Annotated in this window: 113 protein-coding genes and 2 tRNA genes (2 of these 115 only partly in view); 66 read left to right on the top strand and 49 right to left on the bottom strand. The window is 72.2% G+C overall.

Annotated elements, in window-relative coordinates; all coding sequences use genetic code 11:
- The 12 genes from ACERZO_RS16150 to ACERZO_RS16095 all read left to right on the top strand — a co-directional run.
- A protein-coding gene (locus ACERZO_RS16150) for a dynamin family protein (RefSeq protein ID WP_372665450.1) crosses the window boundary here: on the top strand, positions 1 to 1442 show its 3' portion. 397 nt of this gene lie to the left of the window's left edge; only the last 1442 of its 1839 coding nucleotides appear in the window; its start codon lies beyond the left edge, outside the window; the stop codon is at positions 1440 to 1442.
- Positions 1439 to 2914: a dynamin family protein gene (locus ACERZO_RS16145; protein WP_372665449.1), complete on the top strand. Its 1476-nt coding sequence runs from the start codon at positions 1439 to 1441 to the stop codon at positions 2912 to 2914. The genes ACERZO_RS16150 and ACERZO_RS16145 overlap by 4 nt, the downstream gene beginning before the upstream one ends.
- Positions 2911 to 4149, top strand: a complete 1239-nt coding sequence (locus ACERZO_RS16140) for a hypothetical protein (protein ID WP_372665448.1) — start codon at positions 2911 to 2913, stop codon at positions 4147 to 4149. Before ACERZO_RS16145 ends, ACERZO_RS16140 begins: the two co-directional genes overlap by 4 nt.
- A 4-nt stretch (positions 4150 to 4153) precedes the next feature.
- Positions 4154 to 5710, top strand: a complete 1557-nt coding sequence (locus ACERZO_RS16135) for an Hsp70 family protein (protein ID WP_372665447.1) — start codon at positions 4154 to 4156, stop codon at positions 5708 to 5710.
- Between the two features lie 171 nt (positions 5711 to 5881).
- The gene (locus ACERZO_RS16130) at positions 5882 to 7012 is read left to right on the top strand and encodes an MFS transporter (RefSeq protein WP_372665446.1); all 1131 of its coding nucleotides are present in this window, start codon (positions 5882 to 5884) and stop codon (positions 7010 to 7012) included.
- Between the two features lie 10 nt (positions 7013 to 7022).
- Positions 7023 to 7346, top strand: coding sequence for a divalent-cation tolerance protein CutA (cutA, locus tag ACERZO_RS16125; protein WP_372665445.1), 324 nt, complete (start codon positions 7023 to 7025; stop codon positions 7344 to 7346).
- A 10-nt stretch (positions 7347 to 7356) separates the two neighbouring features.
- Positions 7357 to 8058 (top strand): RraA family protein, encoded by a 702-nt coding sequence (locus ACERZO_RS16120; RefSeq protein ID WP_372665444.1) that lies wholly within the window; start codon positions 7357 to 7359, stop codon positions 8056 to 8058.
- Positions 8059 to 8123: 65 nt separating this feature from the next.
- Positions 8124 to 8588 carry a DUF6292 family protein gene (locus ACERZO_RS16115; RefSeq protein ID WP_372665443.1) on the top strand — a complete coding sequence of 155 codons (465 nt, stop codon included), beginning with the start codon at positions 8124 to 8126 and terminating at the stop codon, positions 8586 to 8588.
- A gap of 45 nt (positions 8589 to 8633) precedes the next feature.
- The gene (locus ACERZO_RS16110) at positions 8634 to 9278 is read left to right on the top strand and encodes a response regulator transcription factor (RefSeq protein WP_372665442.1); all 645 of its coding nucleotides are present in this window, start codon (positions 8634 to 8636) and stop codon (positions 9276 to 9278) included.
- Positions 9279 to 9350: 72 nt separating this feature from the next.
- Entirely contained in the window at positions 9351 to 9749 is a 399-nt protein-coding gene (locus ACERZO_RS16105) for an ATP-binding protein (protein WP_372665441.1), read from the top strand.
- Between the two features lie 41 nt (positions 9750 to 9790).
- On the top strand, positions 9791 to 11227 hold the full coding sequence (locus ACERZO_RS16100) for a PAS domain-containing sensor histidine kinase (RefSeq protein WP_372665440.1): 1437 nt from the start codon (positions 9791 to 9793) through the stop codon (positions 11225 to 11227).
- On the top strand, positions 11224 to 11598 hold the full coding sequence (locus tag ACERZO_RS16095) for a response regulator (RefSeq protein WP_372665439.1): 375 nt from the start codon (positions 11224 to 11226) through the stop codon (positions 11596 to 11598). The genes ACERZO_RS16100 and ACERZO_RS16095 overlap by 4 nt, the downstream gene beginning before the upstream one ends.
- 5 nt (positions 11599 to 11603) lie before the next feature.
- Here the strand turns inward: ACERZO_RS16095 and ACERZO_RS16090 are convergent, their stop codons facing one another.
- Complete coding sequence (locus ACERZO_RS16090) at positions 11604 to 11996, bottom strand: STAS domain-containing protein (protein WP_372665438.1); 393 nt, start codon at positions 11994 to 11996, stop codon at positions 11604 to 11606.
- A gap of 233 nt (positions 11997 to 12229) precedes the next feature.
- Between ACERZO_RS16090 and ACERZO_RS16085 the strand changes: the two genes are divergently transcribed.
- Both ACERZO_RS16085 and ACERZO_RS16080 read left to right on the top strand, forming a co-directional pair.
- A complete protein-coding gene (locus ACERZO_RS16085; RefSeq protein WP_372665437.1) occupies positions 12230 to 12538 on the top strand; it encodes a DUF4326 domain-containing protein in 309 nt (102 codons plus the stop codon).
- A gap of 130 nt (positions 12539 to 12668) precedes the next feature.
- Positions 12669 to 15152, top strand: coding sequence for a hypothetical protein (locus ACERZO_RS16080; protein WP_372665436.1), 2484 nt, complete (start codon positions 12669 to 12671; stop codon positions 15150 to 15152).
- Here the strand turns inward: ACERZO_RS16080 and ACERZO_RS16075 are convergent.
- Positions 15149 to 16594, bottom strand: coding sequence for a phenylacetate--CoA ligase family protein (locus ACERZO_RS16075; RefSeq protein ID WP_372665435.1), 1446 nt, complete (start codon positions 16592 to 16594; stop codon positions 15149 to 15151). The two genes, ACERZO_RS16080 and ACERZO_RS16075, sit on opposite strands and share 4 nt — an antisense overlap.
- Before the next feature lie 29 nt (positions 16595 to 16623).
- Between ACERZO_RS16075 and ACERZO_RS16070 the strand changes: the two genes are divergently transcribed.
- From ACERZO_RS16070 to ACERZO_RS16060, 3 genes are all read left to right on the top strand, one after another.
- Entirely contained in the window at positions 16624 to 17112 is a 489-nt protein-coding gene (locus ACERZO_RS16070) for a MarR family winged helix-turn-helix transcriptional regulator (protein ID WP_372665434.1), read from the top strand.
- Positions 17113 to 17310: 198 nt separating this feature from the next.
- Entirely contained in the window at positions 17311 to 18669 is a 1359-nt protein-coding gene (locus tag ACERZO_RS16065; protein ID WP_372665433.1) for a hypothetical protein, read from the top strand.
- 96 nt (positions 18670 to 18765) lie between these two features.
- On the top strand, positions 18766 to 19071 hold the full coding sequence (locus ACERZO_RS16060; protein WP_086685181.1) for a DUF1883 domain-containing protein: 306 nt from the start codon (positions 18766 to 18768) through the stop codon (positions 19069 to 19071).
- Here ACERZO_RS16060 and ACERZO_RS16055 read toward each other — a convergent pair.
- The gene (locus ACERZO_RS16055; protein WP_372665432.1) at positions 19040 to 20635 is read right to left on the bottom strand and encodes an amidohydrolase; all 1596 of its coding nucleotides are present in this window, start codon (positions 20633 to 20635) and stop codon (positions 19040 to 19042) included. The two genes, ACERZO_RS16060 and ACERZO_RS16055, sit on opposite strands and share 32 nt — an antisense overlap.
- 48 nt (positions 20636 to 20683) lie before the next feature.
- Here ACERZO_RS16055 and ACERZO_RS16050 point away from each other — a divergent pair, with 48 nt between their 5' ends.
- The 6 genes from ACERZO_RS16050 (at position 20684) to ACERZO_RS16025 (ending at position 27016) form a co-directional block, all read left to right on the top strand.
- The gene (locus tag ACERZO_RS16050; protein WP_372665580.1) at positions 20684 to 21166 is read left to right on the top strand and encodes an MSMEG_6728 family protein; all 483 of its coding nucleotides are present in this window, start codon (positions 20684 to 20686) and stop codon (positions 21164 to 21166) included.
- A gap of 130 nt (positions 21167 to 21296) precedes the next feature.
- Positions 21297 to 23831, top strand: a complete 2535-nt coding sequence (locus ACERZO_RS16045) for a glutaminase domain-containing protein (RefSeq protein WP_372665431.1) — start codon at positions 21297 to 21299, stop codon at positions 23829 to 23831.
- Between the two features lie 22 nt (positions 23832 to 23853).
- Positions 23854 to 24993 (top strand): type III PLP-dependent enzyme, encoded by a 1140-nt coding sequence (locus ACERZO_RS16040; protein WP_372665430.1) that lies wholly within the window; start codon positions 23854 to 23856, stop codon positions 24991 to 24993.
- Positions 24986 to 25345 carry an adenosylmethionine decarboxylase gene (gene speD, locus ACERZO_RS16035; RefSeq protein WP_372665429.1) on the top strand — a complete coding sequence of 120 codons (360 nt, stop codon included), beginning with the start codon at positions 24986 to 24988 and terminating at the stop codon, positions 25343 to 25345. Before ACERZO_RS16040 ends, speD begins: the two co-directional genes overlap by 8 nt.
- Positions 25345 to 26214, top strand: a complete 870-nt coding sequence (locus ACERZO_RS16030; RefSeq protein ID WP_372665428.1) for a spermidine synthase — start codon at positions 25345 to 25347, stop codon at positions 26212 to 26214. The genes speD and ACERZO_RS16030 overlap by 1 nt, the downstream gene beginning before the upstream one ends.
- 175 nt (positions 26215 to 26389) lie before the next feature.
- Positions 26390 to 27016, top strand: a complete 627-nt coding sequence (locus tag ACERZO_RS16025; protein ID WP_372665427.1) for a DUF4360 domain-containing protein — start codon at positions 26390 to 26392, stop codon at positions 27014 to 27016.
- Between the two features lie 213 nt (positions 27017 to 27229).
- On the opposite strand, the gene ACERZO_RS16020 is transcribed toward ACERZO_RS16025, so the two are convergent.
- Both ACERZO_RS16020 and ACERZO_RS16015 read right to left on the bottom strand, forming a co-directional pair.
- Positions 27230 to 27370, bottom strand: coding sequence for a hypothetical protein (locus ACERZO_RS16020; protein ID WP_372665426.1), 141 nt, complete (start codon positions 27368 to 27370; stop codon positions 27230 to 27232).
- Between the two features lie 112 nt (positions 27371 to 27482).
- Entirely contained in the window at positions 27483 to 27935 is a 453-nt protein-coding gene (locus ACERZO_RS16015; protein ID WP_372665425.1) for a MarR family winged helix-turn-helix transcriptional regulator, read from the bottom strand.
- A 74-nt stretch (positions 27936 to 28009) separates the two neighbouring features.
- Here ACERZO_RS16015 and ACERZO_RS16010 point away from each other — a divergent pair, with 74 nt between their 5' ends.
- The 3 genes from ACERZO_RS16010 to ACERZO_RS16000 all read left to right on the top strand — a co-directional run bounded on the left by ACERZO_RS16010 (position 28010) and on the right by ACERZO_RS16000 (position 30767).
- Positions 28010 to 30055, top strand: coding sequence for an MMPL family transporter (locus ACERZO_RS16010; protein ID WP_372665424.1), 2046 nt, complete (start codon positions 28010 to 28012; stop codon positions 30053 to 30055).
- A gap of 59 nt (positions 30056 to 30114) precedes the next feature.
- Positions 30115 to 30471 (top strand): hypothetical protein, encoded by a 357-nt coding sequence (locus tag ACERZO_RS16005; RefSeq protein ID WP_372665423.1) that lies wholly within the window; start codon positions 30115 to 30117, stop codon positions 30469 to 30471.
- Positions 30472 to 30581: 110 nt separating this feature from the next.
- A complete protein-coding gene (locus ACERZO_RS16000; RefSeq protein ID WP_372665422.1) occupies positions 30582 to 30767 on the top strand; it encodes a pentapeptide repeat-containing protein in 186 nt (61 codons plus the stop codon).
- A 66-nt stretch (positions 30768 to 30833) separates the two neighbouring features.
- Here ACERZO_RS16000 and ACERZO_RS15995 read toward each other — a convergent pair whose 3' ends face one another.
- Entirely contained in the window at positions 30834 to 31211 is a 378-nt protein-coding gene (locus ACERZO_RS15995) for a MerR family transcriptional regulator (protein WP_372665421.1), read from the bottom strand.
- A gap of 49 nt (positions 31212 to 31260) precedes the next feature.
- Here ACERZO_RS15995 and ACERZO_RS15990 point away from each other — a divergent pair, with 49 nt between their 5' ends.
- On the top strand, positions 31261 to 32055 hold the full coding sequence (locus ACERZO_RS15990) for an MBL fold metallo-hydrolase (RefSeq protein ID WP_372665420.1): 795 nt from the start codon (positions 31261 to 31263) through the stop codon (positions 32053 to 32055).
- Here ACERZO_RS15990 and ACERZO_RS15985 read toward each other — a convergent pair.
- The 7 genes from ACERZO_RS15985 to ACERZO_RS15955 all read right to left on the bottom strand — a co-directional run bounded on the left by ACERZO_RS15985 (position 32052) and on the right by ACERZO_RS15955 (position 37841).
- A complete protein-coding gene (locus ACERZO_RS15985; RefSeq protein ID WP_372665419.1) occupies positions 32052 to 32393 on the bottom strand; it encodes an STAS domain-containing protein in 342 nt (113 codons plus the stop codon). The genes ACERZO_RS15990 and ACERZO_RS15985 overlap by 4 nt on opposite strands.
- Positions 32390 to 33460, bottom strand: coding sequence for a cobalamin B12-binding domain-containing protein (locus tag ACERZO_RS15980; RefSeq protein WP_372665418.1), 1071 nt, complete (start codon positions 33458 to 33460; stop codon positions 32390 to 32392). Before ACERZO_RS15980 ends, ACERZO_RS15985 begins: the two co-directional genes overlap by 4 nt.
- Positions 33457 to 35085 carry a PP2C family protein-serine/threonine phosphatase gene (locus ACERZO_RS15975; protein ID WP_372665417.1) on the bottom strand — a complete coding sequence of 543 codons (1629 nt, stop codon included), beginning with the start codon at positions 35083 to 35085 and terminating at the stop codon, positions 33457 to 33459. Before ACERZO_RS15975 ends, ACERZO_RS15980 begins: the two co-directional genes overlap by 4 nt.
- Positions 35078 to 35473 (bottom strand): ATP-binding protein, encoded by a 396-nt coding sequence (locus tag ACERZO_RS15970; RefSeq protein WP_372665415.1) that lies wholly within the window; start codon positions 35471 to 35473, stop codon positions 35078 to 35080. Before ACERZO_RS15970 ends, ACERZO_RS15975 begins: the two co-directional genes overlap by 8 nt.
- Before the next feature lie 92 nt (positions 35474 to 35565).
- A complete protein-coding gene (locus tag ACERZO_RS15965; RefSeq protein ID WP_372665414.1) occupies positions 35566 to 35952 on the bottom strand; it encodes an STAS domain-containing protein in 387 nt (128 codons plus the stop codon).
- Positions 35953 to 36052: 100 nt separating this feature from the next.
- The gene (locus ACERZO_RS15960) at positions 36053 to 37222 is read right to left on the bottom strand and encodes a VanZ family protein (RefSeq protein ID WP_372665413.1); all 1170 of its coding nucleotides are present in this window, start codon (positions 37220 to 37222) and stop codon (positions 36053 to 36055) included.
- Between the two features lie 424 nt (positions 37223 to 37646).
- Positions 37647 to 37841, bottom strand: a complete 195-nt coding sequence (locus ACERZO_RS15955; protein WP_372665412.1) for an antitoxin — start codon at positions 37839 to 37841, stop codon at positions 37647 to 37649.
- 203 nt (positions 37842 to 38044) lie between these two features.
- On the opposite strand from ACERZO_RS15955, the gene ACERZO_RS15950 reads away from it, so the two are divergent.
- The 7 genes from ACERZO_RS15950 (at position 38045) to ACERZO_RS15920 (ending at position 45271) form a co-directional block, all read left to right on the top strand.
- Positions 38045 to 38968, top strand: coding sequence for an NmrA/HSCARG family protein (locus ACERZO_RS15950; protein ID WP_372665411.1), 924 nt, complete (start codon positions 38045 to 38047; stop codon positions 38966 to 38968).
- Positions 38965 to 39366, top strand: a complete 402-nt coding sequence (locus tag ACERZO_RS15945) for a PPOX class F420-dependent oxidoreductase (protein ID WP_372665410.1) — start codon at positions 38965 to 38967, stop codon at positions 39364 to 39366. The genes ACERZO_RS15950 and ACERZO_RS15945 overlap by 4 nt, the downstream gene beginning before the upstream one ends.
- Positions 39367 to 39459: 93 nt before the next feature.
- Positions 39460 to 41133: a sulfatase-like hydrolase/transferase gene (locus tag ACERZO_RS15940; RefSeq protein WP_372665409.1), complete on the top strand. Its 1674-nt coding sequence runs from the start codon at positions 39460 to 39462 to the stop codon at positions 41131 to 41133.
- A 110-nt stretch (positions 41134 to 41243) separates the two neighbouring features.
- Positions 41244 to 42437 (top strand): GGDEF domain-containing protein, encoded by a 1194-nt coding sequence (locus ACERZO_RS15935; RefSeq protein ID WP_372665408.1) that lies wholly within the window; start codon positions 41244 to 41246, stop codon positions 42435 to 42437.
- A gap of 167 nt (positions 42438 to 42604) precedes the next feature.
- Positions 42605 to 42934 (top strand): hypothetical protein, encoded by a 330-nt coding sequence (locus ACERZO_RS15930; protein WP_372665407.1) that lies wholly within the window; start codon positions 42605 to 42607, stop codon positions 42932 to 42934.
- Between the two features lie 570 nt (positions 42935 to 43504).
- On the top strand, positions 43505 to 44626 hold the full coding sequence (locus ACERZO_RS15925) for a S1 family peptidase (protein ID WP_372665406.1): 1122 nt from the start codon (positions 43505 to 43507) through the stop codon (positions 44624 to 44626).
- 102 nt (positions 44627 to 44728) lie between these two features.
- Entirely contained in the window at positions 44729 to 45271 is a 543-nt protein-coding gene (locus ACERZO_RS15920; RefSeq protein WP_372665405.1) for a dihydrofolate reductase family protein, read from the top strand.
- On the opposite strand, the gene ACERZO_RS15915 is transcribed toward ACERZO_RS15920, so the two are convergent.
- From ACERZO_RS15915 to ACERZO_RS15905, 3 genes are all read right to left on the bottom strand, one after another.
- Entirely contained in the window at positions 45268 to 45858 is a 591-nt protein-coding gene (locus ACERZO_RS15915; protein ID WP_372665404.1) for a TetR/AcrR family transcriptional regulator, read from the bottom strand. The genes ACERZO_RS15920 and ACERZO_RS15915 overlap by 4 nt on opposite strands.
- A 4-nt stretch (positions 45859 to 45862) precedes the next feature.
- Positions 45863 to 46732 (bottom strand): alpha/beta fold hydrolase, encoded by an 870-nt coding sequence (locus ACERZO_RS15910; RefSeq protein WP_372665403.1) that lies wholly within the window; start codon positions 46730 to 46732, stop codon positions 45863 to 45865.
- Between the two features lie 259 nt (positions 46733 to 46991).
- The gene (locus ACERZO_RS15905; protein ID WP_372665402.1) at positions 46992 to 47429 is read right to left on the bottom strand and encodes a YybH family protein; all 438 of its coding nucleotides are present in this window, start codon (positions 47427 to 47429) and stop codon (positions 46992 to 46994) included.
- Between the two features lie 50 nt (positions 47430 to 47479).
- On the opposite strand from ACERZO_RS15905, the gene ACERZO_RS15900 reads away from it, so the two are divergent.
- Both ACERZO_RS15900 and ACERZO_RS15895 read left to right on the top strand, forming a co-directional pair.
- Positions 47480 to 48124, top strand: coding sequence for a TetR/AcrR family transcriptional regulator (locus ACERZO_RS15900; RefSeq protein WP_372665401.1), 645 nt, complete (start codon positions 47480 to 47482; stop codon positions 48122 to 48124).
- A gap of 34 nt (positions 48125 to 48158) precedes the next feature.
- Positions 48159 to 48665 carry a VOC family protein gene (locus ACERZO_RS15895; protein ID WP_372665400.1) on the top strand — a complete coding sequence of 169 codons (507 nt, stop codon included), beginning with the start codon at positions 48159 to 48161 and terminating at the stop codon, positions 48663 to 48665.
- Here ACERZO_RS15895 and ACERZO_RS15890 read toward each other — a convergent pair.
- On the bottom strand, positions 48662 to 49090 hold the full coding sequence (locus ACERZO_RS15890; RefSeq protein WP_372665399.1) for a DoxX family protein: 429 nt from the start codon (positions 49088 to 49090) through the stop codon (positions 48662 to 48664). The two genes, ACERZO_RS15895 and ACERZO_RS15890, sit on opposite strands and share 4 nt — an antisense overlap.
- 387 nt (positions 49091 to 49477) lie before the next feature.
- Between ACERZO_RS15890 and ACERZO_RS15885 the strand changes: the two genes are divergently transcribed.
- The 8 genes from ACERZO_RS15885 to rimO all read left to right on the top strand — a co-directional run bounded on the left by ACERZO_RS15885 (position 49478) and on the right by rimO (position 56027).
- Positions 49478 to 50167, top strand: coding sequence for a TetR/AcrR family transcriptional regulator (locus ACERZO_RS15885; RefSeq protein WP_372665398.1), 690 nt, complete (start codon positions 49478 to 49480; stop codon positions 50165 to 50167).
- Positions 50164 to 51273 carry an FAD-dependent oxidoreductase gene (locus tag ACERZO_RS15880; protein WP_372665397.1) on the top strand — a complete coding sequence of 370 codons (1110 nt, stop codon included), beginning with the start codon at positions 50164 to 50166 and terminating at the stop codon, positions 51271 to 51273. The genes ACERZO_RS15885 and ACERZO_RS15880 overlap by 4 nt, the downstream gene beginning before the upstream one ends.
- Positions 51270 to 51968 (top strand): alpha/beta fold hydrolase, encoded by a 699-nt coding sequence (locus ACERZO_RS15875; RefSeq protein WP_372665396.1) that lies wholly within the window; start codon positions 51270 to 51272, stop codon positions 51966 to 51968. The genes ACERZO_RS15880 and ACERZO_RS15875 overlap by 4 nt, the downstream gene beginning before the upstream one ends.
- A gap of 24 nt (positions 51969 to 51992) precedes the next feature.
- Positions 51993 to 53243: a PucR family transcriptional regulator gene (locus tag ACERZO_RS15870; protein WP_372665395.1), complete on the top strand. Its 1251-nt coding sequence runs from the start codon at positions 51993 to 51995 to the stop codon at positions 53241 to 53243.
- Positions 53244 to 53346: 103 nt separating this feature from the next.
- Positions 53347 to 53580, top strand: coding sequence for a hypothetical protein (locus tag ACERZO_RS15865; protein WP_372665579.1), 234 nt, complete (start codon positions 53347 to 53349; stop codon positions 53578 to 53580).
- Between the two features lie 30 nt (positions 53581 to 53610).
- Positions 53611 to 54243 (top strand): NAD(P)H-dependent oxidoreductase, encoded by a 633-nt coding sequence (locus tag ACERZO_RS15860; protein ID WP_372665394.1) that lies wholly within the window; start codon positions 53611 to 53613, stop codon positions 54241 to 54243.
- Between the two features lie 93 nt (positions 54244 to 54336).
- Entirely contained in the window at positions 54337 to 54654 is a 318-nt protein-coding gene (locus ACERZO_RS15855; protein ID WP_372665393.1) for a hypothetical protein, read from the top strand.
- Between the two features lie 5 nt (positions 54655 to 54659).
- Positions 54660 to 56027 carry a 30S ribosomal protein S12 methylthiotransferase RimO gene (gene rimO, locus ACERZO_RS15850; protein WP_372665392.1) on the top strand — a complete coding sequence of 456 codons (1368 nt, stop codon included), beginning with the start codon at positions 54660 to 54662 and terminating at the stop codon, positions 56025 to 56027.
- Here rimO and bla read toward each other — a convergent pair.
- Positions 56011 to 56907, bottom strand: a complete 897-nt coding sequence (gene bla / locus ACERZO_RS15845; protein WP_372665391.1) for a class A beta-lactamase — start codon at positions 56905 to 56907, stop codon at positions 56011 to 56013. The two genes, rimO and bla, sit on opposite strands and share 17 nt — an antisense overlap.
- A 108-nt stretch (positions 56908 to 57015) precedes the next feature.
- Between bla and ACERZO_RS15840 the strand changes: the two genes are divergently transcribed.
- From ACERZO_RS15840 to ACERZO_RS15830, 3 genes are read left to right on the top strand one after another with little or no spacing between them, the layout of a single operon-like run.
- Positions 57016 to 57873: a LysR family transcriptional regulator gene (locus ACERZO_RS15840; protein WP_372665390.1), complete on the top strand. Its 858-nt coding sequence runs from the start codon at positions 57016 to 57018 to the stop codon at positions 57871 to 57873.
- A complete protein-coding gene (locus ACERZO_RS15835) occupies positions 57870 to 58772 on the top strand; it encodes a serine hydrolase (protein WP_372665389.1) in 903 nt (300 codons plus the stop codon). The genes ACERZO_RS15840 and ACERZO_RS15835 overlap by 4 nt, the downstream gene beginning before the upstream one ends.
- Positions 58773 to 58814: 42 nt before the next feature.
- On the top strand, positions 58815 to 59147 hold the full coding sequence (locus tag ACERZO_RS15830; RefSeq protein ID WP_372665388.1) for an antibiotic biosynthesis monooxygenase family protein: 333 nt from the start codon (positions 58815 to 58817) through the stop codon (positions 59145 to 59147).
- A gap of 22 nt (positions 59148 to 59169) precedes the next feature.
- Here ACERZO_RS15830 and ACERZO_RS15825 read toward each other — a convergent pair whose 3' ends face one another.
- Positions 59170 to 59616, bottom strand: a complete 447-nt coding sequence (locus ACERZO_RS15825; RefSeq protein ID WP_372665387.1) for a RidA family protein — start codon at positions 59614 to 59616, stop codon at positions 59170 to 59172.
- Between the two features lie 29 nt (positions 59617 to 59645).
- Here ACERZO_RS15825 and ACERZO_RS15820 point away from each other — a divergent pair, with 29 nt between their 5' ends.
- Positions 59646 to 60608 carry a helix-turn-helix transcriptional regulator gene (locus tag ACERZO_RS15820; RefSeq protein WP_372665386.1) on the top strand — a complete coding sequence of 321 codons (963 nt, stop codon included), beginning with the start codon at positions 59646 to 59648 and terminating at the stop codon, positions 60606 to 60608.
- Between the two features lie 63 nt (positions 60609 to 60671).
- On the opposite strand, the gene ACERZO_RS15815 is transcribed toward ACERZO_RS15820, so the two are convergent.
- Positions 60672 to 61238 carry an isochorismatase family protein gene (locus tag ACERZO_RS15815; RefSeq protein WP_372665385.1) on the bottom strand — a complete coding sequence of 189 codons (567 nt, stop codon included), beginning with the start codon at positions 61236 to 61238 and terminating at the stop codon, positions 60672 to 60674.
- A 55-nt stretch (positions 61239 to 61293) separates the two neighbouring features.
- Here ACERZO_RS15815 and ACERZO_RS15810 point away from each other — a divergent pair, with 55 nt between their 5' ends.
- The gene (locus ACERZO_RS15810; RefSeq protein ID WP_372665384.1) at positions 61294 to 61575 is read left to right on the top strand and encodes a hypothetical protein; all 282 of its coding nucleotides are present in this window, start codon (positions 61294 to 61296) and stop codon (positions 61573 to 61575) included.
- On the opposite strand, the gene ACERZO_RS15805 is transcribed toward ACERZO_RS15810, so the two are convergent.
- Complete coding sequence (locus tag ACERZO_RS15805; RefSeq protein ID WP_372665383.1) at positions 61572 to 61784, bottom strand: DUF2795 domain-containing protein; 213 nt, start codon at positions 61782 to 61784, stop codon at positions 61572 to 61574. The two genes, ACERZO_RS15810 and ACERZO_RS15805, sit on opposite strands and share 4 nt — an antisense overlap.
- A 35-nt stretch (positions 61785 to 61819) precedes the next feature.
- Positions 61820 to 62812 carry a selenide, water dikinase SelD gene (selD, locus tag ACERZO_RS15800; protein WP_372665382.1) on the bottom strand — a complete coding sequence of 331 codons (993 nt, stop codon included), beginning with the start codon at positions 62810 to 62812 and terminating at the stop codon, positions 61820 to 61822.
- A 54-nt stretch (positions 62813 to 62866) separates the two neighbouring features.
- On the opposite strand from selD, the gene ACERZO_RS15795 reads away from it, so the two are divergent.
- From ACERZO_RS15795 to nrfD, 6 genes are all read left to right on the top strand, one after another.
- A tRNA-Sec gene (locus tag ACERZO_RS15795) sits at positions 62867 to 62961 on the top strand.
- Positions 62961 to 64244, top strand: coding sequence for an L-seryl-tRNA(Sec) selenium transferase (selA, locus tag ACERZO_RS15790; RefSeq protein ID WP_372665381.1), 1284 nt, complete (start codon positions 62961 to 62963; stop codon positions 64242 to 64244). Before ACERZO_RS15795 ends, selA begins: the two co-directional genes overlap by 1 nt.
- Positions 64235 to 65947 carry a selenocysteine-specific translation elongation factor gene (gene selB, locus ACERZO_RS15785; protein ID WP_372665380.1) on the top strand — a complete coding sequence of 571 codons (1713 nt, stop codon included), beginning with the start codon at positions 64235 to 64237 and terminating at the stop codon, positions 65945 to 65947. The genes selA and selB overlap by 10 nt, the downstream gene beginning before the upstream one ends.
- Positions 65948 to 66084: 137 nt before the next feature.
- On the top strand, positions 66085 to 69312 hold the full coding sequence (fdh, locus tag ACERZO_RS15780) for a formate dehydrogenase (RefSeq protein ID WP_372665379.1): 3228 nt from the start codon (positions 66085 to 66087) through the stop codon (positions 69310 to 69312).
- Entirely contained in the window at positions 69305 to 70135 is an 831-nt protein-coding gene (locus ACERZO_RS15775) for a 4Fe-4S dicluster domain-containing protein (protein ID WP_372665378.1), read from the top strand. The genes fdh and ACERZO_RS15775 overlap by 8 nt, the downstream gene beginning before the upstream one ends.
- On the top strand, positions 70132 to 71058 hold the full coding sequence (nrfD, locus tag ACERZO_RS15770; RefSeq protein ID WP_372665377.1) for an NrfD/PsrC family molybdoenzyme membrane anchor subunit: 927 nt from the start codon (positions 70132 to 70134) through the stop codon (positions 71056 to 71058). The genes ACERZO_RS15775 and nrfD overlap by 4 nt, the downstream gene beginning before the upstream one ends.
- Before the next feature lie 53 nt (positions 71059 to 71111).
- Here nrfD and ACERZO_RS15765 read toward each other — a convergent pair whose 3' ends face one another.
- The 9 genes from ACERZO_RS15765 to ACERZO_RS15725 all read right to left on the bottom strand — a co-directional run bounded on the left by ACERZO_RS15765 (position 71112) and on the right by ACERZO_RS15725 (position 76794).
- On the bottom strand, positions 71112 to 71294 hold the full coding sequence (locus tag ACERZO_RS15765) for a CsbD family protein (protein ID WP_086675473.1): 183 nt from the start codon (positions 71292 to 71294) through the stop codon (positions 71112 to 71114).
- A 94-nt stretch (positions 71295 to 71388) separates the two neighbouring features.
- Positions 71389 to 73179 carry a complex I subunit 5 family protein gene (locus tag ACERZO_RS15760; protein ID WP_372665376.1) on the bottom strand — a complete coding sequence of 597 codons (1791 nt, stop codon included), beginning with the start codon at positions 73177 to 73179 and terminating at the stop codon, positions 71389 to 71391.
- 4 nt (positions 73180 to 73183) lie between these two features.
- Positions 73184 to 73519 carry a cation:proton antiporter subunit C gene (locus tag ACERZO_RS15755; RefSeq protein ID WP_372665578.1) on the bottom strand — a complete coding sequence of 112 codons (336 nt, stop codon included), beginning with the start codon at positions 73517 to 73519 and terminating at the stop codon, positions 73184 to 73186.
- A gap of 5 nt (positions 73520 to 73524) precedes the next feature.
- Positions 73525 to 74259, bottom strand: a complete 735-nt coding sequence (locus ACERZO_RS15750) for an MnhB domain-containing protein (protein ID WP_372665375.1) — start codon at positions 74257 to 74259, stop codon at positions 73525 to 73527.
- Complete coding sequence (locus ACERZO_RS15745; protein ID WP_372665374.1) at positions 74256 to 74492, bottom strand: Na(+)/H(+) antiporter subunit B; 237 nt, start codon at positions 74490 to 74492, stop codon at positions 74256 to 74258. The genes ACERZO_RS15750 and ACERZO_RS15745 overlap by 4 nt, the downstream gene beginning before the upstream one ends.
- Positions 74489 to 74788 carry a monovalent cation/H(+) antiporter subunit G gene (locus ACERZO_RS15740; protein ID WP_372665373.1) on the bottom strand — a complete coding sequence of 100 codons (300 nt, stop codon included), beginning with the start codon at positions 74786 to 74788 and terminating at the stop codon, positions 74489 to 74491. The genes ACERZO_RS15745 and ACERZO_RS15740 overlap by 4 nt, the downstream gene beginning before the upstream one ends.
- The gene (locus ACERZO_RS15735; RefSeq protein ID WP_086675478.1) at positions 74785 to 75039 is read right to left on the bottom strand and encodes a hypothetical protein; all 255 of its coding nucleotides are present in this window, start codon (positions 75037 to 75039) and stop codon (positions 74785 to 74787) included. Before ACERZO_RS15735 ends, ACERZO_RS15740 begins: the two co-directional genes overlap by 4 nt.
- The gene (locus ACERZO_RS15730) at positions 75036 to 75494 is read right to left on the bottom strand and encodes a Na+/H+ antiporter subunit E (RefSeq protein WP_372665372.1); all 459 of its coding nucleotides are present in this window, start codon (positions 75492 to 75494) and stop codon (positions 75036 to 75038) included. The genes ACERZO_RS15735 and ACERZO_RS15730 overlap by 4 nt, the downstream gene beginning before the upstream one ends.
- A 40-nt stretch (positions 75495 to 75534) precedes the next feature.
- The gene (locus ACERZO_RS15725; protein WP_372665371.1) at positions 75535 to 76794 is read right to left on the bottom strand and encodes a cation:proton antiporter domain-containing protein; all 1260 of its coding nucleotides are present in this window, start codon (positions 76792 to 76794) and stop codon (positions 75535 to 75537) included.
- 185 nt (positions 76795 to 76979) lie between these two features.
- On the opposite strand from ACERZO_RS15725, the gene ACERZO_RS15720 reads away from it, so the two are divergent.
- From ACERZO_RS15720 to ACERZO_RS15710, 3 genes are all read left to right on the top strand, one after another.
- Positions 76980 to 77324: a hypothetical protein gene (locus tag ACERZO_RS15720; protein WP_372665370.1), complete on the top strand. Its 345-nt coding sequence runs from the start codon at positions 76980 to 76982 to the stop codon at positions 77322 to 77324.
- Between the two features lie 38 nt (positions 77325 to 77362).
- On the top strand, positions 77363 to 78676 hold the full coding sequence (locus ACERZO_RS15715) for a cytochrome P450 (protein WP_372665369.1): 1314 nt from the start codon (positions 77363 to 77365) through the stop codon (positions 78674 to 78676).
- Between the two features lie 108 nt (positions 78677 to 78784).
- Positions 78785 to 79717, top strand: a complete 933-nt coding sequence (locus tag ACERZO_RS15710; protein WP_372665368.1) for a pentapeptide repeat-containing protein — start codon at positions 78785 to 78787, stop codon at positions 79715 to 79717.
- Positions 79718 to 79757: 40 nt separating this feature from the next.
- On the opposite strand, the gene ACERZO_RS15705 is transcribed toward ACERZO_RS15710, so the two are convergent.
- The 5 genes from ACERZO_RS15705 to ACERZO_RS15685 form a co-directional block, all read right to left on the bottom strand.
- Positions 79758 to 83405, bottom strand: coding sequence for a family 78 glycoside hydrolase catalytic domain (locus tag ACERZO_RS15705; RefSeq protein WP_372665367.1), 3648 nt, complete (start codon positions 83403 to 83405; stop codon positions 79758 to 79760).
- Positions 83406 to 83550: 145 nt separating this feature from the next.
- Entirely contained in the window at positions 83551 to 84849 is a 1299-nt protein-coding gene (locus ACERZO_RS15700) for a DJ-1/PfpI family protein (protein ID WP_372665366.1), read from the bottom strand.
- Position 84850: 1 nt separating this feature from the next.
- Complete coding sequence (locus tag ACERZO_RS15695; protein ID WP_372665365.1) at positions 84851 to 85240, bottom strand: hypothetical protein; 390 nt, start codon at positions 85238 to 85240, stop codon at positions 84851 to 84853.
- A gap of 93 nt (positions 85241 to 85333) precedes the next feature.
- Positions 85334 to 85978, bottom strand: a complete 645-nt coding sequence (locus tag ACERZO_RS15690; protein WP_372665364.1) for a response regulator — start codon at positions 85976 to 85978, stop codon at positions 85334 to 85336.
- Positions 85975 to 87057 carry a sensor histidine kinase gene (locus ACERZO_RS15685; protein ID WP_372665363.1) on the bottom strand — a complete coding sequence of 361 codons (1083 nt, stop codon included), beginning with the start codon at positions 87055 to 87057 and terminating at the stop codon, positions 85975 to 85977. Before ACERZO_RS15685 ends, ACERZO_RS15690 begins: the two co-directional genes overlap by 4 nt.
- Before the next feature lie 138 nt (positions 87058 to 87195).
- On the opposite strand from ACERZO_RS15685, the gene ACERZO_RS15680 reads away from it, so the two are divergent.
- From ACERZO_RS15680 to ACERZO_RS15670, 3 genes are all read left to right on the top strand, one after another.
- Positions 87196 to 89775 (top strand): glycosyltransferase, encoded by a 2580-nt coding sequence (locus ACERZO_RS15680; protein ID WP_372665362.1) that lies wholly within the window; start codon positions 87196 to 87198, stop codon positions 89773 to 89775.
- Entirely contained in the window at positions 89775 to 91223 is a 1449-nt protein-coding gene (locus ACERZO_RS15675; RefSeq protein WP_372665361.1) for a radical SAM protein, read from the top strand. The genes ACERZO_RS15680 and ACERZO_RS15675 overlap by 1 nt, the downstream gene beginning before the upstream one ends.
- A gap of 91 nt (positions 91224 to 91314) precedes the next feature.
- Entirely contained in the window at positions 91315 to 92154 is an 840-nt protein-coding gene (locus ACERZO_RS15670; RefSeq protein ID WP_372665360.1) for a lysozyme, read from the top strand.
- Here the strand turns inward: ACERZO_RS15670 and ACERZO_RS15665 are convergent.
- Complete coding sequence (locus ACERZO_RS15665; RefSeq protein ID WP_372665359.1) at positions 92151 to 92393, bottom strand: hypothetical protein; 243 nt, start codon at positions 92391 to 92393, stop codon at positions 92151 to 92153. The genes ACERZO_RS15670 and ACERZO_RS15665 overlap by 4 nt on opposite strands.
- A gap of 87 nt (positions 92394 to 92480) precedes the next feature.
- On the opposite strand from ACERZO_RS15665, the gene ACERZO_RS15660 reads away from it, so the two are divergent.
- The 3 genes from ACERZO_RS15660 to ACERZO_RS15650 all read left to right on the top strand — a co-directional run bounded on the left by ACERZO_RS15660 (position 92481) and on the right by ACERZO_RS15650 (position 94555).
- On the top strand, positions 92481 to 93698 hold the full coding sequence (locus tag ACERZO_RS15660; protein WP_372665358.1) for a GDSL-type esterase/lipase family protein: 1218 nt from the start codon (positions 92481 to 92483) through the stop codon (positions 93696 to 93698).
- A gap of 80 nt (positions 93699 to 93778) precedes the next feature.
- A complete protein-coding gene (locus ACERZO_RS15655) occupies positions 93779 to 94171 on the top strand; it encodes a hypothetical protein (RefSeq protein WP_372665357.1) in 393 nt (130 codons plus the stop codon).
- Between the two features lie 27 nt (positions 94172 to 94198).
- Entirely contained in the window at positions 94199 to 94555 is a 357-nt protein-coding gene (locus tag ACERZO_RS15650; protein ID WP_372665356.1) for a ClpX C4-type zinc finger protein, read from the top strand.
- Here ACERZO_RS15650 and ACERZO_RS15645 read toward each other — a convergent pair.
- The 7 genes from ACERZO_RS15645 to ACERZO_RS15615 all read right to left on the bottom strand — a co-directional run bounded on the left by ACERZO_RS15645 (position 94545) and on the right by ACERZO_RS15615 (position 101690).
- Positions 94545 to 95348: an SAM-dependent methyltransferase gene (locus ACERZO_RS15645; protein ID WP_372665355.1), complete on the bottom strand. Its 804-nt coding sequence runs from the start codon at positions 95346 to 95348 to the stop codon at positions 94545 to 94547. The two genes, ACERZO_RS15650 and ACERZO_RS15645, sit on opposite strands and share 11 nt — an antisense overlap.
- A 73-nt stretch (positions 95349 to 95421) precedes the next feature.
- On the bottom strand, positions 95422 to 95604 hold the full coding sequence (locus tag ACERZO_RS15640; protein WP_372665354.1) for a hypothetical protein: 183 nt from the start codon (positions 95602 to 95604) through the stop codon (positions 95422 to 95424).
- A 480-nt stretch (positions 95605 to 96084) separates the two neighbouring features.
- Positions 96085 to 96158, bottom strand: a tRNA-Pro gene (locus ACERZO_RS15635).
- A gap of 117 nt (positions 96159 to 96275) precedes the next feature.
- Entirely contained in the window at positions 96276 to 97448 is a 1173-nt protein-coding gene (locus tag ACERZO_RS15630; RefSeq protein WP_372665353.1) for an alginate lyase family protein, read from the bottom strand.
- A 174-nt stretch (positions 97449 to 97622) separates the two neighbouring features.
- A complete protein-coding gene (locus tag ACERZO_RS15625; protein WP_372665352.1) occupies positions 97623 to 99878 on the bottom strand; it encodes a glycosyl hydrolase family 18 protein in 2256 nt (751 codons plus the stop codon).
- Between the two features lie 118 nt (positions 99879 to 99996).
- Positions 99997 to 100776: an enoyl-CoA hydratase/isomerase family protein gene (locus ACERZO_RS15620; protein ID WP_372665351.1), complete on the bottom strand. Its 780-nt coding sequence runs from the start codon at positions 100774 to 100776 to the stop codon at positions 99997 to 99999.
- Positions 100777 to 100778: 2 nt separating this feature from the next.
- Positions 100779 to 101690, bottom strand: coding sequence for a PaaX family transcriptional regulator (locus ACERZO_RS15615; protein WP_372665350.1), 912 nt, complete (start codon positions 101688 to 101690; stop codon positions 100779 to 100781).
- Positions 101691 to 101837: 147 nt separating this feature from the next.
- On the opposite strand from ACERZO_RS15615, the gene ACERZO_RS15610 reads away from it, so the two are divergent.
- Positions 101838 to 103475: an ABC-F family ATP-binding cassette domain-containing protein gene (locus ACERZO_RS15610; protein WP_372665349.1), complete on the top strand. Its 1638-nt coding sequence runs from the start codon at positions 101838 to 101840 to the stop codon at positions 103473 to 103475.
- Positions 103476 to 104152: 677 nt separating this feature from the next.
- On the opposite strand, the gene ACERZO_RS15605 is transcribed toward ACERZO_RS15610, so the two are convergent.
- The 4 genes from ACERZO_RS15605 to ACERZO_RS15590 all read right to left on the bottom strand — a co-directional run bounded on the left by ACERZO_RS15605 (position 104153) and on the right by ACERZO_RS15590 (position 109395).
- The gene (locus tag ACERZO_RS15605; RefSeq protein ID WP_372665348.1) at positions 104153 to 104974 is read right to left on the bottom strand and encodes a carbohydrate ABC transporter permease; all 822 of its coding nucleotides are present in this window, start codon (positions 104972 to 104974) and stop codon (positions 104153 to 104155) included.
- Positions 104971 to 105942 (bottom strand): carbohydrate ABC transporter permease, encoded by a 972-nt coding sequence (locus ACERZO_RS15600; RefSeq protein ID WP_372665347.1) that lies wholly within the window; start codon positions 105940 to 105942, stop codon positions 104971 to 104973. The genes ACERZO_RS15605 and ACERZO_RS15600 overlap by 4 nt, the downstream gene beginning before the upstream one ends.
- Entirely contained in the window at positions 105924 to 107195 is a 1272-nt protein-coding gene (locus ACERZO_RS15595) for an extracellular solute-binding protein (RefSeq protein ID WP_372665346.1), read from the bottom strand. The genes ACERZO_RS15600 and ACERZO_RS15595 overlap by 19 nt, the downstream gene beginning before the upstream one ends.
- A 109-nt stretch (positions 107196 to 107304) precedes the next feature.
- Positions 107305 to 109395 carry an alpha-galactosidase gene (locus tag ACERZO_RS15590; RefSeq protein ID WP_372665345.1) on the bottom strand — a complete coding sequence of 697 codons (2091 nt, stop codon included), beginning with the start codon at positions 109393 to 109395 and terminating at the stop codon, positions 107305 to 107307.
- A 208-nt stretch (positions 109396 to 109603) separates the two neighbouring features.
- On the opposite strand from ACERZO_RS15590, the gene ACERZO_RS15585 reads away from it, so the two are divergent.
- Positions 109604 to 110569, top strand: coding sequence for a hypothetical protein (locus ACERZO_RS15585; RefSeq protein ID WP_372665344.1), 966 nt, complete (start codon positions 109604 to 109606; stop codon positions 110567 to 110569).
- A gap of 5 nt (positions 110570 to 110574) precedes the next feature.
- Here the strand turns inward: ACERZO_RS15585 and ACERZO_RS15580 are convergent, their stop codons facing one another.
- On the bottom strand, positions 110575 to 110846 hold the end of the coding sequence (locus tag ACERZO_RS15580) for a methionyl-tRNA formyltransferase (protein WP_372665343.1). Its footprint extends 673 nt past the window's final position; the window shows 272 of its 945 coding nt (coding positions 674-945); its start codon lies off the right edge, out of view; it ends in the stop codon at positions 110575 to 110577.

Below are 110846 nucleotides of genomic sequence, written 5' to 3'. Positions count from 1 at the left end.
AGTCGGTCACGGCGTCGATCAGCCGCCAGCTGCTCTCCGGGGGGCTGGCGCTGGTCGACACCCCCGGCGTCGGCGGGCTCGGCTCGCTGCACAACGCCGTCACCGTCAGCTCGCTGCCGCGGGCGCACGCCGTCCTCTTCCTCTCCGACGCCTCCCAAGAACTCACCGGCGCCGAGCTGCGGTTCCTCCGGACGGTCAAGGAACTCTGCCCGACGGTCTTCTTCGTCCTCACCAAGATCGACCTCTACCCGCACTGGCGGCGCATCCTCGAGCTCAACGCCGGCCACCTCGAAGCGTGCGGGATCGCCATCGACACCGTCGCCGTCTCGTCCGAGCTGCGGACCGTCGCGGCGCGCTCGGCCGATCAGGAGATGAACGTCGAATCCGGCTTCCCGCAGCTGGTCAAGTGCCTGCAGGGCGTCGTCGGGGACGCCGAGCGGTCCGCGCTGAACGCCGTCGGCCTGCACGTCGGGTCCGCGGTCGGGCAGCTGCACGCCGCGCTGCGCGCCCGCCGGACCGCGCTCGCCCACCCCGAGCAGTCCGCCGCGCTCGTCGCGGAACTGGGCCGGGTCAACGACCGCGTCGACGCGCTGCGCAGCCAGTCCGCGAAGTGGCAGCAGCTGCTCTTCGACGGTTTCGCCGACATCTCGTCCGATGTGGACTACGACCTGCGCGCCCGCTCCCGCGGGGTGCTGCACGAGGCGGAAGAGGCCATCGAAGACGGCGACCCCGCCAAGAACTGGGAAGAGTTCGAGAAGTGGCTGCGCCAGCGCCTCGCGAACGAAACCCTCGAGAACTACGCGGCTTTCGTCAAGCAGGCCCGCGGCCTCGCGTCCCGCGTCGCCGAGCACTTCGAGCTCGCCGAGTCCCAGGCCGTGCTGCCGCGCGAGGTCCAGGCACCGGTGACGGTGGTCGAGGAGATCGAGATCGACTCGTCGTTCACCGGCGTCAAGACCCGCGGTGCCACCGGGATGGCCGCGTTCCAGAAGGCCTACAGCGGCTTCCTCATGTTCTCCATGCTCACCAAGATGGCCGCGCTGGCCATCCCGACGCCGTTCGGGGTCGCGGCCGGCCTGCTCATGGGCCGCTCCGGCTTCCTCGACGAACGCAAGCGGCAGCTGGAAAAACGCCGCGGCCTGGCGAAGACCGCCGTGCGCCGGTTCGTCGACGAGTTCAACCTCCAGGTGGGCAAGGATTCCCGCGACGCCATGCGGACCGTCCAAAGAGAACTCCGCGACGCCTACAGCGCCCGCGTCGAAGAACTCCAGCGGTCCCTCACCGAGGCGCTGGCGAACGCGAAGAAGGCCGTCGTCGAGGACGACGCCGAGGCGACCGAGCTCAAGCGCCTCGAAGCCGACATCGAAGCCCTCGAAGTGCTCGGCCGCCGCGCCGACGACTTGACCGTCCGCAGCGCGCCGAGGCCCAAGGCGGTGGCCCGATGACCCCGCTCTACGTCCAGGTCCGCGGGTTCGTCGCCCGCGCGTGCGCCGGGTACGCCGGCACACCCGCCGAGCCGCAGCTGCGGCAGATCGCCGGCCGGCTCGCCGAGCCGCTGCGCGTCGCCATCGCCGGCCGCGTCAAGGCGGGCAAGTCCACGCTGCTCAACGCGCTGGTCGGGCAGGAGCTCGCGGCGACGGACGCGGGGGAGTGCACCCGGGTCGTCACCTGGTACCGCAACGGCCCGACCTACCGGATCATGCTGCACCCGGTCCGCGGGACCCCGCGCCAGCTGCCGTTCGGCCGCCTGTCCGGGACGCTCGGCCTCGAGCTCGGCATGGCACCCGACGACGTCGACCGGCTCGTCGTCGACTGGCCGTCGCCCGCCCTGCGCGCGATGACGCTGATCGACACGCCCGGCCTCGGCTCGGCGCGCGCCGCGGTCTCCGGCCGCACCGAGGCGGCGCTGGTCCCGGAGGGAGACGGCGTCGGCACCGCGGACGCCGTCGTGTACCTGATGCGGCACGTCCACGGCGACGACGTCCGGTTCCTCGACGCCTTCCACGACGACCCGGCGCAACGCCGTCCGGTGAACACGATCGGCGTGCTGTCCAAGGCCGACGAGGTCGGGCACGCCCGCGCCGACGCCCTCGACTCGGCGGAGAAGATCGCCGGCCGCTACGCCCGCGACCCCCGCGTGCGCGGGCTCTGCCAGACCGTCGTCCCGGTGGCCGGCCTGCTGGCCAGCTCGGCCGCCTCGCTGAAGGAGTCCGAGTACCGCGCCTTCCGGGTGCTGGCCGCCGCTCCCGAAGCCGAAGTGGCGCGGCTGCTCACCTCGGCCGACCGGTTCGCCCGCGCGGAGTCCGAAGTGGACGTTCCGGCGGCCGCGCGCACCGAGCTGCTGGGCCGCTACGGCCTCTTCGGCGTCCGCCTCGGGATCGAGCTGACCGGCAGCGGTCACGTGACCGGCGCGCGGGCGCTGTCGGGGGAGCTGCTGGCCCGCAGCGGCCTGCACCGGCTGCGGTCGCTGCTGACGTCCCAGTTCGCCGCGCGCGCCGACGTCCTCAAGGCGCGTTCGGCGCTGCAGGCGGTCGAACTGGTGCTGCGGGCCTACCCGGACCGCACCGGCGGGCTGCTGCACGAGTGGGAGCGGATCGTCGCCGGCGCGCACGAGTTCGCCGAGATCCAGCTGATCGACGCGATCCGGCTCGGCGTCGTGCTCTTCACCACCGACGAGGCCCGGGACGCGGAACGGCTGCTCGGCGCGGCCGGAGTCGACGTCCTGAGCCGGCTGGGCCTGCCGGTGGACGCGGGCCGCGCCGCGGTCCGGCAGGCGCTCGGCGCGCAGCTGCTGAGGTGGCAGCGGCGCGCCGAGCACCCCGCCTCCCCGCGAGACGTCCGCGACGCCGCTCGCGTCCTGGTGCGCACCTGCGAGGGAATCCTGCTCAGCGAAGCCCGGGCGGAGGTCTTGTCGTGAACGAGCTGCCGAAGAAGATCAAGAAGACGGCCGCGGCCGTCGCCGGCGCCGTCGCGTCGGAGGTCGCCGGGAACGTCCTCACTCCCGGGTCGCCCGGTGCGTCGGCGCCGCCGCAGCAGCCGGAGCCGGCCGCCGCGGAGACCGCGCAGGAGGTGCCCGCCCACGAGTACGTGCCCGAGGTCGAGACCAGCACCGTCACCCGGGGCGTGGACGGTCACGTCGAAGCGCAGACGGGCACGGTCTGGCACCCGGAGACCACCGACGGCCTGCCGCTGAAGGAACTGCCGACCGTCGAGGAGTTCGAGCAGATCGAAGTCCGCGAGGACGAGTTCGGCAACTTCATCATCGACGCGACCGAGCGGTTCGTGGTGCACACCAACGGCCACGACGAGGTGTACACCGACCACCAGCACCTCGTCGTGCCCGGGGACGGGACGCCGGGCGACACGGACATCGACATCGTCCAGGACGCCGACATCGTCATCCACGAAAACCCGGACGGCACGATCACCGTGGAGCACCAGGGCTCGCTCACCTACGAGCTCACCCCGGACGCGCCGGGGCACGGCGACATCGAGATCTTCCAGGACGAGACGGTGCTCCTCGACGAGGCCGAAACCGGGCCGCCCGGGATCGACGTCGGGGTCACGGTGGACCAGCAAGCGCGGGCCGACGACCCGTTCGGTGAACCGGCCGGGCCGACCATCCACCAGACCGAGGTGATCGCGGACAAGGGCCGCGGCGCGACGGTGACCGCGCAGGTCACCGCGCCGGCGCCGTCGCTGCCCGGGCCGCCCTCGGCGCCGGTCGTGACGTTCAGCCGGCAGCCGTCCACAGTGGACGCACCGGCGCCGCCGATCGCCGTCGAGACGACGACGCTCGCGGCCTCGAACTCGCTGGCCGAGCACCCCGTGGTGAAGCACAGCTTCGCCACCGAGCCCGAGCCGAAGCACCACGACGCCGGCGAAGTCACGGGCAGCCGGCCGCACCCCGCGGAGCAGGAGCAGGACCACCCCTTCGAGCCGCCGCGGCACCGCGAGCACGAGCCGGACCACGAGCCGGTGCCGGACCACGCGCCGGACGCCGGTCACCCACCGGACGACCCGCCGCCGGAGCCGCACGACCCGCGCCCGGCGGAGCCACCCGGCCCGCCGGAGCACGAAGACCACCTCGAGGACCCGGAGCCGGCTCCGGCGGAACACCCGACTTTCGAGCACACGCACGGCGGAGGCTGACAAAATGGGCTACGGACTGGGCATCGACCTCGGCACGACCTTCACGGCCGCCGCCGTCGACAGCGCCGGCCACGTCGAAATGGTGTCGCTCGGCGACCGCACGGCGGCCATCCCGTCGGTGGTGCTGCTGCGGGCCGACGGCGGCGTGCTGGTCGGCGACGCGGCGAGCCGGCGCGCGGCGGTCGAGCCGGACCGCGTCGCGCGGGAGTTCAAGCGGCGCCTGGGCGACCCGACGCCGGTGCTGCTCGGCGGCGCACCGCACTCGGTGGCGTCGCTGATGGCGCACCTGCTCGGGTACGTCGTGCGGACGGTCGCCGGGCAGCAGGGCGGCCGGCCCGACCGGATCACGCTCACGCACCCGGCGAACTGGGGGCCGTACAAGCGGGAGCTGTTCGAACAGGTGCCGCGGCTGACCGGGATCGACCACGTCGGCCTGATCACCGAGCCCGAAGCGGCGGCGGCGCACTACGCGGCGCAGGAGCGGCTGGACGACGGCGCGGTCGTCGCGGTGTACGACCTAGGGGGCGGCACGTTCGACGCGACCGTGCTCCGCAAGCGCGGCGGCGGGTTCGAGATCCTGGGTTCGCCGGAGGGCATCGAGGGGCTCGGCGGCGTCGACTTCGACGAGGCCGTGTTCGGGCACGTCGACCGGGCGCTGGACGGGAAGCTGTCGCAGATCGACCCGGACGACCCGGGCGCGGTGGCGGCGGTGGTGCGGTTGCGCCAGGAGTGCGTGCTGGCGAAGGAGGCGTTGTCGGCCGACACGGAGGCGGCGGTCCCGGTGCTGCTGCCGTCGGTGCAGACGGAGGTCCGGCTGACCCGCGGCGAGTTCGAGGAGATGATCCGCCCGTCGATCACGGCGACGATCGGCTCGCTGCATAGGGCGCTGCGGTCGGCGAACCTCCGCCCGGCGGACCTCGGCGCGGTCCTGCTGGTCGGCGGCTCGTCCCGGATCCCGTTGGTGTCCCAGCTGGTCTCGGCGGAGCTGGGCCGCCCGACGGCGGTGGACATCCACCCGAAGTACGGCGTGGCCCTGGGCGCGGCGGCGTTGGCGTCGGGCCGGTCGGGCCTGGTCCAGGCGACGCGTGCCCAGCCGGTGCCGCCGCCCCCGCTCCCGGTCCCGCGGGTGCCGGCACCCCGGGAGGAGACGCGCGAGCTGGCGACCCCGGGGTTCGGCGCGGGGGCGCCACCGCCTTCGCTGGGGCGCGCGAAGTCCGACGCGAGCCCGGGCCGCCGGGCGTCGCGCCGAGGGGTGGTCGTGGGGTTGTGCGCGGTGGCGGTGGTGGCGATCGGCGGCGTGGCGGTGGCGGTGAGCAGTTCCGGCGGCGGAGGGGCGGGAAGCACCCCACCGGCCACGAGTTCGGCGACGGAGACGCCGACGCTGGTGACGTTGCCGTCCCCGGAGGTCCCGGAGACGACGCACGCAACGGTGGCGGCCCCGCACACGAACCCCCCGCCGACGACCCGGCGCAAGACCCCACCGCGAACAACGACGCCGACGCGCACGACAACACCGACGACGACCACAACGCCGACAACCACGACGACGCCGACGACTTGAGTCCTGCGGGCGGCGGGTCCGCGGAGAGAGTGGGGCCTTCGGCTTCCGTACCCGCCGCCGTCAGCGAAGCCCCGGTTTCGCGCCCAGGATGTGAGAGGTTTTCCAACCCAACGAGTGAAGCCACGGCCGCCGCCGTTGACCTCGCCTTCGCCGCCCCCGCAACTGGACCGGGTGATCACCACCGGCACCCGCCAGCTCGCCCTCCTCGCCGCCGTTCAGGTGTGCGCCATGAGCCTGTGGTTCTCCGCCTCCGCCGTCGTGCCCGCCCTCCGCTCCGAATGGGGGCTCTCGCGCGAACTCGCGATCCTGCTGACCGTCACCGTGCAAGCCGGGTTCGCCGCCGGGGCCGTCTTCTCCGCCGCGCTCAACCTCGCCGACCGCCTCGCCCCGCGGCACCTCGTCGCCGGCAGCTCGCTGCTCGCCGCCGCCGCGACCGGGCTTCTTCCGTGGTGTCCGCACGGGCTCGCCGCCCCCTTGCGGTTCCTCACCGGGTTCGCCCTCGCCGGGGTCTACCCCGTCGGCATGAAAGTGGTCGTCTCGTGGTTCCCGCGCCACCGCGGCCTCGCCCTCGGCGTCCTGCTCGCCTCGCTCACCGTCGGGTCCGCTCTGCCCAGCCTGCTGAACCCGCTGCCGTGGCGGACCGTCCTCGTCTCGAGCGCTCTCCTCGCCACCTTCGGTGCCGCCATCGCCGCCGCCTTCGTGCGGCCGGGCCCCGCCCAGGCCCCCTCGCCACCCTGGCAACCCCGCTACCTCCTGGAAATGGCGAAGGACCGGCGGCAACGGCTCGTCTGCCTCGGCTACTTCGGCCACATGTGGGAGCTCTACGCCTTTTGGGCCTGGCTCCCGGCCTACCTCGCCGCCACCGGGGGACCGCGAGGCCTGACCCCCTTCGTCGTCGTCGGCGTCTGCGGCGCCACCGGGTGCCTGCTGGGCGGCGCGCTCTCGGACCGCCGTGGCCGGGTCTTCGTCGCGACGGCCGCGATGCTCTTGAGCGCCGGCTGCGCCCTGCTGTCCTTCCCCGCGAGCGGGACCGGCCTGCTGCTGCCGGTGCTGCTCGTCTGGGGCGTCGCCGTCATCGCCGACTCCGGCCAGTTCTCCGCCGCGCTCGCCGAGACGGCCGACCCGCGCTACGTCGGCACCGCGCTCACCGCGATGACCGCGCTCGGCTTCCTGCTCAGCGCCGGCACGATCCAGCTCCTGCCCCTCGCCGCGGACGCGCTCGGCTGGCGCGCCGCCGTGCCGCTGCTCGCCCTCGGCCCGCTGCTCGGCGCCGTAGCCCTCCAGCGGATGCGCCGCCGGTAACCTCGCGCTCATGGCGGCAGAGCACGTGATCGTGACGTCCACGACCGATTCCGAACCCGCGGCCCGTGAGCTGGCCGCGAAGGCGATCGAAGAACGGCTCGGCGCCTGCGCGCAGATCGTCGGCCCCGTGACCAGCGTCTACCGCTGGGAGGGCGAGGTGCGGACCGACCAGGAGTGGCGCGTCGAAATCAAGACGACGGCCGCCCGCGTCCCCGCGCTGACCGAGCGGATCGGGCAGCTGCACGGCTACGACCTGCCGGAGATCGTCGCCACGCCGATCGTCGGCGGCAGCGCCGCCTATCTCTCCTGGCTCGGCACCGAAACCGGTGGCTAGATTCGGGGACATGGAAGACCTTCGCCAGCGCTTCGAAACCCTCACCACCGCCCACCTCGCCGACGCCTGCGTCCGCGCCGGCCTCCCGGTGCGCTGCGCCCCGGCGCCGACGCGCGCCGTCGTCCCCGGCACCCGGCTGCTCGGGCCCGCGATCCCGGCCCGGCACGTCGGCAGCGTCGACGTCTTCCTGGAGGCCTTCGACCAAGCCGTCCCCGGTGGTGTCCTGGTGGTCGACAACGGCGGCCGTCTCGACGAAAGCTGCGTCGGCGACCTCGTCGTCCTCGAAGCGCGCGCCGCCGGGCTCGCCGGCGTCGTGATCTGGGGCCTGCACCGCGACACCGCCGACGTCCGCGCGATCGGGCTGCCGGTGTTCAGCCTCGGGTCGATCCCCACCGGCCCGCTCAGCCTCGGCCCGCGCGTCGACGGCGGCCTGGACGAAGCGATCGTCGGCACCTGGCGCATCGGGCCACGGGACCTGGTGGCCGGCGACGACGACGGCGTCGTCTTCCTCCCGCTGGACCGCGCGAGCGAGCTCTTCACCCTCGCCGAAGGCATCCGCGACACCGAACGCCGCCAGGCCGACCGGATCCGGGCCGGCGAGCCGCTGCGGCAGCAGGTCCGCTTCGCCGACTTCCTCGCCGCGCGCGACGCGGACCCGGCGCTGACCTTCCGCGCGCACCTGCGTGCCGTCGGCGGCGCGATCGAGGAGTAACCCGGAAGTGTGATCTTCGCCCGAAGGGGGTATTCCGGCGCAGCGGCGGCGTGGGAGGCGAGATCATGAACACCCTCATCGACTTCGGCAGGGACATCGAATACCACTTCGCCCGCGGCCTGCGGGCTTACCTCGCCCGGGTCGCCCGCGCCGTCGGCGTCGGGTTCGAGTCGTGTTCGCTCGACCTCGACGTGCCGACCTCGGGCTACGTGGCGCTCGACCGCGCCCTCCCGGACCTGCCGGGGCACGAGCTCGCGCTGATCTGGGACGAGGTGCACGGCTGGTCCGCGGTCATCGAGCCCGCGGGCGGCGGCGCGCCGAAGGTGCTGGCCTACCTCGGCGGGACCGAGGTCCTGCCGGAACCGCGCGCGGTCGCGCGGTTCCTCGACGTGCTGCGGCTCGCCGGCCCGCCCGCCGGCTCCTTCCGGCCACCGGTGTTCCGGTCGGCCGGCCGTCACGAAGACCTCGTCGACTGGCTGCCGGTCACCGGCCCCGAAGGCCTGTTGCGGCCGAGCTCGCCGGCGTGGTGACGCCTAGGATGGGCCCGGCACCGATCCGTCCACCGAGGGAACCCCGTGACCAGCGCCGAACCAAGTCCCGTCCGCGTCCTCCTGGTGGAGGACCACGACATGGTGGCCGAGGCGCTGCAGCTGGCCCTCGACCGCGCCGACGGGATCACCGTGGTCGGCCGCGCCCGCTCCCGGGCCGAGGCCGTCGCCGACACCCGGGAGCACGAGCCGGACGTCGTCCTGCTCGACCGGCGCCTCGCCGACGGTGACGCGCTCGGCGTCGTCGCGGAACTCGGCGAGACCGGTGCGCGGGTGCTGGTGCTGACCGGGGACGCGACGCCGTCGGTCGCCGTGCAGGTCGCGAAGGCGGGCGGCGCGGGGCTGCTGCTGAAGTCGTCGCAGCTGGGCGTGCTGGAGTCCGCGGTGCGCGACGTCGCCGCCGGCGGCGTGGTCTTCGACCCCGAACTGCTGCCCGAGATCTTCGACCGGCTCACCGGCCGGGCGCCCGCCCGCGGCGCGGACCTGACCGCGCGGGAGCGCGAAACCCTCGACCTGCTCGCGGAGGGCGCGACGACCGAGGAGATCGGCGAGCGGCTGGGCGTCTCCCGCAACACCACGCGCAACCACGTCCAGCGCGTGCTGGAGAAGCTCGGCGCGCGGTCGAAGCTCGAAGCGGTCGCCGTGGCCCGCCGGGAAGGCTTGATCGGCTGATGCACCTGCACCAGTGACGCGGTCCGGGTTTGCATCTCGTGCGGCCCCACGTCGCCCGGCAGGCTGGACGCCGTGACCACGCCGGTGCCGCTGACCGCGGAGTGCGCCCTGACCGATCCGGAGGGCGGGCTGGCCGTCGTGCGGCGGTTCGCGCGGCTCACGCTGACGGCCTGGGCCTGTGACTCCGTCGTGGACGACGCGCTGCTGCTGCTCACCGAGCTCGCGACCAACGCCCTGCAGCACGGCGCCGGCCGGCCGGTCCTCCGGCTGAGCGTCGGGGCCGGGCACGTGCGCATCGAGGTGTTCGACGACGACCCGGCGCCGCCCGTGCGCCGCGCGCCCGGCGCCGACGGCGGCTGGGGCCTGGCGCTGGTCGAGCGGCTGTCGCTGGCCTGGGGAACCGCGCGCCACGGCCTGGGAAAGGTGGTCTGGTGTGCGCTGTCCGCGCCGTCGGCCGAACTCGCCGGCTGACGCGCCGTGCCGGCCGGGCGCCCATCCGGCAGAGTTGCCCCATGGACGACGACGGGCGCGGCGAGGACCGGTTGCGGCTGCTGGTGCGCAGCGTCCAGGACTACGCGATCCTGCTGCTCGATCCGGAGGGCCGGATCGCGAGCTGGAACGCGGGCGCGGAGCTGATCCAGGGCTGGTCGGCGGGGGAGATCATCGGGCAGCACTTCTCGGTCTTCCACCCGCCGGAGGACGTGGCGGCGGGGAAGCCGGCGTGGGAGCTGGAGACCGCGGCCCGGGAGGGCCGGGTGGAGGACGAGGGGTGGCGGGTCCGCAAGGACGGCACCCGGTTCTGGGCGAACGTGGTGATCACGGCGTTGTTCGACGAGCAGCACCGGCTGGAGGGGTTCGGGAAGGTCACGCGTGACATGACCGAACGCCGCAACGCCGAGCAGGCCCTGCGCGAGAGCGAGGAACGGTTCCGGCTGCTGGTGCAGAACGTGCAGGACTACGGGATCTTCATGCTCGACCCGGGCGGGCACATCTCGAGCTGGAACGCGGGCGCCGAGCGGATCAAGGGCTGGTCGACGGCGGAGATCATCGGGCAGCACTTCTCGGTGTTCTACCCACCGGAGGACGTCTCGGCCGGGAAACCGGCGTGGGAGCTGGAAGTCGCCACCCGGGAGGGCCGGCTGGAGGACGAGGGGTGGCGGGTCCGCAAGGACGGCACCCGGTTCTGGGCGAACGTGGTGATCACGGCGCTGTTCGACGAACAGCGCCGGTTGCAGGGCTTCGGGAAGGTCACGCGTGACATGACCGAACGCCGCAACGCCGAGCAGGCCCTGCGCGAACGCCGCCGGCTCGTCGGCCACCTCGTCGACGCCCAGGAGGTCGAACGGCGGCGGATCGCCTGGGACGTCCACGACGAGTCGATCCAGTCCATGGTCGCCGTCGGCATGCGCCTGCAGCTGCTCGCCTCCCGGCTGCCGGAGCCGCACGCGAGCGCCGTCACCGGGCTGGACGAGTCCGTGCAGGCCGCCATCGGCAGGCTGCGGGGCCTGGTGTCGCGGCTGCGCCCCCCGGAGCTCGATCGGCACGGCCTGGTCGAGGCGGTGTCCGGCTACGCCGACGACGTCGCGGGCCGCTGGGGGCTGGCGCACTCGGTGACGGACGAGCTCACCGCCGAGCCGTCGCCGGAAGCCGCGATCACCGTGTACCGGATCTGCCAGGAAGCGCTCAGCAACGTCCACAAGCACGCGCGCGCCACCCGCGTCGACCTCCGGCTGTCCACAGTGGACAACGGGACGCTGGTGCGGATCACCGACGACGGCGTCGGCATGGCCGCCGACGACGCCGCCGCGGGCCACTTCGGGATGGTCGAGATGTACGAACGCGCCGAAGCGGCGCACGGCTGGTTGTCGGTGACGAGCGCGCCGAGCCGCGGCACGACCGTCGAGTTCTGGCTGCCGATGCTGCCCGACGAGCCGGGGCTGCAGCCATGACCGAGGTGCGGGTGCTGATCTCCGACGACGACGAGATGATCCGGGCCGTCCTCAAGGAGGTCCTCGACTCCGAGGCCGACATCGCCGTGGTCGCGGTCGCCGAAGACGCCGACGAGGCGATCCGGCTCGCCGAGCATCACCGGCCCGCCGTCGCGGTGCTCGACGTCCGGATGCCGGGCGGCGGCGGGGCCAGAGCGGCGCGCGAGATCGCCCGGTGCAGCCCGGACACCGCCATCCTCGCCTTCTCCGCCTACGCCGACCGGGCCTCGATGGCCGGGCTGGCCGCGGCCGGCGTCACGGAGTACCTGGTGAAGGGCGTGCCGAACGCGAAGATCGTCGAGGCCGTCCGGCGGCTCGGGCGGGCGTCGTGAGCGCCTCAGCCGACCGGCCGCGGGCTCATCACGCCGTAGAAGTCCATCGGCAGCACCGTGAACAGCCGCCGCACCGCGCGCGAGCGGCCGGGGTCGACCGTGAGGCGCGCGCCGGCGGCGTCGGCGAGGAGCTGGCCGCGCAGCAGCGAGTTCAGCCCGGCGACGGAGATGAACGTGACGGCGGAGAGGCCGACGACGACCTCCTCGACGTCGCCGCGGACGCGGGACTGCAGGAGCTCGTCGAGCCGGCGGGCGGTGTTCAGGTCGACCTCGCCGCTCACCCGGACCAGGACGGTCCGCGGGGCGGGGCGCGAGACGCGCAGGGTCATGCGGCCGGCGTCGATCCAGCCGGGGGCGGGGAGGACCTCGTGGCCGGCCGAGCGAGGTTCGGGAACCATCGCGGCACACCCTTTCGTCAGACGGCGGGAGCGAGCCGGACGTGGGGCGAGAGGGTGCCGGTCAAGGCAGCCCGCCGGCCCGGGCGCGGAACGTCCGGCAGCGGCTGACGGCTCAACCGTGAGCCCTCATGATAGTGCAGATGCACTAGGCCGACCACCGGGGTGCACCTTGCCGACCGCAATGGGGGACGGGCGCGAGCCGCGCCGGGCCGACCGGTGAGGAAGGAGTACGCATGCCCACCACCGTCGTCAACCTGAAGGGGCACCGCGGCGACCCGGAGTACGCCGACGTCGTCTACGTCGGGCGGCCGATGCACCGGGGCGGCTGGCGCCTCGCCGGGTCGGAGCTCGCCAGCCCGTTCCGCCCGGGCCCGGACGGCACCCGCGAGGACGTGCTGGCCAAGTACCGCGCGCACCTGCTGTCCCGGCCGGACCTGCTCGCGCTCCTGCCGGACCTGCGCGGGAAGCGGCTCGGGTGCTGGTGCGTCCCCGAACTCTGCCACGCCCAGGTGATCGCCGAGATCGCGGATCACGGGCCGTAACGATCCACACCCCCTGCGCGAGTAACCTGGCGACACGAGGGGGTGATCGACGGTGTCCGCGCGACGACTCGGGGGCTTCGATCAAGCGGAACTTCCGGCGGCTCACCGGATCCGGTGGTGGGTCGCGGGGGTGACGTCGGGACTCCTCGCGGCCGGCTTCGCCGTCGTGCCGTACCTGCCGTTCTTCCAGAGCTGGACGTTCGTCCGCGACCCGAAGGTCGCGAGCGTCATCACCTGGACCGTGCTGCAGACCTCCGTCGTGGTCATCGGCGCGGTGCTGACGCTCTACTTCATCGGCCGGGCGCGCCTCGAAGCCGCCGCCTTCCGCGCCAACCAGATCGACATCCGGCTCTTCTCCGACGAACGCCCCGAAGGCAGCCACGACCGCGAGATCGACTCCGCGGTCGAGCTGACCGCCGCGTTCAAGCGGATCCTCAACGACTCGCGGCTCTACACACCGACACCGGTGCCGGGTGTCGGCGGCTCGTACGACTTCATCCAGATCGTCGAGCACGCCGGCGACGCCGCGGAAGGCTGGTGGAAGGCCGCGACCAAGCTGGTCCGGCTCGCCCAGCCGCCCGCCGCGTTCACCGTGACCGGGACCGTCCGGCCGGGCAACACCACCGGCCGCCACCAGCTGATCCTCGAGCTCGTCCGCGTCCCGCGGTTCGCCGCGAGCCCGTTGGTGATCGAGGACGAGAACTGGCCGCGCGTGCTGCACCGCGCGGCCAACGCCGTCGCCGCGCTCGTCATCCCGCGCAGCGCCTACGTCCGCACCAACATCCACTGGGCCGCCTGGCGGGGCGCGAAGATCCCGTACGAGCTGTTCGACGCCTACCAGCGCGCCAATCACTTCGTCACCCACCGCCGCTACGACGAAGCCCTCGCCGAGTACTACCGCGCGGTGAGCCTCGACCCGTCGAACGTCTACATCAGGCTCGAGATCGCCGCCCTGCAGGAGCAGCTCGACCTGCACCTCGACGCGCTAGCGACCTACGACGACGTGATCACCGTGTGCAGCCGAGGGCACCCGGCGCTGGCCCGCTGGTGGATCGGCCCGGACTTCGCGCGCCAGCCGCGGCACGCGGGCCGCGGGCGCGCCGTCGCGCTGCTGATCGCCCGCTACCGGCACGCGCTCGTCCTCGGCCACGGCGACTCCGTGGCCGGCTCGTGGTGGGTGCGGCGCACGACGGCGGGCGCGCCGGGCGACGCGCGGGCGCTGCGCCGGGCCGAGCTGCGGACGGCCCTGGAGCTGCGCTTCCGCCGCTACGTCGAGCTCGACGTGCGGGTGCGGCCGTACGCGATCCCGCCGGAGAAACGGCTCGAGCTGCATCGCCGCGTCCTGAAGGTGCCGGTCGAGGAGATCGTCGTCCACGAGGCGACGCCGGAGCGGCTGGCGGAGTACCACCAGCGCGCCGCCGAAATGCGGTCGTACCTCGGCGCGCTGTCGCAGTACGAGATCGAACGGCTCATCGCCGACTACCGCCGGTTCGGCCGGCGCTGGCGCAGCAGCTGGCACCAGCTGACGAACCGCGCGCTCGACCTGTCGCTGGTCTGGTCCGTGGTGCGCCGCGCGATGGCCGACGTCGAGCCGGTGACCGGCGCGGTCCCCGTGCCCCAGCCCGCCTACCCGGCCAGCCGGGTGCGGCTGGCCGACGTCTGCCCGGACCGGCGCTGGCCGCCGGATCCCCGGGCCCTCGACGACACCGTCGAAGCCGCGGGTCCGCGCAAAACGTGGGAGGAGTGCTACAACGCGGCGAGCGTGTACGCCGTCGCGATGCTCGAAGTCGGCCCGCGCGGCGAGCGCGACCTCCGCGACCGCGCGCGCAACCCGCGTCTGGTCGGCGAAGCGCGGGACGAAGTGGCCCGCCGCGCGGTCCGCGAGCTCTACCACGCCGCGACGATCAGCCACAGCGGGCGGCTGCCGGAGCGCCGGTCGTGGGTGATGGGCGAGGACCCCGACCTCGTCGCGCTGCGCGGGCACGAGCTGTTCCGGGTGTTCGAGATGGTCACGTTCTCCCCGGACCGCGCCGCGCCGCTGCGGCCGCAGCGCGCCCACGTCTGGGAGCAGGTCAGCTACGTCCGGCGGCTCGTCGGCGAGATCGCGGCGTGCCGCGCGCACTTCTGGCGCGCCCGGGCCGCCGACGCCGGGCCGGACGACCGGACGCTCGACCGCTGGCGCGCGGCCGACCGCGACGCCTGGCGCAAGCTGGCCGAGCTCGCGACCGGCAAGCAGGACTGGTACACGCGCTACCAGGCGATCTGCGCGTTCCGCGCGTGGTCGGCCGACTCCGGCTACCCGGGCGCGATCGAGGGTTTCCCGCTGTACAGCGAAGAACGGCTGCACGCCCAGCTGCGCGGCGCGGCGGGCCGGCGCGGCAAGACCGGCCTGGATGCCGACATCGTCGTCCGCGAGTACGTCCGCCTGTGCGACCAGCGGCTCGACCTGCTGGCGGCCGACATCGCCGAGCTGACCGACCAGTCCCCGGTGACCGGGTTCGCGGCGTGCGCCGATCTGTGGACGGCGCTGAGCGCGTGGTTCGACGACGACATCGCCGACGGCTCGTCCGCCGCCGAGCGGCGCGAGCGGTTCCGCAAGCTCGCCCGCCCCTAGGACCGCCGCGTGTAGCGGTGCTTCACGCCGACCGGGAAGTACTCCGGGTCGCCCGCCGGGCGCAGCACGACGTCCGGCCGCTGCCGCTCGGGCGGCACGTAGTGCGCGTACTCGCTGTTGAGCCGCCGCAGCTGGCCGGCCACCGCGTCGGCGATCGCGGCGGCGTCGGCGGTCGCGCCCGGGGCCGTCTCGACCGTGATCCGCAGCCGGCGGTCACGGTCCTCGTCCTCGACCGAATCGATGACGAACTTGCCGGTGACGGTGTCGCTGATCCCCGGCTGCTCCAGCCCGACGGTCACGTTCTCGGGATAGACGTTCGCGCCGAAGAACGACACCGTGAACAGCGACCGGCCGAACACGTACACGAACGGCAGCTCCGGTCCGGGCGGCGGCGTGAAGCCGTGGCGGGCGCAGAGCTCCAGCAGCCCGGCGTGCGGCAGGACCCCGCCGTCGTCGGCGATGTGGTAGCGGATCAGCGGGATCCCGCCGTCGCCGGTGAAGACGAGCGTGCCGTCGTGCACCTCGAAGAAGCGGCTCGCGGGGTCGTACTGCACCAGCGTCGGGAGCCGGGCGTCGCCGAAGACCTCGCGCGCCAGTTCGGGGCGGTCGGCGAAGAAGCGGCGGATGCCCACGGACACCGGGGTTTCGGTGCCGAGGACACCGGCGTCGGCCGTGCCGTACAGCGAAGCGATGTGCCGCACCGGGTCGGCCACCCCGGCCCGCCGGCCGACCAGTTCGCGCCACTGCTCGCTGAAGACCTCGCCGGCCAGCACGAGCTTGATCGCGTACGCGGGCCAGTCGACGCCTTCGGCGAGGCCGGTGTCGACGACGTCCTTGACGAACGGCGGGTAGCCCAGCAGCACCACCTGCTCGAAGTGCGGTGCGAGTTCGGGGAGCACCCGCAGGATCTCGGCCTTGTTGTTGCCGGGCGCCACGACGGTGATCGGGCAGCCCTTCGCCGCGAGGTGGCGCACGCACGCCGTGGTGAAGAGGCCGCCCACCCAGGTGCCGAGCGGGAAGCAGACGACGGCGAGGGTGCTGCGCCGGTCGGCTTCGAAGGCGTCCACCAGCACGGTTTCGAACCGGCGGGCGACGTGCAGCTCGTCTTCGAGGGCGCGCGGCCAGATCGTCGGGTGGCCGCTGGAGCCGGAGGAGACGGCGATCATGTCGTTGCCCGCGAACGTGCCGCCGCGGCACAGCTCGGGCAGCGGGTACTTCCGGTGGTAGCCGTCCTTGTCGAGCAGCGGCAGCTGCCGGAAGTCCGCCATGGTCCGGACGTTCTCGGGCGCGACGCCGTGGTCGCGCAGGAACTTCCGGTACGCGGGCACGGTTTCCGCGGTGCGGCGGAAGAGTTCGAGCACGTGGTCGTCCGGCGGTGGCCCCGGTGGGGCGAAGAAGGCGTCGAACGCTTGCCGCACGCGGATCTGCCGGCCGAGGTCCATGATCGGCGAGCATAGCGGGGGCACGTGTCATGATGGGCGGCGTGAGCACGTCCGCGGAGCAGCAGCCCGCCGGCCCGCCGTTGACCCTGTACCTGGTCAAACGGCTCGAGCTGGCGATCCGCGCCCTGCTCGACGACGCGCTCCGCCCGGTCGGGCTCACGACGTTGCAGTACACGGCGCTGACGGTGCTGGAGGCCAGCGGCGCGCTGTCGTCGGCGCAGCTGGCGCGCCGGTCGTTCCTCCGGCCGCAGACGATGCACGAAATGGTGCTGGCGCTGGAGAAGCGCGGGCTGATCGCCCGGACGCCCAAGCCGGACAACCGCCGCGTCCTGCTGGCCGGCCTGACGGACGCCGGCCGCGGCGTGCTGGCCGCCTGCGCCCCGGCGGTCGCGGAGGTGGAGGGCGCGTTGCTGGCGGACCTGAGCCCGGGCCAGCGCGCGACGTTCCGCGAGGGGCTCCAGCACGGGGTGCTCGCGCTGGGTGCGTTGTCGTCGCACCGGCGTTCTCAGGAAGCCTGATCCGCGACCGGGCGACCAGTCTCCGCCAAGTGGCGGATCAACTCAGGCTTGCTGACAAAAAGCACTAGGCCGGTCGAGTGGTCGCGCCAGGTGGCGCGTTGCCCGGGTGTGGGGAAGGCCGTTGGGGGGTACGTCCCAGATCCGCTTTCCGCATCCGGAGGTACGCCGACCGTGACCAGGGCTCGCGACAGGGGTGGCATGAGAACCGCCACCCGGCGCGCACTGGTGATCGCCGGAGCGGCGGCCGGCTTGTGGCTGGTGTCGTGGTTGCTGTCGGGACACGCGGAGGCTGCCGGGCGGGATCCGTTGGGTGGCGTGGTGGCCGGGGTGGTGGGGGAGCCGCCGTCCGGTGGCGGGGCTCCGGTGGCCTCGGTGGCCGCGCCGGTTTCGCGCTCGGTTCGCGCTGCGGAGGCTGCGGTCGACCCGGTGCCGCGGCCGGTCGCACCGGTGTCGCAGGTCGTGCGTGCGGCGGCTCCGGTGGTGGAGCTGGTGCCGCGGGCCACTGCACCGGTGGTCGAGCCGACTTCCCAGATCGCGCCCGCGGCCGACCCGGCTTCGCAGGTGGCGCAGGTGGCGGCGCCGGTAGTTGAGCCGGTGTCGCAGGTCGTGCGTGCGGCCAGGCCCGCAGTCGACCCGGCTTCGCAGGCGGCGTCTCCTGTGGCCGAGCCGGTTTCGCAGGTGGTGCGTGCGGCCGAGCCCGCAGTCGACCCGGTGTCGCAGGTCGTTCGTGCGACGGCACCCGTCGCCGAGCCGGTCTCGCGGGTCGTGCAGGCGGCCGGGCCCATCCTCGAGCCGGTCTCGAACGTGGTGCGCGCTGCTGCGCCGGTGGTCGAGCCCGTCGTGCATTCCGTCGAGCCGGTCCTCGAACCCGTCTCGCGGGTCGCCCGCCCCGTCCTCGAACCGGTGTCCGACGTGGTGCGGGCCGCCGCGCCGGTCCTCCGGCCGGTCTCGCAGGTCGTTCATGCCGCCGCGCCCGTCGTCGAGCCGATCCTCGCTCCCGTCTCGCAGGTCATCCGCGCCGCCGCACCCGTGATCACCCCGGTCGTGCGAGCCGTCGAACCTGTCGTGCGAGCCGTCGAGCCGGTCGTCGAGCCGGTCACCGGCACCGTCGTCACTCCCGTGGTCACCCCCGTCGCCGACCCGCCCACCGAGGCGCCGTCCACCCCGCTGCACTTGACCCCGGCTCTCCGAGCGAAAACCTCACCACCGGCAGCAACCTCCGCGCCGACAGCGGCCGTCGCTCGCACCGAACGCCCGGCCACCTCCCCGCCGGCGACCCGAGCCGAAGACTGCACCCACCCGGCCGCGAAAGCCGCCGCGAAGGCGCAAGCCACCGCGCGCCACACCGCGTCGCACCCCTCCGGCGCGCCCGGCCGGACCCCGGCGCCGCGATACCCCGCGGCCCCCGCCGATGCCGCCTGCGGGAGCGCGCCCACCATGCCGCCCGCCTTCCTCACCCCCGGCCACGGATCCGGCGCGATCCGGGCGTCGACGCCGTCGCACGGGGACTTCCTGCCGCTCTGGCGGCCCTGCGAACCGGGTACCGGCCCCGGCTGATCTCCGCCCCGATCGACCTCGCCGTCGCGGTGCGCGGCGTGTTCCGCGCTGCCCGCGACCCGCCACAACCACTACCCACGTGTCAAGAGGGGCGAAATGGAAGCGAATGTGTTCGATCTCGGGAAAGTGCGAAGAGACGCGGTGGTCACCATCCGGCTGGACGCGATGGCCAACGTCAGGCTCCTGACGGAGGTCAACTTCCAGGCCTACCGGCGCCGGCAGTACTACCGGATGCACGGCGGGGTGGCCACCGCACCGATGTTCAAGATCCACATCCCGGCCAACGCGCACTGGTTCCTCGTGCTCGACGTCGAAGGACTGGAGAACCTGCCGCTGCGGCCCCGGGTGAGCGTCGAACCGGAGCCGGCCGTCATGGCTCGTGGACGCACCGGCCCCCGGTGAACGTCATCGCGACCTTCGCGGCCCCGATCTCGTGCGCGGGGCCCGCGAAGGGGTCGCGGTCGAGCACCACGAGGTCGGCGCGGTGGCCGGGCCGGATCGCGCCCGTGTCGTCGAGGTGGTTGACGTACGCCGAACCCGCGGTGTACGCGGTGATCGCCGCGGCCAGGTCGATCCGCTGTTCCGGTAGGAACGCGGGCACGTCCTCGCCGTAGGGGATCCGGTTGACCGCGACGTGGATGCCCTGCAGCGGGTCGGGGCTGCTCACCGGCCAGTCGCTGCCGGCGGCCAGGGTGGCGCCGGCCCGCAGCAGGGCGCCGAACGGGTACTGCCACGCCGCCCGCTCGGCGCCGAGGAAGGGGATGGTCAGCTCGTCCATCTGAGGCTCGTGCACGGCCCACAACGGCTGGATCGTCGCGGTCGCGCCGAGCCGCCCGAACCGCGGGACGTCGTCGGGGTGCACCACCTGCAGGTGCGCGAGGTGGTGGCGCCGGCCGCCGCCGTTCGCGGTGCGGGCGGCTTCGACGGCGTCGAGCGCGTCGCGGACCGCGCGGTCGCCGAGCGCGTGGAAGTGCACCTGGAAGCCGTGCGCGTCGAGGAGCGTCACGTATTCGCGCAGCGCCACCGGATCGACGAAGCTCAGTCCACTGTGGCCGGTGCACAGGTACGGGCTGAGCAGCGCCGCCGTGTGGTTTTCGGCGACGCCGTCCAGCATGATCTTGACGGTGCCGGCGCGGAACCCGCTGCGGCGCAACGACTCCCGGCGCGCCAGGAGCTCCGGGAGCTGCTCGGCGCCGCGGGCGCGGTCCCACCAGAGCGCGCCCGTGACCCGGGCGGTCAGCAGCCCGCGTTCCGACGCGGTCGCGTACGCCCGCGACGGGTCCGGCATGCCGCCGTACTCGCCGAGCAGCGCGTCCTGCCAGGCGGTGACGCCGAGCGAGTGCAGCAGCCGCTGCGCCCGCAGCAGGCCGGCCAGCTCGTCGACCTCGGTGACCGGCGGCAGCAGCCGGGTGACGAGGTCCATCGCGCCCTCCTGCAGGACGCCGGTGGCGCCGTCGGCGTCGCGCTCGATGCGGCCGTCCGGCGGGTCGGGCGTGTCCGCGGTGATGCCGGCGCGGGTGAGCGCGGCGCTGTTCAGCCAGGCGCCGTGGTGGTCGCGGTTGACCAGGACGACCGGCCGGTCCGCGACGACGGCGTCGAGCAGCCGGCGGTGGGGGAGGCCGCCCGCGAAGGTGTCCAGGGACCAGCCGCTGCCGGTCAGCCACTCGAGCCGCGTATTGGCTCGCGCGTACGCGGCGACGGCGTCTAGGCAGCTCACGACGCTGCTCGCGCCGGTGAGGTCGCACTTGCCGAGTTCGACCCCGCCGCCGACGGCGTGGACGTGCGCGTCCTGGAAGCCGGGCAGCAGCAGCCGGCCGCGCAGGTCGACGACCTCGGTGCGCGGGCCGATCAGCGGGGTGGGGTCGGCGCCGACGGCGGTGATCCGGTCGCCGCGGACGGCCGCGAACCCGGCCCGGCCGCCGGTCGTGAGCACGGGGCCGCCGGTGAAGACGAGGTCGGCGTGCATCCTCCGATCTTCCCGCATCGACGGGCCGTCCCGGGGTACCCGGCCGGGATGCAGACGTTCCTGCCCTGCGCCGACTTCACCGCCAGCGCCCGCACGCTCGACCGCCGCCGCCTGGGCAAGCAACGCGTGGAGACGCTCCAGGTGCTGCGCGCGCTGGTGATCCCGGGCTACGGCTGGCGCAACCACCCGGCAGCGAAGATGTGGACGGGGTACGAAGAAGCGTTGACGCGCTACGGCCTCGAGGTGTGCGCGGTGTGGTGCGAGCTGGGCGCGGCAGACACGTGCGCGGTGAAGCTGACCGACGAGTTCACGGGCGCGATCGGGAGCCCGGTGATCCGGACCCAGGCCGAGCTGACGGCCGCCGGCGAAGTCCCGCCTTGGCTGGGCGACGAAGCTGTGCACCGCAGCCACCGGTCCGCGCTGGTGCGCAAGGAGCGCGACCACTACGCGCCTCGGTTCCCGGACGTGCCGGACGACCTGCCGTACGTCTGGCCGGCATCGGACCGCCCATCCCGCGCCGCGACGGGGTAGCGCACCAGACCTGCGGCGCGAGTGGTCCGTGAATCAATCACCACACCGCCCAACGGCGGATTTACAACGTTGTACCAACGATGTAACTGTTGTCCCCGCACCGGCTCGCACGCCGTGGAAGGGGCCACCGATGTCCTCCCGAGAACTGACCCGCCGGGACCTGATCCGGTTCGCCGGGGGCACGGCCGCCGCCGTCGCCGCCGCGCTCTGGCTGCCCGGCACCGCGGCCGCCGCCGGGACCTTCAGCCCGATCCGGCCGCCCGCCACCCCGCTCATCGTCCGCTCGCCCTACCTGTCCACCTGGCAGCCCGCCGACAACCTCGCCGGCACCTGGTCGAGCTTCTGGACCGGCCACGTCACCGCGCTGTGCGGCCTCGCCCGCATCGACGGCGCCGCCTACGTCTTCGCCGGTCAGCCCGCCCTGCCGAGCGGCCCCGCGCTCACCCCGATGACGCAGGTCAGCCTGCAGGTCACCGGCACCCGCTCGACCTACGTCCTCACCGGCGGCGGCGTCAACCTCAGCGTCACGTTCTTCTCGCCCGTCGACCCGGCGAACCTGCAGCGTCAGTGCGTCCCCTTCGGCTACGTCACCATCCAGGCCGCCAGCGCCGACGGCCGCGCGCACGCCGTCGACCTGCACTTCGACACCTCCGCCGAGTGGGTGCACGGCAACACCTCGACTCCCGTGACCTGGACCCAGCAGCAGGCGGGCGGCTACACCCTGCTCAGCTGCACCCCGGCGAGCCCGGGCGTTCTGCAGGAGAACGGCGACCAGGCGAGCTGGGGGCAGCTGGTGCTCGCCGCGCCGACGTCCGGGACCAGCTGGCAGATCGGGCAGGACACCGTCGTGCGCGCCGCTTCGGCGGGTCAAGGCACCCTGACCAACACCAGTGACACCGCCCAGCCGCGCGCCATCAACGACCGCTGGCCGGTGCTCGCCTTCAACAGGAATCTCGGCACGATCCCCGCCGGCGGCACCTCGACGCCGTTCACGCTCTCGATCGGGCACGTCCGCACGCCCGCCGTCCGCTACCTCGGCACCCCGCTCAACCCCTGGTGGACGCACTATTGGAGCAGCTGGCAGGACATGGCCGTCTGGTTCGGCAACGACTACGCGTCCGCGCTGTCGGCCGCGACCGCGATCGACCAGCGCCTGCACGACGACGCCGTCGCCGCGGCCGGCGGTGGCACGACCGGCGAGCACTACGCCGGGATCTGCGCGCTCGCGCTGCGCCAGGCCTTCGGCGGCACCGAACTCGTCGACCGCGGCGGCGCACCGTGGGGCTTCCTCAAGGAGATCTCCTCCAACGGCAACATGTCCACTGTGGACGTCACCTACCCGGCGTTCCCCGCCTACCTCTACCTTTCCCCGGCGTACCTGCGGCTGATCCTGGAGCCGCTGCTCGACTACGCCGAGCGCGGCGGCTGGCCCATGCAGTTCGCCGAGCACGACCTCGGCACCCACTACCCGGACGCGACCGGGCACAACGACGGCAACGAGGAGAGCATGCCGGTCGAGGAGTCGGCCAACCTGCTGATCATGGCCGCCGCCCTCGTCCAGCGGCTGCCCTCGGCGGACGCCGTCGCCTTCGCGAACGCCCACTACCGGATCCTGCGGCAGTGGGCCGAGTACCTGGTCGCCAACACCCTCGACCCCGGCTTCCAGAACCAGACCGACGACTTCACCGGCTTCATCGCCCACAGCGCCAACCTCGCGCTCAAGGGCATCATCGGCGTCGGCGCGATGGGGATCATCGCCGCCGCGACCGGCAACACCGCCGACGTCCAGCGGTACCGCTCGACGTCCCGCAGCTACATCAGCCAGTGGGTGACCCTCGCCGAGGACGGCCAGCACCTGAAGCTCGCCTACGACCAGCCCGGCACGTGGAGCCTGAAGTACAACGGCTTCGCCGACCGCGTGCTCGGCCTCGACCTGGTCCCGCTCGGCGTCGCCGCCCAGGAGGCGGCCTGGTACCAGGGCCGCGCCGGCGCCCACGGCGTCCTGCTCGACCCGCGCAACAACTACACGAAGGCCGACTGGGAGCTGTGGACCGCGGCCTGGCTCACCGACCAGCCGAACATCCGCACGTCGCTGGTCGAAGGCGTCTACAGCTACGCGAACGTCACGCCGCAGCGGGTGCCGTTCAGCGACTGGTACGTCGTCGCCGACGCCACCCAGCGTGGCTTCCAGGCCCGCCCGGTCGCCGGCGGCTACCTGGCCCTGCTGACGCGCCCGGCGGCGTCGACGACGGTCTGGCGCAAGCTGCAGAACCAGCGGTCGGGCAAGGTGCTCGCCGTGTCGAACATGTCGCTGGCCGACTCGGCCGAAGTGACCCAATGGACGGACAACGGCACCGCCGACCACCTCTGGGCGGTGGCCGAGAACGGCGACGGCACCGTCCGGATCGTCAACCGCAACAGCGGCAAGGTCCTCGCGGTGCACGACCAGAGCCTCGACAACGGCGCCCACGTCCAGCAGTTCCAGGACAACGGCACCCCCGACCACAACTGGCGGATCGTCGACGCGGGCGGCGGCTGGTCGAAGCTCGTCAACGTCCGCAGCGGCAAGGTGCTGGCGGTCGACCAGCAGTCCACGGCGGACGGCGCGCAGGTGACCCAGTGGGACGACAACGGGACACCGGACCACCTGTGGCGGTTCGTCTGACGTCGTTTGCAAGACTGGCGCCGTGTGCGCCGACCCCCTCCGCCGGTTCCTCGACGAACGGGACCCGCCGACCCCGTGCCTCGTCGTCGACACCGACGCCGTCGCGGCCCGGGCGCGCGAGGTCCGCTCGGCGTTCCCGGGCGCGCTGATCCGGTACGCGGTGAAGGCCAACCCGGCACCGCCGGTGCTCGACGCGCTGGTGGCGGCCGGGGCCGGCTTCGACGTCGCCGGGTCCGCCGAGCTCGCGCTGTGCCTGGAGCGCGGCGCGGACCCGGCGGACCTCGCCTACGGCAACCCGATCAAGAAACCCCGGGACATCGCGGCCGCCTTCGAACTCGGCGTCCGCGAGTTCACCTCGGACGCCGCGGCCGACGTCGACCACCTGGCCGAGCACGCGCCGGGGTCGGCCGTGTCGATCCGCGTGCTGCTCGACGCGCCGGACTCGGTGACGCCGTTCGGCCGGAAGTTCGGCTGCGAGCCGGCCGAGGCCCTCGACCTCGTGCTGCGCGCGGCCGCGCTCGGGCTGCGGCCCGGGATCGCGTTCCACGTCGGGTCGCAGCAGCCGGACGCCGGCGCGTGGGAGATCGGGATCGCCACGGCGGCGAAGCTGTTCGCCGAGGCCGCGGCGCAGGGTGTCACGATGACGCGGCTCAACCTCGGCGGCGGCTTCGCGACGCCGCACCGGACCGCGGTGCCCACCCTGGCCGCGTACGCGGCGACGATCGCTTCGGCGCTCGACACGCACTTCCCGGCCGGCCCGCCGGAGCTGCTGCTGGAGCCGGGCCGGGTGCTCGTCGCCGACGCGGGCCTGCTCCGGACCGAAGTCGTGCTGGTCGCGTGGCGCGGCGGACGGCGCTGGGTCTACCTCGACATCGGGCGCTACAACGGGCTCGCCGAGGCCGAGAACGAGGCGATCGCCTACCGGTTCGAGCCGGTGGCGGCCGGCGGGCCGAGCGGGCCGGTGGTGCTCGCCGGGCCGACCTGCGACGGCGACGACGTCCTCTACCAGCGGACGCCCTACGAACTGCCGCTGTCGTTGACGACCGGCGACCGGCTCGACCTGCCGGGCACCGGCGCCTACACCGCGAGCTACGCGTCGGTCGGGTTCAACGGCATCGAGCCGCTGCGCACCCACTGCGTCGGGCGGTGGGGCGATGCCTGAGATCGGCCGGTTCACCGGGCGCCACGTCCTCGCCGAGCTGCACGGCGTCGACCCGGGCCTGCTCAACGACGCCGTGCGCCTCGGTGAACTGCTGCGGGCGGCGGTGACGGAGGCGGGCGCGACGGTCGTCGACGTCGTGGCCAAGCGGTTCGTGCCGCAGGGCGCCACGGTGATCGCGCTGCTGGCCGAGTCACACGCGTCCGTGCACACCTACCCCGAGCACGGCTCGCTGTTCGCCGACGTGTTCACCTGCGGCTCGCGCGCCGACCCCGAGCACGCGCTGCGGCTGCTGGCGAAGGCGCTGGACGCCGCTTCGGTCCACCTGTCCGTCCTGCACCGGGGAGAACGCTGATGCCCACCATCCACGAACCGGTCGGCGCCGGCCTCACCCGCGTCTGGGAGGTCGGCGACGTGCGCTTCCACGAGCGCACGCAGTACCAGGAGGTGCTGATCGGCAAGACCGCGCAGGGGATTTCGCTGTTCTGCGACGGCGAACGGCAAAGCACCGAAGCGAGCCAGCTCGTCTACCACGAGGCGCTGATGGTACCGGCGCTGCTGCTGGCCGAGCGGGTGCGGCGGGTGCTGATCATCGGGTCCAGCGAGGGCGTCGCCTCCCAGCTGGCGGTTTCGGCGGGCGCCACGCTCGTCGACCACGTCGACATCGACGAGCGGGCCGTGCGGGCCTGCGCCGAGCACCTGCCCTACGGCTACACGACCGCGGACCTCGCCCGCGGCGACGGGCCGGTCCGGGTGTCCTTTGCGGACGGCTGGGAATTCCTGGCCGCCGCCGAGGCCCGGGGCGACACCTACGACGTCGTCGTGATCGACCTGCCGGACGAGAACACCGACCCGGACGCGCAGCACAACCGCTTGTACGGCACGGACTTCCTCGGCCGGTGCGCCCGCGTCCTGGCGCCCGGCGGGGTGGTGACCTGCCAAGCCGGCTGCCCGACGCTGTGGCGCAACGAGACGCTGCTCGCGGCGTGGCGGCGGTTCCGCGAGGTGTTCCCGACGGTGCTGTACTTCGGTTCCGACGAGCACGAGTGGGCATTCCTGTCCGGGCGCGCGGACGTCGTCGACGACCCGGGCGCGCTGGTGGCGCGGCGGTTCGCGGAGCGGGGGAGCGGCGCGGTCACGCTGGACGCCGAAGCGCTGCTCGGCGGCGCGACTCCGCCGTATTCACTCCGGCACGCAGTGGTCCGGACCAGTATCGACCGTTGATTGTCCGACACAATCGGCTTTTCAAACGATAAAATGCGGGAAATGGATTTCCCGCACTCCGAGTTGTCGTGTTACTCCGTTCAGTGGCCGTCGAAAAGGTTGCGATCGCGCTACGATCCGTTCCGCGCGCGATCATCGTGGTGAAAAGGCACCGTGGCCCATTTGGAGGAGCGTCATGCTCGGTATGTTGGTCGTAGCCGGAATGGTTCTGTCCGCCCTCGCCGCACCCGTCGATTCCCCGGCGTCGCCGGCTCCGGCCGAAAAGATCACGCTCGACGTCAAGACCATCAACGGGTCGGGCTGCCCGGCGGGCACGGCCACGGCGACGGCCGACGTCGCGTCCGACAACACGTCCTTCACGGTGCACTACACGAACTTCACCGCCAAAGCCGGCGGTGGCGCGTCCGCGCTCGATGCCCGGAAGAACTGCCAGATCAACGTGCTCGTCCATGTGCCGCAAGGGTTCACGTACGCGATCGCGGAGGCGGAGTACCGCGGTTTCGCGCACATCGAGAGCGGGGCGAGCGCGCTCGAGCAGGCCAACTACTACTTCACGGGCACGGCGCCGACGGCCCGTGTGCGCCACACCTACCCGGGCCCGTTCCACGGCGTGTGGCGCGCGACGGACACCACCGACGTGGCGGCGCTCGTGTTCGCCCCGTGCGGTGAGGACCGCAACCTGAACATCAATGCGGAACTGCGCGCGGACGCGGGCAGCTCCGGTGGGACGAGTTACATCGAAATGGATTCCGAGCACGCGAGCGTGGACACGATTTACCACTTCGCGTGGAAGACCTGCTGAATTCCGCGGACAATGGCCCGCTCACCGGAACCCGTCCGGTGGGCGGGCCGGTTCGCGGGCCCGCGTCGAGGATGCGGATGTTCTCCAGTGCGGGGTGTTCCGGGAAGCCGCCGAGGACGGACTTGAGCCCGGTGCCGCCGCCGCAGCTACCGGTGGTTGCGTGGTCATGCTCCGTCAGTCGCCGCGGGGTCGCCAGGGGTGCTGTTCGACCGTCTACAACGGACGGACGCGCGTCGCGCCGCCCGAAGCCGGCAGCTCGGCCGGTTCGCCCGGCGCGGCCGGAGTCAGCGTGCATCGTCGCTCGAACCGCTCCATCAGGACGGTAGCGATCAGGAGGGCCACTGGGGTGCTCACCGCGATCCACATGCCAGAACAGCTACCCAGCCCCGCCGGAGCTGAATCACCGGGATGACCGCGGTGGTGGCCGCTGGGCGCGCGAACGCCCGCCTGGCCTGGGCGGAACCGGTCAGGTCACCGGTTGGTCTCGATCCGCCGCGGACAGCCGGGCGATCACCTGCAGCAAGCCGGCCCGGAACGCGTCGTCCTCGCCGAGGTCCCCGAGCACCGCGGGCTCGGCCCGCACCGCCCGTTCGTGGACCGCCCGGCCGTGGGCCGTCAGCTGGGTGACGTGCCGCCGGGCGTCCGCGGGATCCGGGGTCCGCGTGACGAACCCCGCCTTGGTCAGCCGGTCGAGGGTGCGGCTGATCGTCTGGTCCGTGACCTGGCAGCGCTGGGCCAGCGTCCGCTGGGGGAGCGGCCCGTCGCGCAGGGTGTGCAGCGCGATCAGCCCCGCGTGGGTGAGCCCCATGCCGTCGAGCACCGCCGCCCAGCGGTGTTCCACCAGGCGGGCCGCCACGGCGAGCAACCGGCCGGTCGGCCACGTGCTCAGGTCGGGTTCGGGGGTTGTGCTCACCGTCACTCCGGGTCGTCGTGCAGAATGTTCAGCTTGCTGAACAATTGGGCGTGTTCGCCCTCGAAAGGACCTTAGCGACCATGAACGACAAGCCGCGCCGCCTCCGCTGGCTGATCCCCGCCCTCCTGGTGATCGCCTGGCTCGGCCTGGGCGGGTTCGGCGGCCCGTTCGCCGGGAAGCTCGGCGAAGTCGCGAAGAACGACAACGCCGCTTTCCTGCCGCGCTCGGCCGAGGCCACCGAGGTCTCCGACGAGCAGAAGGCCTTCACCCCGCGCCAGGTGCTGCCCGCGACCGTCGTCGCGGAACGCTCCACCGGCCTGACCACCGAAGACCACCGGTTCCTCGACGCCAAGGCCGCGGAGCTGGGCACGGTCCCCGGCGTCGTCGGGCCGCTCGGGCAGCCCGAGAAGGCGCCGCGCGACGACCAAGCCGTGCAGCTGGCCGTCCCGATCCTCGCCGACGGCAACCCCGCCGACGTCGTGAAGGAGGTCCGCGCGAAGCTCACCGGCGCTCCCGACGGGCTCACCGTGCTGGTCACCGGGCCCGCCGGGCAGATCGCGGACCTGGTGACGGCCTTCGGCGGCATCGACGGCATCCTGCTGCTCGTCGCCGGCGGCGTCGTCGCGCTGATCCTCATCGTCGTCTACCGGAGCCCGCTGCTGCCGTTCCTCGTGCTGCTGTCGGCGGTCTTCGCGCTCGGCCTCGCGAGCCTCGTCGTCTACCTGCTGGCGAAGAACGACGTCCTGGCGCTCAACGGCCAGAGCCAAGGCATCCTCTCGATCCTCGTGTTCGGCGCGGCGACCGACTACGCGCTGCTGACCGTCGCCCGGTACCGGGAACAGCTGCGGGACACGCCGAGCCGCTTCGACGCGCTGAAGCTCGCCTGGCGCGCGACGCTCGAACCGATCGCCGCCTCGGCCGGCACCGTGATCCTCGGGGTGCTGTGCCTGCTGTTCAGCGACCTGAACTCGAACAAGGGCCTCGGCCCGGTCGCCGCGATCGGCATCGGCGCCGCGCTGCTGGCCTCGACGACGTTCCTGCCCGCCGTGCTGGCCTTGTGCGGCCGCGGCGCGTTCTGGCCGTTCAAGCCGGCGCTCGGCTCACCGCACCCCGAGACGTCCGGCGTCTGGGGGCGCGTGGCCCGCCTGGTCGGCCGCCGCCCGCGCGTGGTCTGGGTGGTGACGGCGCTGGTCCTCGGCGTCGGCGTCGCGTTCCTGCCGCAGCTCAAGGCGTCCGGCACCGCGCAGTCCGACGTCTTCCTCACCCAGGTGGAATCCGGGACCGGGCAGGACGTCCTCGGCCGGCACTTCCCGGGCGGCCTCGGCGCGCCCGCCATCACGATCGCCGACGCGGACGCCGTGCCTGCGGTGCTGGCCGCGTCCGAATTGGACGGAGTGGCGCAGTCGGTGCCGCTGCCCAAGGTGGTGAACGGCCGCGTGCAGATCCTGTCGGTGCTGAACGATCCGGCCGACTCCGAGGCGGCGGTCGCGACGGTCGGGCGGCTGCGGGACGCCGTGCACGCGGTCCCCGGCGCGAACGCGAAGGTCGGCGGCCCGACGGCGATCCAGCTCGACACGCAGCGGACGTCGGAACACGACCGGGCGCTGATCATCCCGATCGTGCTGCTAGTCATCTTCCTGGTGCTGGCCCTGCTGCTGCGGTCGCTGCTCGCGCCGCTGCTGCTGATCGCGACGGTGGTGCTCTCGTTCGCCGCGACGATGGGCGTGTCCGCGGTGGTGTTCAACCACATTCTCGACTTCCCGGGCGCGGACCCGGTCGTGCCGCTGTTCGGGTTCGTCTTCCTGGTGGCCCTGGGGATCGACTACAACATCTTCCTGATGACCCGCGTCCGCGAGGAGGCGCTGACCCGCGGCACGCGCGAAGGCACGCTGCGCGGGCTGTCGCTGACCGGCGGAGTGATCACGTCGGCGGGGGTGGTGCTCGCCGCGACGTTCTCGGCGCTGGCGGTGATCCCGATCCTGTTCCTCGCCCAGATCGCGTTCATCGTGGCGTTCGGCGTCCTGCTGGACACGTTCCTGGTGCGATCGCTGCTGGTGCCGGCGCTGACGGTCGACGTCGGGCGCCGCGTCTGGTGGCCGTCGAAGCTGGCTCGTCAGGAGGGTTGAGGCGCGTCGTCCGCTGGCCGGCGACTTCCGCCGTCTCACGGACTGTGACAGGCTGACCGGTGGGAACTTTTGCACTGCTGCCGAGGTTGCTGTACCCGCCGCTGTCGTCCGTAGAACTGCAGAACGTGCCCACCGCGACTCAGCGTATCGAGCTCCAGCTGGCCCGCAGTGCGTTGGAAAACAACGCTCGAACTCCTCTGCTGCAGGGACTTGGCGGCATATTCGTGGCAATCGGTCTGCTGGCGACGTGGCAGCAGACCAAGATCAGCCGAGAAGGCCAGATCACCGATCGATTCACCCATGCAGTCGACCAGCTCGGCAACGACAGACCAGAGGTGCGCGTCGGCGGAGATATCGAATCGGATGCCGCCGAGCTCGGATGGGCAGGTGTCCTGGCTCCAGCACCACGCTCCTGACGTGCAGACAGCGATGTGGGTGCTCGGCAACCGTCAGCCTGCGAAGAAGCCGGTTCGGCTTTATCTGTCCCGCGTGAACCTTCGCGGGGCGGATCTCGTCGACGCCCGATATGCGCCGGGCGAATCTGCAACACGCGAATCTGCAAGGCGCGAACCTGCGCGAAGCGAACCTGTACGAAGCTCGTCTCGAAGGAGCCGACCTCACCGGCGCCCGGTCGAGTGCGCAGACCGTCTGGCCGGCCGGTTTCGACGCTGAACGCCTGCGCAGCGCCGGGGTTGTGGTGGTCGACGAGTGATTGGCGGATCTTCGACAACTGACGAGGCCGGAAGCCCGGCCAAGACACCGTCGAAGCCGGCGAAGGCTACGAAATCGCCTGCTTGAAATCCGGGCATTCGACGAGCGGCACGTGGTCGCAGGTAGCCGCGTGCCGCAGGCTGTTGCGCATTCGGGTCAGGCGGTCGATCGTGTCCTCGAGCTCGGTTGCCTTGGCCGCCATGCGCTCGCGCAGGGCGGCGTCGCTCGGTGTTGCCACCAGGAACCGGGCGATCTCCGCGATCGTGAACCCCGCCCCGCGGGCGCAGGCGACCAGGTCGAGGCGCCGCAGGACGTCCGGGTGGTACGTGCGGCGCAGGCCGTTGCGGCCGGCCGGCTCGACGAGCCCGCGCTTCTCGTAGAACCGCAGCGCCGACGGCGCCAGCCCGGACTTTTCGGCGACCTCGGCGATGTCGAGCAGCGTCATGGAAAGCCTCCTTGACTTGAAGCGTAGTTCAAGTCCGACGATGGCGGCCATGAAGATCCACCACCTCAACTGCGGGTCCGTACGCCAGATCGAAGCCCCCGGCCTGCCGCCCGCGCCCGCGGTCAACCACTGCCTGCTCGCCGAAACCGACCACGACGGTCTCGTGCTCGTCGAAACCGGCCTCGGCCTCGACGACGTCCATGACCCCGCCGCCACGCTGGGCGGCGACTGGGTCGCGATGGCCCAGCCGCTGCTGTCCGAAGACGAGACCGCCGTCCGCCAGATCGCCCGGCTCGGCTTCGCACCCGAAGACGTGCGGCACGTGGTCGTCACGCACCTCGACGTCGACCACTGCGGCGGCCTGCCCGACTTCCCCGACGCCCGGGTCCACGTCCTCGCAGCCGAGAAGGACGCGGCTCAGGCCGAGGCGCCCAGCTTCCGCTACCGGCCCGCGCACTGGGCGCACGGGCCGAAGTGGGAGACCTATGAACAGCCGTCCGGGGACGACTGGTTCGGCTTCGCGTCGATCCCGCTGCGGGGAATCGACGCCGGCATCCGGCTCGTCCCGCTCGGCGGGCACACCGCGGGCCACGCGGGGGTCGCCGTCCACGACGGCAGCCGCTGGCTCCTGCACTGCGGCGACGCGTACTACTACCACCGGGAGCTCGACCCCGTGCCCGAGCCGCACCCGGTCCTCGACGTCGTCCAGACCCGCTCGGAAATCCACCACGACCTGCGCCTGGGCACGCAGGCGCGGCTGCGCGAACTCGTCCGAAGGCACGGCGGCGAGGTGACGGTCTTCAGCGCCCACGACCCGTGGGAGCTGGCCCGGCTGCGCGCCTAGGAGTCGAGCCGGGCCCGGGACGGCGGGGCCTCGCCGGTCAGGTACGCCGCCGTCCCGGTGACGGCCAGCAGCCGGTCGAGCGAACGCGGGCGGTTGTCCAGGTGCAGCCGGGCGCCCGCGCCGGTGACCGCGCGGTGGACCAGCAGCAGGGTCGACAGCCCGGAGGAGTCGCAGAAGGCGAGCCCGGCGCAGTCGAGCCGCACGTCCCGGATTCCGTCGTCGGCCAGCCGGTCGGTGACCAGGTGCAGCAGTGTCGCCGCCGTGGCGAACTCCAGGGCACCGGTGATCGTGACGCGGGCCGTTTCGCCGTCCGGGACCCACGTACAGGTCAACGTCATGCCGAGAGCCCCGATCCGGCGGCCGGGCCCGCCACGTGCGTGCGAGCCGCGCCGAGCAGGCCGGTGGCCCGCGGGAAGTCGCGCAGCTCCGCCTCGAGCAGCTCGAGGGCGGGAACCAGCGAGGCGGCCGGGACGCCGCGCGCGGTGAGGATGCCGGCGGTCCAGCTCAGGAAGCCGGTGAACAGCTCCGCGTCGCCGACGTACAGCGCGGTCGCCAGGAACTCGACGATGTGGGCGAGGTCCTCGGCGGTGTGCTGACGCTGCAGGTCGGTGTAGGTCCGCATGGCCGGGACGCGCTCCTCCAGCCCGGCCAGCACCGCCTTCACCAGCCGGCCCGCGCTGCGCGTGACCAGCGTGTACTCCTGGTCGGCCAGGTGCGGCAGGTCGTCGAGCGGCTGGTGCCCGGCGTGCGGGCGGGGGAGCGGCTCGGCCAGCCGGTCGGCGGCGGAGCGCGCGTCCGGCGCCCACGCCTCGGCGCCGAGCAACCGGGCGTACCGGCCGTCGGGCCCGAACGCGGCACCGCCGGCGATGACCGGCGTCGCGGCCGCCTGGCACGCGGTGATCGTGGCGTGCGCGGTCGGCAGCCGGGTCGCGATCGACCCGGACAGCGCGACCGCGTCCGGCCCGGTGCGGTGCAGGTGGGCGACCAGGTGCGGGGCGGGCACCTGCGCGCCGAGGTAGTCGACCCGGAAGCCGCGCAGCCGCAGCACTTCGGCGAGCAGCCGGGCGGGCATCGCGTGCCACTCGCCGTCGACGCAGGCGACGGTGATCCGGCCGAGGTGCGGTTCCGGCCGCTTCAGCACGTACCCGAAGGTCGCGATGACGCGGTCGTTGATCGCGGTCGCGGCGTGCTCCTGGGCCACGGTGAGGCGGTTGGCCGCCCACTCCTGGCCGACCTTGCGCTGCACCGCGCCGATCACGTCGAGCAGCAGGCTCTCCGGGTCCGCGCCGGCCCCGAGCGCCTGGACCACGACGTCGCCGGCGGCGTACTCGTCGCCCGTCGTGACGGCGTCCCAGAGCCGTTCGGCGTGCTCGGCCACCCCGGGCGTGCGGGTGGGGGTGCTCATGCCGTGTACCGCCCGCGACCGTGGCCGCCGACCGCGGCCAGGTGCTGGCCGCGCGGCGCGGTGATCGCCAGCACGGCCATGTCGTCGTGGGCGCCGCGGCCGATCCACTGCGACGCGAGCATCTGGATCCGCTCGACGACGGCGTCGGCGGGCATGTTCGCGCACTCGGTGAGGGACTGCCGGAGCCGGTCCTCGCCGAACATCGCGTCCCCGAGCGGGCCGCCGCGGGCCTCGACGATCCCGTCGGTGTAGAGCAGGCACGTCTCGCCGGGGTCGAGCGTGACGTCCGTGCCGGACGACTCGATCTCGGGCAGCACGCCGATCAGGCTCCCGTGGGTGTCGGCCTCCTCGACCCGGCCGTCGGCCCGGACGATCAGGGGCGGCGGGTGGCCGGCGCAGGTGACCCGCAGGCGGACGGTGGCGCCCTCGCGGCGCGCCGAGGCGAGCACGAGCGTGACGAACCGGGCGTTCCGGCCGTCGGCGAGCGTGCGGTTCAGCAGGTTCAGCAGCCGCTCGTGGTCGTCGGCGATCGGCAGCAGGGCGCGCAGCGTGGTGCGGATCTTGCCGGTCAGCACCGCGGCGTCGAGGCCCTTGCCGCAGACGTCACCGAGCACGGCCAGCGACTCGTCGCCGTCGGTGGTGAGCGCCGAGTGCACGTCGTAGAAGTCGCCGCCGATGCGTTCGCCGTCGCGGGCCGGGCGGTAGCGGCCGGCGAACTCGACGCCGCCGAGCTGCTCGAGCGTCGGCGGGAGCAGCTCGCGCATCAGCGTGTCGGTTATCGACGCCTGCAGCGCGAACACGCGCGCCGCCGACATCGCCGCGCCGGCCCGCGCCGCGAACAGCCGGGCGAAGAGCTCTTCGGAGTCGGTGAACGACGCCCGGTCGCCGCGGCGGAGCAGCACCAGCGCGCCGGCGGGGACGCCGTGGCCGGGCAGCGGCGTGACGACGATCGAGCCGACCGGGCCGAAGCCCGCCGGGAGCACCCAGCCGGGTGCCGCTTCCGGGTCGAGCCAGCGCGAGGGCACCGGGGGGAAGCCCTGCAGCGCCTCGCCGAGGCCGGGCAGGTCGTCGGGGTCGATTTCGAGCCGGGCCCGCGTCGGCTCCCCGCCGCGCACGCAGGTGACGGCGGGGTAGGTCGCGCCGGTGGTGGGCGCCAGGACGAGGGCGGCGTCGGCGAGGTGCTGCGCGGCGAGGCGGGCGGCGACCTCCATGCAGCGTTCCAGGTTGAGCGAGCCGAGCAGCGCGGCCGAGGCGTCGCTGAGGAACGCGGTCCGCTCCTGTTCGCGGACCAGGGCATCCCGGGCCCCGCGGGCGTCGGTCTCGTCGATCAGCCACCACGTGACGGATTCGCCGTGCGGGATCCGGTGCGCCGCGAAGGACTGGGGGCCGACGGCGCCGCGGACGACCTCGTCGCCGCGGCGGTCGTGCGCGGCCATCAGCCAGTCCGGCACGGCCTCGGCGAGCCGGCCGCCGGGCTCGGCACCCGGGAAGAGCGTGCGGGCGGCTTCGTTGAGGGCGAGGACGACCCCGGCGGTGTCGGCGCAGACGGCCGCCACGGGCGCGGCTGCCCAGCCCAGGTCGCCGGTGTCCGGGACGGTCGGCGTGCTGCGCGCCGGGTCAGCCATGCGCACCAGCGGGGTCGTCAGTGGTCAGCTCGGCCCACAGGGTCTTGCCGCTGGGCCGGCGCAGCTGGCCCCAGGCCGCCGCGCAGCGCTCCACCAGCAGCAGCCCGCGGCCGCCCTGGTCGGACGGCGTCCGCCGGCGCGCGGGCTCGCCCCCGCCGTCGTCGACCTCGATCCGCAGCTTCGCGGCGCCGGGCAGCAGTCGCACGTGGTAGGGCGCGCGGCCGTGGCGCAGCGCGTTCGAAGTCAGCTCGTCGACCACCATGACCGCGGTGCTGACCACGTTCGCCGGGAACTCCCGCAGGACGGTGCGGACCCAGTGCCGGACTTTCGCCAGCTCGGTGAGCTCGGCGGTGATGCCGAGCTCGTGCCGGATCGTTCTCAGGTTCACGTCCGCCTCCCTGTCCGTGCCGGGCTCCGGGGAGAAGCCCTCCCCTTCTTCATGCCCGGATCCGGGCCCGCCGACACGGGTATCGGAGGAGGTCATGCTTCTTCGCCCCAGGAAGCCCGGACCGCGGCGACGCTCGGGTGCACCGGCATGACGTCGCCGAGGCGGAGCAGTTCGATCGGCCGGAGCACGGCGGGGACGGTCGTCACGACGGCCAGCCGGCCGCCCGCCGCGCGCAGCCCGCTGCCCAGCCGCAGCAGGACCTGCAGGCAGCTGGAGTCGCAGTACTCGACTTCGGACATGTCCAGCACGACGTCCTCGGCCCCGGGCTCCTGCGGGAGCGCCTCGGCCAGCTTCGCCGAGACCGCGAAGTCGAATTCGCCACGGAGAGTGATGATCCGCGGGTCCGCGTCTTCGCCGACGTCGAGCGACCAGCCGTCACCGGTGTACCGCTGCCGCGGCCGCGTTGCGTCGGTTGTCATGCAGAACTCCAGGATGGGGATCAGGGCGCGGGCTGGCGGCTCAACCTGCTCCCGACGCAATCTACCAGCGCCGCCCGGCCCGGGCAGCCCGGTGTCCCCGTCACCGTCCTTTAAGGACTTCCTCCCGGCGGGCCGGTTCGGGCGCCGCCCCGGGCTCCGGGACGTCCGGCACGATGGCCACGTTCACCGTCCGCGTCAGCCGTTCGTAGGGTGCCCGGTGCTCGCCGTCGAGCAGCACGGCCAGCGGCGTCCAGACGCCCACGACGAACACCGACGCGGCCAGCGCGACCGGCAGGAGCAGCAGTCCGGGGTGGCTGCCGAGGTCCCAGCGGTCCACGTCGAGCACCAGCCACGCCAGCCACAGCGGCGAGAGCAGGACGCCGTTGCGGACCAGCAGCGCGATCGGGCCGGCCCGGCGCCGTCCCCGGCGCACCACGCGCAGCAGCATCGCCCGCTTCCCGGGCGTCGACCCGGTCACCGCGGGCAGCACCACGAACCACACGAGGGCGAGGATGACGACCGGCGTGTCGCGGTGGGTCAGGTCCTCGCCGAACAGCGTGAGCAGGCCGAACAGGAAGCCGAGCAGCGCGGCGAACCCGAGCAGGTCGGTGGCCAGGGCGAAGAGCCGGCGGGTGAAGGTGACCTTCGCGGCGTAGCGGCGCCGGTCGTGCTCCGGCTCCGGCGAGGGCAGCAGCTTGCCGAGCGGACCGGCGACCAGCCAGCCCACGACGACGCCGGCGGTGTTGAGGATCAGGTCGTCGACGCTGAAGAGCCGGTACGGGCAGGGGTAGACGAACCACAGGCCGGTCAGCTGCGTCAGCTCGAAGAACAGCGAGACGCCGAAGCCGATGAGCGTCGCGGGGACGAGCCGCATCCGCTGCGCGTAGCGGACGTAGAACCCCAGCGGCGCCAGCATCACGACGTTGAGCGCGGTGGTCCAGACCGCCGGGTTGTGCAGCAGCGCGCCGGGGCTCCAGTGCCCGCGAGCGCGCTGCGACACGACTTCGACGAAGTAGAAAGGCCGCAACTGCGGAGAACTCGCGTAGGTGTGCCCCGCGCAGTACGCCGGGTCGGCGGGCAGCGGCAGCACCGTCTGCGTCGCGATCGCCAGCAGGTAGAAGAGGAACGCGTAGAAGACGAACGTCGGCCAGCCGCCCGCGCGGCCGCGCCGGCGGTAGCTGACGAACGCGGCGGGCAGCATGACGGCCAGCACGAGGAACGGGAAGAGGATGAGGGCCGTCCGGACGGGGACGAGGTAGGTGGCGACCACGGAGCCGGTGGTACCCAGCCGGACGGGGAGCGAAGCGTCCTTCCCCCGGACGGCTGGACGGGCTCACCGGCGCCGGTGCCGGCCGGCCCCGCTCCGGCACGGACGCGCCGGTCGCGGCCCGCTGCGGGTGGGTCCTGCTGCCCGCCGCCGCTGCCGGCTCCGCTCGATCGTCTTGAATGAGTCATTCAGGACCTCCCAGGTCCTGAATGACTCATTCAAGACGGCCGGTCACCGGTGGCGGAGCGGCGGAGCCACGCGGCTTCGCCCGACCTCCCCGGACGGACAGGCGGGCTCGCCAAGCCCGGTGCCGGCCGGCCCGCCGCCGCGCCGGGTGCGGTGCGGCGGCGACGGCCGGGCCGGGCCGGGCCGGGCCGACGGCGATGGCCGGGCCGGGCTCACGGCGGCGGCGAGGGCCGGGCCGGGCTCACTGCGGGGGCGCGTCCTGCTGTCCGCCGCCCTGGTTGTGCAGGTAGTCCTTCACCTTCTCCGAGCCCTGGTCGATCTTGTCGGAGTGCTCGCCGAACCGCTGCTTGGCGGCGTCGGCGGCCTTGTCCACACCCTGGTCGGCCTGGTCCGGGTGCTTGCCGAGCGCTTCCTTGGCCTTGTCGAACAGGTTCATCGGTGCCTCCGTTCGGAATCCGATCTTCGGACACCCCGAGGAGAACACCGGCGCAACCGGCCCGCAACCGAATGGCCGTACCCACTCACCTGTCGTGGGTATTACCGCCCCTTTCCCGGGTGAAAGGTCGCCGCCCGGGTTTGGAACCGGCGAACTCGGGTAGCGGCCGATTCCTTTGCCGGGCGGGCCGGGTCGGTACGGGCATGAGCACTTCTCCGAACGAAAAACGCGTGGTCGCCGTCGTCGGCGCCACCGGGCGGCAGGGCGGCGGGCTGGTCCGCTCGATCGCCGCGGACCCGGACGGCGGCTTCACCGTCCGGGCCGTCACGCGCGACGCGGGTTCGCCGCGCGCGAAGGAACTGGCCGGGCTGGGTGCGGAAGTGGTGGTCGCCGACCTCGACGACCCCGCGTCCGTCGAGGCGGCCTTCACCGGCGCGTACGGCGCCTTCTGCGTCACCAACGCCCAGGAACACCCGCCGGAACGGGAAACCGCCCACGCCGCCACGATGGCCGCGGCGGCCCGCCGGGCCGGCGTCGCGCACGTGGTGTGGTCGACGTTCGAAGACACCCGGACGTTCGTCCGGCCCGGCGACGACCGGATGCCGCCGCTGCCCGGGGGTTACCTGGTCCCGCACTACGACGCCAAGGGCGCCGCCGACGCGGAGTTCGACGCCGCCTCGACCACGTTCCTGCGCACGGCCTTCTACTGGGAAAACCTCCTCGACAGCGGCGGCCCGGCTCGCGGCGACGACGGCGTCCGCACGCTGGCGCTGCCGCTGGGGTCCGCGCGGCTGCCCGGCATCGCGGTGGCGGACATCGGCCGCTGCGCCCACGCGATCCTCCGGCGCCCGGAACTGGCGGGGAAAACGGTGAGCGTCACCGGCGAAAACCTCACCGGCGCCGAACTCGCGGCCGGGTTCGCCGAATTCCTCGGCGAACCGGTGCGGTTCCAGGACGTCCCCGTGACCGCGTTTCCCGCGGAACTGGCCAACATGTTCCGGTTCACCCAGGACTTCGAAACCGCGTACGCGGGGGCCCGCGATCCCGCCGAAGTCCGCGCACTGCACCCCGGCCTGCTGACTTTCCGGCAGTGGCTGTTCGAAAACCCGGAAAGGACGTCCCGATGACCGTGCCCTTGACCGAAGCCGCCCGCGAAGTGCTCGACGGCCCGCACACGGCGGTGCTCGCCACCTCGAACGCCGACGGCCGGCCGCAGTCGTCGGTGATCTTCGTCAAGCGCGACGGCGACACCGTCGTCTTCAGCACCATCAAGGGGCGGCTGAAGACCCGGAACATGGAACGCGACCCGCGGGTCAGCCTGCTGGTTTCCACCAACCCCGGCCGGTACGTCGAGGTCCGGGGCGCCGTCGAGATCACCGCCGACCCGGAAAAGGTGCTGCTGCACGAAATGTACGACCGGTACATGGGCGGGAAGACACCGCCGCCGGAACCGGACGCGCAGCGGCTGATCGTCCGGATCGTCCCGGAAAAGCTGTACGTCTGGCCGCCGGCGGAGGCCGCTTGAACCGCCCGGGGCCCGAACCCGTATACCGGGTGAGGATCGCCGGTCCCGCCGCACGGGCCGGGCGGTCACCGCCGCGATCGACGTGAGGCCCGCATGCTCGGAAAGCCCGTTCCAGCCGCCGCACCGCTGCCCGACTTCGGGTTGCCCCGGACCGGGCGGCGGCACGCCGTCGCGGGCGTGGTCGTGACCGCGCTCGCGGCGCTGCTGGTGCTGTTCGCGCTCCTCGCCCCGGACGACCTCACCGCCTTTTCCGCCGACGCGCTGGTGCGAGTGCCGGTCGAGGGGATCGTCATGGCCGCGTTCGTGCTGGTGCTGCCGCCGCGGCCGCGCCGGGTCGTCGCGGTGCTCGCCGGCCTGGCGCTCGGGCTGCTCGTCGTGCTGAAGGCGCTCGACACGGGCTTCTACGCGACGCTCGAGAAGCCGTTCGACCCGGTCTACGACTGGAGCTTCTTCAGCGCCGGGGTCGAGTTCCTCGCCGGGCAGATCGGCGAGGCCGGCGCGATGGCCGCGCTCGCCGGCGCGGGCGTGCTCGCGGTCGCCGTCGTGGTGTTCATGGTGCTGGCGGTGCTGCGGCTGAGCCGGATCGCCGCGGGGCACCGGACCGGCGCGACGCGCGTGGTGGCCGTGCTCGGCGTGGTCTGGATCGTCAGCTCGGTGTTCGGGGTCGAACTCGCGCCGGGCCGGCCGCTCGCCGCGCAGAGCGCCGCCGCGCTGGCCTACGGCGACCTGCGCCAGGTCAGCGCGGACCTGCGTGAGCAGCGGCCGTTCGGAGAGGTCGCCGCCGAGGACGCGTTCCGCGGCACGCCCGGTGACCAGCTGCTGGGCGGCCTGCGCGGCAAGAACGTCGTGCTCACCTTCGTCGAGAGCTACGGCCGGGTCGCGCTGGACGACCCCGCCATCGCCCCGAAGATCGGCGCGACGCTCGACGCGGGCACGGCCGAGCTGCGCGCGGCGGGCATCGGCGCCAAGAGCGCGTTCCTGTCCTCCTCGACGTTCGGCGGCGGGAGCTGGCTGGCCCACTCGACGGTGCAGTCGGGCATGTGGATCGACAACCAGCAGCGCTACAACGACCTCCTGGCGAGCGACCGGCTGACCCTGGGCGGGGCGTTCCAGCGGGCCGGCTGGAAGACCGTGTGGGACGTCCCGGCGCACACCAAGGACTGGCCGGAGGGCCAGAAGTTCTACCACCCGGACGCCTACTACGACGCCCACCACGTCGGCTACCAGGGCCCCGGCTACGCCTACGCCACCATGCCCGACCAGTTCACGCTCTCGATGCTGCAGCGCACCGAGCTCGCGAAGGCCGCGCAGAAGCCGGTGATGGCCGAGGTCGACCTCGTCTCCAGCCACGCGCCGTGGTCGCCGCGGCCCTGGCTGGTGGACTGGAACCAGGTCGGCGACGGCTCGGTCTTCGCGCCGCAGCCGGGCGCGGGCGAGGCGCCGGAGTCGGTCTGGAAGGACCCGGCGAAGATCCGCGACGCCTACCGCGACGCCACCGACTACTCGCTCAAGACCCTGATCTCGTTCATGCAGCACTACGGCGACGAGAACACCGTCCTGGTGTTCCTCGGCGACCACCAGCCACCGGTCGTCACCCCGCAGGGCGCGGTGCACGACGTGCCGATCACGATCGTCGCCAAGGACCCGAAGGTGCTGGACCGGATCGCCGGCTGGGGCTGGACGGACGGCCTGCACCCGGCCGCGCAGGCACCGGTCTGGAAGATGGACTCCTTCCGCGACCGCTTCCTGACCGCGTTCGCCCACTGACCGTCCACTGAGGACACTCCGGCCGGTGGCTTCCGGGGACGCGCCCGGTGCGCCTATCCTGGAACCGCCGGGCGGGGGAGCCCGGCCGATCCACGGACACGGGAGGGAAAGTGGATCAGCAGGGGGAGTCTCGTTTCGCGTACCGCGGCGTGCCGCCCGGGGTCGTGCCGTACTACGTCGCGATCGAGGTCGGTGCGGTCGCGTTGCTGGTCCTGGCCGTGCCCTCGACGAAACCGGCCCCGCGGGAGTGGCTCTTCTTCGCCGTCCTGCTGGCTTCGGCGGCCGTGCAGACCGAGCTGTCGGCGAAGACCGAGCGGATGCGCCGGTTCCTCTCGCGGAACCCGCACGTCAGCGTCGCCTCGGTGTGGTACTTCGCCGGGGCGCTGGTGCTGCCGCCGGTCCCGGCCGCGGTGCTCGCGGTGCTGGTCTACGGGCACCTGTGGGGGCGCACGGCGGGCGGCGTGCCGGGCAGCAGGCTGTACCGGGCGACCTGCTCGGCCGCGACGCTCGTGGTTACCGTCTTCGCGGCCGGCGCCGTCGCCGACGTGGCCGGGCCGATCGCGGCCGGCCTGACGTTGGCCCTGGTCAACACGCTGCTCGTGATGGTCGGGTTCAAGCTCCACGAGCCGGGCCGCCCGTTCCTGTCCCTCGCGGGCTCGGTGTCGGAGAACCTGCTCGACGCGGCGACGCTGTGCCTCGGCGTCGTGGCGGCCGCGCTGCTGCCGGCGCGGCCGTGGCTGGTCCCGCTGCTGGTGCTGCCGGTCGTGCTGCTGCACCGCGGCGAGCTCGGCCGGCGCCTGGAGCTGCGGGCCCGCGACCCCAAGACCGGCTTGCTGACCAGCGGGGAGTGGCGGGCGCGGGCCGAGGCCGAGCTGAGCCGGGCGGCGCGGACGGGGAGCGACTGCGGGATCCTGATGCTCGACCTCGACCACTTCAAACGCGTCAACGACACCTACGGGCACCTGGCGGGCGACGACGTCCTGCGGGCGGTCGCCGGCGCCGTCCGGGCCGAGGTGCGGGTCTACGACTCGGTCGGCAGGTTCGGCGGGGAGGAGTTCGTCGTGCTGCTGCCGGGGATCGGGCGGGTCCACTCCGTGGCGGTCGCCGAACGGATCCGCGACGCGGTGGCGGCGCTGGCCGTCGTGACCGCGGACGGGACGCGGATCGCCGGGATCTCGGTGTCGATCGGCGTGGCGGTGCACCCGGCCGCGGGCCGCGGGGTGGACGAGGTGCTCGGCGCCGCGGACAAGGCCGTCTACGCGGCGAAGAACGCCGGCCGCGATCGGGTTTGCGTCAGCCGTTGAGGAATTGCGCGCCCGTCCGCCATCCGTCCAGGGGCGCGGGCTAGCCCGGATGGAGCAGTGTGGTGACGTTCCGCTGCACCCGCATTCACTGGCCCGATGAATTGCCGGTAATTCTTCCGCGCTTCTACGCTCCATAACGTCGGGTCTCTCCGCGCTGAGGAGTTTTCATGCGAAGGAAATGGGCGGTTCTCGGGGTCGCTGTGTTTTCGCTGTTCGGCTTGTCGGTCGTGCCCGCGGCCGCCGCCGGCGGCGACTTCGCGCCACCCGGCTGTTTCGGCGAGCGCTACGGAACCCTCTTCGGCCAGGGGGTTTCGGTCAGCTGCTTCCCCGGCGAGGGGTACGGGTACCGCGTGATCGCGCACTGCGCCAACGGCAGCGCGTTCTGGTTCGTGGCCGGCGATTTCGTGCCGTACGGATTCGGCCCGGCGGTCGCGGAATGCTCGGGAGCGCTGCTGGTCCCGGCGCGGGTGGTGACCTACCAGGTCGACGAAATCTGATTTCCGCAGAACCGTCCGGCCACCCATTCCGGGGTGGCCGGGCGGTGTCGGTTTTCCGGCGTCGGGAGGTGCGCCGGTCGTTCATCGCGTCCCGGTCCCGGTCGATTCCGAGCCCGGGTGTTTCCGGGGGCACCGCGTCCCCGTTTTCGACGGCGTGATGCCGTCGGCCCGGGCGTGTCCGCTGACGTCGTCGGCCGGCAGCCCCCTTGCGCAGAATCCTATAGGAAATACGATTGCCGGCGACCGGGCCGTGGACTGTCAACGGCCGCCCGGCAGGGGACGGTCATGCACGTCTGCTGCCCCGCAGACTCTGGTTCCCGCCGCCGTCCGCACCCGCGTGCTGTACTTGGTCCAGACCTTCGTCGGCGCGGACGGGTGACACCGGATCGCGCTTCTTTCGCGCGCCGGAAACCCTTGCCGGGCAATGCATCCATGCCGGAAGTCCGCTGTGGACAGTCGTTCGCCTCCGCGAATTCCGGACAGAAGACCGGACATTTCTGGACCACCTCCGCCGCCGCCCGCACACTCGGCGCACGGTGTGTTTCTTTCCCCCTGCCCGAAGGAGACCTCATGCGTCGAAGAATCGCCCTCACCCTCGGCGGCGTCGCCGTCCTGACCGCGTCCCTCGCTTCGTCCTCCCTCAGCCCGGCCGTCGCGTCGCCGGGACTGATCGCCGCCATGCAGCGGGACTTCGGCCTGACCGCCGCCCAGGCCGAAACCCGGCTCGGTCAGGAAGTGACCGCCGCGCGGGTCATGCCGGCCGCCCAGCGGGCCGCCGGGGCCGCGTTCGGCGGCGCGTGGTTCGACCCCGCGCTCGGCAAGCTCGTCGTCGGCGTGACCGACCCGGCCGCGGCGCAAGCGGTCCGGCAGGCCGGTGCCGAAGCCGCGCCGGCGAAGGTCAGCGCGGCCAAGCTCGACGCCGCGAAGGCCGCGATCGACGCGTCCGCCAAGGCGAACCCCGCGCCGGCGGCCGTCAGCGGCTGGCGCACCGACCCGCGCGCCGGCAGCGTCGTCGTCACCCTGCGGCCGGGCGCGCACGGCGCCGACGTCGACGCCTTCCTCGCGAAAGCCCGTGAAGCCGGTCCGGTCACCGTCGCGACCGCGCCGGCCGCCGAGCCGTTCTCGGCCGGGACCGTCGGCGGCGACCCGTACTACATCAACGGCAACACCCGCTGCTCGATCGGCTTCTCGGTGCAGGGCGGCTTCGTCAGCGCCGGGCACTGCGGCGGCGTCGGCAGCTCGGTGGTCGGCTGGGACGGCTCGGCCATGGGCAGCTTCGCCGGTTCGTCCTTCCCGGGCAACGACTACTCGTTCATCCGCATCGGCAACGGCTGGTGGACCGCGCCGGTCGTGCTCGGCTGGGGCACGGTGAGCGACGCGCTCGTCCGCGGCTCGTGGGTCGCGCCGGTCGGGACGTCGGTGTGCCGCTCGGGCTCGACGACGCACTGGCACTGCGGTGTCGTCGAAGGGCTCAACGAGACCGTCAACTACTCCCAGGGTGCCGTCTACCAGATGACCCGCACGAACGTCTGCGCCGAACCCGGTGACTCGGGCGGTTCGTTCATCACGGGCGACCAGGCTCAGGGCGTCACCTCCGGTGGCTGGGGCAACTGCAGCTCCGGTGGCGAGACGTGGTTCCAGCCGGTGAACGAGATCCTGCAGACCTACGGCCTGTCGCTCGTCACGGCGTAGGAAAATTTCTCCGGCGGCGGCCGATGAATCCGGCGGCCGCCGCCGGTAGGTACCGGTGAGGCCGCGCCACCCGGGCGCGGCGGAAGACCACCGGGAGCAGTCATGAGCGTGATCGTCGCCGAATTCCTCACCCTCGACGGCGTCGTCGAGGACCCGGACGGCTCCGGGGGCACGGCCACCGGCGGCTGGGCGTTCCGGCACGGGCCGGAAGCCGTGGCGGGGGACAAGTTCCGGCTCGGGACGCTGCTCGACACCGGCGTCCTGCTGCTGGGCCGGACGACCTGGGAGCTGTTCGCGAAGCTGTGGCCGGGCCGCTCGGGCGAGTTCCCCGACCGCCTCAACGCCGCGGCGAAGCTGGTCGCGTCGCGGACCCTCCACGACGTGTCGGCGTGGCAGAACTCCGTGCTGCTGCACGGAGATCTCGCCGACGCCGTCGAGCGCGAGGCGCGGGACGTCGTCGTCATCGGCTCGGTCGGGATCGCGCAGGCCCTCGCCCGCCACGGCCTCGTCGACGAGTACCGCGTGCTCGTCTTCCCGAGCGTCGCCGGCGCGGGCCGCCGGCTGTTCGACGCCCCCGCGGACCTCGACCTCGTGTCGACAACCCGGGTCGGAGCCGCGGTCCTCAGCACCTACCGGACGCGCTAGGTCTGCAGGAGGCTCGCGAGCCAGCCGCCGAGGACCTGCTGGACCTCGGCGCGGGTCCGCGCCGGGTCGTCCGCCGCGGCGATCATCCGGGCCGCCTCCATCACCGCGCTGAGCACCAGCTGCGCCAGGGCGCGGACGGGCATCTCGACGATCAGCCCGTCCGCCCTGGCCTGCTCCAGGACGGCGATGATCAGGCCGAGGCCGTACTCCGCCTCGATCTCGCGCCAGACGTCCCAGCCGAGCACGGCGGGCGCGTCGGTGAGCGAGATGCGGCGGACCTCCTCGCGCAGGCACGCGTCGAGGAAGACGCCGAGGCCCTGCAGCATGCCGGTCAGCGGGTCCGCGCCGCCGGCGAACGCGGCTTGGACCTCTTCCGTCAGCTCGCGTTCCAGCTCCTCGACGACGGCGCGGAACAGGCCCTGCTTGTCGGCGTAGTGGTGGTACAGCGCGCCGCGGGTGACGCCGGCGGCGCGGGTGATCTCGTCCGCCGGGACGGCCTGGTAGCCGCGGGCGGCGAACAGTTCGCGCGCGGCGGCGACGAGTGCGGCCTTCGTGCCGGCGGAACGGTCCTGCTGGGTACGTCGCACCCGCCTAATCTGCCATGACGCCCGCGAACTCGACGATGTGCCCGGCCAGCGCGGCGGGCTGGTCTTCGGACAGGAACGTGTAGGCGTCGGCGATCTCGACGAGCTTCGCGTCCGGCAGCAGCGCCGCGAGCCGGTGGGCCAGCCGGATCGGGAAGAGCTTGTCCTCGGTGGCCCACGCGAGCAGCACCGGCCGGTCGAAGGTCCGCAGCGCTTCGGCGGCGGCGAGGGTGTGGCGCGGGTGCACGTCCCGCAGCAGCTTGCGCAGGTCGCGGCGCACCCCGGCCGACTTCCGCAGCTTCCCGAGGTAGGCCTGCGCGACGGCGTCCGGCAGCGGCCGCTTGGTCACCCAGCCGAAGAGGATCGGCAGCGGGTGGAGCGCCTTGATCCGCAGCAGCTGGCCGAGCACCGCCATCGAGCCGGGGATCCGGGCGACCGGCGGCAGCGCCTTGAAGATGGGCGGGAAGAAGTATTCGAAGCAGTCGGACGGTGTGAGCACGACCCGCCCGACGCGCTCCGGGCGCCGGCTGAGCATGATCTGCGTCAGCGCGCCGCCGGTGTCGTTCGCGACGAGCGTGACGTCCCGGAGGTCGAGCGCGTCGAGGAAGTCGGCGATGAGGTCGGCGCAGCCGGCAGGGGAGAGGTCGGCGTCCTCGCGCATCGGCAGGTCGTGCGAGCCGAGGGGGAGATCCGGGGCCAGGCACCGGAATCCGGCCGCGGCGACGTCCGGGACGACCTTCCGCCAGAGTTCGGCGTTCGTCAGCACGCCGTGGATGAAGACCACCGGGGTGCCGTCGCCCCGCTCGAAGTACCGCACCTCGCCGGCCGGCAGCCGGATCCGGCGCTCCTGACCCAGGGATTCGCTGCGTGTCGTCATAGGAGGAGGATACATACATGGTGTATGTATGTAAATGAGCCGACGACGCTGCGGCTGGGACTTGGGCTTGCGGGGCTGGGGGGTGGTTGCGGTGATGCCCCGGGACTTGGCTTCGGGGAAAGGTCGGATCCGGGGGCATCACCGCCCGCGGGACAGCTGACACGGTGTCCTGCGGTGGAACCACCCTACGAACCGCCGGCGGCTCTGACCAGGGCCTCGATGCGGTGTCGAAGGTTTGTCGCCCGGTCGGTCACCGGGTCTACCGAGAGTTGAGCGGCGCGTCCGGCGCGGGTTCGTCCGGCGGCCGGTCGCCGTGGCGGTGGACGATCTTCCACTCGCCCTCTTCCCTGCGGTACACGTGCGTCACGCGCAGGGTGTACGTCGCAGGTCTGCCGTTGAGCGTCACGGTGTTGTGCTCGTGGCCGATCGTGTAGGCGAGGTCCCCGCTCGCGCCGGCCGCGACGACCTCGAAGCGGTACTCGCGGGAGTCGGCGAACTGCGCGGCGACCCGGCGGAAAGCGTCGCTCACGTCGGCCCAGCCGGTGCGGATCGGCAGCCAGGCGCCGAAAAGGCTCACCGGGTCGGCTTTCGACCACAGTGCGGTGCGGGGCCCGGCGTCGCCGTTGTGCATGGCCCGTTCGGCGGCCGTCTGCCGCGGCAGCACCTCGGCCAGGAACTCCTCGGTCGGTGATGGCATGATGACTCCAATGCAGTCGTACTGTTTTCAATACAGTGAGGATGTATCGGATGAGTGAGCCGGTCAAGAGGCGGTACGACTCGAGCCGGCGGCAGGAGCAGGCGCGGGAGAACCGGCGGCGCATCCTGGCTGCCGCGCACGACCTGTTCGTCACGAAGGGTTACGGCCGGACGACCATCGCCGACGTCGCCGCCGAGGCGGGCGTCGCGCCGGAGACCGTCTACTCGGCGTTCAAGAACAAGCCGGCGCTGCTGCACCGGACCTGGGACGTGACCGTCGGCGGGGACGACGAGGATGTGCCGATGCTCGACCGGCCGGAGCTGCGGGCCCTGTTCGCCGAGCCGGACCTGCGGGCCCGGTTCACCGCGTTCGCAGTGCTCAACACTGCCGCCATGCGCCGGACCGCGCGGCTGCACCTCGCGGTGCGCGGTGCGGCGGCGAGTGATCCCGCGGCGGCGGCGATGCTCGCCGAGATCGATCGGCAGCGGCTGGAGAGCATGGGCGGGCACGCGCGCGAAGCGGCGGCCACCGGGCAGCTGGCGGTCGCCGAAGAGGAGTGCCGCGACGTGCTGTTCTCCACGACGGACGGGACGCTGTGGCACCAGCTCGTCGAGCGGCTCGGGTGGTCCGACGAGCGGTACGCGGCCTGGCTCGGCCGGCTCTGGGTGGCGTCCTTCGTGCTACGTTGGAGTTGAAACTTCAACCGATTTCCGTGCGCGGGGGCCGTCGATGTCGATCTTCCGTCTGAACCACGCGGTGCTGTACGTCCGGAACGTCGCCGAAAGCGTCGCCTTCTACCGGGACGTGCTGGGCTTCGACTACATCGAGGGCGGCGACGTCCACCGCGGCGCGGCCTTCCTGCGGGCGCCCGGCTCGACCAACGACCACGACCTCGGCCTGTTCGAGCTCGGGTCGCACGCCGCGGACTCGGGCGCGGGGGAGACGTCGGTCGGGCTGTACCACCTGGCGTGGGAGGTCGACACGCTCGGCGACCTCGAGCGGCTCGCCGGCCGCCTCGCCGACGCGGGCGCCCTGGTCGGCTCGTCCGACCACGGCACCACGAAGTCGTTGTACGCCAAGGATCCCAACGGACTCGAGTTCGAGGTCGTCTGGATCATCCCGCGGGATCTGCTGACCGAGGAGGACCGGGCGAAGAGCGGGCCGCTCGACCTCGCGGGCGAACTGGCGAAGTACGGTCCCGACGCGCGCAGCGGCGTCGGGATCTCGCGCGTCTAGGCCGTGACGCGGGCCCGCGCCGGCTCCGACGGGGTCCGGTGCAGGGCCGGCAGGTTGCCGAGGGCGAAGCGGCCCGGGCCGACGAACGCCACGGCCAGCAGGCCCCAGCAGAACAGGGTCGCCGCTTCGCCGCCGTTCTGGATCGGGAGCAGGCCGGCCGGCAGGTGCACGGTGAAGTACGCGAAGGCCATCGAGCCGGAGCCGAGCACCGCGGCCGCGCGGGTGCCGAGCCCGACGCAGATCAGCGCGCCGCAGACGAGCTGGATGACGGCGGCCCACCAGCCGGGCCACGCCCCGACGGCGGCGGGCGCCTTCGCGCCGAGCACGCCGAAGAGCGTTTTCACGCCGTGGCAGGCGAACAGGAAGCCGATCACGATCCGGTAGAGCCCGATGACATGTTCGCGGGCCGGGTCCAAGCGGTGCACGGGCGCCTCCGGGCGGCATCGAGCCGGCCGGTGGTGCGGCCGGCCGGTGCGGATTCGGTGGAATCAGATATACCGCCCGTGAGAAGTTGACACACCCCCCGAAAGTTGCTTAACCGGTTTTCCGAAGAAAATGCGGAACCGGGGTTGACTTAGTGGTCTGGACCTCTTTGTCGCCTTGTGGTAGAACGGGAAACCGCCGGACGGGTGATCTTCGCAAAGTGGTTCAGACCAGTTTGCCGTGTGGTCCATGTTTCGTGATTATTTCCGATTCTTTTCGATTGACAGCGCCGGGTGTGATGTCACGCCGTTGACGTGCTGGCGAGCCTCCGCTTGTGACGTGCGCCGCACGAACATGTTCGTCACGAACATGTTCGCTATGGTGATGGCATGGCACCGGAGAGCACCTACAACCGCCGCGAGCGTCCCGCGAAGCCGGCCTTGACCCGCGAAGGGATCGTGGCGACGGCCGTCGCGGTCATGCGCGCCGAAGGTGTCGAGCGCGTCACCATGCGCCGGCTCGCCAAGGAGCTCGACACCGGCGCCGCTTCGCTCTACGTGTACGTCAAGGACACCGAAGAACTGCACGCCGCGGTGCTCGACGAACTGCTCGCCGAGGTCCGCCTCGACGGCGCGGGGGACTGGCGCGAACGCCTGTGGGCGGTGCTGGACTCCTACCGGTCGGTCCTGTTCGCGCACCCGAGCCTGGCCCGCGTCGCGCTGGTGACCCGGCTGAGCGGGCCGCACTACCTGAGCCTCGTCGAGGCGGTGCTCGCCCTGCTCGACGAGGGCGGCATGGCGCCGGGGCAGGCCGCCTGGGCGGTCGACGTGCTGCTGCTGACCGCCACGGCGACCGCCGTCGAGCACGGCAGCCGCCGGGAGAAGCCGGGGGCCGCCCGCGAGCACGAGGTCATGGTCGAGTCCGTGGCCACCGCTTCGCCGGACACCCATCCGCACCTCGCCGCGCTGGCCACCGACCTGGTGTCCGGCCCCGGCCCGGCCCGCGCCCGGTGGGCGTTCGACGCGCTGCTCAACGGCGCCCTCGCCACCCCGCGCCCTGAACCCGAGGAGTCCCGATGACCCGGATCGCCATCGTCGGCGGTGGCCTGGGCGGCCTCACGCTGGCCCGCGTCCTGCACACCCGCGGGATCGCGGCGGCCGTCTACGAGCGCGACGCGTCCCCGACCGCCCGTGACCAGGGCGGCACGCTCGACCTGCACGAAGAATCCGGGCAGCGCGCCCTCGCCGAAGCCGGCCTGACGCGGCAGTTCCGGGCCATCGCGCGGGAAGAGGGCGAGGCGCTGCGCATCCTCGACCGCCACGGCGTCGTCCGGTTCGAGGAGACGGCCGATGCCGCCGGCGGCACCAGGCCCGAGGTCGATCGCGGCGCGCTCAAGCGGATCCTGGTCGATTCGCTGCCGGACGGCGTCGTGCGGTGGGGCACCAAGGTGACCGCGGTGGAAGCCGGCCGGCTCACCCTGGCCACCGGCGAGGTCGTCGAAGCCGATCTGGTCGTCGGTGCGGACGGTGCCTGGTCCAAGGTCCGGCCGCTGCTGTCGGCCGCGGTGCCGGTCTACTCCGGACTGTCCTTCGTGGAAGCCCATCTGTCCGATGTGGACACCCGGCACCCGGCCGCGGCGGCGCTCGTCGGCGCGGGTTCGCTGTTCGCGCTGGCCGGCGGACTGGGCCTGATCGCCCAGCGCAACGGCGGTGGCCGGATCCGCGTGTACGCCGCGGTCAAGAACGACGCCCCGGCGGCGATCGCGGAATTGGCCGACCGTGAACGCCTCCTTGGCGTCTTCGCGGGCTTCGACTCCGGGCTGCGCGCCCTCATCGAAGACAGCGACGACCCGTTGATCCCGCGCCCGATCCACGCCCTGCCGGTCGGCCACCGCTGGGAGCGCGTGCCGGGGGTGACGCTGCTCGGCGACGCCGCGCACGTGATGTCGCCGTTCGCGGGCGAGGGCGCGAACCTCGCCATGCTCGACGCCACCGAGCTGGCCCTCGCGCTCGCCGCGCACGACGACGTCGAAAGCGCTCTCTCGGCGTACGAGAGCGCGCTGTTCCCGCGGGCGGAGGAAGCCGCCCGTGACTCCGCCGACAACCTCGAAGCCTGCTTCCGGCCGGACGCGCCCGCCGCGATGGTCGACCAGATGCTCGCCCACTCCGGAAAGGACACGCGATGACCCGGACCCTGCGTCCCCACCCGGGACTGGACATCCCCCTCGTCGACACCGGCCGCGGCGACCGCACGGTGCTGGTCCTGCACGGCGGCGCCGGGCCGCGGGGCGTCGAACCGATCGTCGGGCACTTCGCGCCGCACGCCCGGGTGCTGGCGCCGACGCACCCCGGCTGGGCGGGCACACCCCGCCCGGACTGGTTCTCCGGCGTCGACGACCTCGCCGTGACCTACCTCGACCTGCTGGACGACGAGGACGTCCGCGACGTCCTCGTGGTCGCCAGCTCGTTCGGCGGCTGGGTCGCGTCCGAAATGGCCGTTCGCGACCGCGGCCGGCGGATCGGCGAGCTGGTCGTGCTCGACGGCATCGGCCCGGACGTCGAGGGCCACGCCATCAGCCTGCCGCAGCCGCCGCCCGGCGCGCCCGGCCCGGAGCCCGCGGACCTGGCGGCGCTGCGGGCCTATGCCGGGCCGCGGATCGCCGACCCGAAGCTGCTGCGCCGGCTCGCGCGGGTGCGGATCCCGGTGCTGCTGATCTGGGGCGAGGACGACGTCGTCGTGCCGCCGGAGTTCGGCAAGGCCTACGCCGCCGCGTTCGCCGACGCGCGGTTCGAGGTCGTCGCGGGTGCGGGGCACGTGCCGCACGTTCAGGCTCCGGCCGAAACGTTCGCGTTGATCGACGAGTTCGCCGGACGAGCTTGATCGATCACCCCGTAGAGTAGCTCCATGGTGGACGAAGAAGCCGTCTCCGACCGCATCCGCCAGGTCGCCGCCACCCTCGCGGACCGGGCCGCCGAGCTGGCCGGGGAGCTGGTCCAGCTCTACGCGGCCGACCTGCCGCAGCTGGTCAACGACGACGAGCGCATGGTGAGCCTGCTGTCGGCGAGCGTCTACCAGAACATCGAGACCGCGCTGCAGATCTTCCAGCACGGCATCGACCCCGCCAACGTCGAGCCGCCGGCCGCGGCCGTGGAGTACGCGCGCCGGCTGGCGCAGCGTGGCACCCCGGTGTTCGACCTGATCCTCGCCTACGACCTCGGGCAGGCCGCGATGCTGGACTTCGGGTTCCAGGAGTGCACCCGGCTGGTCGACGACGCGGCCCTGCTCGGGGCCATGATGCGCCGGCTGCTCAAGGTCGCCTACGAGTTCATCACCCGCGTGGTGCGCCAGCTCGTGAGCGTCTACCAGGACGAACGCGACAAGTGGCTGCTCAACCGGAGCGCCGCGCGGGCGGCCAAGGTGCTGGACCTGCTGGGCGAGAACGGCGGCCCGGCCGACGTCGACGCGGCCGAGGCGGTCATCGGCTACCGGCTGCGCGGCACGCACGTCGGGATGATCGTCTGGCACGCGTCCGAAGCGCACGACGTGCTTTCGCACCTGGAGTCGGTCACGGGCGCGGTGCTCGAGCGAGCCGGCGGGGAGGGACGGCCGTTGTTCGTGCCCCGCGACGAAGCCGGCGCGTGGGCGTGGCTGCCGGTCGCGGCGGTCCGCCGCGAGCACCTCGACGCGGTGCTCGCCGAGGCCGACCCCGGCGTGCGCGTGACGGTCGGCGACCCCGGCACCGGCGTCGCCGGCTTCCGAGACACCCACCAGCAGGCCCGCCGGGTGCACGCGCTGGCGCTCGCCGCCGGCGAGCACTGCGACCGCGTGCTGACCTTCCGGGAGGTCGGCACGGTGGCGCTGATGACGACCGACCTCAACGCGGCCCGGCTGTGGGTCGCGAGCACGCTCGGGCCGCTGAGCGCCGACGACGAGAACTGCGGCCGGCTGCGCGACACCCTGCGCGTGTTCCTCTCGGCCGGCGGCAGCTACACGACGGCGGCGGGCGAGCTGACGATGCACAAGAACTCGGTGCAGTACCGCGTCCGCAAGGCGCAGGAGCTGCTGCCGCGCGAGCTCGCGGAGAGCCGCCTGGACGTCGAGCTCGCCCTGAACCTGAGCCACCGCCTGGGCGCGGCGGTCCTGTCACCGGCCTGACTTTGGTATCCCGGACCACCGGTCGCGAAGATCGTTGGTGCCCGGGCACGAAGCCGGGATGAGCCGTTCGGCCTACCTTTCGCCTATGGGTGAAAACGGTGGGATGCTCGCGCTGGTGCGGCTACGCCGAGGCGTCGTCGGCGAGAGCAGACGCGTCTGCCACCTGATCCCCGTCCCGGCCGCGGGCGCGGTGCCCGCGCAGCTGACCGCGTTGTGCGGCGAAGCGATCTTCCCCGGCGATGCCGAAGTGCTCGACGGGCTGCGCGGGATGCCGTGCCACCGCTGCCTGATGGAGCGCGCACCTTCGGGACCGGGCCTGCTGGCGAACGCCGGCTGAGCCGCCGGGGCCGCGTGGCAAGCTGACGCGGTGATCGACGACGAGTCCCGGCCGGTGGTGGTCCTGCTGGCCCACCCCCGGCCCGGGAGCTTCAACCACGCCCTTGCCGAGCGGGTCCGCGACTCGCTGACCCGCGCCGGGCGGCCGGTGCGCTTCCACGACCTGTATGCCGAGGGCTTCGACCCGGTGCTCACGGCCGAAGAGGCCTACACGAGCGGGACTCGCGCGGAGGAGTTCCTCGCCGCCGAACCGGACCCGCTGGTGCGCCGGCACCGCGAGGAGCTGCGGGACGCCGGCGGGCTCGTCGCGATCCACCCGAACTGGTGGGGCAAGCCGCCCGCCGTCCTGAGCGGCTGGCTCGACCGGATCCTCGTCCCGGGCGTGGCGTACCGCCTCGACGACGCCGGCGGCGCGCCGGAGTCGCTGCTTTCGCTGCGCGGGCTGCTCGTCGTGAACACTTCGGACACCACCGAGGAGCGCGAGCGGACGCTCTTCGGCGATCCGCTCGACGCGATCTGGAAGCGCTGTCTCGCGCCCTACCTCGGCGAGCCCGAGGTCCGCCGGCTCGTCCTGCGGGTGGTCGCCGACGCGGACGAGCGCCGCCGCGCCGGGTGGCTCGAGGACGTCGAAGCCGAGGTCCGGCAGCTGTTCGGTGGTCACTGACCGGTTCCGGCCACTTCCGGTGAAGACCTTGAGCGGGCTTCGCGGCGCGTGCGACGCTCGGCCCGACCCGGCACCGGACTCCGAGGGGGAACCGTGAGCATGCTCGAGCGGATGGCCGAAGAACGCCGTCGCCGTCAGGGAACCACGCCGGAAGCGCCGGCCGGGCAGCAGTGGGGCACCTGCCTGAGCGTCCGGGAATCCGGTGATCGCCGTCGCAAGATCGCCCGGGTGCTGCTCGCGAGCGGCTTGGTCGTCACCGCTTACCTGCCCTTGACCGCCATCGCGCCGGCGGTCGACGCGCCGGTGCTGGTGCAGACCCGGGCGATCGGCGACCCGGGTCCCGGCCGGGGCGAGGTCGTCTCCGCGATCGGGGACTCGAAGCCGCCGACCGTCACCATCGTCGAGTACTGATCGCCGTGCGCACGGTCTCCCTGGTCACCCTGGGCTGCGCGCGCAACGAGGTCGACTCCGACGAGCTCGCCGCCCGGCTCGGCGGCTCGGGCTGGCAGCTCGCCGAACCCGGGACCGAAGCCGACGTCGTCGTGGTGAACACCTGCGGCTTCATCGAAGCGGCGAAGAAGGAATCGATCGACACGGTCCTCGCCGCGTCCGGCAAGGGCGCGAAGGTCGTCGCCGTCGGCTGCCTGGCCGAGCGCTACGGCCGCGAACTCGCCGACGCGCTCCCGGAGGCCGACGCCGTCCTGTCGTTCGACGACTACCCCGAGATCGGCGACCGCATCGAGGACGTGCTCCTCGGCCGGACCCGGACCGCGCACACCCCGCGCGACCGGCGGACGCTGCTGCCGATCACGCCGGTCCAGCGGTCCGCGGCGGCCGTGGCCCACGTGCCGGGGCACGCGCCGGCGAGCGGGCCGCGGGTGCTGCGGCACCGCCTCGGCGGGGGCCCGATCGCCCCGCTGAAACTGGCGTCGGGCTGCGACCGGCGCTGCACGTTCTGCGCGATCCCGAGCTTCCGCGGCGCGTTCGTCTCCCGGCCGCCCGCCGAGATCCTCGCCGAAGCCGAGTGGCTGGCCGGCCACGGCGTACGGGAACTGGTGCTGGTCAGCGAAAACTCGACGTCGTACGGCAAGGACCTCGGCGACCTGCAGGCGCTGGAGAAGCTGCTGCCGAAGCTCGCGAGCGTCGCCGACCGCGTCCGGGTCAGCTACCTGCAGCCCGCCGAGCTGCGGCCCACGCTGCTGGAGGCGATCGCCGGGACACCGGGCGTCGCGCCGTACTTCGACCTGTCGTTCCAGCACGCGAGCGGGCCGGTGCTGCGCCGGATGCGCCGCTTCGGCGACCGCGAGCGGTTCCTGCAGCTGCTCGAGCGGATCCGAGCGCTGGCACCGGAAGCCGGGGTCCGCTCCAACTTCATCGCGGGTTTCCCCGGCGAGACCGACGCCGACTTCGCCGAGCTGAAGCTGTTCCTGGAGCAGGCCCGGCTGGATTCGGCCGGGGTGTTCGGCTACTCGGACGAGGACGGCACCGAGGCCGCGGGCTTGCCGGACAAGGTGCCGGCCCCGCTGCTCGCCGAGCGCGTCGAGGAGCTGTCGGTCCTCGCGGACGAGGCGGTCTCCCGCCGCGCGGCGGAGCGGGTGGGCGGTGTGGTCGAGGTGCTGGTCGGAACCGCCGGCCTCGGCTGGGCGGCGCACCAGGGCCCGGAGGTGGACGGGCACGTGACGTTCACGGAGGCGGCACCGGAACCGGGGTCGCTCGTGCGGGCGGAGGTCGTCGGCAACCACGGCGTCGACCTGCGGGTCCGCGTCCTCACCGGAGAGCGCTGAACGCGAGTTTCGCCGCCGCGGCGATCAGCCGGTCGTCGTGGCCGGCGTGCTCGGTCTTCTTGTCGGACAGCACCACCAGCACGATCGGTGCGCGCTCCGGCGGCCAGACGATCGCGATGTCGTTGCGCGTCGCGTATTCACCGGTGCCCGTCTTGTCGGCGACCGCCCAGCCCGCCGGCGCGCCCGCGCGGATCAGGGCCGCGCCGGTCAGGTTGGCGCGCATCGTGTCCGTCAGGATCCGGCGCTTCTCCGGCGGCAACGCGCTCCCGAGGGTGAACGCGCGCAGGGTCGTGGCCATCGCGCGCGGGGTGCTGGTGTCCCGGACGTCGCCCGGCGCGAGGTCGTTGAGGGCGGGTTCGATCCGGTCCACGTGCGTGGTCGTGTCGCCGATCCCGCGCAGCGCGGCGGCGAGCCCCGGCGGGCCGCCCAGCTCCCGGAACAGCAGGTTCGCCGCGGTGTTGTCGCTGTAGCGCAGGGCCGCGTCGATCGCGTCGCGCAGGGAAATGCCGGTCTCGACGTGCTTCTCGGTGACCGGTGAGTTCTCCTGGAGGTCGGCGCGGGTGTACTTCAGCACCTTCGCCAACCCGTCGACGCTCGTGCGCTGGAGCACTGCGGCCGCCGAGAACGCCTTGTGCGTCGAGGCGTAGCCGAAGCGTTCGTCGGCGCGGTGGGCGAGTTCGCGGCCGGAGCCGGTGTCGACGGCGTACACGCCGAGGCGCGCGTCGAACTCCCGCTCCAGCGGCGCGAAGTCCGCCTGCGGGGCGACGGCGGTGCTCGACGCCGCCGGTGACACCGGAGCGGGCCCTTCGGCGGCGCACGCGGTGAGCGAAACGAGGACCAGCGCGGCGAGCGCGGTCCGGTGGATGTGGGACAACGGCACGGGACACCCTTTCCGATCTTGACGGACTTCCGCAGTCTCACCGGCCTCGCCCATGCTGTCCAAGACGGAAACGCGCGGTTCGATGCCGGAATCGCATAGAGTGCGGTCGTGGACCTGGTCGGTGGCTGCAGGGCGTTCGTGAGCGTGAGCGAGGCGGGGAGCTTCACGGCGGGCGCGGCGGTCGCGCGCATCCCGCAGCCGGTCGCGAGCCGGCGGATCGCCGCGTTGGAACGGCACTTCGGCGAACGGCTCTTCGACCGCTCGACCCGGCGGGCGCGGCTCACGCCGTTCGGCCGGGACGTGCTGCCGTCGGCGAAACGGCTGGTGCAGCTGGCCGACACGCTGGAACACGACGCTCGGCGCGCGCGGCTGCGGCCGATGCGCGTGGCCGTCCCGGACACCTGCGGCGTGCGCGAGCTGGCGGAACTCGCCGCCGCGGCCCGCGCGCTGGAGGTCCACCTCGAGTTCCGCGTCGCGCCGCCGGGGGAGCGGGCCGACCTCGTCCGCACCCAGGAGGTGCGGGCGGCGTTCGTCGCCGTCCCGGCCGACGAAGGTGCGTGGTCCGTGCCGCTGGGCCTGGCCGGGGTGGTGGCCCCGAAGGCACGGGTCGTGCACCTGGAGACGTTGCGGGCCGGACGGTCCGGCGGCCCGCGCCGGCACGTGTGGATCCAGCCGGAGGACGACGTCCCGCACGTGCGGGATCCGCTGCTGCGGGCACGCGACGCCGTGGGGCTGCCGCCCGCCCAGGTCGAGGTGGCCGGCTCGCTGACCGCGGCGGCCGCGGCCGTGTTCGGGTCGGCGGACCTCCTGCTGTGCTCGCGGGCGCAGACCTCGGAGCTGGGGCTGCACTGGCGGCCGATCGGGGAGGTCGCACCGGCCCGCGGGTTCGCTGTGGTGGGAGAGGACGCCGAGCGGCTGCGGGCGCTCGCTCCGGCGATCGGCCGGTGCCTGGGAGCCGAGGCGTGAGCGCGGAAGCACTGGTCCGGCAGCTGCGGGCCGAGCTGGACGACGGCGGGCTGCGCGGCTCGTTCCTGGTCCGCGACCTGCGGTCCGGGCACGAACTGGGCATCGACCCGGACCGGGTGTACCCGATCGCGTCCCTCGTCAAGGTTCCGCTCGCGGCGGCGACGCTGGAGCGCATCCGCCGGGGTGAGCTGGACGGCGCGACGCAGCTGGAGGTCGCGCCCGGCGGGGTCACCACGCCCGGCCCGATCGGGCTGACGCGGTTCCGCCACCCGGCCCGGATCGCCGTCGACGACCTGCTCTACCTGAGCACGGCCTTGAGCGACGGCGTGGCGGCCGACGTCCTGTTCGGCCTGACCCCGCCGGCCGAAATCATGCGGACGCTGGCCGGGTGGGGACTGTCCGGGATCGCCGTGCGCCACCTGATGGCGGACCTCGTCGACACCCCGGCCGAGCGCTTCGACGCGGGCGAGGTGGACCTGGCGCACGCGCTGGCGATCGGCGCGGGTACGGCGGGCCGCGGGCACCGGCTGGCCCAGCTGGACGTGACGCGCGCGAACGCGGCGTCGGCGCGGGCGGTGCTCGACCTGCTGCAGGCGCTGTGGACGCCGTCCCGGATCGACCCGGCGGTGGCGGCGGGGGTGCGGGAGCTGATGGCGCACAACGTGATCCGCCACCGGCTGACCCCGGACTTCGCCTCGGACGCGGCCCGCTGGTCGTCGAAGACGGGGACGCTGCTGAACCTGCGCCACGAGGCGGGGGTGGTCGAGCACGCGGACGGCCGCGCGTTCGGCGTGGTGGCGCTGACGGAGTCGCGGGTCCCGGCGGTCCTCCAGCCGGAGGCGGACGTGCTGATGGCCCGGGTCGCCCGCGAGCTGCGCGACCACCTGCGGGGAGCGTGAAATCGGCTTGGGGCTTTCGGTCGGCGGACTTAGGCTCCGCCGGTGCCCTTCACCAGACCCGAGCCGCCGTACTACGCGGTGATCATCAGCAGCAAGCTCGACGCCGGGAACCTCGGCGGCTACGCGGAAATGGACTCGCGGATGGGCGAGCTCGGCCGCGTCCAGCCGGGATACCTCGGGCGCGAGTCGCGGACCGGCGCCGACGGTCGCGAGCTGACCGTCCTGTACTACCGCGACGCCGAGTCGATCTCCCGCTGGCAGCGCCACCCGGAGCACCTGGAAGCGCAGCGACGCGGGCGCGAGCAGTGGTACGCGGACTACCACATCGAGGTGGCCAAAGTGGAGCGCGCGTACGGCTTCGAGCGGCCGGCGTAACGACCGCCCGAAGCCGAACGTCCTACGCGACGGCCGTTCCCTCCAGTTCGACCAGCTGGCCGGGGATGGCCAGCCGCGTCACGCCGAGCATCGTCGTCGCCGGTGCCACTCCGGCGGCGGCGAGCCGGGCGGCCAGCACGCCGTAGTGCGGGAAGAGCCCGTCGACGTCGGTGGTGTAGACGTTCAGCCGGACGAGGTTCGCCAGCGACATGCCGGCCTCGCCGAGGACGGCCTCCAGGTTGTCGAGGCTCAGTGCCAGCTGGGCGGCCAGGTCACCGTCGTGCTCGGGCTTGCCGTCGGCGTTCGTCGCGGTCTGCCCGGAGCAGTACAGGGTCCGGGTCTGCCCGGAGACGAGCTCGCCCTGGTTGAACCCCAGTTCCCCCGACCACGGCCACGGGTTGACCGCCGTGCGTTCTGCGTTCACATCAGCTCCTTTCGAGACATCGAGCCTCTCGGCAAAACACGACATCTGCTGTCGTGTTTCGCTAGGTTGTCGGCATGCGTGCCGACCGGCTGGTGTCGCTGGTGCTGTTGCTGCGGCAACGCGGCCGGCTGACGGCGGAATCTCTGGCGGGCGAGCTGGAGGTGTCGACGCGCACGGTGCTGCGAGACATCGAAGCGCTGTCTTCGGCGGGCGTCCCGGTGTACGCGGAACGCGGCCGCCACGGCGGCTTCGCGTTGCTGCCAGGATTCCGGACCGAACTGACGGGCCTGAACCACGACGAGGCGTTGGCGCTGCTGTCCACCGGACTGGGCTTCGGCCTGGGATCGGCGCTGGCCTCGGCCCGCCGCAAGGTGGTCGACGCGCTGCCCGAAGCCCGCCGGGCAACCACGCGCGCCGCGGCGAGCCGGTTCCTGGTGTCACCGGAGACGGACTTGCTTTCCCGTCGAGTGGCTCCGGCCGAGGTCCCCGAGCCGACGATGGCCGAGATCCGCCGCGCGGTCTCGGCCGGCCGCAAGCTGCGCATCCACTACGCGGCGGCGGGGGAGCGACCGAAGTGGCGCACGGTGGACCCGATCGGCTTGGTGACGGTCCGCGACCGGGGTTATCTCCTGGCGACGAGAGCGGGCGCGGACCGGACGTACCGGTTGTCGCGCGTGCTGGCGGCTTCGGAACTGGGGGAGCCGGCCGAGCGCCCCGGCGAGGTCGACCTGGACCGGGCGTGGCGAGAACGCTGTGCGCGCTTCTTGGCGGACGGCAACATCGCGGTGCGGGTGAAGGTGAGCCCGCGGCGGCGGGAGGAACTGCTGGGCATGGCGGTCGCGGTACGGGCGGCAGAGGGGGAAGACGCCGCCGAGTGGCTGCGGCTGGAGGTGACGTTCCAGGACCTGCGCCACGCGGAGTGGGCGCTGTGGCAGCTGGGTGCGGAGGTGGAGGCGCTCGGGCCGGAGGTGTTGCGGAAGAAGTTGCGCGCCAGAGCTGCGGCGATCGCGGCCCGGTATGAGGGTGCGGGTGAGTGACTCCGCCGCGTTTGGTTCACCTCGCCGACTCACCCCCGCCTTCCTTCGCCGGCCCAGTCGACCTCAAGCCGAAGCAGTCACCCCGAAGTCCACCTCAGCGGTCTTGACGGTTCCGGCGGTCCGCCCCGGAGCGGTCTGGAACTGCCAGTACAAGTTGGTGTGCGCGACAACGGCCCCCGGCTCGGGAGCGCCGTACGCCGACAGATCCTCCGTGGTGTGCGCGTCCGCCACCAAAGTGGCGTCATAGCCTCGGGTGAACGCCCCGTGCAAGGTCGACCGGATACAGGCATCCGTCTGTGCCCCGGCGACCACCAGCCGCCCGACACCCAACGAGGACAGCACCGGCTCCAGATCCGTGTCCTCGAAGGAGTCCCCGTACTCCTTGTGCACCAGAGCTTCCCCTTCACTCCGCACCAGCTCGGGCACGTACTCCCACTCCGAACTCCCTCGCGGCAGCTCGTCACTCGTGTGCTGCACCCACACGACCGGAGTCCCCGCAGCGCGCGCCTTCTCCACCAGCGCGACGAGGTTGGCGAGGACCGCCGCGCGGTCGTGGGCCTCCTTCATCACGCCGTTCTGGACGTCGACCACGAGGAGGGCGGTGTTCGGGCGATCCGGCAAAGTCGTCATGCCGGCCACCTTAACCGCGGGCACCGACAGTTTCGCGCACGTAGCATGACCCGCCATGGACTACGGGATGCTGCTGCTCGGGATCGTCCTGCTCATCACGGTGGTCGGGCTCGGGGCCTCGAACACCGAACGCAGGCTCGGCCGCCGGCTCGACCGGATGGAACGGAAGCTGGACGCCATCGTCGCCCAGCTGGGCGTGACCGTCGAAGAACCGGGGCTCGCCGAGGTCACCGCGCTGCTGCGCGCAGGCAAGAAGATCCAGGCGATCAAGGTGTACCGCGAAAACACCGGCGCGGACCTCAAGGAAGCCCGCGACGCCGTGGAGCGGCTCGCCTAGGGTGCTCCGCCGATGTGCTTGGCCGACACGGCCTCCCACACGGCGTCGAAGTTCTCGTACTGGTCGCCTTCGGTCAGGCCGCCGAGCGAGCCGAGCACGGAGTCGCCGCCGCCGGCCGCGGCCGCGCGCCGCAGGAGCTCGTCGCGGCCGCACGGGTAGTCGGTCTCGGCCAGGTGCTGTTCGAGGCTGGAACGGTCCGGTGCAGGCATGATCCCCGCGTACCCGCCCCGGCCGGCCCGAAAACTCAGCCCACGACGATCGTGTGGTCCCCGCGCGCCACGAGTTCCCCGATCACCGGGTGCCCCGGCAGCTCCCCGGCGACCAGCAGCCCGCCGGACGTCTGCGCGTCCGCCAGCAGCAGCGCCTCGTCCGGGGAAATCCGCGAGACGTCCACGTGCGGGCGCACCCAGTCGAGATTGCGGCGCGTGCCGCCGCTGACGTACCCGTCGCGCAGGGCCTCGCGCGCCCCGTCGAGGTAGGGCACCGCGGCCGGGTCGAGCCGGGCCGTCACCCCGCTCGCTCGCGCCAGCTTGTGCAGGTGACCGAGCAGCCCGAAGCCGGTGACGTCGGTGGCGCAGACGGCCCCGGCGGCGAGGGCGGCCCGGGCCGCGGCGTCGTTCACCGTCGTCATGGCGTCGATCGCCTGCGCGAACCGTTCGCCGGTCGCCTTGTGCCGCGAGTTCAGTACGCCGACCCCGAGCGGTTTGGTCAGCGTCAGCGGCACGCCCGCGCGCCCGGCGTCGTTGCGCAGCAGCCGCGAAGGATCTGCGACGCCGGTGACGGCGAGGCCGTACTTCGGCTCCGGGTCGTCGATGCTGTGCCCGCCGGCCAGGTGGCAGCCGGCCTTGCCGCAGACGTCGAGCCCGCCGCGCAGCACCTCGCCCGCGAGCTCGAACGGCAGCGTCTCCCGCGGCCAGCCGAGCAGGTTGACCGCGACCACCGGCGTGCCGCCCATGGCGTAGACGTCGGACAGCGCGTTGGCCGCGGCGATCCGCCCCCAGTCGTAGGCGTCGTCGACGACCGGGGTGAAGAAGTCCGTGGTCGCGATCAGCGCGGTCGACCCGGAGATCCGGACCGCGGCCGCGTCGTCGCCGGTGTCGAGGCCGACGAGCAGCTCGCCGGCGGGGTCGGCGGGGGAACTCCCGGTCAGGCCGCGGACGGCCGCTTCCAGCTCGCCGGGCGGGATCTTGCACGCACAGCCGCCCCCGTGCGCGTACTGCGTCAGCCGGTACTCCACCGGTTCATCCTGCCCGCCGGGCGCGGAGTTGGCAGGATGGTCGCCATGGTGCAGGGAGGCGTATCCGGCCTGGTGACCGGCACGGTCTTCAAAACCGTTGAGCGGCAGGTCCTGCCGCTGGCGGGTTCGATTCCCGTCCGCCTCCGCCATGCCTGACCCCCGCCGCGCGATCCCGCGGACCGACGCGGTGCTGGCCGAGCCCCGCGTCGCGAAGGCGGCCGGGACGCTCGGGCGCGACCTGGTCAAAGCAGTGGTCACCGAAGTCCAGACGGCCGCCCGGAACGGCGAGATCGCCCCGGGTGACGTCGTCGACGTCGTGCTCGCGCGGCTCCCGGCGAGCGCGGCGTCGCTGCGGCCGGTGGTCAACGCGACCGGCGTCGTCGTGCACACCAACCTCGGCCGGGCCCCGCTGTCCGCGGCCGCGCTGGACGCGCTGGTGGCGGCCGGCGGCGCCACCGACGTCGAGTTCGACCTGGCGACCGGCGAGCGCGCCCGGCGCGGGTTGGGTGCCCTCGCGGCGCTCGCCACCGCCGTCCCGGACGCCGGCGCGGTGCACGTCGTCAACAACAACGCGGCCGCCCTGCTGCTCTGCGCGCTCGCGCTGGCCCCGGGCCGTGAGATCGTCGTCAGCCGGGGCGAGCTGGTCGAGATCGGGGACGGCTTCCGCATCCCCGACCTCCTGGCCTCGACCGGCGCGCGGCTGCGCGAAGTGGGCACGACGAACCGGACTTCCGTGCGCGACTACGCCGAGGCGATCGGCCCGGACACCGGGTTCGTGCTGAAAGTGCACCCGTCGAACTACCGGGTCACCGGCTTCACGTCGGAGGCGGCGCTCGGCGAGCTGGCCGGGCTCGGCGTGCCCGTCGTCGCCGACATCGGGTCCGGCCTGCTGGCCCCGCACCCGCTCCTGCCCGACGAGCCGGACGCCGCGAGCGCCCTGCGCGCGGGCGCCACGGTCGTCACGGCCAGCGGCGACAAGCTCCTCGGCGGCCCGCAGGCCGGCCTCCTGTTCGGCGACGCCGACGTCGTCGAACGGCTTCGGCGGCACCCCGCCGCGCGGGCCCTGCGCGTCGACAAGCTCACCCTCGCCGCCCTCGAAGCGACGCTGCGCGGCCCGAAAGCCCCGGTGCGGGAAGCGCTCGACGTGTCCGTCGACGGCCTCCGGCAGCGAGCGGAACTCCTGGTCCGGGCCTGGGACGGCATCGACGCCCGGGTGGTCCCGTCCGTCGCGGCCGTCGGCGGCGGGGGAGCGCCGGGCGTCGAGCTGCCCAGCGTCGCGGTGAGCCTGCCCGCCCGGTTCGCCGCCGCGCTGCGGACCGGCGAGCCCGCGGTCGCCGGCCGCGTCGAACGGGACCGGTGCCTGCTCGACCTGCGGACCGTGCGGCCGGAAGAGGACGCGAAACTCCGGGAAGCCGTCCGCCGATGCGGGTGATCGTCACCGCCGGGCACGTCGACCACGGCAAGTCGACGCTGGTGCGCCGGCTGACCGGGATGGAGCCGGACCGGTGGGCCGAGGAACGCCGCCGCGGGCTCACGATCGACCTCGGCTTCGCCTGGACGCGGATCGGCGACGAGGACGTCGCGTTCGTCGACGTCCCGGGCCACGAACGGTTCGTGCCGAACATGCTCGCGGGCGCCGGGCCCGCGCCGGCGGTGCTGTTCGTCGTCGCGGCCGACGAGGGCTGGATGCCGCAGTCGGCCGAGCACCTGGCCGCGCTCGACGCGTTCGGCGTCCGGCGCGGCCTGCTCGTCGTCACGAAGGCCGACCGGGCCGACCCGGCCGCGGCGACCGCGGCGGCGCTGAGCGAAATCGCGGCGACGTCGCTGGGCGCGGTCCCGAGCGTCGCCGTCAGCGGGAAGTCGGGCGCGGGTTTCGCCGAGCTGCGTGCGGCGATCGGGGCCCTGGCCGACGGGTTGCCGGCGCCCGATCCGGACGCCGACGTCCGGCTGTGGATCGACCGCGCGTTCACCGTTCCGGGGGCCGGCACGGTCGTCACCGGCACCCTCGCGGCGGGGACGATCGCGGTCGGCGACGAGCTGCTCCTCGGAGACGCGCGGGTGAAGGTCCGCGGCCTGCAGGCGCTCGGGAAATCCCACGACCGGGTGACGGCGGTGGCTCGCGTGGCGGTGAACCTGCGGGGCACCGCGCGGACCGACGTCCGGCGCGGCGACGTCCTGCTCACGCCGGGCCGGTGGCACGCGACGGCGGAGTTCGACGTACGGCTGCGCGGCGCGGAGGTCCACCGGAACCTGGTGCTGCACTTCGGCACGGTGGCGGTCCCGGTCCGCGTCCGTCCACTCGGGACGGACACCGCGCGGCTCACGACGGCGTCCGCGCTGCCGCTGCGCGTCGGCGACCGCGGGCTGCTGCGCGACCCCGGTGAGCACCGGATCGCCGCCGGGTTCGACGTCCTCGACGTCCGGCCGCCGTCCTTGGCCCGCCGCGGCGCGGCCCGGGCCCGCGGCGAGGAGCTGGCCGACCCGGACCTGGCCGGGACCTACCTGCGCCGGAACGGTTTCGTGCCGGCGCCGGACTTCGCCGCGATGGGCCTGCCGGAGACGGGCGAGAAGATGGGGGACTGGTTCGCCGACCCGGCGCGCGTCGCCGGGCTGCGCGCCGAGGCGGCCGCGATCGTCCGGGGCTGGGACGCCCTGGCGGCGGGGATGCCGGTGGAAGCACTGCGGCAGCGGCTCGGGCTGCCCGCGCCGGAGCTGGTCGCGCCGCTGTTGGCGGGCACGGGGTTCGAGGTCGCCGGCGGGCTCGTGCGCAGGCCCGGTGCGGGCCTGGCCCCGGCCGTCGAGAAGGCCCTGGAAACGGTGGCGAAACGGCTCGCCGAACACCCGTTCCGCGCGCCGGAAGCGGACGAGCTGCGCGCGCTCGGCCTGGGCCGCCGCGAGCTGGCGGCGGCGGTCCGCCTCGGCCGGCTGACGGCGGTCACCGACAGCGTGGTGCTCGGCCCGGACGCCGAGGAGCGCGCGGTGGCCGAACTGAGGGGGCTGCCCCAGCCGTTCACGGTTTCCGAGGCCCGGCGCGCGTTGGACAGCACCCGGCGGGTGATGATCCCGCTTCTCGAACGCCTCGACGCGGCGGGCCTGACCGAACCCCTCGGCGACGGAACCCGCCGCACGAGCTGAGCCCGGGGCGCCGAAATGACGTGAATGACTCATTCATGTCGCCTGACGACATGAATGAGTCATTCACGTCATCCGAAGGGCCGCCACAAGCGTGGTTGGAACTGCGAACCGCGGGTATCGCTACTACCGTGCCAGGTATGGGTGTGCGTCGGTGGCTCGAAGGCTGGCCGGTGTACCGGCAGCTGACCGGTCCCGACCGGACCGCGCGCGCCGCGGCGGCCAAATCGGACGGTTCGGAAAAATGGCACGCCCGCACCGAAGACGCCGACAAAGTGGTCAAGTCCGTCTGCCCGTTCTGCGCCGTCGGCTGCGGCCAGAAGGTGTACGTCAAGGACGGCCGCGTCACGCAGATCGAAGGCGATCCCGACTCGCCCATCTCGCGCGGCCGCCTCTGCCCGAAGGGCTCGGCCAGCAAGCAGCTCGTGACCAGCCCGAGCCGCGTCACCGAGGTCCTCTACCGCCGCCCGTACGGCACCGACTGGGAGCGCCTGCCCCTCGACAAGGCGATGGACATGATCGCCGACCGGGTCCTCGAGACCCGCGCCGAGACGTGGCAGGACGCCGACGACCAGGGTCGCAGGCTCAACCGCACGCTCGGCTTCGCCAGCCTGGGCGGCGCGACGCTGGACAACGAAGAGAACTACCTGATGAAGAAGCTCTACACCGCGCTCGGCGCGATCCAGATCGAGAACCAGGCGCGTATTTGACACTCCGCCACGGTTCCCGGTCTGGGGACCTCCTTCGGTCGTGGGGGCGCCACGACGTTCCAGCAGGACCTCGCCAACGCCGACTGCATCGTCATCCAGGGCTCGAACATGGCCGAGTGCCACCCGGTCGGGTTCCAGTGGGTGATGGAGGCGAAGGCCCGCGGCGCGAAGATCATCCACGTCGACCCGCGGTTCACCCGCACCAGCGCGGTCTCGCACGTCCACGCGGCGTTGCGCGCCGGTACGGACATCGCGTTCCTCGGCGGCCTGATCAACCACGTCCTGAGCAACGAAAAGGACTTCCGGGAGTACGTCCTCGCCTACACGAACGCGGCCGCCATCCTGCGTGAGGACTTCGAGGACACCGAGGACCTCGACGGCGTCTTCTCCGGTTACGACCCCGAGCGCCGCCAGTACGACATGACGACGTGGGCGTACGAAGGCGCGCCGACCGTGCCCGCGACCGGGTCCGCCGACCCCGGGCAGCCCGGCGAACCCGGCTCGGAGCACCACCACGGCGGCGAAGGCCACCAGAGCACGGCCCGCGCCGACACCTACGGCAGCGGCGGTGCGGCCGTGGGCGCCAAGCCGAAGACCGACGAGACGCTGCAGCACCCGCGCTGCGTCTACCAGGTGCTCAAGCGCCACTTCGCCCGCTACACGCCCGAGATGGTCGCCGACGTCTGCGGCCTGCCCGTCGAGCAGTTCCGGGAGATCGCCGAGGCGGTCACCGCGAACTCCGGCCGAGACCGGACGACGGCGTGGGTGTACTCGGTCGGCTGGACGCACCACACCGTCGGCGCGCAGTACATCCGCACGGCGTCGATCCTGCAGACCCTGCTCGGCAACATCGGCCGCCCCGGCGGCGGCATCCTCGCGCTGCGCGGCCACGCCAGCATCCAGGGCTCCACCGACATCCCGACGCTGTTCAACCTGCTGCCCGGCTACATCCCGATGCCGCACGCGCACCAGCACGAGAGCCTCGACGACTTCGTCGCGGCGGACGCCGGCAAGACCGGGTTCTGGGGCAACATGCGCTCCTACGCCGTCAGCTTGCTGAAGTCCTACTGGGGCGATTCGGCCCAGCCGCACAACGACTTCCGCTTCGACTACCTGCCGCGCCTGACCGGCGACCACGGCACGTACGCGACCGTGCAGAAGCAGATCGAAGGGGAGTGCAAGGGCTACTTCCTGGTCGGGGAGAACCCGGCGGTCGGCTCGGCCAACGGCAAGTTCCAGCGGCTCGGCCTGGCCAACCTCGACTGGCTCGTCGTCCGCGACCTGCAGCTGATCGAGAGCGCGACGTTCTGGAAGGACGGCCCCGAGGTCGAGACCGGCGAGCTGAAGCCGGACGAGATCGGCACCGAGGTCTTCTTCCTGCCCGCCGCCGCGCACACCGAGAAGGACGGCAGCTTCACCAACACCCAGCGCCTGCTGCAGTGGCACCACAAGGCCGTCGAACCGCCCGGCGACGCCCGCAGCGACCTGTGGTTCTACTACCACCTGGGCCGGATCATCCGGGAACGGATCGGCGACGACCCGCGCGACGCACCGATCCGAGACCTCACCTGGAGCTACCCGGTCGAAGGACCGACGGACGACCCGAGCGCCGAGTCCGTGCTCGCCGAGATCAACGGTCACGGCCCGGACGGCCCGCTCTCGGCGTACACGCAGCTGAAGGACGACGGCTCGACCGCGTGCGGCTGCTGGATCTACTGCGGCGTCCGCGCCGACGGGAAGAACCAGGCCGCGAACCGGCAGCCGGGCAGCGAGCAGGACTGGGTCGCCAAGGGCTGGGCGTGGGCGTGGCCGGCGAACCGGCGGATCCTCTACAACCGCGCGTCGGCCGACCCGGACGGCAAGCCGTGGAGCGAACGGAAGAAGCTGCTCAGCTGGGACGCCGAGCAGGGCAAGTGGGTCGGCCCGGACGTCCCGGACTTCGAGCCCACCAAGGCGCCGGACCACGTGCCACCCGAGGGGGCCAAGGCGCAGGACGCGCTGGGCGGGCGCGACCCGTTCATCATGCAGACCGACGGGAAGGCGTGGCTCTACGTCCCGGCCGGCCTGGCCGACGGCCCGCTGCCCGCGCACTACGAGCCGTTCGAGAGCCCGGTCGAGAACGCGCTTTACGGGCAGCAGGAATCGCCGACGCGCCAGACCCTCGAAAGCCCGGCGAACCCGTACAACCCGGCGCGCAGCTCGGTCTACCCGTACGTGTTCACCACCTACCGGCTCACCGAGCACCACACGGCGGGCGGGATGAGCCGGACGCTGCCCTACCTCTCGGAGCTGCAGCCGGAGTTCTTCTGCGAGGTCTCGCCGGCGCTGGCGGCCGAACGCGGCCTGGAGAACGGCGGCTGGGCGACGATCGTCTCGGCGCGGACGGCGATCGAGGCCCGCGTGCTCGTGACCGAGCGCGTGAAGCCGCTGAAGGTCCGCGGCCGGACCATCCATCAGGTCGGCCTGCCGTACCACTGGGGACCGAACGGCCTCTCCCGCGGCGACGCGGCGAACGACCTGCTGTCGATCGTGATGGACCCGAATGTGCACATCCAGGAGTCGAAGGCGGCCACCTGTGACATCCGGCCGGGCCGCCGCCCGCGCGGCGCCGCGCTGCCGGCCATGGTCGAGGAGTACCGGAGGCGAGCCGATGGCTGAGTACGGCACCCAACCCCGGATGGGGTTCTTCACCGACACGTCGGTGTGCATCGGCTGCAAGGCCTGCGAAGTGGCGTGCAAGGAGTGGAACGGCGTCCCCGACCGCGGCGAGCTGGACCTGCTGGGCACGTCCTACGACAACACCGGCGCGCTGGGCTCGAACACCTGGCGGCACGTCGCGTTCGTCGAGCAACCCAAAGAGTCCACAGTGGACCTGGGCATGCCGGACGTCGGCGCGCCGGCCCAGGACGAGCCAGGCGTGCGCTGGCTGATGTCGAGCGACGTCTGCAAGCACTGCACGCACGCGGCCTGCCTCGACGTCTGCCCGACCGGCTCGTTGTTCCGCACCGAGTTCGGCACGGTCGTCGTGCAGCAGGACATCTGCAACGGCTGCGGTTACTGCGTCCCGGCGTGCCCGTACGGCGTCATCGAAAAGCGCGAGTCGGACGGCCGCGCGTTCAAGTGCACCCTCTGCTACGACCGCCTCGGCGCGGGCATGGAACCGGCCTGCGCCAAGGCGTGCCCGACCGACTCGATCCAGTTCGGCGAGCTGGACGAGCTGCGCGAACGTGCCGACGAGCGGGTGCGCGACTTGCACGGCTCCGGGGTGCCGGAGGCGCGGCTCTACGGGCGCGACCCGGACGACGGCGTCGGCGGCGACGGCGCGTTCTTCCTGCTGCTGGACGAACCCGAGGTGTACGGGCTGCCGCCGGACCCGGTCGTCACGACCCGGGACCTGCCCGCGATGTGGAAGCGGGCCGCGGTGACGGCGGCCGGGGTGGCTGCGACGCTGGCGATGTCGTTCCTGGGGCGGCGCCGGTGAGCCCGCGCCGCGAACGGGCGATGGTCGAGCCCGCGGAGTTCAAGTCCTACTACGGCCGGCCGATCCTCAAGGAACCGGCGTGGAAGCAGCCGGACGTGCCGCTGTACCTGTTCCTGGGCGGCGCGGCGGGCGCGTCGGCGACGATGGCGGCGCTGGCCGACGGCACCGGGCGGCCGGGCCTCGCCCGCGTCGGCAGGATCGTGGCGTCCGGCGGGTCCCTCGCGAGCGTCGTGGCGCTGATCCACGACCTGGGCCAGCCGACGCGGTTCCTGCACATGCTGCGGGTGCTGAAGCCGACGTCGCCGCTTTCGGTGGGGTCGTGGATCCTCTCGCCGTTCTCCGGGCTGGCCGCGGTGGCGGCGGCGTCCGAGGTGACGGGGAAGCTGCCGCTGATCGGCAAGCTGGCCGGAGCAGGCGCGGCCGTGCTGGGGCCGGCGATGTGCACGTACACGGCGGTGCTGCTGGCGGACACGGCGACGCCGTCGTGGCACGAAGCCCACGGGACGCTCCCGGTGCTGTTCGCAGGCAGCGCGGTGACGAGCGGCGCGGGCGCGGCCCTGCTGGCGGCACCCGCGGCCGAAGTCGGCCCGGCGGTCCGCGCGGGGCTCGCGGGAGCGGTGGCGGAACTGGTGGCCGAGCACCATCTGGAGACCGGCCTGGGGCTGGTGTCGGAGCCGTACCGGACGGGCCGCGCGGGCAAGCTGCTCAAGGCGGCGAAGGCGCTGACGGCGGCCGGGGCCGGACTTTCGTTGCTGGCGAGCCGGTACCGGGCCGCCGGCGTCGCGGCGGGCGCGGCCTACCTGGCTTCGGGGCTGTGCACACGGTTCGGCGTCTACGCGGCGGGCGTGGCGTCCACAAAGGACCCGAAGTACGTCGTGATACCGCAGCGCGAGCGGCTCGAGCGCCGGTCGGAAAGCCGCTGAAACGAGAACTGCCGCACCCCGGCGAACCGGGGTGCGGCAGCAGGACCAGAAGGTCAGTCCTTGTCCTTGACGCCCTTGACGGCGTCCTTGATCTTCTCGCCGGCCTGCTTGAGCGAACCCTTGGCCTGGTCGGCCTTGCCCTCGGCCTGCCACTGCTCGTTGCCCGTGGCGTCGCCGACGGCTTCCTTCGCCCGGCCCTTGAGCTCTTCGCCCTTGTTCTCGAACTTGTCGTTCATCGGGGTGCACCTTCCGTCGCGGCGACATTTCCGGATCGGCCAGTCGCCAAAAGGGCCTTGACTCCGGGTTACCCAGTGCGCGGCGGCATACACATCAAAGCCAAACGAGCGCGGTGAGGGCGGTCACGCCCACCAGCAGCCACGCGACGTAGTCCCCGACGTGGCCGGAATGCCCCCGGTGCAGCGCGTCGAGCGCCGTCCGGACCGGCCGCGGCCAGGACGGCAGCCGGTGGGGCCAGAGGGCCGCCGCGGCGATGCCGAGCGCCAGCAGAACCGTGCCGCCGCCGAACAGCAGGCCGGACGACGTCCAGTCGGCCGTCACCGGCGGCAGCGACCCCGGCGAGCCGACCGCGGGCAGGACGTCGTGCAGGAACCCCTCGCGGTCCGCCTCCTGCCGCCCGGCCGTGACGGCGACGTCGCGCAGCCACGGGACGGCGAGCGCGGCGACCAGCGCCGTCACGATCGCGGCGATCATCGTCACCGGCGTGCGCTCGATGCGCCGGCCCGTCTCGGGTTCCTCGTCGGTGCCCGGGGTGCGGTCGCCGTCGTCGCGGCGCGGGGGCCGGCCGCGTCCGAAGTAGACACCCAGGCCCGCCCGCAGCACCGCGCCCGCCGTCACCGCGGTGACGCCGACGAACACCGCCACCAGCCAGCCGTAGCCGGTCTGCTCGAGCGCGTGCTCGGCGACGTCCTTGCCGAACGCGACGCCGAACGGCGGCAGCCCGGCCAGCACCAGGCCCGCCAGCAGGAACAGCCCGCCTTCGAGCCGGGAATGCCCGCACTTGCCGAAGAGCTCGTCCTCGTCGACGCTGCCGTAGCGGTCCTTCAGCACCCCGACGAGCAGGAACAGCGCCGCCTTGGCACCCGCGTGCCCGGCCACCGCCAGCAGGAAGCCGGTGCTCGCCGCGCCGTCGGCGGCGGCCAGTCCACAGAGGAACAACCCGGTGTGCGCGATCGTCGAGTACGCCAGCAGCCGTTTCAGGTGCCGCTGGGTGAAGCACAGGACGGCCCCGAGCACCGCGCTCGCGATCCCGAGCACCAGCAGCACCCGGGCGAACGCGCCGTCGTCGAGCACGCCGCCGAACACCGTCCGCCGCACCCGCAGCACGCCGTAGGCACCCAGCTCGACCATGACGCCGGAGAAGAGCACGCAGACCGGGGTCGGCGCGACCGCGTGCGCGTCGGCGAGCCAGAAGTGGAACGGCACCGCGGCCGCCTTGACCAGCAGGCCGGTGCAGACGAGCACGAACGCGGCGAGCACCAGCGCGTCCGCGGGCTTGCCGTCGAGGGCGACGCCGAGCTGCGCCAAGCCCAGCTGCCCGCCGCGCGCGTACAGCAGGCCGATGCCCATCAGCGTGAAGTACGCGCCGAGGGAGTTCACCACGCCGAAGTTCAGCGCGCCCTGGACGGAGTCGGCCTCTTCGACGCGGTACCCGGTCAGCGCGTAGGCGACGCCGCTCATCAGCTCGAAGAACACGAACAGGGTGAACAGGTCCCCGGTGAGCAGGAAGCCGAGCATGCCGGTGAGGAACAGCAGCATCATCGCGTGGTAGCGGGCTTCGACCGCCTCGAAGTAACGCCAGCTGTAGACCAGCGCGCACGTCGTCAGGAACGACGCCAGCAGCGCCAGTGTCGTGTTGAGCCCGTCGGCGGCCAGGACGATGCCCAGCGAGCGGGCGCCGTCCGGGTGGTGCCCGCCCAGCCAGACCACCACCCGGCCGTGCTGCACGGCGGCGAGCAGCACGGCCGTGAGCACCGTGGCGGTCAGCGCCGCCGCGGTCGCGAACCCGTCGGCCACCACCCGCGGCAGCATCCTGCCCAGGCCCAGCAGCAGGCATGCGGCCAGCAGCGGAAGCGCGACGATGAGGGACGGGAGCGCGGACATCGGCTCAGCCGCGCAGGGCGCGCAGCTCGTCGGGATCGACCGTCCCGTGGCGCTTCGAGATCTGGATGGTCAGGCCGAGCAGCAGCGCGGTGATCGTCGCCGACACGACGATGTCGGTCAGCGTCATTGCCTGCACCATCGGGTCGACCACCGGCTGGCGCTGGTCCTGGACGACGATCGGCGCGCCGGCCTGGTCCTGGTAGCCGATCCCGAGCAGCAGCACGTACGTCCCGGCCTGTGCCACCGACAGGGAGACGACGGTGTGCACGAGGTGCCGGCTGCGCACGATGCCGACCGCGCCGATCAGCAGCAGCCACCCGGCCACGCCGTAGCAGGCCATCCCGATCACGCGTCCTCCTCCCGGATCAGGCCCTGGCCGAGGAACTGGGCCAGCAGCACGACGAGCCCGGCCGCCACCTCGATCCCGACCAGGACGCTCAGCACCGGCACCGTGCCCGCCGACAGCAGCGAGCCGAACTCGCCCTCCGGCAGGACGTTGGCGAGGAACGCGCCGCCGGCGACCAGGCCGGCGAGCCCGGTGACGACGTACAGGCCGGTCGCCGCCGCTTCGGCGTACTCACACCAGTCGATCGGGCGCAGCCGCGCGAGCGCCGGATAGCTGCCGGAGATGTAGAGCAGGTGCCAGCCGGTGGCGAGCACCACCCCGCCCTGGAAGCCGCCGCCGGGGGTGAGGTGGCCGTGCGCCACGACGTCGAGGCCGAGCAGCAGGGTCACCGGCAGCAGGAGGTAGCCGGCGACCTTGACCACCGGCATGACGTACCCGCGCTGCGGTTCGATCCGCTGCCGTTCCTCTTCGGACGGTTGCAACAGCGAGAGCGTGCCGACGACCGCGGCGGCGACGATGGTCTCTTCGCCCAGGGTGTCCAGCGCCCGCAGGTCGAAGTTGATCGACGACACGAGGTTCGGCGTCGCCCGCGCGAGGGCGGCGGGCAGCGCGAGGTCGCGGTAGACGTGCAGGTCACCGCCGAACCCGGGCATCCGCAGGAACGCCGTCACGAGCAGGACGGCGACGCCGAGCGCGCCGGCCGCGGACAGCCACGTCCGGGTCCGCACTGTCATCGCCCGCCCACCTTCCGGATGGTGAGCAGCACGAGCAGCGGCACCACGGCCGACCCGACGGCCAGCTCCGAAAGCGCGACGTCCGGCGCCTGGAGCACCACGAACAGGAGCGTCAGGCACAGGCTGAACAGCGACAGCGTGATCGCCTGCCGCCGCGGGTCGGGGGTGGCCACCACCGCGAACCCCGCGACGGCGACGAACGCGAGGACGACGAGCAGCACGACCGTCGTCACGACGGCAGGTCCTCGTCGATCTCGCCCCTCCGCTGCGCTTCGACGCGCCCCGCGGCGGACTGCAGGACCGGGCCGGTCACGGCGAGCAGCACGACGGTGAGCAGGATGGCGCCCGACCCGAGGTTCCACCCCGTGGCCAGCGCCAGGCCGCCGCCGACGAGCGGCGCGCCCAGCGTCGTCACCGGGGCGAGCAGGTGCAGCCGGTTGAGCAGCGTCTGGGCCCGCAGCATCGCCAGCGCGCAGACCACGACGACGGCGACCCCGGCGAAGACGAGAACCTGCGCGACGACCGTCATTCCGTCGTCCCCAGCAGCCGGATGAACAGCAGCGTGCCCGCGAAGGCCAGCACGGTCAGCACCAGCGGCAGGATCACCGCGCTCGACGGGCCGTAGGCCTGGACGAGCAGGAGCAGCGTGAGCACGGTGACCGGGCCGGCGAGCTGGAGGCCGGCGAGCCGTCCGATGGCGTCCCCGCGCGCGGCCAGCCACAGCGCCGGGCCGAGGCCGCCCGCCATGAGCAGCACGGCGGCGACCAGCCAGCCGGTCACCGGCGCACCTCGTCCAGCACACGGGAGCCGCCCCCGAGCAGCCGGTGGACGACCAGTTCGCGGTCGTGCGGGGGAGTGGCGACGACCATCGTCCCCGGGGTGCAGCCGACGACGGCGGCCGCGCAGGCCGCTCTGGCTTCGTGGACCGCGTCGGGCTCGTCCGGCAGCTCGAGCGTGTCGAACCGGCCCGCGCGCGGGTGCCGCACGACCTCGACCAGGACACGGCCGGATTCGCGGACCGCCGTGCCCGGGATCGCGAGCAGCCACCGCAGCCAGCCCGCCCGGGGCCGCCACGCCCCGCCGACGGCCCGGCGCGCGGCGCGGGCCGCGAACGCGCACGGCACCGCCGCCACGGCCGCGGCCACGAGCTCCGGCCACGACGGCGTCGACAGCGTGAGGACCCACAGGCCGGTCAGGCCGAGCCACCACGGCAGCACCTCGGATGTCACCCGCACGCCCGGCGGAGTACCCCGCGGCCGGGTTCGCCAACCGGGCTCAGTGGGCGGGCAGGTGACCGCCCATCCGCTCGATCCGCTGGATGGCGGGCTCCGCCAGGATGCCGTGGACCAGCACCGACACGGCCACGGCGAGCGCGCCGACCCGCCACAGGACACCCTGCTGCGCGATCGGCAGCCGGTCGAGCGCGTAGGCGAGGTAGAAGAGCGTGCCGATGCCGCGGACGCCGAAGAACGCGATGGCCAGCGACGCCGGCCGGCCGGCCGAGGACCCGAGCAGGGAGAGCCAGCCGACCACGGGCCGCACCACCAGCACCGCGACCACGGCGATGACGACTTCCAGGGGACGGAGGCCGGCCAGCAGCCCGTCGCCGATCGCGAGGCCGAGCCCGAGCAGGGCGAGCGGGACGAAGAGCCGTTCCAGCTGGTGGCCGAACGCGTGCAGGACGCCGTGGTAGTCGTGCTCCCGCTCCTGCTTGCGGACCACGACCGCGGCGGTGAACACGGCGACGAACCCGTTGCCGTGGGCCAGTTCCGAGAGGGCGTACGGCAGGAAGGCGAGCGCCAGCAGGACCAGGCCGTCGCCGTACTCGGCGAGCCGCAGCCGGTCCGACGACGTGTGGAAGATCGCCCAGCCGAGCCCGCGGCCGGCGACCAGGCCGACCAGCACGCCGGTCACGACCGGCAGCAGCAGGTCGACGAGCACCCACGAGATGGCCAGGTTCGGCCTGCTGCCCGCCATCGCCAGCCCGAGCAGGACGAACGGCATGGCCAGCCCGTCGTTGAACCCCGCCTCGGTGGTCAGCGTGAACCGGATTTCGTTGTCCCGGGCCAGTTCCGGCTCGACGTCCGGGTGCGGCACGCCGATGTCGCCCGCCAGCACCGGGTCGGTCGGCGCCAGCGCCGCGGCCAGCAGCAGGGCCACGCCGGGTGCCAGCGCGAGCCACCAGTACCCGAGCGCGGCGATCGCCAGGATCGACAGCGGCATGGTCAGGCCGAGCAGCCGCCACGTCGAACCCCAGCGTTTCAGGCCGAACTTCCGGTCCACGGACAGGCCCGCGCCGGCGAGGGCGACGAGAATACCCAGCTGGGTGAAGGATTCGACGCCGTGCAGGTGGGCCGCGGGGTCACTCCAGCCGTTGCCGTAGGGCGCGGGCAGCGGGAGCAGGCCCAGGACGATCCCGGCGAGCAGCATCACCAGCGGCACCGAGAACGGCCGGTCCGCGACGAGCTTCGGCACGATCGCCGCGGCGAGGGCGAGCAGCCCGGCCACCCCGAACAGCACGGTCAACGACGACAACGTTCCTCCAGCCCGCTCGTGCCGTGGTGCCGCCCGGGCGGGAGGTCCGTGCGCGCGGGATCCGGCCGAGCGTGAGCCGGTTCCGCCGATGCCCCCGCGCGGCCGGATGCGCGTAGCGTGGCCGGGAGGTGACGTCGTGCCCGGGGTTCCCGGTGCGCGGGCAGCGAAACCGGTGAGGAGGCGGTGTGACGGCGGCGAACGGGGCCGGACGGCCCTGCCGGTTCTGCGGCTCGGTGCGCGGCCCGCGCGTCCCCGGCAAGGCCGGGCCGATCTGCGTCGAGTGCGTGCGCGCCGGGCTGAAGGTGGTGCGCGACGGCGCGGACCGCGAAACCCCGGGCGGGGACGTGCTGGCCGCGGTGACGTCGCCGCAGGCCGCGGTGTGCCAGTTCTGCGGCCGCCGGGAGCGGCGGACGTTCCTCGGCCTGCGGCGCCCGCTGCTGCGGGTCGACTGCGCGGCGCGGGACGCGGTGATCTGCGTCGACTGCCTCGACCACGCGGGTGACGTGCTGAACCTCGCCCTGCGTCACTGATCGCGTTTCCGGTCGGTCCACCCGGGTAAACGGGCGGTATGACGTCCACCCACCTGACCCGGCCGGTGACTGCCTCGGTCGCCGATACCCTGCGCGTCGCGGCCGAAGTGGCGTTGCCCACGCTCGCGGGCGGCGTGATCAAACGCCGGCCGGCGGCGATGGGCCTGGCCGGCAAGCTGCAGGTCGACCGCCCGGCCGTCAAGCTGCTCACGCGGCTGCGCGACCGGTACGACGGGCGCCCGCTGAAGCTGCGCGTTCCCGGCCGGTCGGTGGAGCTGGCCCTGTCCGCCGAGGACGTCGGCACGCTGCTGGCCGGCGCGCCGACGCCGTTCAGTCCGTCCACAGTGGAAAAGCGGGCCGCGCTGGGCCACTTCCAGCCGCACGGGGTGCTGATCTCCGACGCCGCCGACCGCCGTCCGCGGCGCCGGTTCACCGAGGCCGTGCTCGAGCCGGGCCGTCCGCTGCACGAGCTCGCGGCGCCGTTCGCCCGCGCGATCGCCGACGAAGCCGCCGTCCTGCTCGGTGAGACCGAGCTGACCTGGGACGCCTTCGACGTCGCCTGGTGGCGGCTCGTGCGCACGGTCGTCCTCGGCCGGGGCGCCCGCGATGACGAAACGCTCACCGACCTGCTGGAGCGGCTCCGGCTGGACGCGAACTGGGCGTACCTGCACCCGCGGCGCAAGCAGCTGCGTGAGCGCTTCCACGCCCGGCTGGCCGAGCACCTCGGCCGCGCCGAACCCGGCAGCCTGGCGGCGGCGATCGCTTCGGCCGGGGACGACGGCACCGCGACGGACCAGGTCGCGCATTGGCTGTTCGCCTTCGACGCGGCGGGCATGGTGACGTTCCGGACCCTGGCCCTGCTGGCCACCCACCCGGCGGCGCTCGAGCGCGCCCGTGCGGAGCTGCCGGACGCCGACCCGGCCGAGCCGCAGCAGCTGGGCTACCTGCGCGCGTGCGTGCTGGAAGCGGTCCGCCTGTGGCCGACGACGCCGATGATCCTGCGCGAAACGACGGAAGAGACGGCGTGGGGCCCGGCGGGCACGACGGTCGTGATCTTCACCCCGTTCTTCCACCGCGACGCGGAGCTGCCGTACGCCGACCGCTTCGAGCCGGAGATCTGGCTGGACGGCCGCGCGGAGGCGAACCCGGCGCTGGTGCCGTTCAGTGCGGGCCCGGCGATCTGCCCGGGCCGTGACCTGGTCCAGTTCTGCACGAGCACGCTGCTGGCGAACCTGGTGCGTGAGCACGGTTTCGAGCAGAAGACCGGCCCGGTACTGGCCCCGGACCGCCCGCTGCCGGCCACCCTGGACAACTTCCACCTCGAATTCGGCGTGCGCCGGAACGTTCCGTAGCCGCTCGTCCACGGCCGTAGCGAAAAGGCCGGTTTGTCCGACTACCCCGGGGTGAGTGGAACTGATAACGGGGAACGGCATCCTCCGGTCGGCCCGATCCCGCAGTGGGTGATCGCCGCCGGCGTGCCGGCGGTCGTCCTGCTCGCGGCCGCGGCCGCCTGGCTACTGGTGCGCAGCGGAGCGACCGGCGACCGGCTGGACGCGATCCGCACGGCCGCGGTTCTGGGCGTGGGGTTCGGGGGCGCGATCGCACTGTGGCTCGCGGCTCGCCGGCAACGCTCGACCGAGCTGGATCTGCTCCGGAAGCACGAGGCGCACCAGCTGGCGAAGCGCGCCTTCGCCCAGAGCGAGTTCGACACGCGTGAACGGCGGTCGGCCGATCTCTACCTCAGGGCCGTCGAGCAGCTGGGCTCGGGCACGGCCGCGGTCCGGCACGGAGGTCTCTACGCCCTCGAACGGATGGCCCAGGCCGACCCGAGCCGGCGGCAGAACGTCGTCGACGTCGTCTGTGCCTACCTGCGGGCCCCGTTCCGGCTGCCGGACGAGTCCCGCCCGGAACTCGAGGACGACGCCCGCGGTGAACGCCAAGTCCGCCTCTCCGCGCAGCGCGTCCTGACGAGACACCTGAGGGCCGGCGAGCAGGCCGGCACCTTCTGGGCCGACGTCGACCTCGATCTCGCCGGTGCCACCCTGATCGATTTCGTCCTCAGCGAATGCCGGATCCGCAACGGCGTCTTCACCGATGCCCGGTTCGTCGGCGACGCCTGGTTCACCCGGGCCGAATTCGCCGGTGAGGCGCTGTTCGGCTGGGCCTCGTTCCTGGGGGAAGCGTGGTTCGCGGGACTGAGCGTCGCCGGTGAGGCCAGCTTCGGCGGTGCGGCGTTCGCCGCGGCCGCCCGGTTCGACATGGCGGAGTTCGCCGGGGAAACGTGGTTCACCGAAGCGAGCTTCGCCGGAGGCGTCGAGCTGACCGACGCGAAGTTCGCGCGGAGTGTCCCGGAGCCCCTGCGGGAGTACTTGCCGGCGGCGGACCAGTCGTGACCGGCCGGGTGGGACGGGCGCCGTCCCACCCGGCCGGTCCTCATGCCGGGGCGGTGAACATGTACGAACCGGCGGGCACGAAGTACGACCCGGCCGAGGACGGGACCGCTTCCGGCGGCGCGGCCACCGAACCCGGTTGGGACGTGGGCACCTTGACCGTCGCCGACGAGCCGGCCGGGACCGTCACGCGCAGCGTCACCTTCCCGCCCGAAATCGACCAGTCGCTGACCGCGGACCCGTACGGCGTCTCGTACGCCGACTTCGCCGACGTCAGCCCGCCGCCCGGCCGCGGCGCCACCAGCAGCGACGCGTACCCCGGCGAGGCCGGCGAAAGCCCGCCGATCGAGCGGTACAGGAAGTCGCCCACCGAGCCGAGGCCGTAGTGGTTGAACGAGTTCATGCCCGGGTCGTTGAACGAGCCGTCCGGCCTGATCCCGTCCCAGCGCTCCCAGATCGTCGTCGCGCCGTGACCGATCATGTAGCCCCAGCCGGGGAAACCGGGCTGCAGCAGCACCTGGTACGCGACGTCGGCGTGGCCGTGCGCGGCCAGCACCGGCAGCAGGTTCTCGACGCCGAGGAACCCGACGCTCAGGTGCCCGCCGGCCGCCGCCACGCGCGCGGCCAGCTTGTCCGCCGCGGGCTGCACGCGGTCGGCCGGCAGCAGCCCGAACGCCAGCGCCAGCACGTACCCGGTCTGGGTGTTCGCCCCGACCGTGCCGTCCGCCTGCGTGAACCGGTTGGTGAACGCCGTCCCGATCCGGTCGGCGAGCGTCCCGTACTCCGCCGCTTCCGAACTCCGCCCGGTGGCCGCGGCCATCCGCGACACCAGCCGGGACGACCACGCGAAGAACGCCGTCGAGATCAGGTCCTGCGCGGTGTTGTCGTTGACGTTCAGCCAGTCCCCGTAGGTCTGGTGGTCGCGGATCAGGTCGGCACCCGACGTCGAGCGCAGGTACTCCACCCACTTCACCATCGCGGCGAAGTGCTCGTCGATCACGCCGGTGTCGCCGTAGCGCTGCCACAGGGTGTAGGGCACGATGACGCCCGCGTCGCCCCAGCCCGCCGTGCCCGAGCCGCTCAGCACGCCCGGCGCGACGTCGGTGAACGACCCGTCGTCGTGCTGCGCGTCGACCAGATCGTCGCTGAACTTGCCGAGGAAGTTCGCGACGTCGAGGTTGAACGTCGACGTCCCGGCGAAGATCCCGATGTCCCCGGTCCAGCCGAGCCGCTCGTCGCGCTGCGGGCAGTCGCTCGGCACCGACAGCATGTTCGAGCGCTCACCCCAGAGGATGTTGTGCTGCAGCTGGTTCACCAGCGCGTTCGACGAAGTGAACGTGCCGGTCTGCGCGCCGGACGTCCACATCGCCCGCCCGGTCAGCGTTCCGGCCGTCGGCGCCGAGGGCAGGCCGGTCAGCTCGACGTACCGGTAGCCGTGCACCGTGAAGCGCGGCTCGTACGTCTCGACGCCGCCGGTGCCCGCCAAGGTGAAGCGGTCGGTCGCCTGCGCCGCGCGCAGGTTGGTCGTGTAGATCGTGCCGTCCGGGTTGAGCACCTCGGCGTGGCGCACGGTGACCGTGGTGCCGGCCGGGCCGGTCACGGCCAGCCGGTTCCAGCCGCTGAAGTTCTGGCCCAGGTCGGCCACCCAGACCCCCGGCTTCGGCTGGGTCCACGCAACGGGCTTGAACTCCTGCTGCACGGTCACGCCGTTGTCCACTTGGGACACCAGGTTCGGCTTGGCGCCGGGCTTGACGCGGGGCGCCGCCCAGCCGCGGTCGTCGAAGCCGGGCCGGTCCCAGCCGGTGGCCAGCCGCGCGTCGTAGGTTTCGCCCTGGTAGAGGTCGTCGGCGCGGATCGGGCCGTCGCCGGCTTTCCAGGTGCCGTCGGTCGCGACCGTCGTGCTCGTGCCGTCCGTGAACGTCAGCTTCAGCTGCGCCGAGTACCACGGCTCGGTGCCGTACTTCTGGCTGCCGGCGATGCCGATGCTGCCGGAGTACCAGCCGTTGCCGACCATCGCCCCGAGGACGTTCTCGCCGGTGCGGATCTGCTTGGTGACGTCGGAAACGCGGTACTGCAGGCGTTTCGCGTAGTCGGTCCAGCCGGGGGCGAGGACCTCGGCGCCGACCTTGGCGCCGTTGAGGTGGGTCTCCTGGAGGCCCAGCGCGGTGGTGAGCAGCCGCGCGCTCGCGACCGGCTTCGAGACCGTGAAGCTCTTGCGCAGCAGGGGAGCGGGGGCGCTGACGGCGACGTTCGCACCCCACGGCCCGGTGCCGTACGCGGTCAATGCCCGCGCCGCGGGCCAGGAGCTGTCGTCGAACCCGCGCTGCTGCCAGCCGTTCGGGCCGGTCTGGCTCGCCTTCCACGACCCGTCGGTCACCACGGCCGGTCCATTCGGGACGGTCAGCTTCGCGATCATCCCGGCCGGGCTCTGGGTCGTGTTCTCGGTGCTGATCGCGATCGTGTTCGCGCCCGTGGTCAGCAGGGCGCCGACGTCGAGGACGGCGGCGGTCTTCCAGGAGTCGGTGACCCGCGGCGAATCGCTGACCTGGGTGCCGTTGACCCAGACGGTCGCGGTGTCGTCCCCGGTGACGACCAGCGTCGCCTTCGCGGGCGCCGCGGCCAGGTCGACGGTCGTGCGGAAGTACCGGGTGGCCGGTGGCACGCCGCCGATCGGGTCGCCTTCCGGGTACCAGACCCAGTTCGCGCCGGCGAGGTCCGGGCCGGCTGCGGCGCGGCCGAGGAAGGCGCCGGTCCATTCGGCGGCCGGGTCGCGCAACGCCGTTTCGAAGCGCTGCACCGGGCTCCAGCCGCTCATCCGGCCTTGGCCGTCCCAGACACGGACCTTCCAGGTGTACGCGGTCAGCGAGCCGAGCGCGGGACCGCCGTAGGCGACGTCGGCCTGCCGCGCCGAGGTGACGCGGCCGCTGTCCCAGACGTCCTTGCCGCCGGCCGACACCAGGATCTCGTACGCGGATTGTCGTTGCTGCGGCGCCGAAGACGCGAGCTTCCAGCCGAACCGCGGCTGGTCGACGCCGATCGGGTTCACGCGCTGCCCGACGGTCGCGCTCGCGACCGAGAGCGGAGTTTGCTCCGACGGGCTCGGGGTGCCCACGCGGGTGCCCCACGGACCGGTGCCGTAGGCGCCGAGGTCCTTGGCCGCGGCCCAGGCCCCGTCCGCGAACCCGGGCTGTTCCCAGCCGTCCGGCGCGGTCGTCGCGCTCTTCCAGCCGGCGCCGGTGGTGAGGTCTGCGGTGCCCGACGCGGTCGTCACGCGCAGCCGGCCGAGCAGGCCGGCGGCACCGCCGGAGTTGCGGACGGCGACGGCGAGCGTGTTGCCGCCGGGGGTCAGCGCGGGCGCGAGGTCGACCGACAGCGCCGACCGCCACGAGTCCGCGGTGCGGGCCGAGGAAGCGAGGGGCTTGCCGTTGAGCCAGACGTCGGCGGTGTCGTCGCCGGTGACGACGAACCGGGCGTCGCTGACCGCGCCGGCGGGGGCGGTGAAGGTGGCGCGGAAGTACCGGGTCGCGGCCGGCGCGGAACTCGCCGGATCGCCTTCCGGGTACCAGATCCAGTGCGCACCGGCCAGGTCCACGGGAGGCGCGGCGCCCGCCGGGGGCACCGAGGCGGTGGACAGGACCAGGAGCGCGGCGAGCGTCGTGGTGGTCGCGCGCCAAAGCTTCGAGGGCAGCATGCGGGCTCCCTTGCGGCGGGGATGGGGCGGCGAGATTTAAACGTTTCAAAGCAGCGTGATACGTGACTGTAATCACGAACTCACGCGATGGCAATACTCCACCGGGACGCAGGGAAGGCGAACCGCTTCGACGATCGCTGATCGCCTAAATCGTTTTACGCCACTTCGGCAGGACGACCCGGCGCACGACGACGATGGCGGCCGCGCCCAGCAGGAGCAGGGCGACCGGTACCGCCGTCGGCCACCACGGCCACGCCCGGCCTTCGAAGCCGACGCCGTCGGTGGGCAGCTCCAGGACCTTCGCCGTCCACCGCGCGGTCGCGACGTCCGTGCGGCGCGAGAGCGCGCTCACCGCCGTGTCGTAGGCGAAGCCGGGCCGGTCGTGGACGTACTCCGGGGCCGGGCCGCCGGTGACCCCGCGCGTCGCCCCGGGCACGATCAGCCGGTCGAGGTCCGCGTCGGCCAGTGCCGCCCGCGGCACGAACGTCAGGCCGTGCCGCGACCGGATCGGGGCGCCGTCCGCGCTCACGGCGAGCGTGCGCGAGGACAGCGACTGCCCTTCGGTGTCGAACACCGACGCCAGTTCGATCTCACCGACGCCGTTCGCGAGCAGGACGCCGATGTCGTCCGGGTGCCAGCGGAAAGCGGCGTTGACGATCGCCGCCGCGTCCGGCAGCGATTCCGGCGCGTGCACCGGGACCGTGGTGCCGTACCGCGACCAGCCGATCGCTTGGGCGGCGTCGGAAGCCACGTCGCGGCCGGCGAGCCGCTCGACCCAGTGCAGCGTCCCGTCGACGCCGGAGAGGATCCCGGCCGTGGTGACGACGTCGCCGTCGTCGACGAACCGCTGCCCCCGCACCCAGTGCACGGCCGGGTAGTCACTCGAGAAAGCCTCGAGCTTCAACCAGTGCGCGGTCGCGGGCCGGCCGTCGAGCAGGCCGGCGGAGGCGAGGACGCCGCTGCCGTTGCAGACGCTCAGCAGCTTCGCGCCGTGGGCGGCCTGCGCGCGCAGCCACTGCGTCACGGGTTCGGTGCTCGGCTCGCCGACGTCCGGCAGCGCCGGGACGACGACCAGGTCCGGCGCCTTCGCCCCGAGCCGCGCGGCGAGGTCGGCGAAGCTCAGGTCGGGGACGAGGTCGAGGCCGCCGGTCAGCGGCTTCGGCTCGCGCTTCGGCGCGGCGGTGTAGACGTTGAACCGGCCGGTCGCGGCGAGGATCTCGTACGGCGCCAAGGTGTCGGAGACGACGGCCCCGCGGTCGCCGACGACGACCACCGCGGTCGGCTTGGCCGGGTCGTGCGCCGGTGGGGCGGCGGCGGGCAGCGGCCGGTCCGGGCCGGGGGAGTAGAGGGCGTCGAACGCCGACAGCGCGGAGACGGTCGCGCCCACGGCGGGGACGGCGAGCACGGCGACGACCAGCGCGAACCACTTCAGGACGGTCCGCACGTCAGTGCCAGTACTCGGCGCGGCGCCACACCATGGCGGCCAGCATCAGCGGGAACATGACGACGTGCCCGGCGATCATGAGGGTGCCGCCGGAGATCGCGCCGAGCCAGAACGGTACGAGCAGCGCGACGAACGGCAGGTACATCGCGGCGGCCATCTCGGCGATGCGGGGCCACGAATGCCGGCGCAGCAGCATGGCTGCGGTCATCGCGCTCGTCATGTTCGTGGCCATGACGAGCGCGTCGACGTCCGCGCGCTCCAGCCAGGCCTGCGGCCAGAGGGGGTGCAGCGCGACCATGCCGATCAGCATGGCGGCGACCATTTCGACGTAGTGGCCGGTGAACCGGGCGAGCTTGCGGCCGGTGGTCCGGGGCGGCGCGGTGGTGGTCATGAGTCCCTCCAGGTGTTGTCCTGGACGAGAATCCCGGGTGCCGGCCGCCTGCGGACGTGCCGGAAGTCATGACCCGGGTCATGTGACCGCGGGTCAGAGCAAGCCGAGGTCCCGGGCCCGCAGCGCGGCTTGGGTGCGGTCACGCGCGCCGAGCTTGCCCAGCAGGTTCGTCACGTGGTTCTTCACCGTGCCTTCGGCGAGGAACAGCTTCGCGGCGATCTCCCGGTTGCTGCGGCCGTCGGCGAGCAGGCGCAGCACGTCTTGCTCGCGTTCCGACAACGGCACCACCAGCGGCTGAGGTCGTGGCTCGGACAGCTGCGCGAACCGCGCGACGACCTTCGCGGCCACCGACGGCTGCAGCACGGACTCCCCGCGCGCGGCCGCCAGCACCGCCTCGATCAGCCGGGCCGACGAGACGTCCTTGAGCAGATACCCCACCGCCCCCGCGCGAAGGGCCGCGAAGACGTCTTCGTCGTCGTCGAACGTGGTCAACGCGATGACCTGGACGTCCGGGTGCTCGCCCCGCAGCCGCCGGGTCGCGGAGACGCCGTCGAGGACCGGCATCCGCAGGTCCATCAGGACGACGTCCGGAGCGAGGGCGGCGGCTTGGCCCAGCGCCTCCTCGCCGTTGCCCGCTTCGCCGACGACGTCGATGCCGTCATGGGTCGCCAGGAGCGTGGCGAGCGCTTCGCGGAACAGAGCCTGGTCGTCGACGAGCAGGACGCGGACCGGCGTCATCCGGGGACCTCCATGCTCAGCGCGCTGCCCTCGCCGGGCGCCGAGGTGAAGGCGAGCTTGCCACCCAGCTGCTCGGCGCGTTCCCGCAACCCCACCAGCCCGAAGCCGGCCGCCGCGGCCCCGCTCGTCCCGACGCCGTCGTCGCGCACCGAGACGCGCACGGACGCGTCGGCGTAGTCGAGCAGGAGGTCGACGTGCGCGGCCTCCGCGTGCTTCCGGACGTTCGTCAGACCCTCCTGCGCGGCCCGGAACAGGGCTTCGCGGTGCTCGTCCGGCAGCGGCCGTTCGGCACCGGAGATGGTGAGTTCGGCGGGGAGGCCCGCTTCCGACGCCAGCGCGCGGAGGGCGTCCGGCAACGGCGTCGACCGCGGTTCACGCAACGCCTTCACCGAGCGGCGCACTTCCGACAACGCGTTCTCCGCCTGCTCCTGCGCCTTCGCGAGGACCTCGTCGGCCTTGCCCGGATCGGTCGGCAGGACCGCCCGCGCGGCCTTGACCTGCATCTGGACCACGGTGAGCGAGTGCCCGAGCCCGTCGTGGATGTCGCGCGCGACGCGGTTGCGCTCCTGCGCCGTCGCCAGCCGCTCGGCCTGCGTCGCGTAGCCGCGCAGCTTCTCGTGCGCTTCGGCGAGTTCGCCGCGCGAGCGTTGTTCGCGCACCAGCAGCTCGGTGATGACGGCCGCGAACAGCACCGAAACCAGCGTTCCCAGGCCTTCCCGCAGGCCTTCGCCCAGCGACATGCCGAGGTGCACGAGCGGCACCACGGCGATGACCAGCGCGACCACCGGCAGCGGCAGCCGCAGCAGCACGCATTGGCTGACCAGCACGACGAGGAACAGCGTCGCCCCGACGCCGGCGTTGATCGTGAACGTCACGAAGGCCAGCGGCAGCTGGACACCGACGTACGCGGCCCGCCACGCCGGACGGCCGCGGGTGCGCACCCAGCCGAAGCCCGCGGTCGCCAGCACGGCGAACACCGCGCCGAGCACGAGCGAGAGCACGGGCTCCCCGGACCCGAGGACCCCGAGCACGATCGAGAGGAAGGCGCCGCAGGTCAGCACCCCGAGGGCCCGGTTCATGGAGCCACTCTGGGGCGTGGGTGCGCCGCGGTCAACCACCGCGCGCCGGGGGAAAGCGCTCTCTGCTCACGCGGCCACTCGCCGCCACAGCCCGTAGGCTGGGAGTGACGGCGAAGCCGAGACAGGAGTCCGACATCGATGTCAGTCCTCTGGGGCGTGTCCTTCGACGCCACCGCGCTGTCCGGGGTGGTGGTCGAGTTCCTCAAGACGGCGCGCCGGTTCGCCGGGCACCGCGTCCACCTCGACCTCGGCTACGACATCAAGGCCGACAAGGGTGCGTTCTTCCGGCCCTACCGCGACGAAGCCGGGCTGCTGCCGGACTGGGTCACGCTCGACCGCGTCGACGGCGTCGAGGAGATCCGCGGCTACGACCGGGAGTTCGTCGACCGCGTCCTGCGCGAGGTCGTCCAGCGCGGTGACGAGACGTTGCGCCCCGAGATCGACCGGATCGCCGGCGAGCTGGCCGACCGCATCGTGGCCACCTGGGAACGCCTCGGCGTCACGATGGTGATGGTGGAGAACGGAACCCTGCCGGAGAACATCGCCTACACCGAAGCGCTCTACCGCGCGATCGGCCGCTACGGCACCCGGCACCGGCTCGGCCGGTTCGTGTTCTGGCGCGACCACGACCTGATGTGGCAGAGCGAGCCGGGCATCGCGAAGTACGGCCGGTTCCCGTACCCCGGCGTCCCCGCGCCGCGGAATTCGCCGCACATCCACTACTTCGCGCTGCACGAGCAGGCGTTGGCGAAAACGCTGGAGTGGGTTCCCGGTCTGCGGAACATCGACGTCCTGCCGAACGCGTTCACCATCGCGCCCGCGCGGATCGACGAGCGCACCGCGGGCTTCCGGCGGGACCACGGCATCCCCGAGGACGTTCCGTTGCTCGCCCGGATCACGCGGATCATCCCGCAGAAGCGGATCGACCGGGACCTGCACCTGCTGGCGCTGTTGCCGGCCGCGTGGCTGTTCGTCGCCGGCGACGTCGACGAGGCACCCGCCGAGCACGCGCGGCTCGTCGCCCTCGCCGCTCGGCTGGGCGTGCGCGAGCGCGTCGTGTTCGGCGGCTGGCTGACGCCGTACGACACGAGCGTGCCCGGCCGGTATTCGGTGCGGGACCTGCTGGCGCACGCGACCGTCGTGTCGTTCCTGACCTCTTACGACTACGAGAGCTACGGCAACCCGGTCAGCGAGGCGATCGCCTCCGGGACGCCGTACATCACCAGCGGGTACGAGCTGTACGAGGTCGTCTACGGCCGCAAAGGCTTCCGGGCGCCGGTGCTGGACATCCGGGCCCGCGACCTGCCGGACGCGGCCTTCGCCCGCGAAGTGGCCGAGCTGATCACCGACGAAGGGAAACGGGCGGACGTGGTGCGGGCGAACTCCGAACTCGGGCAGGCGCACTTCGGCACGGAGGTCGTCGACGACCTCGTCGACCGGCTGTACCCGCCGCCGATGGGCGCCGGGACACGGCTGTCCGTCGTGCTGCCGGTGTACAACGAGGCCGCCAACCTCCCGGAGGTCCTGCGGACGCTGCACGAGCAGCGCGACGGCGCCGGTCCGCTGGACAAGAGCCGGTACGAGGTCGTGCTGGTGGACAACAACTCGACTGACGACACGGTGGCCGTCGCGCACGCCTTCGCGGCGGCGCACCCGGATCTCGCGCTGCACGTGATCGCCGAGGCCGAGCAAGGCGTGTCGTGCGCGCGCCGGGCGGGGATGGACTTCGCGCTTGCGCGCAGCCGCAACCGGCCCGACGCCGATCCGGCCGAGCGGTTCTACCTGGTCTCGGCCGACGCGGACTGCCGCGTCGACCCGCACTGGCTGAGCGAGCTGTTCGCCGCGATGGAGTCGAGCAAGGCGGCCATCGGCGTCTGCGACTACTACTACAACGCTTCGCACTTCACCGGGCGGCCGCGGCTGTGGGACGCGATCCAGCGGACGCTGCGCTGCCGCGCGGTCACGTTTTCGCTGTTCGGCGGCTTCCCGGACGGCAAGGGCTTCGCCGTCGAGCGCGACGCGTACGAGCGCGCGGGCGGCATCGAGATCTTCTACCAGCTGCAGGACGGGAAGTTCGTCAGCCACCTGTCCGACGACTGGGACTTCGGCATCAAGGTCGCCAGTGTCGGCGATGCGATCACGTATGCGCCGCGCTCACGCGTCGAAATCAACCCGCGGCGCGTCGACCACGCCATCGACGAGGTGATCGCCGGCCGCGCCTACGGTTCCGACGGCATCATCGTCATGCGCGACATCCGGCCGTCGGCTCCGGCTGCCGGCGCGGACCTGTCGGAGGCCGAGGCTCAGCAGGCGTGGGAGTTCTCCATCAAGGACTTCACGCCGAAGAACACGATCCTGCCGGTGCTGCTGACCCCGGCGCTGCTGGAGGACGACGCCGTCATCGCGTTCTTCGGCGCCGACCTGGCGTCCCGGCTCGCGCGGCGGATCGCCGAGATCCGCGACGAGATGCGCGTCGTCGACTTCACGCCGATCCACGCGTACAAGACTCCGTCGTACCGGCTGTACTTCGAGTTCGCCGACGAACTGTTCGCCTGCCTGCGTCGCCACGTCGGCGAGGACATCGGTTATCCACCGCCCCTTCCGCCGTGCTTGGCGGAGGTCCCGGCCGCGCGGTTCGCCGAGTTCGTCCGCTACTACTGCGAAGACCGTGAATCGGGAGAGGCCCACAACTACTTCGGCAACGGAGGGGTGTTCTGATGACCCTCGCCTACGAAGAGGCGATCGGCTCGCTGCACACGCTCGACCCGGCGTGGCCGCGGCCCGCGGTGCTCGACGTCCTCGAAGCGCCGGAGAACCGGCACCTCCTCGACTTCGTGCAGGAGGACCCGTTCGGGGCGCACGTGTTCCCGGGCAACGTCCCCGGCGCACCGGCGGACTTCCTGCGCGACCTGGACGCCCAGCTGGCGTCCTCGGGACCGATCCACCTGTGGTCGTACATCCCGACCTGCGCGTACCGCTGCCGCTTCTGCCAGTACCCGGTGGTGCTGGTCAAGGGCAAACCCGAAGTGCAGTACGAGAAGGCCAAGCACTGGGTCGACCTCAACATCGCCGAGGCGCGGTTGTGGCTCGACGCCGTGCCGAACCTGCGTGGTGCGGAAGTGGGGGAGTTCAACGTCTTCGGCGGCACGCCGTCGCTGCTGCCGGAGCCGGAGATCCGCCGGCTCCTGGAGTTCTACCGTTCGGAGTTCGGGTTCACCGCCGATACGACGATCCGGTTCGAGGGTGACCCGAGCACGTTCACCCCGGCCAAGCTTTCCTTGTTGCGCGAACTGGGCTGTACCAAGCTGTCCAGCGGTGTCCAGTCGTTCGACGACCACGTGCTGGAGCTGTGCGGCCGGGAGCACAGCGCGCAGATGTGCGTCGACTTCGTCCGCAACGCGGCGTCGCTGGGCTTCGAGTGGGTCAGCATCGACCTGATGTACGGCCTGCTGGACCAGACCCTCGACAGCGTCCGCCGCGACCTCGACGTCGTGCTGGAGAACGAAGTCACGGCCGTCGTGTGCACGAAGCTGCACCTGGCGTCCTACAGCGACACCCGCACCGGCGTGACCGGCGAAAAGCCGGCGGCGTGGCAGCTGCCGGCGTACCGGGACAAGCTGGTGCGCGACGGCCACCGCTGGCCGACGCTCGGCGAGCAGTACCAGATGCGCGAGCTGCTCACCGACGGCCTGCGCGCGGCGGGCTACACCGAGCACCCGACGATGTACTTCGCGCGCGCCGGCCTCGGGCCCGAGAAGTGGAAGGCCATCATGGTCGACCAGGACAAGCAGGAGCCCGAGGTCGCGATCGGGCTGGGCGGGTCGTCGAGCTGCCGCGCGTCCGAGGCGATCACCGACGTAAACTCGAAGCGGTACATCGAAACCGTGTCGGCCGGGCGGATTCCGCTGGGCTCGGCGACGCGGTTCACGCCCGAAGCGCAGGAGGCGCGGGCGGTGAAGATGGCGCTGACGACGTTGCAGCCGCTGCGGGATTCCTTGCACGCGGCGCGGTTCCCGGGATGCTCGCTGTTCGCGGAACCGTGGCTGGGCAAGTTCCGGTCGCTGGCCGCGCGAGGGCTCGTCGAGCTGCGCCCGCACGACGGCGTCGTCGAACTCACCCCGGTGGGGGAGGTGCTGGTCGAAGCGATCATCACCACCGAGCTATAGATCACTACATCGAGTGACACATCGCTCGCGGGGAGCGACGCGGGCAGGCAGCATGGGCTTCGGACGTGTCAGTACCGAGATCGGAGCCCCGATGAGCCGAACCGTTGCCGGACACGACGAACAGCGGTGGCGGGCCCGGCTCGCGGCGGCGGGTGCTTTGGCGGCGTTCGCTTCGCTGGTCGTAGCCGCTCCCGCCGAAGCCGCGCCGGACTACTCGCTCGCGGCCACGAACTTCGCGGGCACGCAGATCGCGCTGCACGAGGGCGTGGTGCCGGGCTCCGCGCGAGCCGAAACGACCGACCAGACGCTCGGGCACGACGTCAGCGGGCACCAGGGCGCCGTCGACTGGGCCGCCGCGTCGGCCGGCGGCGCGAAGTTCACCTACGTCAAGGCGACCGAGGGCACCGGGTTCGTCAACCCGCAGTACGGCCAGCAGTACGACGGTGCGCACAACGCGGGCCTGATCCGCGGCGCGTACCACTTCGCCCGCCCCGACATCTCCGGCGGCGCGCAGCAGGCGGAGTACTTCATCGCCCACGGCGGTGGCTGGCGGTCCGACGGCAAGACGCTCCCCGGCGCGCTGGACATCGAGTACAACCCGTACGGCGAAGTCTGCTACGGCAAGAACCAGGCCGACATGACGGCGTGGATCGCCGACTTCACCCGGACCTACCTGGCGAAGGTCAAGCGCAGCGCGTTGATCTACACCAGCACGGCGTGGTGGAAGCAGTGCACCGGCAACGCGTCCGGGTTCGGCGACACGAACCCGCTGTGGCTCGCGCGCTACGGCCCGGAGGTCGGCGAGCTCCCGGCGGGCTGGGACAAGCAGAGCATCTGGCAGTTCGCCCGCGGCGGCGGCCTGCCGGGGGACCAGAACTACTACAACGGGCCGTTCGGCCGGGTCGTGGCGCTGGCCGGCGGGGCGGCTTAACGCTCCCAGGGCCCGGTCAGGTCCGGCCACGGCGGCCGCCGCAGCACGGCGAGCGTGCCGAGGGTGGCGGCGATCAGCCCGGTCGCCACGGCCAGCAGGGCGACGCGGTTGGCGTTGACGGCCGGCTCCCACTTGGCCTGCCCGTCGCGGATCGCGAACACGCCGACCGGGCGGCTGACCGGGATCACGGTCGTGCCGTCTGGTGTCTCGAACGGTTCGCCGAAGAGTGGTTGTTCCATACCGCCATCGAACTGCACCCCGACCGAAGCTGACAAGATCGGACAGAATCCTGTCGTTCCCGTGATCGGCTCCCTACCATCGGTCGGATGCGAGCAGTCCATCGGATCGCTGTACTCGCCGCGATTTCCGCGTTGGTGGTCGCTTCGGCGCCGGACGCGGACGGCACGGGACACACCTGGTTCACGTCGTGGGCGCAGTCGCAGGACGGCCACGCCGATGCCCCGGTGTCGAGCCAGTCGCTGCGGATGATCACCCACCTGAGCCAGGGTGGCGACGCGGTCCGCGTCCGGCTGCAGAACACCTTCGGCACCGGTCCGTTGACGATCGGGCACGCCACGGCCGGCCTCGGCACGTCCGGCGCCGACGTCTCGGGAGCGCGCGACCTGCTGTTCACCGGCCGGCGGTCGGTCACCATCCCGGCCGGCGGCGAGGTGTGGAGCGACGAGACCCGGCTCGTGACGAGACCGGACACGAACCTTGCCGTCAGCATGTCCGTCGAGGGCACGGCGGTCGTCGGGCGGCACGGCGCGGCCCTGCGCGACAACTACTTGACCGCCGCCGGGGCCGGCGACCACGCGGCCGACGCGTCGGGCGCGGCCTTCACGTCGACGGTCGGTTCGACGTACGTGGTCAGCGCGGTCGACGTGCACAACGCGTCGTTGAAGGGCACGGTGGTTCCGTTCGGCAGCTCGGTGGTGGACGGGATCGGCAGCACGAACTGCGGCCCGGGCTGCACCCAGCTGGGCGCGGACAAGCGCTGGACCGACGACCTGGCGCGGCGCCTCGTGCCGGCGTCGCTCGCGGTCGCGAACGCCGGCGTCTCGGGCACGACGAGCGCGCCGTCGTGCCCCGGGATGCCGCCGTCGGTGGCGGGCCTGGACGCGGGAAGCCGCCTCGACCGGGACGTCCTGGCGCTGCACGGCGTCAAGTCGGTGATCTACTACTACGGCACGAACGACCTCGCGTACGGCTGTGACGCGGAGACGATCCTGGCGAGCTACCGGTCGGTGTTCCAGCGGTTGCGAGCGGCGGGGATCGCGGTGTACGTCACGCCGAGCACGCCCCGGCCCGGTTACGGTGATGCGGCCAACCTGGCGCGCCACGAGATCGGGGTGTTCGTGTCCCGCTGGGCCTCTTGCGGCGGCACGTGTTCCGGCGTGATCGACTTCGACATGGTGCTCAAGGACCCGTTGAAGCCGAACAGCATCCTGCCGGCGTACGACAACGGCGACGGAATCCACGCGAACGCGGCGGGCCAGCAAGCCTTGGCGGACTTCGTTTCGGTGCCGATGCTCGCCCGATAGGGGCCGGTTCTCCACACGATGAGGTGACCGGGCGAGTCGGAGCGCCGGGATTGTGCCCGCGGGTCCGCAGAGTACGTCGCGTGAAGCACAACTCAATGGACGACGCCGGGTGCTGCCTGCTGTCCGTGGCCTGGAACATCGCCCCGCTGACGGAAGGGCAGCCCGACTCCCGGCGCGGCGCGATCCGGCGCTCGGTCGAGTCCGTCTGCCGCACCGCCGGGCTCGGCGCTCGCGAGTGGGCCGCGCGGAACGGGACCGGCACCGAGGCCGAGTACCGCCCTTTCCTGCAGCTCGCCGACGTCGCCTACGAGATCGCCACGTTGCTGCTCCTCGTCGAGGACTTCCTCGTACCGGATCTGGAACGCGAGCACCGGCGCTGGGCCGAGATCGAAGAGCTGGTTTCGCGGCTGGCGGAACTCGCCGAGTGGACGTCGAACTTCCTGAGCTTGTCAGGGTCCGCCTTACGGCTGTAAGGTCCATCCTGACAAAAGGAGGTCACGATGGCCACTGGGGTGATCGCGCGCTGTTCGTTCTGTGCTAAGCCGAACACCGAGGTCGAGACGCTGGTCGGCGGCCCGGGCGTGTTCATCTGCGACGGGTGCGTGCAGCTGTGCGTATCGGTGATCGAAGGCAAGCCGGCGGACGCGCCGCTCATCGCACCGTGGGAGCACGACCTGCCGCTCGAGCAGGTTCTGCAGAACCTGCGCCCGGTCGCGGCCGCCACGACGCAGGTTCAGGAGAACCTCGCGGCGTGGGTGGGCAAGGCACGTTCGCTGGGCGGCACGTGGTCCCAGATCGGCGAGGCGTTGGGAATGACCCGCCAGTCGGCGTGGGAGCGCTTCGGCTCTACTGCTTGATACCCACGCCGGCGTAGAGGCCGTCCTCTTCGGGATCGACCACGGCGGCGACCCGATCCGGCCGCCAGTTCGCGGAGGTGGTCAGCCCGGGTTCGACGAGTTCGAAGCCGTCGAAGAGGGCGAGCACCTCGTGACGTGAGCGCGGGTAGATGTGGTCCTGCGTCGACCGCATGGTCTCGGCGATCTTGGGGTCGCGCAGGACGGCGAAGTCGTTGGTGAGATGGGTCAGCGCGAGGTGGCTACCGGGGGTGAGTGCGTCGCGGTAGTTCTTGAAGACGTGGCTGACGTCGGGGAGGTAGTGCCCGAGGGTGATGGCAAGCAGCCCGACGGGTTCTTTGAGATCGAGCAGGTCCTCGACCGGCCCTGATCCGAGCACGGCTTCAGTGTCGGTGGCATCGGCTTCGAGCGCCTGGGCGTACGGGTTGTCTTTGAGCAGCATGCGACTGTGTGCGACGGCAACGGGTTCGTAGTCGACGTACACGACCTTGGCCGTCGGATCGACGCCCTGGGCGACTTCGTGCACGTTGCCGACGGTCGGAATGCCGGACCCGAGGTCGAGGAACTGCCGAACGCCCTGGTCGAGCATGAACCGCACGGCCCGCCGCAGAAAGGCCCGGTTCCGCCGCGCGACACTGGCAACCCGGGGCTGGATGGCCTCGAGCTTCTGAGCAACGGCCCGATCGGCGGCGAGGTTGTGGGCCCCGCCGAGAAGGTAGTCGTAGATCCGGGCCGCGCTGGGCCGGGAGAGATCCGCGCCGGGCGGAATCCAGTCGGCGCCTTCCTGATCGGTCATGGCGATGCCCCCTCGAATCGGCTCCGGACACCATATCGGGCCTGGCGGTGACTCAGTGACGCTGGCCGACCGGTCAGGTGACGGCGAGCGAACGTGCGCGGTTGTCGAAGTAGAAGCCGAAGCACCGGGCCATGTCGTCGCAGTTCTGGTTCCAGGTAACGCTGTTGCCGGTAAAGCCGGTCTGGTCCCAGAAGGTGACGAAGCACCCAGAGCCGGCCTTGAGAACGTAAGAGCTGATCCGGCCGGCGACGTTCAAGCCGTTCGAGAAGTGCCGCGTGCCGAGGTTCCCTTCCGAGGCCTCGTTGACGTCTTTGGCGGCGTCGCAGTAGGTGCGTCCCGTAGGCGCTGGCGAAGTTCAGGTACCCGCTTCCGCCGTGCCAGTCGGTGCTGTCGAAGACAGTGAGCAGGGGGCTCAGCGCCAGCTGCGTCTGGTAGGCATCGAGGGCGTGCTCGGTCGTGAAGCAAGCCTCGGGGCCACCTGCGAGGTCCTGAACGCAGTAGGAGCCGACGGAGGAACTGGCGTCGGCAGCCCCAGGTGAGCAAAGGAAAGCGGCCGCTGCAATCGCCACGGTGACGATGGTCTTGCCCGGTTTCATCTCGTGGGTCCTCCCGGAGTTCTGCCCCCCCCAGCAGCTCCACGCATCACTCGGCGACGTGGTTTAGCCGTCACGTGCGAGCCGAACGGACCCCAGATACGACGAAAGCCACGTCTACCTGCGTAAACGTGGCTTGTCCGTCGGGCTGACAGGATTTGAACCTGCGACCCCTTGACCCCCAGTCAAGTGCGCTACCAAACTGCGCCACAGCCCGGACCCGCACTCGCTGAGTGCGTGAGAAGTACTTTAGCGTGCCCGCCGAAGCCGTCTTCAACTGGGGCCCCCATCCGCCTGACCTGCGGGAATGCAGGTCAGGCGGACCTCCTCAAGATCACGCCGGGTTTGCGGCGTGGGTCAGCGTCTGCCACGCCACGAACAGGTTGTTCGACCCCGCCGGGCGCTGGCGCTCCGTCAACGTCTGTGTGTTCGTCATCGCGATGCCCAAGCGCGTGTGCAGCGCGTTGAAGCCCACCTCTGTCACCGGGCCCAGGCCGAGCTTCAATGAGCCTCCGCACAGCCACGATGGCGCCGCCGTGCCCAGCTGGTACTTCGACTGGAAGCCCAGCGCCTGGCGGAGGCGCTCGCCCACGTCCGTTCCGTACACGTCCTGGCCCTGGATGCGGAGCGTCTCCGCCACGTCCGCTATCGCCGCTATGCCGTAGCCCGTGTGGGTGAAGTCGCGGCAGGTTTCCTGGGTCAGGCCGTCCACGAACGTCGACTGGCCCTGCCAATAGCCCACGATCTGGTCACGTGATGACAGCCCGCTGCCCGGGACCGTCTTCGGCAACGCGCCGTCGGACGACAGGTACACGTACGCCGCGACGCGGTTGCGGTAGCGAGTCACCGCCTTGTCGAAGTTGGTCTTGTCCTCCAGGAAGACCGAGATTCCGACCGCGGCCTCCATCATGGACAGTTCCCAGTTGCCGTTGCTGTTGCTGCCGTTGATGATTTTGTTCAGGTACACATTGCGCAGCATCGTGCCGAAGCGGCCGGAGTTCGGCCAGCTCGAATACGTGTACTTGATGATCTCCGCCGCGCGGGGCCACGACGACCCCGCCCAGCCCGTCTGCAGCGGCGCGTTGCTGTTGGTGTGGCTCGTGATCGTCGCCGACCACGCGTCCATCAACGCGATCGCCTTCTGCGCGTAACGCGCGTCGCCGGAGATGTACCAGATCAATGCGTCCGTGTACGCCGCGATCGCGTCTTCCCGCTCGTCGGTACACCCGTAGTTCGGGTTCGAATAGGACCCGCATTCGACGACCGCTCGGGGTTTCGGCGTGCGGGAAAGCGACGCGTAGGAACTCGAAACCGCCTGGTCGTACGCCGCTTTCCAGGGTTGGGCGCCGGCGTTCACCTGGGTCTTCACGAAGTCGAGCTGCGGGCGGCTGACCAGCACGCCCGGGTGCGTGAACGTCGCCGGCGCCGCGGGGGCCGGGGTACTGACCAGGCCGAGTGCGAGCGGGACCAGGGCGGCGAGCGTGACGGCTTTTCTCAAGCGGGACATGGCTCTCCTCGAGACGACGGTGTCCGGGGTCAGCGCGCTGCGCCCAAGTCTCATGGTCTGGACCATCGTCCGTCAAGAAGGTGAAGGCCCCTTTCTTTGGCTCCTGAAGAAAAGAATGGGGAAATGTTCAGCCCGCTGAACGGAAGGCAGTTTCCGTTCAGCGGGCTGAACGCATCAGCCGAGTCCGGCGCTGACCGCGTTCATCAACGTCCCGGTGTCACCGGACATCTCCCACGCCATCACGCCGAGCAGGCCGCGGGACTTGAGCCACGTGGTCTTCAGCCCGATCGACCACGCGTCGTCGAACGTCCACCACTGGCCACCGTTGCCGGTGTAGCACGACGTCGCCACCGCCGCCGTGTCGTGGTAGACCGTGCACGCCGGCACGCCCGCCACCAGGTTCGCGTAGCCGCGGGTGCCCGCCTCCTCGGCGAACTGCCCCGGCGCCGCGCCGGTCGCCGACTGCCATTCGCCGTGCTTTCCGCCGTCTGCGACGCCCTGCCAGCCGCGCCCGTAGAACGCCAATCCGAGCGTCAACCGACGGGGATCGACACCCGCGTCGGTGTACGCATTGATCGCGCTTTCCGCACTGAAGTGGAAGTTGTACGGGTCGTCCGCGTCGGCGTACAGGTTGCCCTGGTGACCGGTGCGGTTCGGCTCCCACGAGTTGTCGCTGCCCGAGCCGTGGAAGTCGTAACCCTGGACGTTCGCGACATCCAGGTAGTTGAAGACGCGCGAGAGGTCCCAGCCGGACGCGACCTTCGCCGGGTCCGCCGGGGTGAACGCGTGCAGCTGGTACCGCTTGCCGGTGGTCGCGCCGTACGCGTCGAGCTGCGTGCGGAACTCGGCCAGCAGGGCGGTCAGGTTGTTCTTGTCGTTCGGGCTCCAGTGGTTGCCCGGGTGGCCGTCGGCGCTGGCCGGCCACTCCCAGTCGAGGTCGATGCCGTCGAAGATGCCCGCCGCGGTGCCCGGGCCGCCGGCGCCGCCGTAGGGCGCGATGTTGCCCTTGATCCACGTGTCGAGGCACGACGAGACGAACTTCTTGCGCGACGCGTCCGTGGCCGCGACGTCGGAGAAGTACTTCGAGTACGTCCAGCCGCCCAGCGACACCAGCACCTTGAGGTTCGGGTGCTTCGCCTTGAGCTTCTTCAACTGGTTGAAGTTGCCGCGCAACGACTCCCAGCCCGTGTCCGCCACGCCGTCGACCGACTGCGCCGCCGAGAACGGGCGCGAGTAGTCGGCTTCGGCGTCACCCGCGCCGTCGCCCTGGTTGGGGTCCTGCGGGTTCGCCGTCGTGCCCTTCGTGACGCCGGAGAGGCAGGTCAGGTTCACCGGGTCGATGTTCTCGAACGCGTACAGCAGGTGCGTCAGCTTCGCCGCCGCGCCCGACGTCTCCAGGTTCTTCACGAAGTACTGGCGCCCGTAGATGCCCCACTGGACGAAGTACCCGACCTTCGCGTAGCCGGAAACGATGTCGCCGGTCCGGGCGGTCACCGCGGCACTCGGCGCCGACACGTTGTCGTAGCCGTCCCGGGCGCGCACCGTGAAGGTGTACGAAGTGGACGGTGCCAGCCCGGTGACGACAGCACCCGTCGTCGTCACGGTCGTGGCCAAAGTGGACCCGCGGTAGACGTCGTAGCTGACGACACCGGTGTTGTCGGTCGACGCCGTCCACGCCAGGGACACGCTGCCGGAGTCGGCGGCCGTCGAGCGCAGCCCGCTCGGCGCCGACGGCGGCTGGGTGTCGTCGGCCGGGTTGTTCGTCGTGACGGCCAGTGCCGCGCTCGCGGGTGACGTGGTTCCCTTGGCGTCCTTGGCTTTCACCGTGAACGAGTACGCCGTACCCGGCGTGAGCCCGGAAACGGTGGCGCTGGTCCCGGTCACCGACGCGGCCAGGGAAGTCCCCTGGTAGACGTCGTACCCGGTCACCGGCAACGACCCGGCCGCGGAGGCGTTCCACGCCAGCGCGACCGTCTTGGTCGTCTTCGAGACCAGCCGCAGGTTCGCCGGCGCGCCCGGGGGAGTGTCGGGTGAACCGTCGCAGTTGGCGTTGTCGACGCGGCACTGCGTGGGCGTCGCGGCGGCGCTGAGCCGGAACGTCGGGCTGTACGGGTAGGTGTTGCGGCCCGGCGCCAGCGTCGCGATGTAGTACGCGGGGGTCAGCGTGACCTGGGTGCCGTTCTGGGTCACCGTGCCGTTTTCGCCGGTCGAAGCGGTGACGCCGGCGGGCAGCGTGAAGGTGATCGCCCAGTTGCTCACCGACGCGGTGCCGGTGTTCGCGACGGTGTAGGTGCCGGTCGTGCCGCTCATCGCCAGGGTGGCGGTCAGCGAACCGGCTGCGGCGGCGGGTGGCGCGAGCGCCGCGGTACCGCCGGCTGCTATCAGTACGGCGGCGAGCGCGGAGCGTAGTCGTGCGGAGGTGCGTCTCATGGCGGTTCTCCAAGCGGCACGAGGCGGGGACGACGTGGTCTAGACCACATCGAATGTAACCCGGTGCGGGGAGAACCGCGCACGCCCGAACGGCGGCAACCGGTGTCCGAACGGACTGTTAACGACCCGAGAACGTCGCCTTGCCGGGCCCGTCCGCGAGGAACGACTTGACGGCGGCCCGGAGGTCCTCGGTTTCGAACAGCTCGGCCGCGATCGAAGTGATGTGCGCGTTCGCTTCCGGTACCCCGCCGGCGGAGAAGTGGTCGAGGACGCGCTTGGTCGCCGCGTGGGCCCGGGTCGGCCCGGAAGCCAGCTGGCGCGCGAAGGCCCGCGCGGCGTCGTCGAAGCCTTCGTCCGGCAGGACGCGGTTGACGACGTTCCAGCGCTCAAGCGTCGCGGCGTCGTAGGTGTCGCCGGTCATCACGAACTCCTTGGCGCGCCCGACGCCGGCGCGGTCGGCGAGCCGCTGGGTGCCGCCCATGGTCGGCGTCAGCCCGACGACCTTCTCGACGAGCCCGAACTTCGCGCGCGACGCCGCCAGGATCAGGTCGCACGCCACCGCGACCTCGAACGCCCAGGTCAGGCACAGGCCGTGCGCGGCGAACACGGTCGGGAACGGCAGGGCCGCGATCCGGTCCGGGATCGCCAGCATCTCGTCGAACAGCACCTTCGCCTCGGCCGGCGAGCCCTGCGCGTCGAACAGCGAGACGTCCACGCCGCCGCTGACGATCTTGCCCTCGGCGCGGATCAGCAGGGCCCGCGCGGGCGACGCTTCCAGCTCGCCGATGGCCGACGAAAGCGAATCCTGCAGGGCGGCCGTGTAGAGGTTCAACGGCGGAGCGTCGACGGTCAGGACGGCGAGCCCGCCGTCACGATCGAGGCGGGCCTGGTCGGTCATGTTCACCCTGCTTCTTCGGCGGCGACGATGTCGTCCCAATACTGCTGGGCCTCGGGGCGCCAGTCGACGTGTTTGTGATGGAACAGTTCCGCCGCTTTCGTCCCGCTCCACTTCGCCGGCAGGAGCTCGGCGGGCAGCTGCGGGTCGAGGAACGGGAACCGCCGCCACTCGTGTACCAGCTCGGTCTGCGCGCGCAGCACCGCGCGGCCGCCGGTGGGGTGCAGGCCGGTGAACCGGTCGATGAAGTCCTCGTAGCGGTCCTTCAGCTCGGTCAGGTCCCAGGACCGGGCGACCATCGTCTCCTGCTCGCCGATCTCGCCGTAGCCGGCGGTGAACGACATCGCCTGGGCGTCGAGGCCGAGTTCGTTGACGATCTGCTGGGCCTCGCGCTGGCGGCTCAGGTCCGGGCTGACCCACACGCCTGCGACCGGCGAGCCGAAGCCCGCCCAGGTCAGCCGCGTGCGGAGACGGTGGCGCAGGTCGCGCTTGGCCTCCGGCACGGAGACGATGAGCATCAGCCACTGGCCGTTCCACGGGCGCTCTTCGCGCCCGAACGCGTAGATCCGCTCGGCGCCTTCGGTGAGCAGGCGGCGTCCCGGCGGCGTCAGCGACCAGCGCACGCGGCGCCCGACGCGCTCGGAGACCACCCAGCCCTCGGCGGCGGAGCGGGCCAGCGCCTGCCGCGCCGACTTCTCTTCGATGTCGAGAATGCCGAGCACCTCGACCAGCATCGACGTCCAGACCGGCGTGTCGCGCGGCAGCGTGTACTCGCCGAGGACGGTCATCAGCAGGGATCGCGCGCTCGCGTGGCTGACCTCGCGGCGGCGGCTCACCGTGGGCCGGGGCGCGGACGGGCGGCCTTCCCTCGGTTTCGGCCTGCGGCCGAGGGTGACCGGGGGAGCGGATTCGCCCATGCTGTTTCACCGACCTCACTGCTTGGCTGTTCCGACAACCGAACAGGGTACCCACACTGAGTGATCAAAGCGCCACCGGACACACACAGTCGGTGGCTTTGACCATGATCTGACAGTTCAGCACGGCCCCGTAGACTTGGCCACCTCATGAGCGCAACTCTCGTCGCGAAGGACCTGGCCGCGGGCCACGGTGACCGCATCCTCTTCTCCGGCCTCGACCTCGTGGTCGCGCCCGGCGACGTCGTCGGCCTGGTCGGCGTCAACGGCGCCGGCAAGTCGACGCTGCTGCGGACGCTGGCCGGGCTCGCGAAGCCCGACGACGGCGAGATCCGGCTGAACCCGCCGACCGCGACCGTCGGGCACCTGCCCCAGGAACCCGAGCGGCGCGAAGGCGAGTCGGTGCGGGCGTTCCTGGCGCGGCGGACCGGCGTGTCGGCGGCGCAGGCGGACCTGGATCTTGCGACCGCGGAGCTCACCGCGGGCTCGGCCGGCGCGGACGACCGGTACGCCGTGGCGCTGGACCGCTGGCTCGACCTCGGCGGAGCCGACCTCGACGAGCGGGCCGCGGAAGTGGCCGCCGACCTCGGGCTCGCCGTCGACCTGGACCAGCCGATGACGTCGCTCTCGGGCGGGCAGGCCGCCCGCGCCGGGCTCGCGTCGCTGCTGCTGAGCCGCTACGACGTCTTCCTGCTCGACGAGCCGACCAACGACCTCGACCTGGACGGCCTGGCCCGGCTGGAGCGGTTCGTGTCCGGGCTGCGGGCGGCGACCGTCCTGGTCAGCCACGACCGCGAGTTCCTGGCGCGGACCGTCGACCGCGTCGTCGAGCTGGACCTGGCGCAGCAGCAGGTGAACGTCTACGGCGGCGGGTACGAGGCCTACCTCGAGGAGCGCGAGGTCGCGCGACGGCACGCACGTGAGGAGTACGAGGAGTACGCCGACACGAAGGCGTCCCTGGAGGCGCGTGGGCGGATGCAGCGCGCGTGGATGGAGAAGGGCGTCAAGAACGCGCGCCGGAAGCAGCCCGACAACGACAAGGCGGCCCGCAAGTTCCGCACCGAGGCGACGGAGAAGCAGGCGTCGAAGGCGCGGCAGACCGACCGGATGATCGAGCGCCTGGAGGTCGTCGAGGAGCCGCGCAAGGAGTGGGAGCTGCGGATGGAGATCGCCGCGGCCCCGCGGGCGGGCGCGGTGGTCGCAACCCTGCGCGGCGCGGTCGTCCGCCGGGGCGGGTTCACGCTCGGGCCGGTGGACCTGCAGGTCGACTGGGCGGACAAGGTCGCCATCACCGGTGCGAACGGCTCCGGGAAGTCGACGCTGCTGGCCGCGCTCCTCGGCCGGTTGCCGGTGGACGAAGGAGCGGCCGCGCTGGGCCCGGGGGTCGTCGTCGGCGAGGTCGACCAGGCGCGGCGGCTGTTCCTCGGGGAGGTTCCGCTCGCTGCGGCCTTCGCTCGTGAAGTGCCGGAGCTGGCGGACGCGGACGTCCGGACGTTGCTGGCCAAGTTCGGGTTGAAGGCCGCGCATGTGCTTCGCTCCGCGGCGACGCTCTCGCCGGGGGAGCGGACGCGGGCGGCGTTGGCTCTGTTGCAGGCCCGTGGGGTGAATCTGCTGGTGCTGGACGAGCCGACCAACCACCTGGACCTGCCGGCGATCGAGCAGCTGGAGTCGGCACTGGACAAGTACCCGGGGACGCTGCTGCTGGTGACCCACGACCGGCGGATGCTGGACGCGGTGCACGTGGGGCGGCGGCTCGAGGTGGATGGGGGCAAGGTCCGGGAGTTGTGAGCCGGGTGGGGTTGCCGGTCGGGGTGAGCAGTGCTCTCGTTTGGGAGCGCTGCGGCGGAAGGTGTTGTGAGCAGTGCTCTCGATTGTGAGCGCGGGATTGTTGGCGTGTGAGAGCGATGCTCTCGAAGTTGGGCGCTGATCGCCGAGCGGGCCTTGTGGCGGCAAGGCTTCCGTCGTTGGGCGCTGGTCGCTGGGCGGGCCCTGTGGCGGCCGGTCCCCGCTGTTGTGCGACATCTGCGGTGCTTGTTGCGTGAGAGCGGTGCTCTCGGAGGTGAGCGCTGGTCGTTGGCACGTGAGAGCGCTGCTCTCGGAGCTGGGCGCTGATCGCCGAGCGGGCCTTGCGGCGCCAGGCCCCCCGCCGTTGGGCGCTGTCGCTGGGCGGGCTCGGTGGCGGTCGGTCCCCGCTGTTGTGTTACATCTGCGGCGCTCTCGCGTGAGAGCAGTGCTCTCGAAGGTGAGTGCTGGTTGCCGGCCGGTGAGAGCGCCGCTCGCGGAGCTGGGTGCTGATCGCTATCTGCGAGAGCGGCGCTCTCGAAACTGGTCGATGCGCACGGCCGGCGGGAGAGCGGTGCTCTCGAAGTGGGACGGTGTGCACTGTCGTCGGGAGAGCGGTGCTCTTGGTTGTGAGCACCTTGCGCCGCGAGGGAGTGAGCAGTGCTCTCGGGCGAGAGTGCTGCTCACCCTTTTGTCGCGCCGCCCGTCAGGCCCTTCACGAACTGCTTCTGCAGTGCCAAGTAAAAGATCAACACCGGCAACGTCGCCAGGAACATCAGCGCGAACACGCTCCCCAGATCGGCCTGGTACTGGCCGATCGACCGGTAGATCCCCGTCGTGATCGTGGTGCCCTGGCTCGGCCCCAGGATGATCAGCGGATCGATGAAGTCGTTCCAGATCCACACGCCCAGGAAAATCAGCACCGACGCCGTCGCCGGGCGCAGGAGCGGGAACACCACTCGCCAGAACACCTGCATGCGGCTCGCCCCGTCGAGCAGTGCCGCCTCCTCCAGCTCCACCGGTACCCCGCGGATGAACCCCGTGAACACGAACACGCCGAACGGCACGTAGTACCCGACGTTGAACAGGACCAGCCCCTGCAGCGTCGCCATCAGGTGCGTCACCCGCAGGACGTCGGTGATCGGGATCAGGATCACCTGCGGCGGGATCATCAGCCCGGCCAGCAGCACCAGCGTCAGGACCTTCGTCCACCGCTTGCCCGACCGCGCCAGGTAGTGGCCGAGCATCGCCGACAGCACCGTCAGGACCAGGATCGACAACACCGTCACGACGACGCTGTTGGCCAGGCTGACCCAGAACAGCCCGTCCGGCCGGGTCAGCACCGCGTGGATGTTGGCCAGCGTCGGCGGCAGCGGCAGCGACGCCGGCTCCTTCGCGATCAGGTCGCCCTGCTTCACCACGTTCGTCAGCACCAGATAGAGCGGCACGAAGAACACCGCGCTGACCAGCACCGCGACCGTGGGCCGCAGCCAGGACCGGGTCACAGGTCCACCTCCCGGCGGCGCAGGAAGTTCAGCACGACCGTCGTCACGACCGCGACGATCACCAGCATCAGCACGGCCATCGCCGACGCGTAGCCGACGTGGTTCGAGTCGAACCCGGTCTGCAGGACGTCGAACGCGATCGTCGCGGTGGCGCCGGAACCCGGGCCGCCGTTGGTGATCACCTTGACGTAGTCGTAGGTCTTGAACGCCGAGATCAGCAGCACGACCGTGTTGATCGTCAGCGACGGCGCGAGCAGCGGCCACGTGACGGCCCGGAACCGCCGTAGCGGCCCGGCGCCGTCGATTTCCGCCGCCTCCAGCAATTCCTGGGGCACGCCCTGCAAGCCGGCGAGGTAGACGACGACGCAGAACCCGAGCATCTGCCAGCACACGATCGACGCCACCGAGTACAGCGCGACGTCCGGATCGGACAGCCAGCCCGGTGGGTGCTCGACACCCAAGGCACGCAGAAGGCTGTTCACCGGCCCCTGGTCGTCGAGCAGCCGCGACCACACGATCGAGACGACGACCGAACTGAGGATCACCGGCGTGAAGAACACGCTGCGCAAAGCGTTGTACAGCCAGCCTTTCCGGTCCAACAGCAGCGCGACGCCGAGACCCAGCACGTTCGGCACGACGACCACGATCAGCGTCAGGATCGTCGTGACCTTCAGCGCGGTGAGGAACTGTTCGTCGGAGAACAAGAGCCGGTAGTTGTCCAAACCGACGAACTTCACCGGCGGGTTGAACGGGTTGTAGTTCGTGAGGCTGTACCCGAAGCTGATCAGGATCGGCGCCAGCACGAAGCACAGGTAGACGAGCACCCCCGGCGCGCCGAACGACGCGAAGTGCCACACCCGCGGCAGGATCGGCCTGCGCCGCCTACGGTGCGCGAGGGAGCGGCGAGTGCTCGGCGGGGCGGGCGGGGAGACGACGGCGGCCAAGGTCGTCAGCCCGCCTTCGCCCACTCGGTGTCCAGGAACGCGCACGCGTCGGCCACGGACTTGCGGCCGGTGATGACGTCCTGGGCGGCCTGGTCGACCTTGTCCTTCATGCCGGGCAGCAGCCCGTCGTCGGCGGTCTCCCAGCGGAACGCGTGCACCACGGCGTTCTGCTGCACGGCCTTCGTGTACAGGTCGTAGCCGACCTTGAAGGTCGGGCCGACATCCGCGGGCGGGGTGTAGCCCTTGATCGCCGGGAACAGGCCGTCGGCCTTGACCGACGCGTCGAGCTGATCCTTGTCGAGCTGGAAGCCGAGGGCGAACTTCTTGGCGGCGTCGAGGTTCGCGGCCTTGGCGTTCACGATCATGCCGCCGCCGGTGTAGGCGGGGACGACGAGCTTGCCGTCCTCGGTCGGGAAGTCGAACACGCCGATCTCGAAGTCGTGCTTCTTGCTGTCGGCGTTGGCGGCGAACCAGTTGCCCATCGGGTACATCGCGCTCTTGCCGTCGAGGAAGGCCTGCTCGGTCGCCGCATAATCGCGCGACACGCTCGTCTTGTCCACGTACCCCTTCGACGCGAGGTCGGCCAGTTTCGAAAACGCTTTCTGGAACGCGGGATCGGCGAACTTGACCTTGTCCTGGCGCCGCTGGGTCAGCCAGTCGGGCATCGTGTTGTAGACCTCGGTGCTGACCAGACCGGAAAGGATCATCGAGGAGGGGAAGCCGTCCTTGCCGCCGCCGATGGTGAACGGCGCGAACCCCTTGTCCTTGAGCTTGCCCGCGTCGGCGACGAGTTCGTCCCACGTCTTCGGCGGCGCGCTGATGCCCGCGTCGGCGAACATCTCCCTGTTGTAGTAGATCGGCGGGATGGTCTGGGTGTTCGCCGGCAGCTGGTAGTACTTGCCGTGCACCGGGTTGGCCTCGGGGAACTGGAAGTCCTTGAGCTCGTCCGGTGTCCAGGCGTAGAGGTTGCCCGCTTCGGCGAAACCTGCCGAGTCGACGGCGATCATCACGTCCGGGAACTGGCCGGACTGCAGGAGCTGCTTCGCGTACGACGTCCGGCCGTCGGCGGTCGGCGCGACGAGCTTCTTGACCTTGATCCCCGGGTTCTTGTCGGTGACGCGCTTGATGGCGGCGTCCCAGTAGGCCGGGGTGAGGTTCGGCGTCTCGAAGGTCAGGAAGGTGATCTCCGCGTCGCCGCCGCTGCCGGTGTTCGAGCCGACCGAGCACGCGCTCACGGCCAGGAGCGCCGCTGCCCCCAACGCCAGGAACCTTCTCATCGAGCCTCCCACCATATGTGATGTATGACGCATTTGATCTGACGTCTTGCGGGCTGTCAAGCACGATCCGGCCCCGAAACCGTCGATGGGCGGCCGATAGATCCGATCTCTAGCGCGAGATTCGGCGCAGGCGGATCACCGTGCTCGAGAAGTCGCCGGTCGGCAGCGTGAGCGGCAGTCCGTGGGCGAGCAGCACGGCTCCGCTGTGCGTGGTCCCGGTGGCCGAATCGAGGTACCGGTGAGCGGGATCCAGGCCTTCGAGGCGCAATGGACGATCCGGCGCGGCGAAGTGCGCGGCCTGCCGGTAAGCGAAGACGACGGTCCGTTCTTCGTGGATGTACTGCAGGGCGGTGACGCCGTCGTCGGCCGGCGGCCGCAGCCGGTGCAGCGCGCCGTGCTGGACCACCGGCCGGATGTCCTTGTAGAGCGCGATCAGCTCGCGGGCGAGCGCGAGGTCCTCGTCGGGCCAGTGCACGATGTCGCCGCCGATGCCGAGCACGCCGGCCATGGCGACGTGGAAGCGGAAGCGCAGCGGCACCGACCGCGCGGTGACGAAGTTGGGGTTGTCGGTGACCCACGCCGACATCGCGCGCGCCGGGTAGAGCTGGCTGTAGCCGTGCTGGATCCGCAGCCGGTCGAGCGCGTCGGTGTTGTCCGACGTCCAGACCTGGTCTGCGCGCGCCAGCACGCCGAGGTCGATCCGCCCGCCCCCGCCGCTGCACGCCTCGATCCGCAGGCCGGGGTGGTCCGCGCGCAACCGGTCCATGAGCGCGTAGACGGCTCTCGTGTGCTCGACCCACAGCCGGTCCGGGTCGGCGTCGCCCGGCCAGCCGGCTTCGCTGAACGGCCGGTTCATGTCCCACTTGAGGAAGTCGACGCCGTGGTCGCCGACGAGCCGGTCGAGCCAGCCGTGGGCCCACTCGGCGACGTCCGGCCGGGCGAAGTTGAGCACGAGCTGGTTGCGCAGTTCCGACCGGCGCCGGTGCGGCTGGTGCAGGACCCAGTCCGGGTGGGCGCGGTGGAGGTCGCTGTCGGGGTTGACCATTTCGGGCTCGACCCAGATGCCGAACCGCATGCCGAGGCCGTGCACGGCCTCGACCAGGGGTTTGAGGCCGTCGGGGAAGCGGTCCGGATTGACGTGCCAGTCGCCGAGCCCGGCGTGGTCGCCGGTCCGGGCGCCGAACCAGCCGTCGTCCATGACGAACAGTTCGACGCCCAGCGCCGCGGCCCGCTCGGCGAGGGCGCGCTGTCCGGCCTCGGAGACGTCGAAACCTGTTGCCTCCCAGGAGTTGTACAGCACCGGACGCAGTTCTCGCGCGTGCGGCAAAACGTCTCTGAGGACGTAGGCGTGCCACGCGCGGCTTGCGGCGCCGAAGCCGCCGGACGTGTGGAGACCGGCGAGCACGGGGGTGCGCAAGGGCTTGCCGGGGCCGACGCGGTGGACGACGCCGTCTTGGCCGAAGCCGCCGCTCACCGTGACGCGTCCGGTCGACGACCGTGTGGTCGTGAGCCGCCACGACCCGCTCCAGGCGAGGGCGACGCCGTAGACCTCGCCGTCGCGCTCGGTCGCGGTGCCGTCGTCGACCATGACCCACGGGTTCGCGTGGTGCCCGGTGATCCCGCGCCGGCTCGCGAAGACCGTCTCGCCGTGGGGCACGGGTGTCCGGTGCAGCTGGGTTTCCGCGGCCCAGCGGCCGGTGACGTGGCTGAGCCGGTAGTCGTCCCGGACGGGCAGCGACCAGGTCGCGGAGTCGGCGCGGACCACCTCGACGTCCGTGTCCGCGGTCAGCTCGGTCCAGCGTTCGAGGACGTCGGTCTTCAGGCGGTAGTGGAGGGCGATCCGGAGCGGGTAGTGGCGGTCGGTGAAGTGGATCGTCAGGTGATCTTGCGCGATTTCGTGCGTTTCGCAGCGCCATTCGAAGGCCCGGGTGCCGTCTTCGAAGCGGACTTGCAGGGCCGGCGTCCAGTAGCGGGTGCCCCCGTCGGCGGCCAGCTCGTCCAGGCCTTCGTTCGGGTCGTTGAAGCCGTCCCACCAGGGGAGTGTTTCCGTGACGAGTTCGTCGACGGCGTCGGTGGGGAGGGCGGGACCCCAGTAGAGGTGGGTCGGCACGTCGTCTTCGTTCAGGCGCAGGGCGTAGCTGCTCGACTCGCCGGTGAGCACCCAGGTGCGGAGGTGCTCGAGGTAGCTGATCTCGCCCATGCGGCACATCCTGGCGCCGACGCCGGCCATGGGCCAAGAGGTGTTCCGGTCATCGGTAATTCGGCCGTCCGGGTGGCCTTGGCTTATGACATTGCTGTGCTCGGGTGGTCGCCGTGACAATGGGTGATGGGAGGGGCGGCCACGAAAGGTGGTGGTCGTCGCATGAGGGGAGATCACCATGGTGGTCAGCGGCAGGAAAATCGCGGCGGTGGCGGAACCGGAGACGGTTCCTCGGATCGTCCGCCCGTCCGTGCACGATCTCATCGACGCCCATCGTGAATCGGCTGAGCGATTCGCGGTGGTGCGCGAGCAGTACGAGGCGAGCCAGGGAAAGATCGCGGACGACTATTTCGCGCTCAATTTCGCGTCGGCGCTTCTGCTCGTCGCCGAAGACGAGGAGCAGTCGGACCGCGGCGTGAAGAAGGTCTACAAACTGCGGCTCTTCTACGACCCGGGGGAGGGCACGCCGGACGTCGACGACGTGTTCCGGTCGGCCCGCCGCGTGGAGCGGAAGTACTCGGTGCTGCTCGAAGGCCAGGCGCAGGAGATCCTCGCGCGCGGCCTCTACACCGCGGTCGCCGCGCTGCTGACCGTGCTCGACGCGATGGTGGCTTCCGACCAGAAACGCCAGCGCGTGGCCGCCGCGGTTCTTTCGGCCCGGAAGGAAATCCGCCAGATCGAGCAGAACGCCCGTGAGGCCGCGCTCGACCGGGCGCTCGTCCGCTATCTCGGCGGGCTCGCCGTCGGGGTGTTCGCGGCCGCCGCCGTCGCGGTCGGCGTGTCTTTCCTGCCGCTGCCGACGGGAATCCGGTCGGAATTGGTGATCTGCGTGGTGTCCGGGGCCATCGGGGCGATTCTCAGCGTCATGACGCGCACGGCGAACCGGGAAAGGGTGCGCGTGAGCCTCGACCAGGGGTGGCTCGTGATCGTCCTTTCCGGGTGTTTCCGGCTGATCATCGGCGCGGTGTTCGGGGCGGCGATGCTGGTGCTCGTCCGGGCCGGTCTGCTGCCGCTGGCCCTGCCGGAATCGGGGGAACAGGTCACGTTGTTCTTCGCCGGGTTGGCATTTCTCGCCGGGTTCAGCGAACGGCGGGCGCAGGACACGATCGTCCGCACCTTGCCCGGCGCCGTGGAGCAGAACGTGGCGGAACCGGCGCGGGGCAAGGACGGCTGAGGAGGTCAGGGACGGTCGGTCAGGTACCCGCCCATGGTCTTGAAGTACTCGGCCGCGGGCAGGTCCGTCCCGTCGGCCGTGCGGACGCGCTCCACGACCAGGCCCGGGGACTGGCCGCGCTGTGCGCCGGGGCCGGCCACGATCACCACCCCGTCGCCTTCGCGGATGAAGATGCGGCCCGGCGTGCCCCCGTAGTGCCCGCGGGACACCGAGGCCTTCAGGATCCGCAGCTGCTCGCCGCGGTGGTAGGTGAACGCGTTCGGGTACGGGTCCGACA

It is taken from the genome of Amycolatopsis kentuckyensis (genome assembly GCF_041679295.1).
GTDB lineage: Bacteria > Actinomycetota > Actinomycetes > Mycobacteriales > Pseudonocardiaceae > Amycolatopsis > Amycolatopsis kentuckyensis_A.
This window is presented reverse-complemented; position numbering and strand designations above follow the sequence as displayed.

Coding starts and splice junctions, on each gene's coding strand:
- ACERZO_RS15925 (WP_372665406.1), top strand. CDS start 43,505: ATGCGTCGAAGAATCGCCCTCACCCTCGGCGGCGTCGCCGTCCTGACC.
- ACERZO_RS16070 (WP_372665434.1), top strand. CDS start 16,624: ATGATGGGCGGCGTGAGCACGTCCGCGGAGCAGCAGCCCGCCGGCCCG.
- ACERZO_RS16145 (WP_372665449.1), top strand. CDS start 1,439: ATGACCCCGCTCTACGTCCAGGTCCGCGGGTTCGTCGCCCGCGCGTGC.
- ACERZO_RS15715 (WP_372665369.1), top strand. CDS start 77,363: ATGACGTCCACCCACCTGACCCGGCCGGTGACTGCCTCGGTCGCCGAT.
- ACERZO_RS16120 (WP_372665444.1), top strand. CDS start 7,357: ATGGAAGACCTTCGCCAGCGCTTCGAAACCCTCACCACCGCCCACCTC.
- ACERZO_RS15965 (WP_372665414.1), bottom strand. CDS start 35,952: ATGACAACCGACGCAACGCGGCCGCGGCAGCGGTACACCGGTGACGGC.
- ACERZO_RS15920 (WP_372665405.1), top strand. CDS start 44,729: ATGAGCGTGATCGTCGCCGAATTCCTCACCCTCGACGGCGTCGTCGAG.
- ACERZO_RS15995 (WP_372665421.1), bottom strand. CDS start 31,211: ATGACGCTGCTCGACATCGCCGAGGTCGCCGAAAAGTCCGGGCTGGCG.
- ACERZO_RS16065 (WP_372665433.1), top strand. CDS start 17,311: ATGAGAACCGCCACCCGGCGCGCACTGGTGATCGCCGGAGCGGCGGCC.
- cutA (WP_372665445.1), top strand. CDS start 7,023: ATGGCGGCAGAGCACGTGATCGTGACGTCCACGACCGATTCCGAACCC.
- ACERZO_RS16000 (WP_372665422.1), top strand. CDS start 30,582: ATGCGCCGGGCGAATCTGCAACACGCGAATCTGCAAGGCGCGAACCTG.
- ACERZO_RS16090 (WP_372665438.1), bottom strand. CDS start 11,996: ATGGTTCCCGAACCTCGCTCGGCCGGCCACGAGGTCCTCCCCGCCCCC.
- ACERZO_RS16060 (WP_086685181.1), top strand. CDS start 18,766: ATGGAAGCGAATGTGTTCGATCTCGGGAAAGTGCGAAGAGACGCGGTG.
- ACERZO_RS15810 (WP_372665384.1), top strand. CDS start 61,294: ATGGACTACGGGATGCTGCTGCTCGGGATCGTCCTGCTCATCACGGTG.
- ACERZO_RS16095 (WP_372665439.1), top strand. CDS start 11,224: ATGACCGAGGTGCGGGTGCTGATCTCCGACGACGACGAGATGATCCGG.
- ACERZO_RS15765 (WP_086675473.1), bottom strand. CDS start 71,294: ATGAACGACAAGTTCGAGAACAAGGGCGAAGAGCTCAAGGGCCGGGCG.
- ACERZO_RS16100 (WP_372665440.1), top strand. CDS start 9,791: ATGGACGACGACGGGCGCGGCGAGGACCGGTTGCGGCTGCTGGTGCGC.
- ACERZO_RS15665 (WP_372665359.1), bottom strand. CDS start 92,393: ATGGAACAACCACTCTTCGGCGAACCGTTCGAGACACCAGACGGCACG.
- ACERZO_RS15940 (WP_372665409.1), top strand. CDS start 39,460: ATGCTCGGAAAGCCCGTTCCAGCCGCCGCACCGCTGCCCGACTTCGGG.
- ACERZO_RS16075 (WP_372665435.1), bottom strand. CDS start 16,594: ATGGACCTCGGCCGGCAGATCCGCGTGCGGCAAGCGTTCGACGCCTTC.
- ACERZO_RS15690 (WP_372665364.1), bottom strand. CDS start 85,978: ATGACGCCGGTCCGCGTCCTGCTCGTCGACGACCAGGCTCTGTTCCGC.
- ACERZO_RS16135 (WP_372665447.1), top strand. CDS start 4,154: ATGGGCTACGGACTGGGCATCGACCTCGGCACGACCTTCACGGCCGCC.
- ACERZO_RS15760 (WP_372665376.1), bottom strand. CDS start 73,179: ATGTCCGCGCTCCCGTCCCTCATCGTCGCGCTTCCGCTGCTGGCCGCA.
- ACERZO_RS15930 (WP_372665407.1), top strand. CDS start 42,605: ATGCGAAGGAAATGGGCGGTTCTCGGGGTCGCTGTGTTTTCGCTGTTC.
- ACERZO_RS15775 (WP_372665378.1), top strand. CDS start 69,305: ATGGCTGAGTACGGCACCCAACCCCGGATGGGGTTCTTCACCGACACG.
- ACERZO_RS16045 (WP_372665431.1), top strand. CDS start 21,297: ATGTCCTCCCGAGAACTGACCCGCCGGGACCTGATCCGGTTCGCCGGG.
- ACERZO_RS16055 (WP_372665432.1), bottom strand. CDS start 20,635: ATGCACGCCGACCTCGTCTTCACCGGCGGCCCCGTGCTCACGACCGGC.
- ACERZO_RS15980 (WP_372665418.1), bottom strand. CDS start 33,460: ATGAGCACCCCCACCCGCACGCCCGGGGTGGCCGAGCACGCCGAACGG.
- ACERZO_RS16085 (WP_372665437.1), top strand. CDS start 12,230: ATGCCCACCACCGTCGTCAACCTGAAGGGGCACCGCGGCGACCCGGAG.
- ACERZO_RS15825 (WP_372665387.1), bottom strand. CDS start 59,616: ATGTCGTGTTTTGCCGAGAGGCTCGATGTCTCGAAAGGAGCTGATGTG.
- ACERZO_RS15875 (WP_372665396.1), top strand. CDS start 51,270: ATGACCCGGACCCTGCGTCCCCACCCGGGACTGGACATCCCCCTCGTC.
- ACERZO_RS16050 (WP_372665580.1), top strand. CDS start 20,684: ATGCAGACGTTCCTGCCCTGCGCCGACTTCACCGCCAGCGCCCGCACG.
- ACERZO_RS15595 (WP_372665346.1), bottom strand. CDS start 107,195: ATGAGAAGGTTCCTGGCGTTGGGGGCAGCGGCGCTCCTGGCCGTGAGC.
- ACERZO_RS15645 (WP_372665355.1), bottom strand. CDS start 95,348: ATGACCGATCAGGAAGGCGCCGACTGGATTCCGCCCGGCGCGGATCTC.
- ACERZO_RS15865 (WP_372665579.1), top strand. CDS start 53,347: ATGCTCGCGCTGGTGCGGCTACGCCGAGGCGTCGTCGGCGAGAGCAGA.
- ACERZO_RS15610 (WP_372665349.1), top strand. CDS start 101,838: ATGAGCGCAACTCTCGTCGCGAAGGACCTGGCCGCGGGCCACGGTGAC.
- ACERZO_RS15680 (WP_372665362.1), top strand. CDS start 87,196: ATGTCAGTCCTCTGGGGCGTGTCCTTCGACGCCACCGCGCTGTCCGGG.
- ACERZO_RS15885 (WP_372665398.1), top strand. CDS start 49,478: ATGGCACCGGAGAGCACCTACAACCGCCGCGAGCGTCCCGCGAAGCCG.
- ACERZO_RS15630 (WP_372665353.1), bottom strand. CDS start 97,448: ATGTCCCGCTTGAGAAAAGCCGTCACGCTCGCCGCCCTGGTCCCGCTC.
- ACERZO_RS15895 (WP_372665400.1), top strand. CDS start 48,159: ATGTCGATCTTCCGTCTGAACCACGCGGTGCTGTACGTCCGGAACGTC.
- ACERZO_RS16010 (WP_372665424.1), top strand. CDS start 28,010: ATGAACGACAAGCCGCGCCGCCTCCGCTGGCTGATCCCCGCCCTCCTG.
- ACERZO_RS15805 (WP_372665383.1), bottom strand. CDS start 61,784: ATGCCTGCACCGGACCGTTCCAGCCTCGAACAGCACCTGGCCGAGACC.
- selB (WP_372665380.1), top strand. CDS start 64,235: ATGCGGGTGATCGTCACCGCCGGGCACGTCGACCACGGCAAGTCGACG.
- ACERZO_RS15975 (WP_372665417.1), bottom strand. CDS start 35,085: ATGGCTGACCCGGCGCGCAGCACGCCGACCGTCCCGGACACCGGCGAC.
- ACERZO_RS15945 (WP_372665410.1), top strand. CDS start 38,965: ATGACCGTGCCCTTGACCGAAGCCGCCCGCGAAGTGCTCGACGGCCCG.
- ACERZO_RS15670 (WP_372665360.1), top strand. CDS start 91,315: ATGAGCCGAACCGTTGCCGGACACGACGAACAGCGGTGGCGGGCCCGG.
- ACERZO_RS15625 (WP_372665352.1), bottom strand. CDS start 99,878: ATGAGACGCACCTCCGCACGACTACGCTCCGCGCTCGCCGCCGTACTG.
- ACERZO_RS15590 (WP_372665345.1), bottom strand. CDS start 109,395: ATGGGCGAGATCAGCTACCTCGAGCACCTCCGCACCTGGGTGCTCACC.
- speD (WP_372665429.1), top strand. CDS start 24,986: ATGCCTGAGATCGGCCGGTTCACCGGGCGCCACGTCCTCGCCGAGCTG.
- ACERZO_RS15740 (WP_372665373.1), bottom strand. CDS start 74,788: ATGACGGTCGTCGCGCAGGTTCTCGTCTTCGCCGGGGTCGCCGTCGTC.
- selA (WP_372665381.1), top strand. CDS start 62,961: ATGCCTGACCCCCGCCGCGCGATCCCGCGGACCGACGCGGTGCTGGCC.
- ACERZO_RS15685 (WP_372665363.1), bottom strand. CDS start 87,057: ATGAACCGGGCCCTCGGGGTGCTGACCTGCGGCGCCTTCCTCTCGATC.
- ACERZO_RS15695 (WP_372665365.1), bottom strand. CDS start 85,240: ATGACCACCACCGCGCCGCCCCGGACCACCGGCCGCAAGCTCGCCCGG.
- ACERZO_RS15950 (WP_372665411.1), top strand. CDS start 38,045: ATGAGCACTTCTCCGAACGAAAAACGCGTGGTCGCCGTCGTCGGCGCC.
- ACERZO_RS15650 (WP_372665356.1), top strand. CDS start 94,199: ATGGCCACTGGGGTGATCGCGCGCTGTTCGTTCTGTGCTAAGCCGAAC.
- ACERZO_RS15870 (WP_372665395.1), top strand. CDS start 51,993: ATGGTGGACGAAGAAGCCGTCTCCGACCGCATCCGCCAGGTCGCCGCC.
- ACERZO_RS15985 (WP_372665419.1), bottom strand. CDS start 32,393: ATGACGTTGACCTGTACGTGGGTCCCGGACGGCGAAACGGCCCGCGTC.
- ACERZO_RS15815 (WP_372665385.1), bottom strand. CDS start 61,238: ATGACGACTTTGCCGGATCGCCCGAACACCGCCCTCCTCGTGGTCGAC.
- ACERZO_RS15675 (WP_372665361.1), top strand. CDS start 89,775: ATGACCCTCGCCTACGAAGAGGCGATCGGCTCGCTGCACACGCTCGAC.
- ACERZO_RS15955 (WP_372665412.1), bottom strand. CDS start 37,841: ATGAACCTGTTCGACAAGGCCAAGGAAGCGCTCGGCAAGCACCCGGAC.
- ACERZO_RS15910 (WP_372665403.1), bottom strand. CDS start 46,732: ATGACGACACGCAGCGAATCCCTGGGTCAGGAGCGCCGGATCCGGCTG.
- ACERZO_RS15615 (WP_372665350.1), bottom strand. CDS start 101,690: ATGGGCGAATCCGCTCCCCCGGTCACCCTCGGCCGCAGGCCGAAACCG.
- ACERZO_RS16030 (WP_372665428.1), top strand. CDS start 25,345: ATGCCCACCATCCACGAACCGGTCGGCGCCGGCCTCACCCGCGTCTGG.
- ACERZO_RS15900 (WP_372665401.1), top strand. CDS start 47,480: ATGAGTGAGCCGGTCAAGAGGCGGTACGACTCGAGCCGGCGGCAGGAG.
- ACERZO_RS15880 (WP_372665397.1), top strand. CDS start 50,164: ATGACCCGGATCGCCATCGTCGGCGGTGGCCTGGGCGGCCTCACGCTG.
- ACERZO_RS15905 (WP_372665402.1), bottom strand. CDS start 47,429: ATGCCATCACCGACCGAGGAGTTCCTGGCCGAGGTGCTGCCGCGGCAG.
- ACERZO_RS16025 (WP_372665427.1), top strand. CDS start 26,390: ATGCTCGGTATGTTGGTCGTAGCCGGAATGGTTCTGTCCGCCCTCGCC.
- ACERZO_RS15755 (WP_372665578.1), bottom strand. CDS start 73,519: ATGGCCTGCTACGGCGTGGCCGGGTGGCTGCTGCTGATCGGCGCGGTC.
- ACERZO_RS15820 (WP_372665386.1), top strand. CDS start 59,646: ATGCGTGCCGACCGGCTGGTGTCGCTGGTGCTGTTGCTGCGGCAACGC.
- ACERZO_RS15990 (WP_372665420.1), top strand. CDS start 31,261: ATGAAGATCCACCACCTCAACTGCGGGTCCGTACGCCAGATCGAAGCC.
- ACERZO_RS16115 (WP_372665443.1), top strand. CDS start 8,124: ATGAACACCCTCATCGACTTCGGCAGGGACATCGAATACCACTTCGCC.
- ACERZO_RS15750 (WP_372665375.1), bottom strand. CDS start 74,259: ATGACAGTGCGGACCCGGACGTGGCTGTCCGCGGCCGGCGCGCTCGGC.
- ACERZO_RS15660 (WP_372665358.1), top strand. CDS start 92,481: ATGCGAGCAGTCCATCGGATCGCTGTACTCGCCGCGATTTCCGCGTTG.
- ACERZO_RS15705 (WP_372665367.1), bottom strand. CDS start 83,405: ATGCTGCCCTCGAAGCTTTGGCGCGCGACCACCACGACGCTCGCCGCG.
- ACERZO_RS15620 (WP_372665351.1), bottom strand. CDS start 100,776: ATGACCGACCAGGCCCGCCTCGATCGTGACGGCGGGCTCGCCGTCCTG.